Source organism: Bacillus sp. NTK034, assembly GCF_017303275.1.
Classification (GTDB): domain Bacteria; phylum Bacillota; class Bacilli; order Bacillales; family Cytobacillaceae; genus Cytobacillus.
Genome location: NZ_JAFKOJ010000011.1, coordinates 1 through 115,343, shown reverse-complemented (window position 1 = coordinate 115,343; position 115,343 = coordinate 1). Strand labels below are relative to the sequence as shown.

The 115,343-nt window shown below is 40.1% G+C and carries 123 protein-coding genes, 5 pseudogenes, 1 riboswitch and 3 other annotated features; of the genes and pseudogenes, 100 read left to right on the top strand and 28 right to left on the bottom strand.

Features of this window, described 5'->3' with window-relative positions; genetic code table 11:
* Positions 1-67: 67 nt before the first annotated feature.
* From JI665_RS24380 to JI665_RS24370, 3 genes are all read left to right on the top strand, one after another.
* Positions 68-979 (top strand): ABC transporter ATP-binding protein, encoded by a 912-nt coding sequence (locus JI665_RS24380; protein ID WP_206845118.1) that lies wholly within the window; start codon positions 68-70, stop codon positions 977-979.
* On the top strand, positions 976-1,716 hold the full coding sequence (locus JI665_RS24375; RefSeq protein WP_206845114.1) for an ABC transporter permease: 741 nt from the start codon (positions 976-978) through the stop codon (positions 1,714-1,716). Before JI665_RS24380 ends, JI665_RS24375 begins: the two co-directional genes overlap by 4 nt.
* Positions 1,717-1,823: 107 nt before the next feature.
* Positions 1,824-2,264 carry a GNAT family N-acetyltransferase gene (locus JI665_RS24370; protein WP_206845111.1) on the top strand — a complete coding sequence of 147 codons (441 nt, stop codon included), beginning with the start codon at positions 1,824-1,826 and terminating at the stop codon, positions 2,262-2,264.
* 76 nt (positions 2,265-2,340) lie between these two features.
* Here the strand turns inward: JI665_RS24370 and JI665_RS24365 are convergent, their stop codons facing one another.
* Together JI665_RS24365 and JI665_RS24360 are read right to left on the bottom strand one after the other, a co-directional pair.
* The gene (locus tag JI665_RS24365) at positions 2,341-2,994 is read right to left on the bottom strand and encodes a cupin domain-containing protein (RefSeq protein WP_206845109.1); all 654 of its coding nucleotides are present in this window, start codon (positions 2,992-2,994) and stop codon (positions 2,341-2,343) included.
* A gap of 279 nt (positions 2,995-3,273) precedes the next feature.
* Entirely contained in the window at positions 3,274-4,707 is a 1,434-nt protein-coding gene (locus tag JI665_RS24360) for a PLP-dependent aminotransferase family protein (protein ID WP_206845107.1), read from the bottom strand.
* A 226-nt stretch (positions 4,708-4,933) separates the two neighbouring features.
* Here JI665_RS24360 and spxA point away from each other — a divergent pair, with 226 nt between their 5' ends.
* From spxA to JI665_RS24335, 5 genes are all read left to right on the top strand, one after another.
* A complete protein-coding gene (gene spxA / locus JI665_RS24355; protein ID WP_076260056.1) occupies positions 4,934-5,329 on the top strand; it encodes a transcriptional regulator SpxA in 396 nt (131 codons plus the stop codon).
* An 85-nt stretch (positions 5,330-5,414) separates the two neighbouring features.
* Positions 5,415-5,828, top strand: coding sequence for an RrF2 family transcriptional regulator (locus tag JI665_RS24350; RefSeq protein WP_206845105.1), 414 nt, complete (start codon positions 5,415-5,417; stop codon positions 5,826-5,828).
* An 84-nt stretch (positions 5,829-5,912) separates the two neighbouring features.
* Complete coding sequence (locus tag JI665_RS24345; protein ID WP_206845104.1) at positions 5,913-6,242, top strand: IDEAL domain-containing protein; 330 nt, start codon at positions 5,913-5,915, stop codon at positions 6,240-6,242.
* Between the two features lie 403 nt (positions 6,243-6,645).
* Complete coding sequence (locus JI665_RS24340) at positions 6,646-7,131, top strand: hypothetical protein (RefSeq protein WP_206845102.1); 486 nt, start codon at positions 6,646-6,648, stop codon at positions 7,129-7,131.
* 329 nt (positions 7,132-7,460) lie between these two features.
* Entirely contained in the window at positions 7,461-8,054 is a 594-nt protein-coding gene (locus JI665_RS24335; RefSeq protein ID WP_206845099.1) for a hypothetical protein, read from the top strand.
* A gap of 69 nt (positions 8,055-8,123) precedes the next feature.
* Here JI665_RS24335 and JI665_RS24330 read toward each other — a convergent pair whose 3' ends face one another.
* Entirely contained in the window at positions 8,124-8,561 is a 438-nt protein-coding gene (locus tag JI665_RS24330) for a cell wall hydrolase (RefSeq protein ID WP_009335446.1), read from the bottom strand.
* Between the two features lie 281 nt (positions 8,562-8,842).
* Between JI665_RS24330 and JI665_RS24325 the strand changes: the two genes are divergently transcribed.
* A complete protein-coding gene (locus JI665_RS24325) occupies positions 8,843-9,139 on the top strand; it encodes a hypothetical protein (RefSeq protein ID WP_206845097.1) in 297 nt (98 codons plus the stop codon).
* Between the two features lie 94 nt (positions 9,140-9,233).
* Here JI665_RS24325 and JI665_RS24320 read toward each other — a convergent pair whose 3' ends face one another.
* Positions 9,234-10,163, bottom strand: a complete 930-nt coding sequence (locus JI665_RS24320; RefSeq protein ID WP_206845095.1) for a DMT family transporter — start codon at positions 10,161-10,163, stop codon at positions 9,234-9,236.
* A gap of 208 nt (positions 10,164-10,371) precedes the next feature.
* Here JI665_RS24320 and JI665_RS24315 point away from each other — a divergent pair, with 208 nt between their 5' ends.
* The 4 genes from JI665_RS24315 to JI665_RS24300 all read left to right on the top strand — a co-directional run bounded on the left by JI665_RS24315 (position 10,372) and on the right by JI665_RS24300 (position 12,535).
* Positions 10,372-10,842 (top strand): Lrp/AsnC family transcriptional regulator, encoded by a 471-nt coding sequence (locus tag JI665_RS24315; protein WP_206845093.1) that lies wholly within the window; start codon positions 10,372-10,374, stop codon positions 10,840-10,842.
* A gap of 189 nt (positions 10,843-11,031) precedes the next feature.
* Entirely contained in the window at positions 11,032-11,880 is an 849-nt protein-coding gene (locus JI665_RS24310) for a hypothetical protein (RefSeq protein ID WP_211202700.1), read from the top strand.
* A gap of 12 nt (positions 11,881-11,892) precedes the next feature.
* Positions 11,893-12,216, top strand: coding sequence for a hypothetical protein (locus JI665_RS24305; RefSeq protein ID WP_206845091.1), 324 nt, complete (start codon positions 11,893-11,895; stop codon positions 12,214-12,216).
* Between the two features lie 118 nt (positions 12,217-12,334).
* Complete coding sequence (locus JI665_RS24300; RefSeq protein WP_206845090.1) at positions 12,335-12,535, top strand: ChaB family protein; 201 nt, start codon at positions 12,335-12,337, stop codon at positions 12,533-12,535.
* Between the two features lie 47 nt (positions 12,536-12,582).
* On the opposite strand, the gene JI665_RS24295 is transcribed toward JI665_RS24300, so the two are convergent.
* A complete protein-coding gene (locus JI665_RS24295; protein WP_206845089.1) occupies positions 12,583-13,053 on the bottom strand; it encodes an SRPBCC domain-containing protein in 471 nt (156 codons plus the stop codon).
* Between the two features lie 159 nt (positions 13,054-13,212).
* Between JI665_RS24295 and JI665_RS24290 the strand changes: the two genes are divergently transcribed.
* From JI665_RS24290 to JI665_RS24265, 6 genes and pseudogenes are all read left to right on the top strand, one after another.
* Positions 13,213-13,416, top strand: coding sequence for a hypothetical protein (locus tag JI665_RS24290; RefSeq protein ID WP_206845086.1), 204 nt, complete (start codon positions 13,213-13,215; stop codon positions 13,414-13,416).
* Positions 13,417-13,561: 145 nt separating this feature from the next.
* Positions 13,562-14,106, top strand: a pseudogene (locus JI665_RS24285) (TerD family protein).
* Between the two features lie 191 nt (positions 14,107-14,297).
* Positions 14,298-14,840 (top strand): GNAT family N-acetyltransferase, encoded by a 543-nt coding sequence (locus tag JI665_RS24280; RefSeq protein WP_206845237.1) that lies wholly within the window; start codon positions 14,298-14,300, stop codon positions 14,838-14,840.
* 250 nt (positions 14,841-15,090) lie between these two features.
* Positions 15,091-16,623: a maltose/glucose-specific PTS transporter subunit IIC gene (locus JI665_RS24275; protein WP_206845083.1), complete on the top strand. Its 1,533-nt coding sequence runs from the start codon at positions 15,091-15,093 to the stop codon at positions 16,621-16,623.
* Positions 16,624-16,647: 24 nt separating this feature from the next.
* Entirely contained in the window at positions 16,648-17,340 is a 693-nt protein-coding gene (locus tag JI665_RS24270; protein WP_206845082.1) for an N-acetylmannosamine-6-phosphate 2-epimerase, read from the top strand.
* A gap of 164 nt (positions 17,341-17,504) precedes the next feature.
* Positions 17,505-18,344, top strand: coding sequence for a MurR/RpiR family transcriptional regulator (locus JI665_RS24265; RefSeq protein ID WP_206845081.1), 840 nt, complete (start codon positions 17,505-17,507; stop codon positions 18,342-18,344).
* A 67-nt stretch (positions 18,345-18,411) separates the two neighbouring features.
* Here the strand turns inward: JI665_RS24265 and JI665_RS24260 are convergent, their stop codons facing one another.
* Both JI665_RS24260 and JI665_RS24255 read right to left on the bottom strand, forming a co-directional pair.
* Entirely contained in the window at positions 18,412-18,759 is a 348-nt protein-coding gene (locus tag JI665_RS24260; RefSeq protein WP_206845080.1) for a DMT family transporter, read from the bottom strand.
* A 1-nt stretch (position 18,760) separates the two neighbouring features.
* Positions 18,761-19,084 carry a DMT family transporter gene (locus tag JI665_RS24255; RefSeq protein WP_206845079.1) on the bottom strand — a complete coding sequence of 108 codons (324 nt, stop codon included), beginning with the start codon at positions 19,082-19,084 and terminating at the stop codon, positions 18,761-18,763.
* A gap of 173 nt (positions 19,085-19,257) precedes the next feature.
* On the opposite strand from JI665_RS24255, the gene JI665_RS24250 reads away from it, so the two are divergent.
* From JI665_RS24250 to JI665_RS24170, 17 genes are all read left to right on the top strand, one after another.
* A complete protein-coding gene (locus JI665_RS24250; RefSeq protein ID WP_206845078.1) occupies positions 19,258-20,466 on the top strand; it encodes an erythromycin esterase family protein in 1,209 nt (402 codons plus the stop codon).
* 46 nt (positions 20,467-20,512) lie between these two features.
* Positions 20,513-21,370: a manganese catalase family protein gene (locus JI665_RS24245; protein ID WP_206845077.1), complete on the top strand. Its 858-nt coding sequence runs from the start codon at positions 20,513-20,515 to the stop codon at positions 21,368-21,370.
* Positions 21,371-21,503: 133 nt separating this feature from the next.
* The gene (locus JI665_RS24240) at positions 21,504-22,277 is read left to right on the top strand and encodes a TerC family protein (RefSeq protein WP_206845076.1); all 774 of its coding nucleotides are present in this window, start codon (positions 21,504-21,506) and stop codon (positions 22,275-22,277) included.
* A gap of 246 nt (positions 22,278-22,523) precedes the next feature.
* Positions 22,524-23,630, top strand: a complete 1,107-nt coding sequence (locus JI665_RS24235; protein WP_206845075.1) for a sugar ABC transporter substrate-binding protein — start codon at positions 22,524-22,526, stop codon at positions 23,628-23,630.
* Between the two features lie 84 nt (positions 23,631-23,714).
* Positions 23,715-25,235 (top strand): sugar ABC transporter ATP-binding protein, encoded by a 1,521-nt coding sequence (locus JI665_RS24230; RefSeq protein ID WP_206845073.1) that lies wholly within the window; start codon positions 23,715-23,717, stop codon positions 25,233-25,235.
* Between the two features lie 12 nt (positions 25,236-25,247).
* Positions 25,248-26,423 carry a sugar ABC transporter permease gene (locus JI665_RS24225; protein ID WP_206845072.1) on the top strand — a complete coding sequence of 392 codons (1,176 nt, stop codon included), beginning with the start codon at positions 25,248-25,250 and terminating at the stop codon, positions 26,421-26,423.
* 210 nt (positions 26,424-26,633) lie between these two features.
* A complete protein-coding gene (locus JI665_RS24220; protein ID WP_206845071.1) occupies positions 26,634-27,611 on the top strand; it encodes a sugar ABC transporter substrate-binding protein in 978 nt (325 codons plus the stop codon).
* Positions 27,608-29,047 (top strand): sensor histidine kinase, encoded by a 1,440-nt coding sequence (locus JI665_RS24215; protein ID WP_206845070.1) that lies wholly within the window; start codon positions 27,608-27,610, stop codon positions 29,045-29,047. Before JI665_RS24220 ends, JI665_RS24215 begins: the two co-directional genes overlap by 4 nt.
* A complete protein-coding gene (locus JI665_RS24210) occupies positions 29,044-30,585 on the top strand; it encodes a response regulator (RefSeq protein WP_206845069.1) in 1,542 nt (513 codons plus the stop codon). Before JI665_RS24215 ends, JI665_RS24210 begins: the two co-directional genes overlap by 4 nt.
* The gene (gene xylF, locus JI665_RS24205) at positions 30,582-31,685 is read left to right on the top strand and encodes a D-xylose ABC transporter substrate-binding protein (protein WP_414635282.1); all 1,104 of its coding nucleotides are present in this window, start codon (positions 30,582-30,584) and stop codon (positions 31,683-31,685) included. The genes JI665_RS24210 and xylF overlap by 4 nt, the downstream gene beginning before the upstream one ends.
* Positions 31,686-32,071: 386 nt before the next feature.
* A complete protein-coding gene (locus JI665_RS24200) occupies positions 32,072-33,316 on the top strand; it encodes an MFS transporter (protein ID WP_206845066.1) in 1,245 nt (414 codons plus the stop codon).
* Positions 33,317-33,471: 155 nt separating this feature from the next.
* On the top strand, positions 33,472-34,134 hold the full coding sequence (locus tag JI665_RS24195; RefSeq protein ID WP_206845064.1) for an HAD family hydrolase: 663 nt from the start codon (positions 33,472-33,474) through the stop codon (positions 34,132-34,134).
* A gap of 132 nt (positions 34,135-34,266) precedes the next feature.
* Positions 34,267-34,962, top strand: coding sequence for a peptidase E (locus tag JI665_RS24190; RefSeq protein ID WP_206845062.1), 696 nt, complete (start codon positions 34,267-34,269; stop codon positions 34,960-34,962).
* Positions 34,963-35,016: 54 nt separating this feature from the next.
* Complete coding sequence (locus JI665_RS24185; protein WP_206845060.1) at positions 35,017-35,724, top strand: DNA alkylation repair protein; 708 nt, start codon at positions 35,017-35,019, stop codon at positions 35,722-35,724.
* Positions 35,725-35,837: 113 nt separating this feature from the next.
* Positions 35,838-36,617, top strand: coding sequence for a PhzF family phenazine biosynthesis protein (locus JI665_RS24180; protein ID WP_206845057.1), 780 nt, complete (start codon positions 35,838-35,840; stop codon positions 36,615-36,617).
* Between the two features lie 122 nt (positions 36,618-36,739).
* Entirely contained in the window at positions 36,740-36,949 is a 210-nt protein-coding gene (locus tag JI665_RS24175; protein ID WP_206845053.1) for a hypothetical protein, read from the top strand.
* A gap of 166 nt (positions 36,950-37,115) precedes the next feature.
* Entirely contained in the window at positions 37,116-38,045 is a 930-nt protein-coding gene (locus tag JI665_RS24170; RefSeq protein ID WP_206845234.1) for a bifunctional helix-turn-helix transcriptional regulator/GNAT family N-acetyltransferase, read from the top strand.
* A gap of 295 nt (positions 38,046-38,340) precedes the next feature.
* Here the strand turns inward: JI665_RS24170 and JI665_RS24165 are convergent, their stop codons facing one another.
* A complete protein-coding gene (locus JI665_RS24165; protein ID WP_206845051.1) occupies positions 38,341-38,856 on the bottom strand; it encodes a hypothetical protein in 516 nt (171 codons plus the stop codon).
* 316 nt (positions 38,857-39,172) lie between these two features.
* On the opposite strand from JI665_RS24165, the gene JI665_RS24160 reads away from it, so the two are divergent.
* The 4 genes from JI665_RS24160 to JI665_RS24145 all read left to right on the top strand — a co-directional run bounded on the left by JI665_RS24160 (position 39,173) and on the right by JI665_RS24145 (position 42,435).
* The gene (locus JI665_RS24160) at positions 39,173-40,210 is read left to right on the top strand and encodes an ROK family transcriptional regulator (protein ID WP_206845049.1); all 1,038 of its coding nucleotides are present in this window, start codon (positions 39,173-39,175) and stop codon (positions 40,208-40,210) included.
* 13 nt (positions 40,211-40,223) lie between these two features.
* Positions 40,224-41,447, top strand: a complete 1,224-nt coding sequence (locus JI665_RS24155) for an MFS transporter (RefSeq protein ID WP_206845047.1) — start codon at positions 40,224-40,226, stop codon at positions 41,445-41,447.
* A 25-nt stretch (positions 41,448-41,472) separates the two neighbouring features.
* Entirely contained in the window at positions 41,473-42,033 is a 561-nt protein-coding gene (locus JI665_RS24150) for a sugar O-acetyltransferase (RefSeq protein ID WP_206845045.1), read from the top strand.
* A gap of 243 nt (positions 42,034-42,276) precedes the next feature.
* Positions 42,277-42,435 carry a hypothetical protein gene (locus JI665_RS24145; RefSeq protein ID WP_206845043.1) on the top strand — a complete coding sequence of 53 codons (159 nt, stop codon included), beginning with the start codon at positions 42,277-42,279 and terminating at the stop codon, positions 42,433-42,435.
* 106 nt (positions 42,436-42,541) lie between these two features.
* Here the strand turns inward: JI665_RS24145 and blaI are convergent, their stop codons facing one another.
* The gene (gene blaI, locus JI665_RS24140; RefSeq protein WP_206845041.1) at positions 42,542-42,928 is read right to left on the bottom strand and encodes a penicillinase repressor BlaI; all 387 of its coding nucleotides are present in this window, start codon (positions 42,926-42,928) and stop codon (positions 42,542-42,544) included.
* 34 nt (positions 42,929-42,962) lie between these two features.
* Positions 42,963-44,744, bottom strand: coding sequence for a BlaR1 family beta-lactam sensor/signal transducer (locus tag JI665_RS24135; RefSeq protein WP_206845038.1), 1,782 nt, complete (start codon positions 44,742-44,744; stop codon positions 42,963-42,965).
* 244 nt (positions 44,745-44,988) lie between these two features.
* Here JI665_RS24135 and bla point away from each other — a divergent pair, with 244 nt between their 5' ends.
* From bla to JI665_RS24105, 6 genes are all read left to right on the top strand, one after another.
* Complete coding sequence (gene bla, locus JI665_RS24130; RefSeq protein WP_206845035.1) at positions 44,989-45,921, top strand: class A beta-lactamase; 933 nt, start codon at positions 44,989-44,991, stop codon at positions 45,919-45,921.
* 216 nt (positions 45,922-46,137) lie between these two features.
* Positions 46,138-46,968: a glycerophosphodiester phosphodiesterase gene (locus JI665_RS24125; protein WP_206845032.1), complete on the top strand. Its 831-nt coding sequence runs from the start codon at positions 46,138-46,140 to the stop codon at positions 46,966-46,968.
* A 121-nt stretch (positions 46,969-47,089) separates the two neighbouring features.
* Positions 47,090-47,608, top strand: coding sequence for a GNAT family N-acetyltransferase (locus JI665_RS24120; RefSeq protein WP_206845029.1), 519 nt, complete (start codon positions 47,090-47,092; stop codon positions 47,606-47,608).
* A gap of 255 nt (positions 47,609-47,863) precedes the next feature.
* Positions 47,864-49,072, top strand: a complete 1,209-nt coding sequence (locus JI665_RS24115) for a hypothetical protein (protein ID WP_206845027.1) — start codon at positions 47,864-47,866, stop codon at positions 49,070-49,072.
* A gap of 18 nt (positions 49,073-49,090) precedes the next feature.
* Positions 49,091-50,353: a Zn-dependent hydrolase gene (locus JI665_RS24110; RefSeq protein WP_206845025.1), complete on the top strand. Its 1,263-nt coding sequence runs from the start codon at positions 49,091-49,093 to the stop codon at positions 50,351-50,353.
* A gap of 6 nt (positions 50,354-50,359) precedes the next feature.
* Complete coding sequence (locus JI665_RS24105; protein ID WP_414635283.1) at positions 50,360-51,532, top strand: M20 family metallopeptidase; 1,173 nt, start codon at positions 50,360-50,362, stop codon at positions 51,530-51,532.
* 53 nt (positions 51,533-51,585) lie between these two features.
* Here the strand turns inward: JI665_RS24105 and JI665_RS24100 are convergent, their stop codons facing one another.
* The 5 genes from JI665_RS24100 to JI665_RS24080 all read right to left on the bottom strand — a co-directional run bounded on the left by JI665_RS24100 (position 51,586) and on the right by JI665_RS24080 (position 58,079).
* Positions 51,586-52,065 carry a hypothetical protein gene (locus JI665_RS24100; protein WP_206845023.1) on the bottom strand — a complete coding sequence of 160 codons (480 nt, stop codon included), beginning with the start codon at positions 52,063-52,065 and terminating at the stop codon, positions 51,586-51,588.
* 242 nt (positions 52,066-52,307) lie between these two features.
* The gene (locus JI665_RS24095) at positions 52,308-52,667 is read right to left on the bottom strand and encodes a cyclic-phosphate processing receiver domain-containing protein (protein ID WP_206845022.1); all 360 of its coding nucleotides are present in this window, start codon (positions 52,665-52,667) and stop codon (positions 52,308-52,310) included.
* A gap of 209 nt (positions 52,668-52,876) precedes the next feature.
* Positions 52,877-54,076 carry a threonine--tRNA ligase gene (thrS, locus tag JI665_RS24090; RefSeq protein ID WP_206845021.1) on the bottom strand — a complete coding sequence of 400 codons (1,200 nt, stop codon included), beginning with the start codon at positions 54,074-54,076 and terminating at the stop codon, positions 52,877-52,879.
* A 52-nt stretch (positions 54,077-54,128) separates the two neighbouring features.
* Positions 54,129-54,360, bottom strand: a binding site (T-box leader).
* Positions 54,361-54,401: 41 nt separating this feature from the next.
* Positions 54,402-54,635: a binding site (T-box leader), on the bottom strand.
* Positions 54,636-54,702: 67 nt separating this feature from the next.
* Positions 54,703-56,862 (bottom strand): YhgE/Pip domain-containing protein, encoded by a 2,160-nt coding sequence (locus JI665_RS24085; RefSeq protein WP_206845019.1) that lies wholly within the window; start codon positions 56,860-56,862, stop codon positions 54,703-54,705.
* Positions 56,863-57,152: 290 nt separating this feature from the next.
* Complete coding sequence (locus JI665_RS24080) at positions 57,153-58,079, bottom strand: nucleoside hydrolase (protein ID WP_206845017.1); 927 nt, start codon at positions 58,077-58,079, stop codon at positions 57,153-57,155.
* A gap of 60 nt (positions 58,080-58,139) precedes the next feature.
* Here JI665_RS24080 and JI665_RS24075 point away from each other — a divergent pair, with 60 nt between their 5' ends.
* Together JI665_RS24075 and JI665_RS24070 are read left to right on the top strand one after the other, a co-directional pair.
* Positions 58,140-58,322, top strand: coding sequence for a hypothetical protein (locus JI665_RS24075; protein WP_206845015.1), 183 nt, complete (start codon positions 58,140-58,142; stop codon positions 58,320-58,322).
* 2 nt (positions 58,323-58,324) lie between these two features.
* Positions 58,325-58,723: a cytidine deaminase gene (locus tag JI665_RS24070; protein WP_206845013.1), complete on the top strand. Its 399-nt coding sequence runs from the start codon at positions 58,325-58,327 to the stop codon at positions 58,721-58,723.
* A 62-nt stretch (positions 58,724-58,785) separates the two neighbouring features.
* Here JI665_RS24070 and JI665_RS24065 read toward each other — a convergent pair whose 3' ends face one another.
* The gene (locus tag JI665_RS24065) at positions 58,786-59,175 is read right to left on the bottom strand and encodes a GGDEF domain-containing protein (RefSeq protein ID WP_312886301.1); all 390 of its coding nucleotides are present in this window, start codon (positions 59,173-59,175) and stop codon (positions 58,786-58,788) included.
* Between the two features lie 35 nt (positions 59,176-59,210).
* A complete protein-coding gene (locus JI665_RS24060) occupies positions 59,211-60,317 on the bottom strand; it encodes a cache domain-containing protein (protein WP_206845012.1) in 1,107 nt (368 codons plus the stop codon).
* Positions 60,318-60,625: 308 nt separating this feature from the next.
* Between JI665_RS24060 and JI665_RS29045 the strand changes: the two genes are divergently transcribed.
* Complete coding sequence (locus tag JI665_RS29045; protein ID WP_280516126.1) at positions 60,626-60,751, top strand: hypothetical protein; 126 nt, start codon at positions 60,626-60,628, stop codon at positions 60,749-60,751.
* A 57-nt stretch (positions 60,752-60,808) separates the two neighbouring features.
* Here JI665_RS29045 and JI665_RS24055 read toward each other — a convergent pair whose 3' ends face one another.
* Positions 60,809-61,501, bottom strand: a complete 693-nt coding sequence (locus JI665_RS24055) for an ArsR/SmtB family transcription factor (protein WP_206845011.1) — start codon at positions 61,499-61,501, stop codon at positions 60,809-60,811.
* A 93-nt stretch (positions 61,502-61,594) separates the two neighbouring features.
* On the opposite strand from JI665_RS24055, the gene JI665_RS24050 reads away from it, so the two are divergent.
* The 7 genes from JI665_RS24050 (at position 61,595) to JI665_RS24020 (ending at position 67,464) form a co-directional block, all read left to right on the top strand.
* Positions 61,595-62,209 (top strand): flavin reductase family protein, encoded by a 615-nt coding sequence (locus tag JI665_RS24050; protein WP_206845010.1) that lies wholly within the window; start codon positions 61,595-61,597, stop codon positions 62,207-62,209.
* Positions 62,210-62,398: 189 nt separating this feature from the next.
* On the top strand, positions 62,399-63,847 hold the full coding sequence (locus JI665_RS24045) for a sensor histidine kinase (protein ID WP_206845009.1): 1,449 nt from the start codon (positions 62,399-62,401) through the stop codon (positions 63,845-63,847).
* Positions 63,844-64,530, top strand: coding sequence for a response regulator transcription factor (locus JI665_RS24040; protein ID WP_206845008.1), 687 nt, complete (start codon positions 63,844-63,846; stop codon positions 64,528-64,530). The genes JI665_RS24045 and JI665_RS24040 overlap by 4 nt, the downstream gene beginning before the upstream one ends.
* Positions 64,531-64,723: 193 nt before the next feature.
* Positions 64,724-65,431: an ankyrin repeat domain-containing protein gene (locus JI665_RS24035; protein ID WP_206845231.1), complete on the top strand. Its 708-nt coding sequence runs from the start codon at positions 64,724-64,726 to the stop codon at positions 65,429-65,431.
* 49 nt (positions 65,432-65,480) lie between these two features.
* A complete protein-coding gene (locus JI665_RS24030) occupies positions 65,481-66,446 on the top strand; it encodes a DUF4822 domain-containing protein (RefSeq protein WP_206845006.1) in 966 nt (321 codons plus the stop codon).
* A gap of 180 nt (positions 66,447-66,626) precedes the next feature.
* A complete protein-coding gene (locus JI665_RS24025; RefSeq protein ID WP_206845003.1) occupies positions 66,627-66,824 on the top strand; it encodes a hypothetical protein in 198 nt (65 codons plus the stop codon).
* Between the two features lie 181 nt (positions 66,825-67,005).
* Entirely contained in the window at positions 67,006-67,464 is a 459-nt protein-coding gene (locus JI665_RS24020) for a DUF523 domain-containing protein (protein WP_206845001.1), read from the top strand.
* Between the two features lie 143 nt (positions 67,465-67,607).
* On the opposite strand, the gene JI665_RS24015 is transcribed toward JI665_RS24020, so the two are convergent.
* Together JI665_RS24015 and JI665_RS24010 are read right to left on the bottom strand one after the other, a co-directional pair.
* Positions 67,608-68,066: a DUF3291 domain-containing protein gene (locus JI665_RS24015; RefSeq protein ID WP_312886300.1), complete on the bottom strand. Its 459-nt coding sequence runs from the start codon at positions 68,064-68,066 to the stop codon at positions 67,608-67,610.
* Positions 68,067-68,219: 153 nt separating this feature from the next.
* Positions 68,220-68,636, bottom strand: a complete 417-nt coding sequence (locus JI665_RS24010) for a DUF1284 domain-containing protein (RefSeq protein ID WP_206844995.1) — start codon at positions 68,634-68,636, stop codon at positions 68,220-68,222.
* Between the two features lie 212 nt (positions 68,637-68,848).
* Positions 68,849-69,063, top strand: a binding site (T-box leader).
* Positions 69,064-69,118: 55 nt separating this feature from the next.
* On the opposite strand from JI665_RS24010, the gene proS reads away from it, so the two are divergent.
* The 3 genes from proS to JI665_RS23995 all read left to right on the top strand — a co-directional run bounded on the left by proS (position 69,119) and on the right by JI665_RS23995 (position 72,416).
* Positions 69,119-70,555 (top strand): proline--tRNA ligase, encoded by a 1,437-nt coding sequence (gene proS / locus JI665_RS24005; protein ID WP_206844993.1) that lies wholly within the window; start codon positions 69,119-69,121, stop codon positions 70,553-70,555.
* Positions 70,556-70,858: 303 nt separating this feature from the next.
* Positions 70,859-71,416 carry a cysteine hydrolase family protein gene (locus JI665_RS24000; protein ID WP_206844991.1) on the top strand — a complete coding sequence of 186 codons (558 nt, stop codon included), beginning with the start codon at positions 70,859-70,861 and terminating at the stop codon, positions 71,414-71,416.
* Positions 71,417-71,900: 484 nt separating this feature from the next.
* Entirely contained in the window at positions 71,901-72,416 is a 516-nt protein-coding gene (locus JI665_RS23995; RefSeq protein ID WP_206844989.1) for a GrpB family protein, read from the top strand.
* A 63-nt stretch (positions 72,417-72,479) separates the two neighbouring features.
* On the opposite strand, the gene JI665_RS23990 is transcribed toward JI665_RS23995, so the two are convergent.
* A complete protein-coding gene (locus JI665_RS23990) occupies positions 72,480-72,689 on the bottom strand; it encodes a hypothetical protein (protein WP_206844988.1) in 210 nt (69 codons plus the stop codon).
* A 437-nt stretch (positions 72,690-73,126) separates the two neighbouring features.
* On the opposite strand from JI665_RS23990, the gene JI665_RS23985 reads away from it, so the two are divergent.
* From JI665_RS23985 to JI665_RS23955, 7 genes are all read left to right on the top strand, one after another.
* Positions 73,127-73,783, top strand: coding sequence for a lysozyme inhibitor LprI family protein (locus JI665_RS23985; RefSeq protein WP_206844986.1), 657 nt, complete (start codon positions 73,127-73,129; stop codon positions 73,781-73,783).
* A gap of 121 nt (positions 73,784-73,904) precedes the next feature.
* Positions 73,905-74,777 carry a PhzF family phenazine biosynthesis protein gene (locus tag JI665_RS23980; RefSeq protein ID WP_206844985.1) on the top strand — a complete coding sequence of 291 codons (873 nt, stop codon included), beginning with the start codon at positions 73,905-73,907 and terminating at the stop codon, positions 74,775-74,777.
* Positions 74,778-74,946: 169 nt separating this feature from the next.
* Entirely contained in the window at positions 74,947-75,237 is a 291-nt protein-coding gene (locus tag JI665_RS23975; RefSeq protein WP_206845245.1) for a hypothetical protein, read from the top strand.
* Positions 75,238-75,314: 77 nt separating this feature from the next.
* Positions 75,315-75,548: a hypothetical protein gene (locus JI665_RS23970; protein WP_206844983.1), complete on the top strand. Its 234-nt coding sequence runs from the start codon at positions 75,315-75,317 to the stop codon at positions 75,546-75,548.
* A 254-nt stretch (positions 75,549-75,802) separates the two neighbouring features.
* Positions 75,803-76,357, top strand: coding sequence for a sigma-70 family RNA polymerase sigma factor (locus tag JI665_RS23965; protein ID WP_206844980.1), 555 nt, complete (start codon positions 75,803-75,805; stop codon positions 76,355-76,357).
* Positions 76,341-77,360 (top strand): hypothetical protein, encoded by a 1,020-nt coding sequence (locus JI665_RS23960; protein WP_206844978.1) that lies wholly within the window; start codon positions 76,341-76,343, stop codon positions 77,358-77,360. The genes JI665_RS23965 and JI665_RS23960 overlap by 17 nt, the downstream gene beginning before the upstream one ends.
* A gap of 95 nt (positions 77,361-77,455) precedes the next feature.
* Positions 77,456-77,878, top strand: a complete 423-nt coding sequence (locus JI665_RS23955; protein ID WP_206844976.1) for a VOC family protein — start codon at positions 77,456-77,458, stop codon at positions 77,876-77,878.
* An 85-nt stretch (positions 77,879-77,963) separates the two neighbouring features.
* Here the strand turns inward: JI665_RS23955 and JI665_RS23950 are convergent, their stop codons facing one another.
* Positions 77,964-78,497 (bottom strand): GNAT family N-acetyltransferase, encoded by a 534-nt coding sequence (locus JI665_RS23950; protein ID WP_206844974.1) that lies wholly within the window; start codon positions 78,495-78,497, stop codon positions 77,964-77,966.
* A 262-nt stretch (positions 78,498-78,759) separates the two neighbouring features.
* Between JI665_RS23950 and JI665_RS23945 the strand changes: the two genes are divergently transcribed.
* The 8 genes from JI665_RS23945 to modA all read left to right on the top strand — a co-directional run bounded on the left by JI665_RS23945 (position 78,760) and on the right by modA (position 86,160).
* Positions 78,760-79,359: a hypothetical protein gene (locus JI665_RS23945; protein ID WP_206844973.1), complete on the top strand. Its 600-nt coding sequence runs from the start codon at positions 78,760-78,762 to the stop codon at positions 79,357-79,359.
* Between the two features lie 319 nt (positions 79,360-79,678).
* Positions 79,679-79,894, top strand: coding sequence for a hypothetical protein (locus tag JI665_RS23940; protein ID WP_206844972.1), 216 nt, complete (start codon positions 79,679-79,681; stop codon positions 79,892-79,894).
* A 169-nt stretch (positions 79,895-80,063) separates the two neighbouring features.
* Positions 80,064-81,035: an NAD(P)H-dependent flavin oxidoreductase gene (locus tag JI665_RS23935; RefSeq protein WP_206844971.1), complete on the top strand. Its 972-nt coding sequence runs from the start codon at positions 80,064-80,066 to the stop codon at positions 81,033-81,035.
* A gap of 178 nt (positions 81,036-81,213) precedes the next feature.
* On the top strand, positions 81,214-81,801 hold the full coding sequence (locus JI665_RS23930) for a dienelactone hydrolase family protein (RefSeq protein ID WP_206844969.1): 588 nt from the start codon (positions 81,214-81,216) through the stop codon (positions 81,799-81,801).
* 314 nt (positions 81,802-82,115) lie between these two features.
* Positions 82,116-82,266, top strand: a riboswitch (cyclic di-AMP (ydaO/yuaA leader).
* Between the two features lie 126 nt (positions 82,267-82,392).
* Positions 82,393-83,655, top strand: a complete 1,263-nt coding sequence (locus tag JI665_RS23925; RefSeq protein ID WP_206844967.1) for a cation:dicarboxylate symporter family transporter — start codon at positions 82,393-82,395, stop codon at positions 83,653-83,655.
* Between the two features lie 235 nt (positions 83,656-83,890).
* A complete protein-coding gene (locus JI665_RS23920) occupies positions 83,891-84,451 on the top strand; it encodes a DUF4256 domain-containing protein (RefSeq protein ID WP_244671313.1) in 561 nt (186 codons plus the stop codon).
* A 521-nt stretch (positions 84,452-84,972) separates the two neighbouring features.
* Positions 84,973-85,164 (top strand): hypothetical protein, encoded by a 192-nt coding sequence (locus tag JI665_RS23915; protein ID WP_244671311.1) that lies wholly within the window; start codon positions 84,973-84,975, stop codon positions 85,162-85,164.
* Between the two features lie 189 nt (positions 85,165-85,353).
* On the top strand, positions 85,354-86,160 hold the full coding sequence (gene modA, locus JI665_RS23910; protein WP_206844963.1) for a molybdate ABC transporter substrate-binding protein: 807 nt from the start codon (positions 85,354-85,356) through the stop codon (positions 86,158-86,160).
* 245 nt (positions 86,161-86,405) lie between these two features.
* On the opposite strand, the gene JI665_RS23905 is transcribed toward modA, so the two are convergent.
* The 3 genes from JI665_RS23905 to JI665_RS23895 all read right to left on the bottom strand — a co-directional run bounded on the left by JI665_RS23905 (position 86,406) and on the right by JI665_RS23895 (position 89,453).
* Positions 86,406-88,049 carry a hypothetical protein gene (locus tag JI665_RS23905; protein WP_206844961.1) on the bottom strand — a complete coding sequence of 548 codons (1,644 nt, stop codon included), beginning with the start codon at positions 88,047-88,049 and terminating at the stop codon, positions 86,406-86,408.
* Between the two features lie 2 nt (positions 88,050-88,051).
* Positions 88,052-88,831: an ABC transporter ATP-binding protein gene (locus JI665_RS23900; RefSeq protein WP_206844959.1), complete on the bottom strand. Its 780-nt coding sequence runs from the start codon at positions 88,829-88,831 to the stop codon at positions 88,052-88,054.
* Positions 88,832-89,042: 211 nt separating this feature from the next.
* Positions 89,043-89,453 carry a VOC family protein gene (locus JI665_RS23895; protein ID WP_206844957.1) on the bottom strand — a complete coding sequence of 137 codons (411 nt, stop codon included), beginning with the start codon at positions 89,451-89,453 and terminating at the stop codon, positions 89,043-89,045.
* Between the two features lie 92 nt (positions 89,454-89,545).
* Here JI665_RS23895 and JI665_RS23890 point away from each other — a divergent pair, with 92 nt between their 5' ends.
* The 5 genes and pseudogenes from JI665_RS23890 to JI665_RS29285 all read left to right on the top strand — a co-directional run.
* Positions 89,546-90,205, top strand: coding sequence for an RNA polymerase sigma factor (locus JI665_RS23890; RefSeq protein WP_206844955.1), 660 nt, complete (start codon positions 89,546-89,548; stop codon positions 90,203-90,205).
* A 32-nt stretch (positions 90,206-90,237) separates the two neighbouring features.
* Positions 90,238-90,771: a GNAT family N-acetyltransferase gene (locus JI665_RS23885; protein WP_206844954.1), complete on the top strand. Its 534-nt coding sequence runs from the start codon at positions 90,238-90,240 to the stop codon at positions 90,769-90,771.
* Between the two features lie 86 nt (positions 90,772-90,857).
* The gene (locus JI665_RS23880) at positions 90,858-91,337 is read left to right on the top strand and encodes a GNAT family N-acetyltransferase (RefSeq protein ID WP_206845229.1); all 480 of its coding nucleotides are present in this window, start codon (positions 90,858-90,860) and stop codon (positions 91,335-91,337) included.
* Between the two features lie 109 nt (positions 91,338-91,446).
* Positions 91,447-92,469 (top strand): annotated as a pseudogene (locus JI665_RS29290) (metal ABC transporter solute-binding protein, Zn/Mn family); the annotation flags it as partial.
* A 60-nt stretch (positions 92,470-92,529) separates the two neighbouring features.
* Positions 92,530-93,108 (top strand): annotated as a pseudogene (locus JI665_RS29285) (ZinT family metal-binding protein); the annotation flags it as partial.
* Between the two features lie 324 nt (positions 93,109-93,432).
* Here JI665_RS29285 and JI665_RS23870 read toward each other — a convergent pair.
* Entirely contained in the window at positions 93,433-93,843 is a 411-nt protein-coding gene (locus JI665_RS23870; protein ID WP_113884146.1) for a MerR family transcriptional regulator, read from the bottom strand.
* 241 nt (positions 93,844-94,084) lie between these two features.
* Between JI665_RS23870 and JI665_RS23865 the strand changes: the two genes are divergently transcribed.
* The 5 genes and pseudogenes from JI665_RS23865 (at position 94,085) to JI665_RS28750 (ending at position 98,517) form a co-directional block, all read left to right on the top strand.
* A complete protein-coding gene (locus JI665_RS23865) occupies positions 94,085-95,125 on the top strand; it encodes an NAD(P)-dependent alcohol dehydrogenase (RefSeq protein WP_206844949.1) in 1,041 nt (346 codons plus the stop codon).
* Positions 95,126-95,575: 450 nt separating this feature from the next.
* Positions 95,576-97,018: an alkaline phosphatase PhoX gene (locus JI665_RS23860; RefSeq protein ID WP_206844947.1), complete on the top strand. Its 1,443-nt coding sequence runs from the start codon at positions 95,576-95,578 to the stop codon at positions 97,016-97,018.
* A 63-nt stretch (positions 97,019-97,081) separates the two neighbouring features.
* The gene (gene tatA, locus JI665_RS23855; protein WP_206844945.1) at positions 97,082-97,306 is read left to right on the top strand and encodes a twin-arginine translocase TatA/TatE family subunit; all 225 of its coding nucleotides are present in this window, start codon (positions 97,082-97,084) and stop codon (positions 97,304-97,306) included.
* Between the two features lie 567 nt (positions 97,307-97,873).
* A pseudogene (locus JI665_RS23850) lies at positions 97,874-98,023 on the top strand (enoyl-CoA hydratase); the annotation flags it as partial.
* A 338-nt stretch (positions 98,024-98,361) separates the two neighbouring features.
* Positions 98,362-98,517: a hypothetical protein gene (locus JI665_RS28750; protein ID WP_244671310.1), complete on the top strand. Its 156-nt coding sequence runs from the start codon at positions 98,362-98,364 to the stop codon at positions 98,515-98,517.
* A gap of 100 nt (positions 98,518-98,617) precedes the next feature.
* Here JI665_RS28750 and JI665_RS23840 read toward each other — a convergent pair whose 3' ends face one another.
* Entirely contained in the window at positions 98,618-99,622 is a 1,005-nt protein-coding gene (locus tag JI665_RS23840) for a DUF3231 family protein (RefSeq protein ID WP_206844944.1), read from the bottom strand.
* A 194-nt stretch (positions 99,623-99,816) separates the two neighbouring features.
* Here JI665_RS23840 and JI665_RS23835 point away from each other — a divergent pair, with 194 nt between their 5' ends.
* The 14 genes and pseudogenes from JI665_RS23835 to JI665_RS23765 all read left to right on the top strand — a co-directional run bounded on the left by JI665_RS23835 (position 99,817) and on the right by JI665_RS23765 (position 113,298).
* A complete protein-coding gene (locus JI665_RS23835; protein WP_206844943.1) occupies positions 99,817-100,095 on the top strand; it encodes an ArsR/SmtB family transcription factor in 279 nt (92 codons plus the stop codon).
* 108 nt (positions 100,096-100,203) lie between these two features.
* Entirely contained in the window at positions 100,204-100,587 is a 384-nt protein-coding gene (locus JI665_RS23830) for a VOC family protein (RefSeq protein WP_206845227.1), read from the top strand.
* Positions 100,588-100,781: 194 nt separating this feature from the next.
* Positions 100,782-101,582, top strand: coding sequence for a peptidoglycan-binding protein (locus JI665_RS23825; protein WP_206844942.1), 801 nt, complete (start codon positions 100,782-100,784; stop codon positions 101,580-101,582).
* A 175-nt stretch (positions 101,583-101,757) separates the two neighbouring features.
* Positions 101,758-102,213, top strand: a complete 456-nt coding sequence (locus JI665_RS23820; RefSeq protein ID WP_206844941.1) for a VOC family protein — start codon at positions 101,758-101,760, stop codon at positions 102,211-102,213.
* A gap of 101 nt (positions 102,214-102,314) precedes the next feature.
* Positions 102,315-103,703 carry a PLP-dependent aminotransferase family protein gene (locus JI665_RS23815; protein WP_206844940.1) on the top strand — a complete coding sequence of 463 codons (1,389 nt, stop codon included), beginning with the start codon at positions 102,315-102,317 and terminating at the stop codon, positions 103,701-103,703.
* Positions 103,704-103,806: 103 nt separating this feature from the next.
* The gene (locus JI665_RS23810; protein WP_206844939.1) at positions 103,807-105,105 is read left to right on the top strand and encodes an MFS transporter; all 1,299 of its coding nucleotides are present in this window, start codon (positions 103,807-103,809) and stop codon (positions 105,103-105,105) included.
* A 48-nt stretch (positions 105,106-105,153) separates the two neighbouring features.
* Positions 105,154-106,359 carry a PLP-dependent aminotransferase family protein gene (locus JI665_RS23805; RefSeq protein ID WP_206844938.1) on the top strand — a complete coding sequence of 402 codons (1,206 nt, stop codon included), beginning with the start codon at positions 105,154-105,156 and terminating at the stop codon, positions 106,357-106,359.
* A gap of 230 nt (positions 106,360-106,589) precedes the next feature.
* Positions 106,590-107,686: pseudogene (locus tag JI665_RS29040) on the top strand (flavin monoamine oxidase family protein).
* A gap of 44 nt (positions 107,687-107,730) precedes the next feature.
* Positions 107,731-108,024 carry an antibiotic biosynthesis monooxygenase family protein gene (locus JI665_RS23790; RefSeq protein ID WP_206844930.1) on the top strand — a complete coding sequence of 98 codons (294 nt, stop codon included), beginning with the start codon at positions 107,731-107,733 and terminating at the stop codon, positions 108,022-108,024.
* 486 nt (positions 108,025-108,510) lie between these two features.
* The gene (locus JI665_RS23785) at positions 108,511-108,993 is read left to right on the top strand and encodes a DUF2975 domain-containing protein (protein WP_206844927.1); all 483 of its coding nucleotides are present in this window, start codon (positions 108,511-108,513) and stop codon (positions 108,991-108,993) included.
* Between the two features lie 882 nt (positions 108,994-109,875).
* On the top strand, positions 109,876-110,646 hold the full coding sequence (locus JI665_RS23780) for an alpha/beta hydrolase family protein (RefSeq protein ID WP_206844924.1): 771 nt from the start codon (positions 109,876-109,878) through the stop codon (positions 110,644-110,646).
* 223 nt (positions 110,647-110,869) lie between these two features.
* The gene (locus JI665_RS23775; RefSeq protein ID WP_206844921.1) at positions 110,870-111,379 is read left to right on the top strand and encodes a DinB family protein; all 510 of its coding nucleotides are present in this window, start codon (positions 110,870-110,872) and stop codon (positions 111,377-111,379) included.
* Between the two features lie 534 nt (positions 111,380-111,913).
* On the top strand, positions 111,914-112,432 hold the full coding sequence (locus tag JI665_RS23770; protein WP_206844919.1) for a YfiT family bacillithiol transferase: 519 nt from the start codon (positions 111,914-111,916) through the stop codon (positions 112,430-112,432).
* Positions 112,433-112,572: 140 nt separating this feature from the next.
* Complete coding sequence (locus JI665_RS23765) at positions 112,573-113,298, top strand: alpha/beta fold hydrolase (protein WP_206844917.1); 726 nt, start codon at positions 112,573-112,575, stop codon at positions 113,296-113,298.
* Between the two features lie 128 nt (positions 113,299-113,426).
* On the opposite strand, the gene JI665_RS23760 is transcribed toward JI665_RS23765, so the two are convergent.
* A complete protein-coding gene (locus JI665_RS23760; RefSeq protein ID WP_206844916.1) occupies positions 113,427-113,954 on the bottom strand; it encodes a hypothetical protein in 528 nt (175 codons plus the stop codon).
* Positions 113,955-114,145: 191 nt separating this feature from the next.
* On the opposite strand from JI665_RS23760, the gene JI665_RS23755 reads away from it, so the two are divergent.
* On the top strand, positions 114,146-114,556 hold the full coding sequence (locus JI665_RS23755; RefSeq protein WP_206844914.1) for a hypothetical protein: 411 nt from the start codon (positions 114,146-114,148) through the stop codon (positions 114,554-114,556).
* Positions 114,557-114,762: 206 nt separating this feature from the next.
* On the top strand, positions 114,763-115,176 hold the full coding sequence (locus JI665_RS23750) for a DUF3888 domain-containing protein (protein WP_206844912.1): 414 nt from the start codon (positions 114,763-114,765) through the stop codon (positions 115,174-115,176).
* The last annotated feature ends 167 nt before the right edge of the window (positions 115,177-115,343 follow it).

Below are 115,343 nucleotides of genomic sequence, written 5' to 3'. Positions count from 1 at the left end.
TTGCAATTGGTGACTTTTGGAAATGACAGCCCTATACTGATTATATAAAGATTAAAGGAGGATCCGGATGGAAAGTGTCATTTCTGTAAAAAATTTATCTAAAAATTTTGGTGCCACCCGGGCGATAAAGAATCTTTCTTTTACCGTTTATAAAGGGGAAATCTTCGGAATTATAGGACCGAACGGAGCAGGAAAAACGACAACACTTGAAATACTTGAGGGGATTTCAGTTCCGAGCGGGGGGGAAGTCGAAGTGCTTGGTCTTGTGCCAAGCAAGCAGCTGCGTGAATTAAACAAAAAAATCGGCGTGCAGTTTCAAGCCACATCCATTCAGAAGAAAATGAAAGTAAAAGAAGCGCTGGATCTCTTTTCTTCCTTTTATGAAGGCCCGACGCAAAAAGATTATTTAATAGACTTGCTTGGTTTGAGAGAAAAAATGAACGTAAAGTTTGATGACCTGTCCGGCGGCTGGAAACAGCGGGTAACGCTCGCCTTAGCCACCCTGCACGAACCAGAGATTCTTTTTCTTGATGAACCGAGCATGGGGCTGGATCCTTCAGCAAGGAGGGAAATGTGGTCATTAATCCGGCTGTTAAGGGAACGGGGAAGCACCATTGTCGTGACCACACACTATATGGAAGAAGCTGAGCAGCTTTGTGATCGGGTGGCAATGATCTACAGCGGCCAATTGAAAGCACTGGATGCACCACGTGAGTTGCTAAATGAAGGGGCTGCTGACTGCCTGGCTTTTACGAGTTCCGGCCTTAGCCGGGAATTTTTAAATTCCCTTCCTGGTGTTGAACGAGTGGAAAATAATCTGGACGAATTCAAAGTGTACTGCGATGATCAGCAGACAACAGCTTATCACATTTTCACTCACTGTCAGGAAAAGGGGATACGTCTGGCTGGCTTTAAGTTTGAGAAGGGCTCACTCGATGATTTATTTGTCCAGTACTTAGAAAAGGAGAAAATCGGATGAATGCAATTGTAAAGCTCGCCAGCCTTGAAACGAAAATGTTCTTTAGGGACCGGCTAAGTATGTTCTGGACGTTCCTGTTTCCAGTAGTCATGATTTGGCTGTTCGGTTCCATGTTTGTGGGAGACAACATGAGCCAAAAGGCTTTTGCGGAATACTTTGTTCCTTCATGGATTGGCGTCAATATTGTGACCACTTCCTTTTTTACACTGGGAACTGTCTTAACCAATTACCGGGAAACAGGCGTATTGAGAAGATATCAGTCGACTCCGCTTCAGCCTTGGAAAATCCTCGCCGCCCATACCTTTCAAGGGACCGTCATCTTTGCCATATCTGCATTGCTGCTAATGGTTTTTGGCATGCTTCTCTATGACTTGACCCTGCCAGCTTATATCGGAAGTACGCTGCTCTCGCTGCTGATCAGCATCCTGGCTTTTTTTCCGTTTGCTTTATTCCTTACATCCTTAGCTAAAAATGCACAGTCTGCAGCAGCCATCAGCTCCTTATTCCTGAACCTGATGCTGTTCCTCTCAGGAGCGACCTTTCCTCTTGAGATGATGCCGACAGTCCTGCAATATGCAGCTAAAATCCTTCCGCTTTATTATGTGATTCAATTGCTCAGGGGAACCTGGGCGGAAGCGCCTATTACGGAATATGGGTTTGAAGCTGCTGTTTTGATAGGGATTGCGATTGTGTCTGTTGTACTTGCTGTGCGGTTCTTTCGGTGGAGCGGGAAGTAACCCCTAAGAGATTGGGGCTTTTTTCATTTTATGAACATATTAAGTTTACAAATATTTGTTAATATTTATATAATTACTTAATTAATGCTATAAAGGTGGTTATGAATATGGAAATTTACCAAGCTTCAATGAACGATTTAGAAGGAGTTTCCGCTTTATTTAATTTATACCGTGTGTTTTATAAACAAGCACCGGATATGGAAGCAGCAGCCGAGTATATAAAAGAGCGTTTAGAAAAGAAAGACTCAGTCATATATGTAGTAATGAAGGAAGGAAATTATCTTGGATTTACTCAGCTTTACCCAACTTTTTCATCTATATCTATGAAAAGGGCCTGGATCCTGAATGACTTGTATGTGGATGCAGAGGCAAGAAAACAGGGAATAGGGGAAATGCTCATAGACAAGGCAAAAGAACTCGCTGCTGAAACAGGGGCGGTAAGTCTCAGCCTGAGCACGGCTCCTGATAATTTCTCTGCACAAAGACTCTATGAAAAAATCGGGTTTAAGCGGGATGAGCAATTTTATCATTATGAATTAAGTATTTAATGAAATCATAGAAATCGGATTAGGAGATGCACTAATCATTAAAAAAGGCATGGATTTTCCATACCCTTGGATCCTCTTAAATATCAATAGATTTATGATTGATATTTATAGATATTTTATTATTTTTTCTGTTTGCACTATCTTGATTTAAGTAATTTGTAATAGGTTCTGAAGGCTCTCTCTTTGCAGGGGGCCCAATTACCACAGATTCTTTAATTGGAGAGAGGGCATCTGCTATTTTAATGGAATCCACACCATAGGCCATCTGGAAAACCTCTGGAGGAGTCAGGCGCAGTGTATCAGACCCTTCTGCCGTTTCAAATTGATCATTGTTAAAGAAGAGGTGGAGATGCAATTTCTCTGATGCAGGTCTAATCCAATGCCACCAAGCCATTGGGATGAAGACGACTTGGCCCTGCTTAGCTCGATAATTGTGCAGCTTTTTCGTATCAGGATCAACAATTGAAATAATCGCTTCACCTGAAACCACCACATCCAGTTCCCAGGCATTGGGGTGCCAATGCGGTTCCCGAATATGTCCTTTTGTAAGGTAGAGGTCTACAAAAGCTCCGCCCACCATGGCCGGCATTTGCGTGGAAGTAACCTCATAAGCAATATTGTCAGGGTCTCTTTCGAAAAAAACATTATCCCTTGAGTCAAAAAAAAGATTAGGGGTTCCGCTTGTTTTCTTTATGTTTGTATTATCGGGAACAAAACCAGATTTCGTCATGACAGCTCCTCCATTCATTCAGAATAAAATAAACACTTTTTGAGTCCTGCAGAACTGTGACATCATAATTTTATGTGTGACTCTGTGGAGGTGTGAATTGGATAAGCAGATATGTGGATTAAATGAATGGAAAATTTAATTTATTGCAGAGTTCTGCATTGCCTATTCATAATGAAAAAACGACTGGTTTGAACTGAAGAGACCTAGCTAAATGAGACAAAGGAAAAAACACCTCTTAAGTCATAATTATAATTATGACTTGCAGGAGGTGTTTTTTTATTATTCGAGATTGTTTAGAGCCTCAGCAAACCGCTTAATCCCTACATGGATGTTTTCTTCATTTTCCCTGCCAAATGTAAAACGCACGAATCCTTTCTCGGATCCCATGGTTGTTCCGGGAACGTAGATGACACCCCGTTTAATTGATTCTTCAAGCAGCTGATTTTCATTGTGCTCTTTTTTGATCCGGCACCAAAGATGAATTCCACCCTGCGGTATGCTGAATTCCACTTTGTCTTTCAGGAAATAATCCAGGCTTGAAACAATTTGATTTCTCCGCTGTTCCAATTGCCTGGTCAAAAATTTTAAATGTGACTCAAAGCCTGCGGACTCAATAAAATCATTCGCAATCCATTGAGAATAGCTTCCATGGCCGAAATCCACCTGCTGTTTGGCGTCTGATAGCCGCTCAATTACCGATCTGGGGCCAATGATCCAGCCGATTCTAAGCCCGGAAGCGACAATTTTGGTCAGAGAGCTTATATATAAAACAATGCCGTTGCGGTCCAGGGATTTGAGTGTATTCATTTTTTTACCGGTAAAGGGTGTTAGGCTGTAAGGATCATCTTCCACCACCGGAATCCCGTATTCAGAGGATAATTCAAGGATTTTTCTGCGCCTGTCTTCAGGAAGCAATGTTCCTGTCGGGTTCTGAAAAATAGGATTTAAAAAGATCATCTTAATTCGATGCTTTTTATATAAGGCTATAATATCATCAGGATTTATTCCATCCTTGCCTGTCTTTAAATAATAAGTTTTGACTCCGGCTGATTTAAAGATTGGCAGGCTGTAGTGATAAGAGGGATCCTCGATGGCAACAGAGTCCCCGGGTTTTAAGAGGCATTGGACGACAAGGTGCAGGGCCTGCTGGGCACCGGATGTTATAAGTATGGAAGAAGGGATGGTCTCGATGTCCCGGAATTTTTTTACATGATCAGTTAGTGTTTTTCTCAGGATTTCATTTCCCTGAGGGTGATCATACCCCAGTTTCCCGATAAAAGAGCGATTGGAAGTAATCTCTCTTAGCGAAGCTAAAGGAAAGAGGTCCTGGGAGAGTTCTCCGCTGGCCAGGTTGATTAGTTTTGTTTCTGCCAGCTCTTTATGGATTCTTTGTGTGACTGGCAAATTGGGCAAAAAGGAGCCTGCTTCAATATATCGGTTCCAGCTTGGAATACGTCTTTTGGCCATTCCCCAGATATCCTTGCTGACCATCGTACCGCTTCCCTGATTTCGTTCAACGATCCCGTTTGACTCTAGTTCATCATATGCAGCAACAACTGTGCTTCTATTGATATCAAACTGTTTTGCTAATCCTCTTTCTGAGGGCAGCTGTTTGTCTGGGGGGAAGGTGCCATCTGCTATTCCGTTTTCTATATAAATCGCCAGCTGCTTATAAATAGGTGTTTTTGATTTTCTATCAGGTTTCCAATCCAATTGAAACATCCTTTTAGTAAAAATGAGATATGTAATATTATATCAGCTCTTTAGAATATTATCGGCTGCAGGATTTAGTAAAAGTGCATATTGACTTTTGCAACTGTAAATATTATTATTACAGTATATCCTGCAGTATTAATAAATGCAGCTTTATTTTTGTGCTAACTGTAATTTTTATTATTACATTTTTATAAAGACGAAATCAATAGAGGGAGTGTTTTTAATGGTGAATTTATTCTTATCATCAAGCTGCGGTTCCTGCCGGAAGGCCCGTGCATGGCTTGAGGAGCATCAAATAGAGTATGTTGAACGGAATATTGTTACAGATCCGCTTACAGTGGATGAAATTAAATCAATTCTTCGTCTTACAGAAAATGGGACTGAGGAGATTATTTCAACTAAATCAAAAGCTTACCAGGAGTTAAACGTGAATATTGATTCCATGCCGCTAAAAGAGTTATATCAATTGATTATTGATAATCCGCAAATGCTGCGCAGACCGATTATTCTGGATGAAAAAAGACTCCAGGTCGGCTTTAACGAGGACGAAATTCGCAGCTTCCTTCCACGGAAGTTTCGTACGTTTTCATACAATGAACTGCAAAGATTGGCTAACTAGACAGCACCAGCCTGTAAATTCTTGACAAGTCAATCTGTAACACTTAGTCTTACAGTACAGCACCAGAAAACATAGGAGGCCGGCCATGAATAGCGATTTTACTCTTGCCATTCACAGTCTAACTTATCTCGCCCTGCAGCTGGATCGCATGTCAACGAGTGATGCGATTTCTGAAAGTGCAGGTGTCCATCCGGTCCGCATCCGAAAAGTCCTGAGTTTATTAAAAAAACATGGATTTATTAAATCAAAAGAGGGAACGGGCGGCGGATTTATTTTTGCCCGGGATTTAAGTGAAGTTAATCTTTGGGATATTTATAAGATTACATCTGAAGGTGCCCTGCAGCCGAAGTGTCCGAATTCAAATGAAGAATGTGTAGTAGGTGCAAATATGCAAAGAGTTCTGATCAACATCTTTTTAGGTGCTGAAGAACATCTTGGTGAATATTTAAAACACTATACATTAAAAGATATTGTTGATCTGATTTATAAAGAAGATTAATTGGGAGCCGCTAAGCTTTCGATTCGTTAAAATGTAACGGAAAATGTTACAGTTTAGAAATCTCTTTAAAGAAGGTGAAAAAATATGATGTCCAACAATAATACCATTTTAAAAGCGGGAGATTGGATTAAGGGGAAATCCCGTGAAGGTGAACTAATCGTTGGCTATATCGAAACTCTTGAAGAAGGAATTATTAAGACAAAAGTGATTTCAAGTGATAATAAAACCATTGAAGGCAAAATCATTCCCCTGTTAAGTAAACAGGTTAAAAAAATGCCGGCAGCAAAAGTAGCCAATAAAGAACAAATCCATTTCCTGATTGACCTTGCCCTTTCCACTGGAGATGAAGAATGGTTTTTCGAATTGACCTCGAAGCTGAACTCGATGAATGAGCTTGTGAAGGATATTAAATAAGATTTAAGGAAGTGCCTGTGCCCGTCTGCTTATAAGCAGGCAGGTGCAGGCACTTTGTTTTATATTGCCTGACAGTCTTGTGCACTGCGGCTGTCCATATGATTTCTTTCCTGTCAGCATTAGTTCTGCATGAAAATAACCGTATTGGGTGCTTCCTTGTCTACACTCTCTCGCCACTTCATAAAGAAGTGAATCTAAAAGTAATATATTAGAAAGTGATATAAAAATCTATAAAAATTCCAATTTGTTTGGAGGAAGAGGGATATTGGTTTCGAATATGTACAGGAAGGAATTAATAAAAAAATCTAGTTAACAGCAGGTTTTTGGAACGGTGCTTCGGATTTAACTATTTTTCCGCTTTACATAAATGTTGATAGAATGTCTAAAAAGGAGCGGCAATAAGATGAGCATCAATCAAATGTTTGCAAGGAAAGTAATAGCTGCATCGATTTCAGGGTCTATGTTCGCAATTGTGTTAGGTCTGATTGTAACGGATCCTTTTGTTGGAGAAGCTGGTTCTGCTGGTGAATACTTTCAGGGTGCTATGATATCCATTCCCTTTTATCTTATATACAGCTTCCCGGTCATTTTGGTTTATGGCACCTTAACTTCTGCCGTTAGTGACTTATTAGCCTTTTTTATTTCGAACCGTACTAACAGGGTAATGGAAATATATATTTCATTAATCCTGCACTTGCTTTTTGGATCAATATTGCTTGGATTAAGTTTAGCAGCGGCTGTGTTATTTTTTATTACGGATTATATTTTGCAGCGCAAGCAATTCGGCGGCTGGAGAAATGCTTTGAAATCTTTAGGGTTGCCTGTTCTTGTTTGGATTGTGTTTATGGGTGGCGTGTATGTTTTGGATGCTTCCTTATTGAAATGGTAAGAATAAGCGATTGTATTGATAAGTAGTTTTTCGTGAAAATGGCGGCTAGTTTTATTCCATCAGGGGTTGCTTTCCATTTTTTTTAATACCATTTAGTAAAGAGGTGGAAAAATGAACCTAATCCTTTTTGCTATTATCCACATTTTAATTGGGTGTACATTCATTTATACATACGGTAAATTGCCAAAAGCTATATCCACATTTGCATTTGTATTTCTTACTATGAGTTTTCTTTATTGGGGAGCAGTGTTAATCAATTTTGCTAGTTAGTCAGCTGCCAGGAGGGCGGCTTTTTATTTTTTGGAACGATAGATGCAGAGGGGGATTTGATGAAGAAGACAATGAAAAAGTATTTTAAGAGAATGTTCTTTATATTAATGGTGTCAGCTTTTGTTTATAGCATTTATATAAATCTCGGATACAGGCACTATATAAAACAAAGCCAGGAAAGGAATTATGCACATTTGAGGTTTATAGCTGCAGTAGGCGATAATTCGGCCCACTGGCTTGAGGAATTTGTTCAGATACCTATTGAGAAAGAGGATGAATTTAAAGACGAGTTATATAATTCATGGAGGGTTGTGAACGGAGAGAGCAGAAGTATCAATTCCTATTTGTCTGCCATGTCTGTTTTTGATATGGGAGAGGATGCACCTGATTGGAACTTGCTTCAATATAGCTTATTTCGTGTTGATGGGTTTATAAATGGCATGACGGATAAGTTTCTTGAAAATCAATCATATCGTATGAGTAAGGAAGAAACAGAAAGAATAGAAGCGGTTATTACAGTTTATAGAAGTGTTAGCGAAGAACTGGAAAAGGAATCTGTCAATGTAGAAAAACTCCTGGAAGCTATAAAGGAACCGATGCTGGTAATAGATGATTATTATGCGGATGCCCTTGAGAAAGTGGATAGTAACTAAGAGCTTTCTTTTGGGATTTACATACACTAAAGGAAGGCAAATTATCCCCCACTAAACGTGGGGGTATGATCACCTATAAACACTTTCACATGTATTAGCTTGGGGTTCATAATAGCAATGCTGTTTGAATTGTCCTGAAAAAGGCTGATCGTACCATGTTGGCGGACATGGAGCATATGGATTGAAATACCAGAGAGCAAACTTGGAAGGATGCTGCCTCCAATAGTCTAAGGTTTGTTTAGCCAATCGTTTCTCTACACCTCTGGCCCTGTTGTAAAAAACATTCCCTTTCTGTACGGCTTCAAAAGAGTAATTTCCTCCCTGCACTTGAAATATGACTTGAGGTATTGTCCGGAGACCTACAAAATCGAGGCAATCAGCCGCTCTTCGATTGACTATAACATTTCCGACCATAAGCATCCCCAGTTTTCCTTCACCTTCGGCTTCTGCCCTCATCATCCTTGCCATTAAAGCCACGTCACTGTCGGTATATTGTACTCTTGGCACTTTTTATCACCTCTAAAAGAATTGTATTAAGAAATCCTGTAAACATGCTAACGGGTTCAAAGGAAGAAATATTAATTGGGGGTGCAAACCGCATTGCGTGTTCAGCACCCCCTTATTACGGATATATAAACAGTTAGTGTGGCTTAACTGCTTCGAGCTCTATTTAAATAAGCTACCTAATTTATATGCTGCCTCCGTTTGAAATATGCAAAAAAAGGGGGGGGGGTTAATGAAACTTTCTCTATGGAAATTCGTACCACTACTTAAGAGGGGTGGGTATCTTGAAAACTCAAAATGATACAAGAGAAGTAAGCATGAAAAGTTTATTATATGGTATTGGCCTATTTATTTTCGGAGGTATGGTATTAACAAATGTGACGACGCCATTGCCTTCAAAGGAATCAACTAAAGAATTTCTGCTGTTTATTTTTGGGGGAGCATTAATCTATTATTTTTTAGTAAGTGTCTACTTCATAGGCGGATTATGGAGGAAGGTTTTTTATGCGATGTTATTTTTGCTATGCGGGTTTAGTATATTAATGGTTTTTTATTTGATAACACATTCAATACCGCACTAATATTTAGAAGGGTGGAGATAAAGGGACAAGGGGACAGGTATTCTGTCCCCAACTTTCAGCTGGGACGAGGGACCTGTCCCTCTGTCCCGCTCTCTTATCTCTCCTTAACCGGCTCCCTTATGAACACTGTTGCGGGAATCCCCATTGTTGTTTTTCCAGGCCTGGTTTTAAGTGCCGAGAATAAGAAACACCCTGCAATGACAATGATGCTTCCGATGGCTTGTATCCAGTTCATAACCTCTCCTAAGAAGATAAAAGCTAAGATGGCTGTGAAAATTGGATTAAAGTTTAGGAACAAGCCGGAAGTGCTTGGTCCCAGCTGGTTGACCCCGATGTTCCAGAGCACCATGCATAGGACTGTTGAAATCAGACCCGTATACAGAATGGATAAAAGAAATGAAGTACTGACATCTGTAATGGTGAAATCAGCAGTGTTGAACGGCAAAAGCACGAGTAGGCCAAATATGCCTGAGTATAAGATGGACATCATAGGTGTAACGAAAGACATGGCCCATTTGCTGCAGACCGAATAAATTCCCCACATGCCCACCGCGGCCATCATAAAAAGGTCCCCGTTATTAAACTGCAGCGAAACCAGCATCTCCAGGCTTCCTTTTGAAAGGACCAGCAGTACGCCAAACAATGAAACGAACATGGACATGAACTGCAGTGTGTTTATTTTTTCTTTTAGAAAAATGAAAGAAAAGGCAGCAATGGAAAACATATTTAATGTAGAGATTAAGCCGACACTGGTGGCCGATGTTTTTTCCAGTGCCATGAATTGCAGTGCCTGAAACAAAGCTACTCCCGTGATGCCCATCAGCAATAATGGCAGGATGGCATTTTTGGGTGGCAGCAGCCGTTTCTCTTTATGCCATACAAGAGGAACAAGACAAATGATGGCGATGGCCCATCTTAAAATGGTTAAGGTAATAGGGGATCCGTGATCAACAAGCGTTTTTCCTACAATAAAATTTCCGCCCCAAAGAAAACTTGTTAATAGAAGGAGGAGGTAATATTTCACGTCATTTAGCTCCTTTTCAGAGCCATTGTGCACAATGACATTGTTTATATGAATAATTTTAACATTTTTTATATCAAACAAAAGATAATTTTGTATAATGATATTAATTCAAAATAATTAAAAGTATATGAGATTATAAGTTTGTGATATTCAGTTTGAACATGTGATTTGATCAGTATTTGGAATAATTGAAAAGGGCTGATGGGTAGTGGAATCGATTGTAAGCAAGGTGTTAGATAACCTGGATATTAAAATATTGGATTTGCTCCAAAAGGACTCGCGGATTAGCAATCTGGAACTGTCGAAAAGGGTGAATCTGTCTGCTCCAGCTGTACACGCAAGGATTAAGCGTTTGGAAGCGGAAGGGTATATCCAAAAACATGTGGCTATTCTAAGCCATGAGAAGCTGGGCTTTGATTTATTATGCTTCGTGTTCATGAGCACCAATATGCACCAGGCTGAAAAACTGGAATCTCTTGAAAAAACGCTGGAATCCATGAAGGAAGTTTTAGAGTGTCATTGTTTAACAGGGGAGTATGATTATCTATTGAAAGTTGCCTGCAAGGATCGCAAGGGGCTGGAGATGTTTATCAGGAAGCTGAATGAATTGGGAATTACGAAGATTCAGACCAGCCTGGCACTGAGGGAAATTAAGGATTCGACGGTGCTGCCGATCTAGGAGTAGGGTCTTTAACAAAAACTTGAAAACTTTTCCAAAAATAAGCGTAGAAAATAGGAACAAAGGTCAGGAGGGGTTAGTTTGACAAAAAAGCTCGCTCAGCTCGAAACACGTTATTATGTGCTTTTTGGCGCTGTAATTGGTTCTGTGATCGGTTTAGTGGCTTATGTGAAAGATTGGATCTAATCGATGAAAATCATTGATACCGTTCCGTTTTTTATGCGCAGCTATCAGCCTTCGGTAGATTTCTTAAGAAGCTACTATGATAAATATCCTGAAGTATTTATGGAGTATTTTGCCTATCATTGTAACGACTCCGAAGAAAGGCACCGGCAATCGATTGCAAAGTATTTGCTGCCTGCAATTGATGCCGTTCATGGAAAGATTATTCCTGTAATCGAAGAAGTGGCTTATAAGTATTCAGCCGGGTATCAGGTTTCATTTCCGATTGAAATTAATCTGATCGTGGGCGGATTTGGTTCGAATGCCTTTACACATCGGATGATCATTCCTAATATTACCTTTGCTTTAGAGAAGTTGTCGCCAGAAACCGATCATCTAAAAGCTATAGTTGCGCATGAGTTTGGACATGCCTGCCACAATATTATTTCAAATGAATCGGGGATGGACTGGGCAAAAATAAGGTGGGCAAACCCTCTTACCTGGCTGTATCAGGAAGGGACGGCTACCCATTTTTCCAGAATGACGGAATCCGGTTTAAGCCGGTCTGTCTATTTTTCCTTCGATAATGAAGGGGGTGGTTGGCTGGAATTCGCAGTATCCAACCATCATGATATCAAGCTGAAATTTGCTGAAGATTATGCTTCAAAAACAGCAGATGCGATATTTCTTGAATGGTTTTCTATCCGCGGCGGTGAAAGATTTGGGTATAGCCGATTGGGATATTATTTGGGGGATTTGTTTTTTCAAAGTCTTGTTGAACGGATGGGAGAAAGACATGCCATTACTGCCTGGAAGAGACCTGACTTTATTGACACTGCAGAAAATTGGCTGAATGGCAAGGGTATTGTGAAATGATGAGGTGGAAGTATGAGTGATTATAAAGATCAAGCAAATGCAGGCTATACGCTGTTTAAACCAACAGGTGTACGCCATGAATTTTCTTTTGTCGATTTAGTGAAACAACAAGTGACGGGAACTGTTCTTTACAAGGATAAGATACATATGACCGTTGTTGTTGACGTAAAGGCAGGTACAGTACAAGTTCAAGGAGACACTGCCGATTTAGGGGATTTAGCCATTAGCAGAGAGTCTTACATTGATATGTTCAAAGAACAGGCAAAGTTTTTCATTGATAACCATATTTCCAATCCCCAGGAGTATTATGATGAACTGATTAATCTTCCCGAGTAGTTGGATGACAGGCGGCTGAGTAGCTATATCTGTACATGAGGTATTCCTGAGACTATGTTTAAAACACTTATAATCAGGAAAAATACATATAAGAACATGTGCAGGGGAGGAAGCAAAAATGCCTTATGATAAACTAAGCGATCTGCCTGATTCCGTCAAAGATAATCTTCCGCACCACGCACAGGAAATCTTTAAGGAAGCGTTTAATTCTGCAAGCGAAGAGTATGACGAGGAAGAAACGGCCTTTAAGGTTGCCTGGAGTGCAGTGAAGAAGAAATATGAGAAGAATGATGATGATAAATGGGTGAAGAAGGAATAGTAAATAGGCTTTTACAGTAAAAGGTGTCCTGTTCCAGGACACCTTTTTTATTCATCATCATCCACTTCATTCTCCACATATCTCTTCAAGTTCTGGTATTGTTCTTCAAACACAAATTTAGCTGTCCATCCTAAAAGTTTGGTTGTTAGCTTATAGAAGAAGTTGCTTGGAACAAGGCTTGCTTCCACAATCAGACGCGTTCCGTTATGTTCTCTTGATAAGTGATACTTTGAAATGCTTAATCCTTCTTTGGAATGAGAGTGCATAACAACTTTATGGGGAGCTTCATATTCAATCAATTCGGAATCAATTTTGATGATTTTTTTATCCAGTTTCTGAACGGTGACAAACTTGGTGCCAGGCTCTGGGACCGGATTATTTTCCTCATTGTCGTAAATGTTTTCGATAAGCATTGTATTCCAGAGCTTTATTTTTTCATCATCATCCACGTATTTGAAAACCAAATCAATCGGGGCATGGATAACATCTTCATATCTGTATACCAGTATTTCTTTCATCTTAAAATCCTCTTTCTTTCTAGTTATTCAAAGTCATCATAATAGTTTTTTCGGTAGAACCTGCCTGTTATTACACTCATAAATGTATCATTTAATTTATTTTAATTTTCTGAAACCTAACGAGCCATCTTTCGTATATAAAAATAAGGGGTGATGGAAATGTCAGGATTCATTATAATTGGGTTACTTTTTATTATCATGATCGCTATTGGTGGTTCCAGACCATCCAATCGTTCTTATGCCAGCGGGAAAAATCATACTTCCTATCACCATACTGGAGACTATAGCAGTTCGCATAACTGTGATAGTTTAGAAGGCGGCTTTGGAGGAGATGGCGGAGGCTGCGGTGGAGGAGGGGACTGATTCTAATTCTCTTAGTCCAGCAATTTATGTTAAATTCCATAAAACCAGAACCCGTCATTCATGGCGGGTTATTATTTTACTCTTAACTGTTTGCGCATACGAGATATGCTAGACTGAAAGAAACAAAATGGAAGGAAGTATCCAAATGAGTGTAACATTATTAAAGGGGCAAAAGACCGATTTAACGAAGAAGCACCCTGACCTTCAGGAGGTTACGGTTGGACTTGGCTGGGATATATCAGGGACCGATTTTGACCTCGATGCGAGTGTGTTCCTGCTTGGAGGAAGTGGAAAAGTGAAATCAGAAGGGGATTTTGTTTTTTACAACAATCCGATTGCCGGTGAAGGCAGTGTTCTTTACCATGGAGACAGCCGGATTGGAAGTGATCACGGCGATAGTGAACAGATTGAGGTCCGCCTTTCTAAAGTTCCTCTCCATGTGGAAAGGCTCAGTTTTACTGTGACGATTAACGATGCCGAGCAAAAGGGACAGCATTTCGGGCAATTAAATAAAGCCTATATCACATCCTGAACCGAGTTACCGGTGAAGAAATCCTTCGATTTGATCTGGGAAAAGATTTTACTGCTGAAACAGCGATTGTGGCAGCAGATCTTTACCGGCATAACGGGGAGTGGAAGTTCAATCCGGTTGCAAGAGGATTCCATGGCGAGCTGTTCGGTAAAAAGTAAAACAGAGGGATTTTTACAGGCCGGAAACAACACAAATTTTCCTGCTCCAGCTTAAAATGAATACATAGCCATAGGTTTCGATTTGGATAATAATGCCCCCTGGTCAGGGGGCATTTTTGATCAAAAGTACAGGATTGCAGTTTATTGGGCTAACAGGACAGGTAAGTCAGATTCGCGAAAGGAAGTTAATAATGAATAGTGTCATGATAAGAAGACCATTAGAAGAGGATGTAAAAGATCTAAACAATTTCTTTAGATTGGTTGTAACCGATACGTTTCACAAAGAAGGTATTGGAGATTTGCTGAAAGACATGGAAGAAGAAATTAAAGCCAAGAAAAGCTGTCTGAATAGTGATATGAAAAGCGGCGGTAAAGAACGGTATTTTTTAATTGCTTTACATGGAGAAAAAATCATTGGATCAATAGAATACGGTCCAGCTAGTGACCTAATAAAAAAATGTACAGATCAGGCACTTAAAGATCTTTATGAAGTGGGCACAGTATTCGTGCATCCTGACTATCAGAAAAAAGGCATAGGCAATCAATTAGTGGCAGCAATTTATTTGACCTTAAGGAATAAAGGAATAGAAGAATTCTGCTTAGATTCAGGATATAAACATTCACAAAAGGTCTGGAGAAAAAAGTTTGGGGAACCTGATTATTTGTTAAAGGATTATTGGGGAGAAGGGGCTCATCATATGATTTGGCGAATCAAGGTTAATTCTATTTTATAATCTTGCTGAATGAAGATTTAACCGTAAATAATCAACCCCATTTTATATTTTCTTTTACTGTCCTCCAAATTTCGAATTATGTTTTTTAGGCAATTTAGCAATTGAACGTATTTTCAGCGTTGACGGCAGAATGATGAAAAGGATTGAAAACGGTTTCAATCTCATTGAACTGCTGAAGCTGTGAATATATGATACGGATAGAAGGTTAAAGCAGAAAAGCTTCTCATCAAGGTAAAGGGGGTCAGTATCAATGAAAAAAGCTTTTGAAAAGGCACAGCAATTTGGTAAATCGTTTATGCTGCCAATAGCCGTTTTGCCGGCAGCAGGTTTATTATTAGGAATTGGCGGAGCGCTGTCTAACCCGAATACGGTTTCAGCTTATCCATTTTTAGATATCAGCTGGCTGCAGGCTATTTTTACGATCATGAGTGCGGCGGGTTCAATCGTATTTGCCAACTTGCCGATCATATTTGCGGTAGGGGTAGCGATTGGTTTAGCACGTTCAGATAAAGCAACGGCTGGTTTAGCAGCCATGATCGGTTATTTTGTTATGAACAGTACCATCAGTGCGCTGCTTTCATTAACCGGAGACCTGGCCAAGGATAACCTTGCAGGAGCCGGTCAAGGGCTGGCTGTCGGGATTCAGACTTTGGAAACAGGTGTATTTGGCGGAATTATCGTCGGGATTGCAGCAGCTGCCCTGCATAATAAATACAATAAAATTCAGCTGCCTCAAGTGTTAGGATTCTTTGGGGGATCTCGTTTTATTCCTATAGTCGTTTCATTTGCTTCGATTTTTGTAGGAGCGATTCTATTTGTGATATGGCCATATTTCCAGGCATTAATCAATGGGCTTGGATCAGTGGTTACAGGCACAGGGGAAATCGGAACCCTTTTCTATGGATTTATTCTGCGTATGCTTGGACCGCTTGGCCTGCACCATATTTTCTACCTTCCTTTCTGGCAAACTGCTCTTGGCGGAACACTGGAGATTGGCGGAAAATTAGTCAGCGGTACACAAAATATCTTTTTTGCGCAATTGGGTGACCCATCGACTGAACAATATTACGAAGGGGTATCCAGATTCATGTCAGGCCGTTTTATTACAATGATGTTTGGCCTGCCGGGAGCTGCATTGGCCATCTACCATTGCTCTAAAAAGAAAAACAGAAAAGTGGTAGCAGGTATTTTGCTTTCAGCAGCGTTAACATCATTCCTGACCGGTATCACAGAACCGCTTGAATTTAGCTTCTTATTCGTGGCACCTCTTCTTTATTTAGTGCATGCTATTTTCGATGGTTTTGCTTTTATGATGGCAGACATTTTCAATATTACTGTTGGGCAAACCTTCTCAGGCGGATTTATTGATTTCATCTTATTTGGAATTCTTCAAGGTGCCGATAAAACAAATTGGCCATATGTATTGATGGTAGGTATTCCATGGTTCTTCCTTTACTACTTTACGTTTAAATTCTTAATCAGAAAAAAGAACTTCAAAGTTCTTGGACGTGAAGACGAAGAACAGGCAGCAGAGCAAGTTTCAGCTACAGACCGTGCCAAAACAATTGTAGAAGGATTGGGCGGAACAAATAATATTGAAATTGTTGATTGCTGTGCGACTCGTCTCCGGGTAACTGTTAAAGATGATTCCCTCGTAAAAGATGATGTCATTAAACAGACTGGATCAAAAGGAATTGTGAAAAAAGGAACGGGTGTTCAAATTATTTATGGACCTCAAGTCACCATTGTTAAAAACGAAGTAGAAGAGTATTTAGGTCAGTAATAAATAATAAGGACGTGTTTTTAAATGCATCAAGTGCTGGAACAGATCAAAAATGGACTAATCGTATCCTGTCAGGCTTTAGAAGGAGAACCGCTTCATAGTCCATTCATTATGGGGCGCATGGCATTGGCTGCAAAGGAGGGAGGAGCTGCTGGCATTCGGGCAAACTCCGTTCCTGATATTAGGGAAATTAAAGAACTAGTCGATCTTCCTGTTATCGGTATCATCAAACAGGTATACAAGGATCATCCTGTCTTTATTACACCAACCATGAAAGAAATCGATGCCTTAGCTGAGACGGGAGCCGAAATCATTGCAACAGATGCAACTAATCGGATCCGGCCGGATGGCAGTGATTTAGAATCGTTTTATCAGGAAGTAAGATCGAAGTATCCACAGATTTTGCTGATGGCAGATGTTTCTTCAGTGGAGGAAGCCGTTTTTGCCGACAAGCTGGGATTTGATATAGTGGCACCAACATTATACGGATATACAGAAGAAACAAAAGGATTGAAAATTGATGATCATGACTACGCTGTGATCAAACAGATCGTCAAAGATGTGAAGCATGCAAAGGTAATAGCTGAAGGAAATGTTTCAACCCCGGAAATTGCACGCTCTGTGCTGAATATTCATGTTCACTCAGTTGTGGTAGGCGGTGCAATTACAAGACCGCAGATCATTACGAAAAGATTTGTAGACGCTATGCAAAAATAAAGAATAGCTGAAAATAGCTCAGGCTGCCGACTGGGCTGTTTTCAGCTTTTTGCTTTTGTTCGGCAAGATAAGGGGGATTTCATAGTTTTTAGCAAATGATCTAAAAATAAGGATAGTATCTTGTATAATGTACCTAGGGACTATCTAATAGAGGAGAAAAGAGTATGGAATATCTCGGTGAGAATCTTCTGCATGGCATAGCCTGCACCATGGAAAAATTCACAAGCTCTGAGTCGGACTTGGCAAAGTATATAATCGAAAATCCGGATGAAATCAGCCAATTGTCGATTAGTCAAATTGCCAAAAAAATTCATATTTCCCCAGCTACAATCACCCGTTTTTGTCAGAAAATCTCTTTTTCAGGTTTTAATGAATTTAAGCATGAATTAAAAAGATATATTGATTTAAGGAACAAACCGACTGTATCCAGTGATATCAAGGAGATTGATTATTTTTCCAATCTCTATCAGAATCATTTGGAGATTATCGAAACGACTTTTCGGAAAATGACTTATTTAGATATTCAGCAAGCCGTTTCACTTTTAACTGATGCAAAAAAAGTGCATGTATACGGCATCGGCAACTCAGGAATTGCAGCACAGGAGTTCAAATGGAAGTTTTTCAGGATTGGTATCCAGGTTGAGTCTATTACAGACCCTCATCAGGCGGTGATGGATGCTGCGTTAAGCTCTGGCGGCAGTCTTGTCCTAGGCATTTCAGTTTCAGGGAAAACAAAAGAAGTCATTGATGCTGTTAAGATTGCCAAGCAACAAGGGGCATCAGTTCTTGCCATAACAAGTGATAAAACATCTGAACTTTCCCAGTTAGCAGATTTATCCCTTCTGGTTATGAGTAAAAGCAGTATGCATATGGGGCAGAACATTTCTCCAACACTCCCTCTGTTTCTGCTATTTGATTTATTGTACACAGAACTTGTTGCAAAGGATTATATCAACCGTGTTCAGATTAGGGATAAGACGCTGAGGGCTTTAAAAGATATTTAATAAAGGGAGTATGGATCTGCTCAATCTGCTCACTCTCCTCCCTGCATGAGGGAACAAAAAAAGAGCCCTAGCGTGAAGGCTCTTTTACCGTTTCTGCACTGCTGTCAGAATTCAATACGACTATTCCTCCAATAATCAAAATGATTCCGAGTATCTTGAGGCTGCTAAATGCTTCTCCCCATATAATGGACCCAATCAACGCTGTTAACGCTGTTCCTGCACCTGACCAAATGGCATAAGCCAGACTTAATAGAACCGTTTTAAGACATAATGATAAGCAATAAAATGAAAGTGTATAGCCAAACAAGACTCCCGCAGTTGGCAGTGGCACAGTAAATCCATCCGACAGCTTGAGCATGGTGGTGGCAAAAATCTCTCCTGCGATTGAGACTGTTAAATAAAAATATCCCCTCATATTAATGGCCTCCACCGCTATTCAATAAAATGACTCCTCCAACTATTAAAGCCAGTCCCAGAAATTTTTTGCCATTTACATTTTCTTTATAGATGGTGACTCCGACTAAGGCTGTCAGCACAGTCCCGAGGCCAGCCCAAATCGCATAGGCTACGCCGAGAGGCAGCGTTTTTAACGATAAAGATAGCGCATAAAAAGCGACACCGTATCCAATGATTACACCAATGGATGGCAGGAGCTTTTTAAATCCGTCTGCTGCTTTAAGCAAGGAGCTGCCAAACACTTCACTTACAATGGCTAATGCTAAAAGTAAATAGGCATTCATAAAGTCTCCCCGTTTCTTCTCCGAATGGATTCAGTTTATTTTACCTTTTCGAAGGTTCCTTTTGCCAAGTATATGAATAAAAGAATAAATGAAACCAATTTATTTCCAATTCGTAAACATAGATATATTCTTAATAGGGGAATTTTCCCCGGCATTATGATGGAGGCCTTGTTATGAATTACATAACACAAAAAACAAAATTACTTTGGATAGATCAGATAGCCAGCAAGAGCTGTGAAATATCTGATCCATCTGATTTCGCCTGTATGGATCAATATGTTGAGGGGAAAAGGATTGTACTGCTGGGAGAGAGCAGCCATGGAGTCGGTGACTTTTACACAGCCAAAATCAATATGATTAAGTATTTGCATAGTGTCCATGGATTTAATGTAGTTATTCTCGAGAGCGGTCTGCTTGAAGCGGTATTTTGCAGAAGAACATTGAAAGGCCTGCCTGCCAGGGAACAAATCCAGCACGGACTGCTGGATATTTATCATAATGAAGAAATGCTTCCTTTATTTCAGGAAACATGGGCCAATGAGATGCATCTCGCTGGAATGGATATTCAGCCTGCATACCCGCTGATCTCGCAAAACATGCTGGAATGGCTCAAGATTCATACAGAGGAAGAACTATATGCTTCCATTCATCAGGCAGAAACAGTATTTTTCAACATTGATAAGGAGATAGGGGGACAAACGAAAATACCTAAGAAGATTAAAGCAAAGATACAAATGTGTATGGATATATATCATTCAAGTCTGGAACTTTTTGAGTACAGATTGGAAGAAGCCGATTGGAAAAAAGAAAAGATCTTTCACATTATTAGGAAGGGACTCGAAAATCGGCTGCAGTGGCTGGAAATCAATTCAAAAAGCTGGATTTCTTCCGGCGTCATGCGGGGAACGTATATGTTCAGAAACCTGCAATGGTTATTAGAAGAGTATTACAATGGAGAAAAGGTCATTGTATGGGCTCATAATTTTCATATTAGAAAAAGCAAAACCGTGGCCTCTAAGCTGTTTGGTATCACGAATGTCGGGCAGCTGCTTACAAAATGCTATGGGGATCAGGTATATTCCATAGGTTTTTATGCTGGAGAGGGAGAGTTTGCCTCCTTGCTTCGAGTGAACTTTCCTATTGTTGTATCTAAAAGGCAGTTGGAAAGTTTGTTTATGGATGCCTGTGGACATGACAGTTTTGTACCTTTATGTGAAAAGGGGCTTCCTAAACGGAACTGGCTGAATCGGAGATGGCGGCTCCTCGAAGCCGGCATGATGGGGCAGCTGCCCATTGCCATCTATCCGCAAGAGCACTATGACGGTATCATGTTTTGCAGGAAGGTTAAGCCGCCTGTTTATTTTATGAATAGCCTGCCTTAGGCCAGGCATTCTAATTAAGAATGCTGGAATAAGGAGATTGATGAACATGTACTTTTATAAAGAAGATTTAATTAATATGATAGTACCTGATAAACCGGATCCTCATGCGGCGAGAGTACTGCAGGAGGCATTGGGCGGACAGTTTGGCGAAATGAGGACGCTGATGCAGTTTTCATTCCAGAGCGCAAATTTCAGAGGAAAAGCGAAGCAATATCGTGATCTGATCAGAGGTGTGTTTTTGGAAGAGCTAAGCCATGTCGAACTCGTTCAAACTACGATTAATCAGCTCCTGAATGAAGCGGGAGGGAATATGCCCGGCAATCAGGCTGCAGATGGAGCTCCATTGGATGATGTGATCCAGGGTGGAGCGAATCCGCATCATTTCATTATGGGGGCAAAGGCATCTCTTCCTGTCGATGCTGGCGGCAACCCGTGGAACGGCTCATGGGTATATGACCATGGCAACCTGGTGGCCAACCTCCTGAATAATGTGGTTCTTGAATCGACGGGTGTTCTCCAGAAATCAAGAATTTACGAGATGAGCAGCAATAAGACGCTAAGAGAGACGATTGCCTTCCTGATTGTCCGGGATAATGCCCATCAAAATGCTTTTGCAAAAGCACTGGAAACGCTAGGAGTGAATTGGGGCAAAATATTCCCGATTCCTAATTACGATTTAAATAAATACCCTGAATGCCGAAAATATGTGGAAATGGGCTTCCACAATGCCCAGTTTAATTTCAGGCTTGATGATACCCGGATCGGTGAAGTTTTTCAGGGGACCACTCCAAGCAGAAATGGCGGAGACCTTGCCGTGGTAGAACCGCCAAAAGGCTATCCTGTACCTGAAATGCCTGATATGCCAAATGAGCATGCGCCGGGGCTTTTTGATTTAAATAATTAGTTTTTTCTTCTGGCGTCCTGAATATAGGACGCCATTTGTTTATATATTTTTAAGGTTTCCTCCAGCATTTTTGGGGAATCTATAGTTATCGAATCAATGAAGAACATTTTTGTTCCTGAAAGGAGTGTCGCGGATGGAGTCTATTTGGCTCGAGTATGCCTGGGCATTATTGATATTAATTGGACTGGAAGGATTGCTGTCGGCTGACAATGCTCTTGTCTTAGCCGTCATAGCGAAGCATTTACCGGAAGATCAGAAGAAAAGGGCGATAAATTACGGAATAATTATGGCTTTCGTTTTCCGGTTTGGTGCGCTATTTGCCATATCATTTATTGCAAACGTATGGCAGATCCAGGCGATTGGGGCTGCCTATCTATTGTACCTTGGCTTAAAACATGTGATTAAGGCTAAGTTCGGGAAAGAAAATGAAAATATTCGTGAGGATGTGAAGGAAGAAGCAGCCGGGAAAGGATTTTGGCCTACTGTGGGGAAGATTGCATTAGCCGATCTTGCCTTTGCCATCGATTCGATTCTTGCTGCTGTGGCGCTGGCACTTGGTCTGCCGGATTCACCGCTTGATGATTTCGGCGGCATGGATGGCGGCCAGTTTATTGTAGTGGTGCTTGGCGGGATTGCCGGACTGATTCTGATTAAGTTTGCTGCAACCTGGTTTGTGAAGCTCCTTGCCAAACGCCCGGCATTGGAAACAACAGCTTATGCGATTGTTGCCTGGGTGGGTGTCAAACTTGCTGTTATCACACTTGCCCATGAGGATATCGGTGTCCTTGACCATCATTTTCCTCATAGTACAGGATGGACACTGGTCTTTTATGGCGTATTGGTGGCCATTGCTCTGTTTGGCTGGTTTGCGCCGGGTAAAAAGCAAACTGAGGGTGAAGCTTTATAAAGAGATTTGCGTTGATCTTTGGATTAACGCATTTTTTTATGGGCAGCTTTTGCAGGCTGTCTTTTTTAATTGAGAAAATAATAAAATGCTGAAGCAAAAGTAGAGATTTTGTGATTGGATTAAGTATAAAAAATTACAGGTGATATTAAAAGAGTGCTAGTGATAACGCTTTCACGGACTGGTAATAAAGTTATAATTTTTCCTGTAGGCAGGTAATTTTTATCCATTATAAAGGGGGAAAAAGAAATGAAAAGAAAGTGGAAAGTCATTTCTCTTATGCTGATGATGTTTGCGTTTATTGCAGCAGGATGCAGCCAGGGCACTGGCGGCAGCAGCAGTGAAGTGAGTGTCGGAATCGTTTTGCCAACGAAAGATGAGCCTAGATGGGTTCAGGATGAGCAAAGATTTAAAGATGCGTTAAAAGGAACGGAATATACAACAGAGATTTTGTTTAGCCAGGGCTCTTCGGCTAAGGAAAAAGAAAATGTAGAAACATTGCTGAACAAAGGGATTGATGTGCTGATTATCTGTCCGCAAGATGGAGATGCAGCTGCTGCAGCGGTGGAGGCTGCAAAGAAAGATGGCGTAAAAGTCATTTCCTATGACCGTTTAATTACCAATACAGATGCTATTGATTACTACGTAACATTTGACAGCCTTGCGGTAGGAGCTGCACAGGCGCAATATTTAGTTGACAACGCAAAGGGCAAGGACGTGCCTCTGTACCTGTACGCCGGAGCTGCTTCTGATAATAATGCCTTCTTGTTCTTCCAGGGAGCATGGAGTGTGCTACAGCCTAAAATTGCAGATGGGACATTCAAGATTGCTAACTCAAGCGAAGCTGAAGCTTTGAAAGATACAGCTGATCTGTCCCGTGATCAGCTAAGCAAAATTATTGGACAGGTGACAACGAACTGGGATCCGAACGAAGCGAAGAACAAAGCACAAACGCATTTGACAGCAGCTTCTGATGATATGAAAGGCGATGTGGCCATTCTTGCTCCGAACGACGGAACTGCCCGTTCCATTGCAGATGTCTTTGGAACTGACAGCGCAGTATCCAGCTATCTTGTAACAGGCCAGGATGCAGAGAAAGCTTCCATTCAGTATGTTATTGATGAAAAGCAATCCATGACAGTATTCAAGGATGTTCGTACTCTCGTTAAAGATGCAATGGGTATGGCGATTGATATCCTTGAAGACAAGGACCCTGAGACAACCGGATCTTACGATAACGGCAAGGTTGAAGCTAAAGCAAAGCAAACAGATGTAATCGTTGTCGACAAAGATAACGTGAAAAAAGAACTGATTGATTCTGAATACTATAAAGCTGATGAATTTACAGGACTTTAATCAATAAAGGACGAGAAATAGTGATAGATGCGTCTATCACTATTTCTCCTTCTGATTAGCTGTATGGCTAAGGGGGGAGTTATAATGAGCGAAAGTATTTTGGAAATGCACGGGATTTCCAAGGAATTTACAGGTGTCAAAGCGCTCAGCAATGTCAATTTCAAGGTGGAAAAAGGTGAGATCCACTGCTTGATCGGTGAAAACGGAGCGGGTAAATCCACTCTGATGAAGGTACTCAGTGGCGTGTATCCTTATGGCACCTACCAGGGGGATATTGTATTTGAGGGCAGTGTGCAGCAATTCAACAAGATCAGTGACAGTGTAAAAGCAGGAATCGTCATTATATACCAGGAGCTTGCATTGTTTCCTGATCTCACAGTCTATGAAAATATATTTGCGGGCAATGAAATGAGGCAAGGCGGAATCGTCGATTGGAACCGGACTATTGCTGAAGCTAAAAAAATGCTGGAAAAGGTTAAGCTCGATGTGAACCCTGAAACACTCGTAAAAGATCTGAGCGTTGGAAAACAGCAATTAGTCGAAATTGCCAAAGCTTTAAGCAAGGATGTGAAACTGCTTATCCTGGATGAGCCGACTGCAGCACTTAATGAGGATGACAGCGAAAATCTGCTGAATCTGTTAGGTGAGCTGAAAGAGCAGGGAATTACGTGCATCATGATCTCCCATAAGCTGAAAGAAGTCATCTCGATTGCAGATAAGGCTACGGTGCTTCGTGACGGCCAAACCATTTGTACTCTGGACGCAGCAAAAGGCGAAATCTCTGAAAATGTCATTATTAAAAACATGGTTGGCAGGGAAATTGAAGATATTTATCCGAAGAGGATGAACAAAACATTTGGCGATCCTGTACTTGAGCTCCGCAGCTGGTCTGCGTATGCTGTGCATTTGGGCAGGCAGGTTGTAAAAGATGTTAATTTTCATGTTAAGAAAGGAGAAATTGTCGGGATTGCGGGCTTGATGGGGTCAGGCAGGACAGAACTTGCCCTGAGTATTTTCGGAAATCCAAAATCTTATAAATTACAAGGCGAACTATTGGTGGATGGCGTTCCAAAAACGCTGAAGCATCCGAGTGACGCCATCAGGTCAGGGATTGCGTACGTAACGGAAGACCGAAAAGGGGACGGCCTGTTTTTAATACAGGATATTAAAAACAACATTTCTGCAGCAAACCTCAAACGGGTTGCTGTAAATGGAGTGATTAATGATAACGAAGAAGTGAAGGAAACAACGGAATATAAAAAGTCCATGTATATCAAAGCATCCTCCCTTGAACAGATTGTCGGCAATTTGAGCGGGGGGAACCAGCAAAAAGTGTCCCTGGGCAAATGGTTATTTGTCGGGCCAAAATTGCTGATCCTGGACGAGCCGACGCGGGGCATTGATGTTGGGGCAAAATTCGAAATTTATACGATAATGAATCAATTGATTGAGGAAGGCATGAGCATCATTATGATTTCTTCAGAACTGGGTGAAGTCCTTGGGATGAGCGATCGTGTCTATGTAATGGCGGAAGGCCAAATGAAAGGCGAGCTGTCGATTGAAGAAGCAAGTCAGGAAAGTATTATGCAGCTTGCTACGCAATAGGAGGTAAAATATATGGAATTTATAAACGAAGCGAAATCGCTATTTAAGGATAATATCCGTGACTACGGCATGTACATTGCCTTATTCGTTATTATGCTCACCTTCACCATTATGACTGACGGGCTGTTTATGTCTTCACGAAATATAAGTAATTTGCTTGATTCAACGGGGTACATCGCTGTCCTGGCAGTGGGGATGACTCTGGTTATCGTGATTCGCCATATCGACCTCTCAGTCGGGTTTGTTGCCGGCTTTTTGGGAGCCATTGCTGCGATTCTCCTGACGGGAATGGGAGTGCCATTTTATATCACCATTCCGATTATCCTCGTGCTGGGTATTTTTGTCGGATTATTCAATGGCCTGCTAGTTGCAAAGTTCGGCATCCCCTCCTTTGTAGCTACTCTAGCAGGAATGCTGATCTTTAGAGGTGCACTTCTTCAGGTAACAGAGAAAACAGGGACCATTATCATCAAGGATGACGGATTTAACGCAATCGGAAATGGATTCATTCCTTCGCTTATGCAAGTGAATGGACTGCATCTCCTTACACTGATTCTCGGTGTACTGGCTATATTGCTGTATGTATACAGTGAAATTACCACGCGGAAAAACAAGATGAACTATCAATTCGAGGTAGTGTCAAAAGGGATTTTTATTATTAAATTAGTTTTTGTTTCTGCTATCATTTCCTATATTACCTGGATCCTGGCAGGCTACAACGGGTTTTCCTGGACGGTTGTCATTATGCTTTTAGTGGTTGTCATCTATCACTTCCTGACAACGAAAACCGTGCTTGGAAGACATATATATGCTGTCGGAAGCAATCCGGAAGCGGCACATTTGAGCGGAATCAATGTAAATAAAATTACGTATATAGTATTCGGTTCAATGGGGATGCTGGCAGCCCTTTCCGGCATATTATTCACCTCGCGCCTTCAGTCAGCGACCACTACAGCTGGGACATTATTTGAACTCGATGCCATTGCAGCTGCTTATGTAGGCGGGGTTTCTTCTGCAGGGGGCGTGGGCAAAATCACTGGTGCCATTATCGGTGCAGTAGTCATGGCCTCTTTATCAAGCGGCATGAATCTGCTCGGTGTGGGGGTTTCCCTCCAGTATATGATCCGCGGAGGCGTATTGGCGGGTGCTGTGATCTTTGATGTCATGACCCGTAAGAAGAGAGGATAGATTACCAGTTTCCTGGATTAGCAGTTTTGAAATGGGCATCCGGCAAGAGGGTGCCCTTATGATGAAGATAGGCAGCATTCCTTAAATCGCCGATTATCCTCCTGCTAACAACAGACAATCCTCTCTCTTTCTAACTCTTCTATAAGCCGTAAAAAGGTGATATGATTAAAATTATTTAACTATTCATACTTAGGAAACGGAGATACAGCCTTGCGTAAAACGGGTATTTTTGTATTTTGTCTTACATGTATCGTCCTTGGCTATTTTACATTTACGCTATCAAAGAAAGCGTTTACATCCGAGTGGGATCTCCCAGCTGGATCAGATGGCCAGAAAGTGAAATATCGCCTGGTCCTGATAACGCAGGAATTAGAAACCCCCTTCTGGGATAAGGCAGGTATTGCTGCGCAGGAACAAGCACGGAAGGACGGGGCAAGCCTGGAAGTCTGGGGAAGCTATGGGAAGAATCAAGAGGAATTTTTAAAAAAATTGGAGGTAGCCATTCAATCAAAAGTGGACGGCATCATTGTTCAGGGTCTGGACACACAGGAATTCAAAGATTTAGCAAAGATTAAGGCTGCTTTTTATGGAATCCCAATTATTACAATTGCCAATGACGTGCCCAAATCTGAAAGCTTGAGAAAAACGTACGTCGGCTCGGATCAATATCTGGCCGGGCGGTTAATTGCAGAACAGCTTCTTGACGATATGGGCCATGAGGGAAAAGTTATTCTCATGGGCGACAAGCATAAAGAGTTTTATCAGCAGCAGCGCCTCGATGGCATTCATGAAGTACTGAAGGATTATCCAAATATCCAGACAGTCTATGCGGAAACAACTGATGTTAGGGAGGAAATTATCGCTGCCACTCAGAATATGCTGAATCAAAACCCGGATGCTGACAGTTTCATAGCTATCAAGGCGAATATAGCCGGAGCGATGATTCAGGAAATTGGCAGGCGATCACAGGTAAAACCTTATTATATCTATTCTTTTGACGATGGTCCGGATTCAATATCTCTGCTTACTCAGGGAAAACTTGATGGAATCATTGAACAATCTCCTGAGAAAATGGGAAGCCTCAGTGTAGAGCTGATTTTAAAATGGCTTAGGGATGAAGAAGTGCCGCTGAAATCTGATGGCTATCTTACCGATATCAGGATATTAAAGGCGATGGAAAAGCAATGAACAAGATTCATAAGAAAATCTGGACACTCACTACTGTCATTCTATTAATTATGGCAGCCATATGGATCACACTTACCTATTATAATCAGAAAACTCAGAATCAATATAACGACATCCTTCAGCGGTATCTTCGGATGAATGAGGTTACAAGGACAAGCCAGCAGATGATTGCAGACTTGAATAACTACTTTATTACTCCTATACCGGAAAATCTGGAGAAATTGAACAATAGCAAGGAAAAAATGATAAAGGTTAAAAGGGATGTTTCATATCTTCGAAATTCAGAAAATGATTTTGCACTGACAAATTATATGAATCTGATTGATAGCCTGGTTGAGACGACGGACCGCTCCCTTCTTTTCTTTAATGAAAAGGAAACAGAGGATTCTGCGAAAGAATTCTCGGAAGCGACGCGCATCTCCATGTATATCTCCGAGATGACGCTGACGCTGATCGATAGTGAACTGAATACATATGAACGGTTTTACCGGGGGATCATTGAACAGTCCGAAGAAATCAAAAAGCTGGGGATTTGGCTGATGCTGATGATCACCTGCCTCTTAATGTTCTTGACCTATGGATTTTCCTTAAGCATTACGAAGCCTGTACAGAAGCTGACCAAGGCAGCAAATGATTTATCAAGGGGGAGATTTCATTTGCCGATAAAGGTTGATTCGAATGATGAAATTGCTTTTCTTGCCCAGACCTTTGACCGGATGCGGATTAATATCAATAACCTGATTTCAGAAATCCAGCATAAGGCACAGCTGGAGCATGAGCTGCAGGAAAGCAAGTTATTGCTGAAGGAAAGCCAGCTCTTGAACCTGCAAAGCCAGATTAACCCTCATTTTTTATTTAACACATTAAATACCCTTTCCAAGAAAGCCTATCTGGAAGGTTCTCATGAAACCAGTGACCTTCTAGTAAGTGTTGCCGGCCTGCTGCGCTATAACTTAAAAAGGCTTGATAGGCCTGTAACACTTAGAGAAGAAGTGATGGTCCTGCAGCAATACATGGATATCCAAAAAGCCAGATTTACAGATCGCCTGCATTTGAAAATGTCAATAGATGAAACGTGTCTGAATGTGGACATTCCGGGTCTTACGCTGCAGCCGATCATCGAGAATGCCGTCAACTATGCAGTGGAGCCAAGAGAAGATGGCGGGATCATCTGGTTTCGCATTCAGGATGGAAATGACTGTGTGATTATAGAAGTGGAAGACGACGGTCCAGGTATTGAGGAATTTAAAATTAAACAGATTCTTCAAGGGCAATTCATTCAGAAAGATGGAAATTCAACAGGCATCGGGTTTACCAATGTTGTCAGGCGTTTGCGTCTTTTTTACGGCTATGAAGATGTCATGAACATTGAGAGCAGTGCTGCCGGCACAAAAGTAGTGGTGACAATACCGAAAGATAGGAGGGGGGCAGCATGACAAAACTCCTGATCGCGGATGATGAACAAATTGAACGGGAAGGGCTGGAAGTGATTCTGCAGAAAGCCTTTCCTGGCGTTGAAATCAGCCAGGCGAAAAATGGGAAAATGGCCGTTCAAGCGGCTAAAGAGTTTAACCCTGATTTAATCCTGATGGACATTCAAATGCCAGGGCTGAATGGCCTGGAAGCTATTAAGCTAATCAGTGAGGCTGATCCGCATATTAAATTTATTATGATTACAGCATTCGATACATTCGATTATGCACGGCAGGCCATAAAGCTAGGGGTCAAGGATTATTTACTGAAGCCAAGCAAGATCACGGAAATAGAAGCAACAATTGGGAAGGTGCTTGAACAGATTGAGGAAGAGCGGAGGTTCCGTGAAATGACGAAACTTCAGCAGGATGCACTGCAAAAGGCTCTTCCTGTCATTGAGACCGATGTCGTGACACAGCTGCTGTTCGATCATGTCCATGAAGTTCATCTGGATATGCTGGTTGAAATGCTCGATATTCGCTCAACAGATGAACAGTTCGTCATGAGCATCCTGCTTCCTGATGGACAAGAACACCTCTATACCTCAGTCAAAGAGAAAGTCAGGCAAGCAGGCAGTGCATGGGTAGGTGCACTATATGGCCGCCAGCTTCCCATCATCGTTTTTCGGGAAAAACAGCATTCATTCCGTTCACAGGCTATATCTATAGCCGGCGAAATTCTTTCCCTTGCAAAAAAAGGCTCATCAGAAGGCTGGTTCGTCGGGATTGGAAACGCTTGCGGTTCGCTGCAATCCATCCGTCAATCTTATCAGGAATCTCTTATAGCCACCCTGGATTCAACTCTCCCCGTTAAATACCGATTTTATTCCGATGTGCCAGTGCTTAGCGCAGGGGAAGATTTACAGCTGACCAAAGAGCGGGAAAAGCAGTTTTTCGATCAAGTCAGGCTTGGCAAGTGGAAGCAAATCAGGTTGCGTGTAATGGAGATGATTCAGCGGTGTGAAACGGAAAGGGCCGGGGTGATTCAAGCGCAGCAGCGGGTGCTGCAGCTGCTTTGGATTGCTTCACGTGTAATGAGTGAGATTGGGGTAGAAGCCCCTGCGCCATTTTTTGCGTATTCAGCCCAGGATTTCCGGCAGCTGCGTACTGAATCGGTACAAATGCTAAATCAAATGAAGAATTCGTATATGGAGCATTACGCCAGGCTGGAAGCTGATACTATTCACCAGCTGAAACAATATATAACCGAACATTCCCATGAAGATATTTCCCTTGAAGCATTGGGAAGGAAAGTGGGGTTAAGCCCAATCTATATCAGTAAAATGTTTAAGGAGAAACTAGGGATAAACTATATCGACTTCCTGACTGAATGCCGTATTGAAAAAGCAAAGAAGCTGATGGCGGATCACGGAAAAAGTCTGAAAGAAATTACCTTTGAGGTGGGCTATCATGAACCGAATTATTTCAGCAAGGTTTTCAAAAAGATGTGCGGCGAGTCGCCGACGGATTTCCGCAAAACCCTTCTGGGCAAAAAGGATTGATGGAAGGAAAAGGGGCAAGGCAGATGGATAGAATTCAAATGAAGCTGATTCTGGCTGCGCTGTTTCTGGTTTGCCTCCTGTCAGCCTGCCAAAAGAATACAGTATTCGAAAAAAATCCCGGGAAACCAATTCCTGCTGCCGGCGAAGCGGAAGGAGAAGAGGGTGGGGAGAACCCCATTAAGATCGGCTTTTCAATGGATACTTTATTGGAAGAGCGCTGGCTGAAGGATAGAGATCTGTTCAAAGAGGCTGTCGAAGAGCTTGGAGCCGAAGTGAAGATCATGGCTGCGAATGGGGATGATGCGGTTCAAATATCTCAGGCAGAAACATTGATAAAACAAAGAGTTGACCTTCTGGTTGTCGTTCCCCATAATGCTGAAGCCACCGCTTCGATCGTCAAAAAAGCACATGAGGCAGGCATTAAGGTCATCTCATATGACCGGCTGGTGAAAAATGCTGATATCGACTTATACATATCCTTTGATAATGAAAAGGTTGGCGAGCTGCAGGCAAGGGCTATCACCAAACTGGTTCCTAAAGGGAAGTATGTGTATATTGGCGGAGCCATCACTGACCATAACGCCCATTTATTCAAACGAGGAGTCTTTAACGTGCTTCAGCCTTTAATTGAAAAAGGAGATATACAGATTGTATATGATCAGTGGTCCAGAGATTGGACGCCGGCGAATGCATTTGTGAATATGGAAGAGGCTCTTAAAGCTAATCAAAATCAAATTGATGCCGTAATCGCAGCAAATGATGCAACCGCAGGCGGCGCCATCCAGGCACTGGCAGTGCAAGGGCTGGCAGGGAAAATCCCTGTAGCCGGGCAGGATGCCGAGCTTGCCGCTGCCCAGCGGATCATCAGAGGCACGCAGACGATGACGGTATACAAACCTATCGGCACGCTCACTAAAGAAGCTGCTGAACTAGCGGTCAGAATGGCAAAAGGAGAACAGATAGAAGCGAACCGAAAAATTAACAATGGCAAAATAGAGGTGCCTTCCGTCCTTCTTTCGCCAATTGCTGTCGATAAACACAATATGGATCGTACCATTATTGCAGATGGATTTCATTCCAGAGAAGAAGTTTATAAGTAGGGACGAGAGAGATACACACTACCTCCCGCCGCCTGGGACATGGAATCTGTCCCTATGTCCCTATTGCATGAACGGGTCTGCACTGGTATGATAAATGTAATTATAATGAAATGGAGGTTTTCCTTTTGACAGCATCAATGAGACTAAGAAACCCGCTTTTCAAGCGTTAATTGAATACGTTTGAAAGCTCTGCCTATGTTCAGAGCAACGGGATTGGTCTGTCTATTTAAGGAAACCTAAATTTAACGGTTATTTTTAAAGAGGGGATGAATTTCGCCTCTTTTTTGCTGTCTATAGAAATAGAATGTACAGAGCGGATTGATCAACTGAATATAGGCAAAGCTTGTTTTTATAATTAATTAAATATAGAAATGAGTGATTAGACAATGAGTACAGTAAATCCTAATCTGCAGGAGAATTGGCTAAAGAATATTATTCTCTTTTTAAGCAGTCAGACGATCTCGCTTTTTGGATCGTCCCTCGTTCAATATGCGATTATGTGGCATATTACGTTAACGACAGAATCCGGTTTGATGATGACGCTCTACATTATTTGCGGGTTTATTCCAACCTTCTTTTTATCACCGGTTGCCGGTGTTTGGGCAGACCGGTACAATCGGAAAATGCTGATTATTTTAGCGGATGGTCTTATCGCCTTTTCAACGCTGATTCTCGCTATCCTCTTTTTAATGGGATATGAATCCATCTGGCTGCTGTTTGTCATGGCGGCGATTCGTGCCCTTGGAACAGGGGTTCAGACTCCTGCCGTCGGAGCGATTCTGCCGCAGATAGTCCCTAAGGATAAGCTCACAAAGGTAAATGGAGCAAACGGGAGCATACAAGCGGTTATTATGTTTGTCTCGCCAATGGTCAGCGCCGCGCTGCTGGCAATGGCATCACTTGAAGTCATCTTCTTCATCGATGTCATCACAGCAGCGATTGCCATTTTTACACTGATGACATTTGTCAAAATCGCTGTGCACGAAAAAGCAGCAGCCAAACAGACAACGAGCTACTTCAGCGACTTTAAACAAGGGCTGCAATATGTAAACAGTACTCCTTTCCTGAAGAAATTCTTCCTGTTCTTTGCAGTTTTCTTTGTGCTGATGGCCCCTGCGGCCTTTTTGACGCCCCTGCAGGTTACCCGCACCTTTGGCGGGGATGTGTGGAGGCTGACAGCGATTGAAATTGCTTTTTCAGTCGGTATGATGGCTGGGGGAGGAATCATTGCTTCCTGGGGAGGATATCCAAATAAAATTAAAACCATGACCCTTGCCAGTCTCATCATGGGGATTTGTACCCTGGCTCTTGGCATCGTACCGGTTTTCTGGATCTATTTAGTGTTCATGGCGTTATTCGGGGTTGCCATGCCAATATTCAATACACCGACGACAGTATTGCTGCAGGAAAAAATTGAAGAGAATTATTTAGGCAGAGTGTTTGGTGTCATGGGAATGATCTCCACCTCCATGATGCCGATTGGCATGCTGATATTTGGCCCAATCGCAGATATTATTGCCATCGAATGGCTTCTTGTGGGAACTGGGGCATTCATTATTCTATTAGCGGTCATTTTAGGCCGTGATCAGGTGCTTCTGGAAGCGGGGAAGCCTGCGCTGAGTGAATCGTAAAAACCCTTCTAATTAAATTAAGAGAAACAAAACAGCAGTTAAGGTAAAGCCCAATTCGCAAATTGAATTGGGCTTTTGCTAATATATTTTTATTTGAATGTTAGATTTTAATTATGTTTTAATGTACAGGGAGTACAGGTTAGCAGGAGGCTATTATGGGTTTAAAATATAAATGTTTAATCTTAGATCATGATGATACAGGGGTAAAAAGCACACCTGGTATACACTTTCCATCATTTGCAGAGGCTCTTAAAGACTTGCGGCCAAATGATAAACCTATTTCTTTTGAAGATTTCGTCAGATATTGTTATCATCCGGGATTTGCTGCATTATGTAAGGATATTATTAAATTTACAGATGAGGAACAAAATCACCAGCAGATGGTATGGAAAAAGTATACCGAGTCAACTGTACCGGACTTCTATAAGCTGTTCGCTGAGACCGTTCAAGAATTTAAAAAGCAAGGTGGAATTGTGACGGTTGTTTCGCATTCCGAGACTAGTCGAATTGAAAGAGATTATTCCATTCATTGTGGATTTGTGCCAGATGCCATCTTTGGCTGGGACCTTCCTGAGCATCAAAGAAAACCACATCCATATCCAATTAAAGAAATATTAAGGCGCTATGAACTTCAAGAGGCTGATGCATTAATGGTGGATGACATGAAGCCGGGAATGGATATGGCCAGAAGCTGCAATGTGGATTTTGCGGCTGCCGGATGGTCTCACAGCATCCCTGAAATCAAGGAACAAATGAAATTAGAATCAAAGTATTATTTTGAAACAGTAGACGAATTTAATAAATTTATTTTTAAATAACAAAACGCTTAGGCTAAATCCTAAGCGTTTTGTTATGCATAAACAATTTTAGAATAAAGTCTGAGTAACAAGGAACAGCTGGAATTTAAGGAGAATAATAATATTTAGCATTTCTTTTAGGGGGAATAAGTTATGAGGCAAATTATCGCACTTGGAGGAGGCGGGTTCTCCATGGAGCCGGAGAATCCATTATTAGATGAATACATTTTACGTCAGTCAGGTAAAGAAAATCCTAAAGTCTGTTATGTGCCTACTGCAACAGGAGATTCCGATATTTGTATTAAATGGTTTTATGACTTTTTTGAAAAGCAGAAGTGCCAGCCTTCCCATTTATCTTTATTTAAACCGCCAGCAAGAGATATAGAGGGATTTATACTGGATAAAGATATCATTTATGTTGGAGGCGGAAATACGAAGAATTTATTGGCTTTATGGAAAGAATGGGGATTAGATAAGATTTTAAGAAAAGCATGGAACCAAGGGATCGTATTAGCCGGCATCAGCGCGGGCTCCATTTGCTGGTTTGAAGAAGGGGTCACGGATTCTTATGGTGATAAACTGGAGCCCTTAACATGCCTGGGCTTTTTACAAGGAAGCAATTGCCCTCATTACGACGGGGAAGCGGAAAGAAGGCCTGCCTATCATGAGCTTTTGGCTTTTGATAAAATAAAGCCTGGAATTGCAGCGGATGATGGAGTGGCTATCCACTTCGTTGAGGAGGAGATCAGCCGAATCGTAAGCTCAAGACCGAATGCTAAGGCCTATAAGGTCTATTTCGATAAAGAAGTAAAAGAGATTGAACTGAAAACCGAATATTTGGGTTCTTGAGGCGAATCAGTGTTTTGCTGTTAACTTTATTAAAATAGAAGGAAGTGCTTAAAGATGGATTTACAGATGGTTATGCAGGAGCTCGAGGCTCTCGGCAAGGAACGGACCAAGAAAATGTACATATCAAACGGTGCACACGAGCCGCTTTTTGGCGCTGCAACAGGAGCAATGAAGCCAATCGCCAAAAAAATTAATAGAAATCAGCCTTTGGCAGAGGAGCTATACGCTACAGGGAACTACGATGCCATGTACTTTGCAGGCATCATTGCAGATCCAGAAGCCATGACAGCAGAGGATTTTGACCGCTGGATGGATGCCGCTTATTTTTATATGCTGTCCGATTATGTGGTAGCCGTTACATTAGCTGAGGCAGATATTGCACAGGACGTTGCCGATAAATGGATCGAAAGCGGGGAAGAGCTGCGGATGTCAGGGGGCTGGAGCTGCTATTGCTGGCTTTTGGGGAATCGTCCGGACGCTGAATTTTCAGAGGAGAAGCTGGCCAAAATGCTTGATAAAGTGAAAGATACCATCCACGATTCTCCGGAGCGTACGAAATCAGCCATGAATAATTTTGTCTATACAGTAGGTGTATCATATTTGCCGCTCCATGAAAAAGCGGTTGAAACAGCAAAAGCCATCGGGCCGGTAGAAATGAAGCGGGACAAGAAAAAAAGCAGTTTCCTGCATGCCGCAGAAAATATCCAGAAGGAAGTAGATAGAGGGAAGCTCGGTTTTAAAAGGAGATATGTAAGATGTTAAAACCTCGCGTGATGAATGAATATTGATACAGAGCTGGAGGGACAGGGACCTGCCCCGTTGTCTCCATTCTTAGAACGGCACACTGGACGAAATAAAAAAGGGAGCTGCTGCAAATGAGAATACCTATCTATCAAATTGATGCTTTCACAGACGAGAAATTCAAAGGGAATCCTGCGGCGGTATGTCCATTGGAAAAATGGATTGATAATGACCTGATGCAAAGCATTGCTGCCGAAAATAATCTGGCTGAAACAGCCTTTTTTGTGAAAAAGGGAAAGGATTATGAGTTAAAATGGTTCACACCAAAAGCAGAAATTGATTTATGCGGGCACGCGACATTGGCAGCTGCTTATGTCATTTTTACTTATCTCGATGAAAGCCAGATGAATGTAAAATTCCATACAAAAAGCGGAATTTTAGAAGTATCCAGGGACCGTGAACTATTAACCATGACGTTCCCTGCCCGGGAAGGGGAAAAATGTGAAGCTCCGGAGGCGCTCATTAGAGGACTGGGCAAGGAACCAATAGAGACTTATCTATCAAGGGATTATCTGGCCGTCTTTGAATCAGAACAGGATTTACTTGACCTGGAATTAAATATGGAAGAACTTAAAAAGCTGGATGCTTTCGGTGTTATCGCCACTGCCAAAGGTAAAGAATCTGACTTCGCATCAAGATTTTTTGCTCCAAAGGCAGGTGTTGATGAAGACCCTGTTACCGGATCAGCTCATTGCACATTGGTTCCATACTGGAAAAAGGTATTAAATAAGAGTGAATTTACGGCACTGCAATTATCAGAAAGGGGCGGAATGCTTTATTGTGAAGAATTAGGCGATAAGGTGAAACTATCTGGAGAGGCTGTTGCATATTTGGAAGGATATATTCATGTTTAGACGATCTGTTTCTTTGCGTGCCAGCGCATGTTATAATGAGGAACTTAGGAATTATGATTTCAAAATGCAACGGATGCCCAGAAAAGCCTCCGCCTAGTGATTGAATTTGGAGGTGTTAAGTAATGAATAAACGGTGGACAATCAGTAAAATTAAAGAATTTGTTGAGAAAAATTCAGATAGTAAGCTGTTAACGACAGAATATCATGGTTTTTCTCAGAAACTGCTTTTTAAATGTGCGTGCGGCAGTGAGTTTGAAAAAACATTTACGAAATTTAAAAATAATCACCAGCGCAAATGTGATGTGTGCCAGCCGCCTAAAGCTTCACGCTAATCGAATATCAGAAAATAAACGAAGTGCCGATTTCAATTTAAAGAAATGGGCGCTTTTTCTTTTAGCAAGCTTTCTCTTTGTTCTGAAAAGAAGTTGACTTAAGCAAGTAATATAATTATTATATTTGACAAAGGCAAATATATTCTAAGGAGTGATTTCTTTGTCAATGATCTCGTTTGAAGAAAGAATCAGTGCTGTTCGCCATTTTAATCGCTTTATGACAAGACAAATAGGGGCTTTGCGGGAGGGGTTACTGCATAGCCCCTACTCACTGACAGAATCCAGAGTCCTGTATGAAATTGCCACTAATGAGGACCCTGCAGCATCAAATTTAATTCAAGAGCTGGGTTTAGATGCAGGCTATTTAAGTCGCATATTAGCCCGTTTTGAAGAGAGAGGCCTTATAAAGAAAGAACGTTCTCCTAAAGATGCCAGGCAGCGCATACTAAAGCTTACGCCAGAGGGAGAAAAAGCTTTTTCTAAACTAAATGAACGTTCATACAATGAAATCGCGGACCTTCTTGGGAAATTGCCGGAAAGTGAACAGCAGCAATTAATTAACGCTATGCAAACCGTTGAAGGACTGATCAGCAAGAATGAAAGCCTAAAATTTTCAGGTCCATATTTTCTTCGTCAGCATGAACCTGGTGATATGGGGTGGGTTGTACACAAGCATGGTCTTTTGTATTCACAAGAATATGGATGGGATGAGAGATTTGAAGCTCTTGTCTCTCAAATTGCAGCAGATTTTATAAATAACTATAATCCTAAGCGGGAACGCTGCTGGATTGCCGAAATGAACGGAGAAATAGTGGGTTCTATTTTTGTTGTTGAAGGAAGTGAGGATACGGCTAAACTGCGTCTATTAATAGTAGATCCAAAGGCGAGAGGATTGGGCCTTGGTTCACAATTGGTTGAGGAATGCATAAACTTTTCCAGACAAGCAGGATATAAAAAGCTCGTTCTATGGACAAACAGTGTTCTTAAAGAAGCGCGGCATATCTATCAGAAAAAGGGATTTCAGCTTGTTAATGAAGAAAAACATCATAGTTTTGGACACGATTTAGTTGGCGAATCGTGGGAACTGCTGCTTTAAGGGACACGGGGACAGGTACACTGTCCCTATTGCTGTTTTTTCAGAGAAAATGTGCCCCTCAGATTAATAGATTAATCAAAAGCCTCCACTCAAAATTGAATGGAGGCTCATAGAAGGAACGGGATTACGGATGAATGGCCGTCGGCCTCCGGTGCCATGGTTGGTTATTGGTTACAGGTGAAGTTGTAATTGGTCATGGATAATCGGTTGGGCCATTTCCATTACAAGGTACCTTTGTACACAATAGGAGGATGTTCCTTCTATGCCTTGAAGCAGAGTCTCACTGCTTCAAGGTTTAGAAATACTTTTCGCTGTCAAACTCTAATTCTATCAAATAGTTCTTGTTATTAATTAAGTTGGACAGACGATTCGCCTGGCGTTCGGCTTCCAGGCCCTTTAATCGGTACTGCTCGGGATCGAAAAGCGCCATTTTCACCATCGACACGTTTTCCGACAAGGTATAAAGGAATTCCTCCCTTGCTGCTGTGCCATACTCCTTGAATTTGCGGGCCTTTGCCCGATATTGGGTGGCAAGCTCGATTGCTTCTACGATTGGCAATGATTCATTGTTAAATGTGATGTCATTTTCAATATTGGCTTTATATACTAGCTTATCCAGCAGTCTCATGTCTTTGCGGACTTCATCCATCTCTTTTTCCACCATGGAGAGAGCGCGCGGCATTTCAGGAAGCTTGCTGCCTTTTTCAATATCAGCAAATGCAACACGGTCCATTTCTTCTTCTAACTCGTGAATTCGTTTAGCCAGTACACTTTTTAATTTTACTGCTTCAGCCAGTGTAAGTTTTTGCATGCCTGAATCTGCTCCTTTAATAGATTCGTTCTTAGTATTATTATATAGTCGGGAGTCATATATTGGAAGGAATAACTGAGCTCCTTGATTCTCAGGGAAGCCTAGAAACGTACAATAAATTTAGTATTTAAGTTAAATGAGGAACCTTGTAAAGACAGCCTGCTGAAACAATACATCTCTGATAAAGGGAAGGTTGTTTTCGGTTAATTTTAATGATATATTACCACTAATAAACTTATTAAAGGTCTTTAATAAGTTTATTAGTGAATACTTTTTAAATCTGTTTAATAAGTATGATTTGCAGGCGGTGAGAATAATGAAGACTGCTCCAAAATCTTTAAGGCTGGTCATCCTTTCTGGTATACGCAGGTCGCTTTTAGAACTGGGAAGTGCAACAAAAGTTGAACTCAGTGATAAATTGGGAATCAGTTTTCCGACGATAAGCAAGTTCCTTGCCCAGATGGAGAAGGATGGGGAAATTTTGTCGGCGGGATTGGACGAATCAAGCGGCGGGAGAAGGGCGAAAAGATATACATACAATCCTGACTATATGCTGGGCCTGGCAATTTTCTTAGAGAAGACAGAGACGAATTATGCCATTTTTAATTGTGCGGGTGAAGTGAAGGAACAAGGAACCGTTCAAAGTGTATTGACTGACGGCGGGCTGCATTTATTAACGAGTTCGATTGAAGCCTTATTGATGGCCAATCAGGCAATCCGTTCGCTTGCCATTGGGGTTCCCGGTTCCGTTAAGAATGGGCGGATTTTTTATATACCCGGCTATGACCAGTTTCAAGATTTCGATATAAAAGGATATTATGAGAATCACTTTTCGATGCCAGTTGTTGTAGAGAACGACATGAATGCTGCTGTTCTTGGATATCACCATTATAAGGGGATAAAAGATCACCAATCCCTTGTTTATTTATATTCCGGTCAAAATGGTCCTGGTGCCGGATTTATGATTAACGGAGATGTTGTGCGGGGAAACACATTTTTTGCCGGGGAAGTCTCATTCGTTCCTCAATATGATGACCGAAACTTCCGAGAAGCCCTGGAAAATGGAACCAGTTATAAAGGGGTATTGATATCCAGAGATAATCAAATTGATGCTATCAGCAGATTAGTAGCCTCGATTACGGCTATCATTAATCCTCATACGTTCATCTTCTGCAAAGATGAAGTGGAGGAGACCCTGGCAGAAAAAATTGCAGCAGCAAGCTCAAAATATATTCCGCCAGAACACCTCCCCGTTTTGGCAATTAGTGATTGGAAGCAGGACTATTTATACGGATTGCAGAGTCTGGGGCTGGGGCTTATGCTTGATTCGCCCGAAAAATATATCAGGAAATAGGTGAGGCTGAAGCATGGCAACAATCCTTTTGGTGATCATATATTTGGCTTTTATTAGCCTTGGTCTGCCGGATTCAGTGTTAGGGGCTGCATGGCCTGTCATGCAGGCAGACTTAGGCGCCCCGCTTGAGACTGCCGGATGGCTTTTTATGACAATAGCTGGGGGTACAATCATCTCGAGCTTACTTAGCGGAAGAGTCCTCAACCGGTTTGGAACTGGGAAGGTATCCTTTTTCAGTACGTTAATGACTGCTGCCGCATTACTTGGCTTTTATTTTGCTCCATCGGTTTATTGGCTATTTCTATGTGCCATACCGCTCGGATTGGGGGCAGGTGCAATTGATGCAGGATTAAACGACTATGTTGCTGCACATTACAAAGCACATCACATGAGCTGGCTGCACAGTTTCTGGGGAGTCGGAGCCACTATTGGCCCAATCATCATGGCCCAGTATATTGCAGGGGGAAACTCCTGGAGCAATGGGTATTTTGCCATTGCTGGAATACAATTTGTGCTGGCAATCATCCTTTTGCTGACTTTTCCTTTATGGAATAAAGGAAAGAATAATAATAAAGCTCTAAGTGAAGAGGCGGAAGAATCAGAAGCGAGATTGGATCATGCCGAAAATGTAAAACCGCTCCAAATCAAAGGAGTTAAATTAGCTTTAATTTCTTTCTTGTTTTATTGCAGTGCTGAAGCCACCATGGGACTTTGGGGAAGCAGCTTTCTGGTAAGTGTGAAGGATCTGCCGGCAGCGACTGCTGCCCAATGGGTTTCCTTTTATTTCGCAGGCATTACAATTGGCAGATTTATTACTGGCTTCATTACGTTTAAAGTGAATAATCGTACTCTTATTCGGATGGGGCAAATTCTTGCACTTGCTGGTGCCATCATTCTTTGCCTGCCATTGCCATCCGATTTCGCGCTTGCAGGGTTTATTTTGGTTGGATTAGGATTGGCCCCGATCTTTCCGTGTATGCTGCACGAAACGCCAGCGCGTTTTGGGAAGAAGCATTCCCAGACTATCATGGGATATCAAATGGCTGTTGCGTATACAGGCAGTACCTTTATGCCGCCTGTTCTAGGCTTCATTGCCTCTCATTCAACAATTGGGATTTTTCCGATATGTATTGTTCTTCTTGCTGCAGCAATGTTCTTAAGCTCTGAAAAACTGAACCGCCTGCTGAATAAGAAAGAGATTAAAAGCTCAGCAGATGCAACCCTTTCACACAATTAGATAACGTTGAAAGAAGGAATTTAAATTGAAAACAGAAAAAGAGAAAATGCTGGCTGGAGAAATGTATGATCCTGCCGATCCGATATTATTAAAGGAACGTGAAGAAGCAAGACGAAAGGTCAGAATTTATAATCAAACTCTGGAGACTGAAGGAGAAAAAAGGACAAAATTATTAAAGGAAATGCTCGGTTCAACTGGAAAAAACGTATATATGGAGCCAAATATCAGATTTGATTATGGCTATAATACGCATGTAGGAGAAAACTTTTTTGCGAACTTCGACTGCACCATCTTAGATGTCTGTGAAGTGCGTTTTGGAGATAATTGCATGCTTGCACCCGGAGTACAAATTTATACGGCAACACACCCGCTTCATGCTGCTGAACGCAATTCAGGCAGAGAATATGCTAAGCCGATCCTGTTTGGAAATAATGTATGGATTGGCGGAAGTGCCGTAATTAATCCAGGTGTAACAATTGGGAACAATGTTGTGATCGCATCAGGTGCGGTTGTTACGAAAGATTTGCCTGATAATGTAGTAGTTGGCGGAAATCCAGCTAAGATAATTAAACAAATTGAGCTTTAATTCTCCTCAGCATCCATAAAATGAAAAGCCATTTCACCCATTGTAGATTTGGCCTTTTTTATGTTTCAGTGCAGGGAATCTGACTTTATTTTTCAAGCTTCCGTTATTCTTAACTACAGTGGCTTCTTGCTTGAATATGAGGGGCAATAGCTCATTAGAAGCTATTGCCCCGTGAATCTCCCTAACACGAATAATATTGCTCACCTAAGATAAAACTTTTAAATAAAACATTGGAGGAAAGACATGAGAGAAAAGAAAGAAAAGCCGCTCGAGGATATCCAAAAAAATGCTCAGGATTTATATGAGATAAGCAATACAGAATACGGACTTGAATCAGTTGCTGAAGGCTGTGATTTTGCTGAGGGGGAAAAGGATAAACCTCTCCAGTGTGACGGGTTATAGTGTCAGCCGCTTGGAAAACTTCCTGAAAATGAAACTGACATTTATTTGGCTTTATAAAAAAGAAGGAGGCGAACCCCCTCCACGATTTAGGGGGATCGCCAATAGGTTATTCATCCTTCTTTTGTTTTTTTGCCAAAATTGTCCGCAGTTCGTTAATTTCCTCATCAGACAGGGAGTCTTCCTGGATGAATTGGACTAGCATGGATTTCACCGTTCCGCCATAGATTCGCTTGATAAAGGATTGAGCTTCAGCCCGCTGGCATTCATCCTGTGAATAGAGCGGGAAAAAGGTATAGACTCTCTGGTTTTTATTTACGCCGACTACATTCTTATGGACAAGCCTATCCAGAAGAGTACGGATTGTTTTGGGCTTCCAGTCTGTACTCTCTTGTAAGGATAGAATGACTTCATTAGCCGTTTTGGGTGCGCCGTGCCAAAGAACTGTCATGACTTCCCACTCGGATTCTGAGATGCTGGGAATCCTATCAGTCATATTACCGCCCTCCTTCTTTAATGAGATGAACCAACTAATAAATGCCTTTCTGCTTCAAAATGGATAATGTAATTTCAGCTGCTTTACTTCCATTAGAGTCATCTTCATTCTGTATATTTGTTGCAAAAAAGTATGTGTCCTGCCCTGACTCAACATATCCAATGAACCATCCATTGATGTTTTTTCCATTTACAGTGCCTGTACCTGTTTTCCCTGAAAGGAGGGCTCCCTCTTTTCTCTCTAGTTTAATGGAATCCTTCACTGTTTGGATATTCTTTTCTTTAAATCCAAATTGATTTGCATAAAATTTTTTAAGCAGCTGAACTTGTTCCACTGGAGAAATTTTAAGGGAAGATTCCAGCCAATATTCGTCTATTCCACCAGTTAGATCACGATTCCCGTACTTGATTCGGTCTAAAAAGGTTTGAATCGTACCGGGCTGCACCTGCTGGTCTAATGACTGAAAATACCATGTAACGGAATTTCTTATTGCAGAAGTTAAATCCTGATCCGCATTCCAGGAATCAATAGGATACTGAAGTCCGTTCCATTTGGCCGACGAGTTTTCAACCGTTATGGTGCCTGATTCTAAACCAAGCAGAGCACTATAAATCTTATAAGTGGAATTTGGTGAAACCCTTAATGTGCTTTTATTCCGATTATGAATAAGATATTGGTCTGCTTCTTTATCATACAACACAAAGCTTCCATCAAACCCTGCAAAATAATTGCCTAAATCCTCATAAATAATGTAATCATCCTTAAAATTATAGCTGCTATTTTCATGAGCCATTACAGAGATAAATGGAGCTTGGCCTGCAATAAATATCCCCGCAAAAAGGAGTACTGCCGCACTTTTCCATCTCAGCAGTTTTGATTCCGGTTTAAAACAGGCAATTTTTTCGATTCTCGTTTTGATCTGTTTCTTTGACCCGTTTAAATGGTTTGCCAAATCGACAGTCACTGCCCTTGAGGCTTTATGGGCAAAATGAATAATGCTGTTTCCATACTCCATATAAGCCTTCTCATCCAAAGAATTTAAAACCTTAGCATCACAGGCGATTTCGCGATCCAGCCTCATTCTCCTAAAAGCAAGCCAAACTAGAGGATTAAACCAATATAAAACTTGAAGAATCACCATAAAATAATTGACTGCAAAATCTTTATTTTTATAGTGGCTCAGTTCATGTAAAAAGATAAATTCTATATCCTTTTCAGAAAGCCACTCGCCAAAATGGCGGGGAAGCACCACATAAGTCTTTAAAAGGCCAAACGTCATTGGGGTTTTAACGAGAGATGACTCTCCGACAATAATACATCCAGTAATCTTCAGTTTGTGTTTGCAGTCCTCGAATAATGATAAAAGCCCGTTATTTCTCAGGCTGTTTGTGTGTTTCTTTATTTTACTGATCTTAAGCATTGCGAGTAGCGTAAATACAGTTAAAATAGCCACTCCGGAAATCCAAATAAAGAATAAAGCATTATTTAATAATGTTAAATCATAGCGTTCTACCGAGACGGTTATGTCCTCCATCCAATTATTTTGCCTTAATGGAACCTCTGCAGATGGCGCAGTTTGGGGTTGAAGGCTGCTATTGCTATTCCAAAAGGATAATGAATCCGCAAATGGCATGAATTGTAATGGAATAAGAGGCAGTGGCAGAGCAAGCAATACTAGAAACCAAAGATTATAGTGAGCTTGGGCTGTTAAATGTTTCTTTAAAAGTCTTTTTAACAGAAGAATGACTCCGATTGTAAAAGAAGACACCAGCAGACATTCCAAAAAAACAGATAAGAACTGTGAGCTTGTTATCATCCTCAGACCTTCCTTCTAAAATTTTACATCTAGTTTTAATTCCCTGGATAAAATGAAAACCAATCCTGCTAGCATTCTATTTTTACTTTATCAAATCATGTGATCTTGTGAAACACCATAATATCATGGTTTTCTAAAGGTTGACAAAATAAGATTACAAATGTAGTATTGTATTACGATTGTAGTCTATATATGTTGTTTAAAAGTAAAAATCTTAAAATTATTATGGAGAGAGGTAATAAACATGAGGAAACAATATCATTCTATTTTTAGTAAGAATAGGTTAAAAGCAGTCCGGCTGGTCAGTTTGGTTCTGCTTCTTGCCCTGACTGGCTGTGCAAATGGCAATTATCAATCAGATGCCAGTGCGGCAGAAAACTCCAAAAAAGCTTCTGTAAATACAAACCAAAAATTTAAACAGCTGGAGAAGGAGTATGACGCACGGCTTGGCGTGTATGCATATGACACAGGAACGAAAAAGACAATTACTTACAGGTCTGATGAAAGGTTTGCTTACGCATCTACATTCAAGCCGATAGCAGCTGCAATATTGCTGGAGAAAAAATCACTGGAGGAAATGGATGAAATCATTACATACACAAGTGATGACCTGGTTACATATTCTCCGGTTACAGAAAAGCATGTAAAGACTGGCATGACTTTAAGGGAACTCTGTGAAGCAGCAATCCGCTATAGTGACAATACAGCAGGCAACTTAATTTTAGAGGAATTAGGAGGGCCTGAAGGATTCGAAGCAGCTTTAAAGGAAATGGGAGATACTGTCACAAAGCCTGAGCGCTTCGAGACGGATCTGAATGAGGCAGAGCCAGGGGACATCCGGGATACAAGTACACCTGAAGCACTTGCAGCAAGCCTTCAGAAAGTTTTAATTGGCGATTTTCTGACTGAAGAAAAGCGGAACATTTTAACCGATTGGATGAGGGGTAACGTTACTGGGGATCCATTAATCCGTGCTGGTGTGCCAAGCGGCTGGGAGGTAGCTGATAAGAGCGGTGCAGCAGGCTTCGGAACACGTAATGACATTGCGATTGTGTGGCCGCCGAACAGAGAGCCGATTATCATGACGATCCTGTCCAGCCGGGATTCAAAAGATGCCGAATATGATAACGCTCTGATTGCAGAGGCAGCGGAGATGACAATAAAGGCTTTGGATTAAAACATTTACCAGCTGGGAAGATTCCCCCCCCCGCCGAAAAATATGATAGGGTATTTTTATTCAGTTTCAAATAGCCGTTTTGTAAAAAAACATAAGAATAAAGGCTGGTTTTTGTTAACATGATCTTTATTTAGCCATAAAAATAATCACACACCCCTTAAACATTCCTTTTCTAGAATATGGTTGAATACATATTTTAGATAGGAGATGGAGAGCATGAACAAAAAATTAATAATCGGTGCAGGGTTGGCTTTTTCACTGCTATTCAGCCCAATCAGCCAGGCGTTCGCAGCAGGACCGGCAACAGGGGAAAGGAAACAAGTGGATAATATAGCGCACCGCGGTGCCACAGGGTATGCACCGGAGAATACGGTAGCCGGCTTTGATCTGGCCGTTAATATGAAAGCCGATTATATCGAAATTGATGTTCAAAGAAGCAAAGATGGTGAATTAGTGGTAATCCACGATACAACTGTGGATCGTACAACAGATGGAACAGGAAAAGTGGGGGATTTAACGTTTGACTATTTAAGAAGTCTTGATGCCGGCAGCTGGAAAGGGGAACAATTTGCGGGGGAACCGATCCCGACATTTGAAGAGATTCTGGATCGCTACCATGGTAAGGTTGGAATATTAATAGAATTGAAGGCTCCAGAGCTTTATCCCGGCATTGAAGAACAAGTGGCAGATGCATTAAAAGAACGAAATCTTGATAAGCCGCAAAATGAAAAAATCATTATCCAGTCTTTTAACTTCGACTCTATGAAAACAATGGATCAGCTTCTTCCTAAAGTCCCCATTGGTGTATTGACCTCTAACCGTGCCGATACTACAGCGGAAGCTTTACAGGAATTTTCAGCTTACGCAGATTGGTTCAATCCAAGCTATGGAATTGTCACCGAAGAATTAGTAAATCAGGTTCACTCTCTTGGCATGCAAATTGGGTCATGGACAGTGCGCAGCCAGGAAACCGCCGACTTCCTGTTCGAAATGGAAGTTGACGCCATCATTACTGATTATCCGGATTATGTTGATCCTAGAAACTAATATCAGGAAAAGGAGCAGCTGCCGCTCCTTTTTTTATCTGGAATTTATTTGCTGAATAAGGAGAGGGATTATTTGTATTTCTATGGAATATAAACGTTATCCTTTTTCAGAGGTGAAGATAATGAACATAAGAAAAGCCGTTTTAGATGATTCAAAGGGTATTGCGAAAGTACATGTTGATAGCTGGAGATCAACCTATAGAAATATTATTCCTGATGCATTTTTGGAGAAGCTATCCTATGACAGGCGTATGGAATTATGGAATGAGAATATTATAAAAGAGGGAAATTATGTGTTTGTCGCAGAAAATAGCGATGGTGAAATCATCGGATTTGCTGATTGCGGCAAGAGAGATAGTAATCATATTCCCGAGTCTGGTGATTTAACTGCGATTTATCTCCTAGAGGAATATCAGGGTAAGGGAGTTGGCAAGAGGCTCTTAAGGAAGGTTTTTCTGCAATTTGAAGAACTTGGCTTCAATAGGATTTTTGTGGAGGTATTAGAAGACAATAAAACCCGCTATTTCTATGAGTATTATGGTGCAGAATTAAATAAAGCAAAAAAGATTACTATTGCAGGTGCTGAATTGAATCTTCTTATATATGAATGGAATAACATTAGGGATGTATTAATTAAATAGTAATCCAGGAAACCCGTCATATTGACGGGTTTTTATTTACTCTCTTGTTCTATTAGATTTTTAAAATAATAATATTATTTTACCAAACTAAATAAAAAAACAAGCGTCATACAAAATTGGAATGACATCGCTTACAAAAAATTTTCAATAATTTAAATTGACTGAAAAGTATAATTGTATTATTATTCTAACAATATATATATTATTCGCAACACGAATGAATAGGTATTCATCTTAGAGAAGGGGATGGGAATTATGTCACAGTTATTAGCTTTGGTTATTCTATTACTTATTTTATTTATTGGAGATCTGGTTGCGGTTCGCACAAAGGCGTGGGTGCCATCCATTTTCGTCTGTGCCGTACTGTTCCTTGCAGGTTATTGGACATTCTTTCCTCAGGATATCGTAGCATTGGCAGGGGTTCCGCCGGTTGTGGCTACGATGATGATGTACTTATTGATTACCAATATGGGAACATTGCTATCGATTCAGGAATTGAAAAATCAGTGGAAGACGATTGTGATTGCTTTATCAGGGATTTTGGGAATTATCGCAGTGTTATTAGGAATCGGAACATTTATTTTTGGTTTTAAGACAGTAGTTGTAGCCATCCCTCCTTTAGTTGGCGGTGTGGTATCTGCCCTGATCATGTCGGAAGGAGCGAAAGAGGCGGGCCTTGCTTCTTTATCGGTCTTTGCGATCGTGATTTATGTTATGCAGGGATTTGCGGGATATCCGCTTACTTCCGTTGTCCTGAAAAAAGAAGGAAAGCGGCTTTTACAGCAGTACCGAAGCGGAAAGCTTGCTTTTAAGGCACAGGGCATGGCAGCTGAAGAAACGGCAGCAGCAGCAGAGGCAGCTCCAAAACCTGAGCTTAAGCTTTTTAAAAATATGCCGGAGAAATATAATACAGATTTCTTCAAATTTTTAAGATTGGCTGTTGTATCCTACCTTGCTTATCTGACATCGACACTGCTTGCTCCAGTTGCCAGTGTCAGTCCATTTGTCCTTTGCCTATTGTTCGGGGTTATTGCTACAAGTATTGGCTTCCTTGAAAAGCAGGTACTGCAGAAAGCAAACGGCTTTGGCTTTGCGATCATGGCCCTGATGCTCTTTATTTTTGACGGGTTAAAGCAGGCTACACCAGGGATGATGCTTGAGATTATTTATCCTCTTGCAGGAAGCATTATTCTAGGCGTAATGGGAATGTATATCTTCTCATTCATCGCAGGGAAAATTTTAAAGGTGAGCAAGGAAATGGCCTTCGCTGTTTCGCTGACAGCACTATATGGTTTCCCGGCTGACTATATTATTACGAACGAAGTAATTAAATCTTTAACGGAAGATGAAAAAGAGAGGGAAATGCTGACGAGCAATATGCTGCCGCCTATGCTTGTCGGGGGATTCATCACCGTTACCATTGTGTCGGTGGTATTGGCCGGAATTTTTGTCGGACTATTATAAGAAAAGGATTGGATCGAAATGAGTGAAGTTCAAACTGGGAAAAATGTGAATCTGGAAAAAGTACAGGCGCGGATCGAAAATCATATTGACACCTTAAGCACTTTTACAGCGACTCCAGGCAGAGGAACAACCAGGCTGACGTATAGCCAGGAGGATCTGCTTGCACGGCAGTATATTAAGGCGGAAATGGAGAAAGCGGGCTTGACTGTCCGGGAAGATGGATTGGGCAATATCTTTGGTAAGCTTGAGGGGTCCCTAAAAGATGCACCAAGTGTTCTGATCGGCTCTCACTTTGATTCAGTCCCGAATGGGGGATCCTATGATGGACCTGCAGGAGTTGTAGCAGGTCTTGAAGTGGCTGCACTTTTCACTGAGATTGGATTAACGCCAAAATATCCGTTGGAGGTTATAGCCCTTATCGAAGAGGAAGGCTCCAGATTCGGCGGCGGCTTAATGGGGTCACGCGGAATGGCCGGTTTGCTGAGTGAGGAAGACTTCAAATCTTTGAAGGATAAAGGTGGCATTACGACCGTTGAAGCCATGGAGAAAATCGGGCTAGATCCTTCTCTTCCGAAAGCAAGAAGCCAGGAGTCAGTAAAGGCTTATCTGGAATTGCACATTGAACAGGGCCCTATATTAGAAGAAAAGAATATCCCAATCGGGGTAGTCGAAGCGATTGTCGGCTTAACGCAATTGGAAGTAACCGTAAAAGGGCAGGCCGGTCACGCAGGGACCACTCCAATGGACAGGCGGTCTGACGCGCTGGTTGCGGCTGCCGGGATGATAACTCAATTTCCCGGGCTGGCTGCGGCTGAAGGAGAAGGGACCGTAGTGACAACCGGGCAATTGAAGGTATATCCAAACGGAGCCAATGTGATTCCGGATCAAACGGTCTTTTCAGTAGATATTCGCTCCGGCAAGGAGGAACATGTCCAGAATGTCGTTCAAAAAGTGAAAGAATTAGCAGATTCCTATTGTGATAGCGGAGTAAAAATAACTGTCGAACAGCTTTTATATATTCAGCCAAAAGAGATGAATAAAGAGATTGTCACCCTGTTAAAGGAGAAAAGCAGTGAACTTGGTTTCACTTCATGCCCCATGAATAGCGGCGCCGGGCACGATGCAATGGTTTTCGCTGATTACACAAGTACTGGGATGCTGTTTATTCCAAGTAAAAACGGTTTGAGCCATTGTCCGGAAGAATGGTCTGATTCCCGGCATATTGCCGAAGCTGTCCAAATCCTGTTTGAGGCAGCAATAGAGCTAACGGAGGCGGAATAAGCAATGATTCATAACGGTCTAAAAGAATTGATTGGGGCATATAGTGATGAATTAACGGAATTGCGCAGAAAATTGCATCGTGAACCAGAGGTGTCATGGGAGGAATACAAAACCACGCAATTTATATGTGAGTATCTTAATGGTCTGGACATCCCCTTTAAAAGAACGGAACCAACTGGTGTCATTGCTGAAATAGCAGGCGTGAAGCCTGGAAAGACGGTAGCTTTAAGGGGAGACATGGATGCGCTGCAGGTGGAGGAATTGAATAAGAATCTTCCTTATGCATCTCTGGAAAATGGCAAAATGCATGCATGCGGGCATGATGCCCATACCGCCATGCTGCTGATTGCCGCCAAGGCATTAAATGAGATAAAAGAAGAATTGCCGGGAACTGTCCGGCTTTTGTTCCAGCCAGCTGAAGAGGTAGCGGAAGGGGCAAAGATGATGGTGGAACAGGGAGCGATGGAAGGCGTGGACAATGTCTTTGGCATCCACATCTGGTCGCAAATGCCGACACATAAAGTCTCCTGTACACCCGGGCCATCCTTCGCATCAGCTGATATATTCAAGGTGACATTCAAAGGGAAAGGCGGGCATGGGGCGATGCCGCATGATTGCATTGATGCCGCTATAGTGGCATCTTCCTTTGTCATGAATGTGCAGAGTGTTGTGTCCAGAACCATTGATGCCCAGCATCCTTCCGTCCTCACCATCGGAAAAATGGTGGTCGGCACAAGGTTCAACATCATCGCTGAAAATGCCGTTATTGAGGGAACAGTCCGCTGTTTCAATCCTGAAACAAGGGACTATATAGAAAAGCAGCTTCAGCACTATGCTGAAAACACGGCAGCTATCTACGGTGCAAAAGCTGAGGTGGAGTACGTCCGGGGGTCGCAAGCGGTAATCAATGATGAATACAGTACACAATTAGTACAAAAAGTTGCATCTGAAGCTTTTGGAGAAAATGTTCTATTTAATGAAAAGCCCACAATGGGGGCTGAAGATTTCAGTTTCTTCCTGGACAAAGCACCTGGCAGCTTCGCCCTCATTGGCAGCGGCAATCCTGAAAAAGACACAGAGTGGGCTCACCACCATGGCAAATTCAATATTGACGAAGACGCCTTATCGACAGGTGCAGAGCTATATGCACAATATGCCTGGGCATACTTGAACGAATAAGAGTAAAGCTGATCTTAAAGAAAAATCCGTTCCTCGTATTTGGAGGAGCGGATTTATTTTTGATAAGTTTCAGAACTTTTTATAAATTTTAAAAGCCACGGCAGGAAAAAGGCATAAGCAATGAAGTGTACAGGGGTTGACCACCAAGTATTCCAGCGTTTCATTAATCCTACCTTAACGGTGAGCCACTCCAGGATGAGAGATAAGATGACAAATAAAATAACCCAGAACCATTTGCTTTCGTTTTTGTAAAAGTTCAAATAGATGACTGATAAACAAGAGGGGATGATACCAAAAAGTAAAAGCTCAGGCAGTCCTTCTTTTTGCGGGTCACCGATGTCAAAAAGATCTAATGGAACAGCTATTGTGATATCAACCATCCATACGATATAACCGATTAGACCAAAGATTATGTATATTTCCTTCCAGCATATTCTTTTCTTTGACATGAAAATCACAATCGAAATTAGAACCAAACCAAGAATGGCAGGATACCACCAGCCTTGAGTTAAAGCGAAATCTGGCTGCTCCATCTTATTCCCCTCCATTGTCTTAGAATTGGTTAGAATAATCGTCTTTATTCAATAGTAAAGGAGGGATCTGAAAAAATAATGGAAACTCAAAAATCCGCTTTCAATGCCAGGCGGTTTTACTTTCACGCAGCTGGTTAAACAGGAAAATATAAAAAAAGGAAGCAGTTAATAAACTCTGCTCCCCATCGATATAAAAATTGACTGTGACCAAGTGGTGGGAATAAGTGTTAGTCGATGGAACTCTAATATTTGTGCAGGTAATTCGGCGGAATGGAATTTAGGGGCAGTGGTCTTAAGAGTACTTTAATGTCAGTGGGCATTTCAAAATCGTGCTGTGCTTGTTTTAAATAATGGTACATGGCTTTTCCGCCTGCTGAATTGGCAGAGTGTACAGTTATGCGATCTGCAAATAGCTGTTTTTGAACCATAATATGAACAAGCATCAGACCATTTCTCGATTTGCTTACTAAATCATGGTCTAAAGACAAGTGGTCAATTTCAAAGGTCTGAAGCAAATGGATGCACTCATCAATGGTCTCAACTAATACATGACCTTCAGGCGCTTTCCGATAATCATCCAGGAATACGCTTATTTTCTCCAATTTTCATCCCCCTTTCGAAGGGGTGACTAAGAAAAGTCAAGTTGACCCTAAGGATTTAGTTCAACTTTAATTGTAACATACATATGTAAGCAAAGGTACCTTAAAGGGGATAATTGGAAGTGGGTGCACCCATTATGTTTACAGGCTATAAAAAAGGTGATGTACAAGGAAAGCCCAAAAGGAATAAAATCCTTCTGAGCTTGAAAGGTCTATCTGCCGGCGTTTATTTCATTATTGAATCGTTCGATTACTTCCGGTATGCTCATCACACCGATATTTCCCTCTTTACGTTTTCTCAGCGAAAGGGATTGCTGCTCCATTTCCTTATCACCAATCACCAGCATGCAGGGAACTTTCTGTTTTTCGGCTTCTCTGATCTTGAGTCCCATTTTCTCTGTTCTGAAGTCGACTTCAGAACGGATACCAGCTGATTCAAATTGTGATTTTACATAGTCTGCATATTCTGCATGGGCATCTGAAATGGGAATGATTTTTGCTTGAACAGGTGACAGCCACAGTGGGAAATCGCCAGCAAAATGTTCAATTAGAATGGCCATGAATCGCTCAACTGAACCAAAGATGGCCCTATGAATCATAATGGGAAGGTGAAGTTTGTTATCTTCGGCAACATAAGCACAATTAAACTTTTGCGGCATTTGAAAATCCAGCTGGACAGTACCGCATTGCCAGCTTCTTCCGAGTGAATCCAATATATGAAAGTCAATTTTCGGCCCGTAAAACGCCCCATCACCAGGATTAATCTGATAGTTAACCCCTTTGTTTTTTAAAACAGTTTCTAAAGCCCCTTCAGCACGTTCCCACATTTCCTTTGATCCCATGTATTCCTCCGGGCGTGTTGAAAGTTCAACTTTATAGTCAAAACCAAAGTGGGAGTAGAACTCGTCAATTAGGACAAGTATTTTATCAATCTCTGCTTCAATTTGATCAGCCCTCACAAATAAATGGGCGTCATCTTGAGTGAACGACCGGACTCTTAACAGTCCATTTAAAGAACCTGAGAGTTCGTGTCTGTGGACTAATCCGAGCTCCGCATAGCGGAGAGGCAATTCTCTGTAGCTTCTCCGTTTGCTATTGAAAACCAATATCGTACCGGGGCAGTTCATGGGCTTTATCGCATAATTTTGTTCATCCACATTTGAGAAATACATATTTTCATGATAATGATCCCAATGGCCGGATTGTTCCCAAAGTTCCTGTTTCATCATAATCGGTGTCTTAATTTCCTGATAGCCTGCAAGCTGGTGCTTTCGTCTCCAGTAACCTTCAAGTTCATTTCGCATCACCATTCCATTTGGCAGGAAAAAAGGCATTCCTGGGGCTTCCTCCATGGATGTGAAAAGCTCCAGTTCTTGACCTAACTTTCTATGATTTATTTTTTCTGCTTCCATTTTCAATTCCTCCTGATTTTTAGTTATAAAAAAAGACCACACTCCTCCCAAACATAGGGACGAGTGTGGTCGTGGTGCCACCCTAATTCCATAAAGCAATCGAAAAGCTGCTTTATGCTCAAAAAGATAACGGATTCCCCGATTATGGATACTCTGAAATGATCATTTCCCCATAATAGCTCCAAGGCGGTAAATCACTCCCTTTTCTTCAAGGCTTTCAGCCGGTGGCCCTGATCTCTGGAAAGAAGATAAAGAATGATTCATGTCCTTTTCAACGCTTAAACTTATAGTTTTAATTAAAATAAAAAGCCGCACTCATCCCAGCAAAAGGGACGAGTGCGGCCGTGGTTCCACCCTAATTCCATAAAGCTATTGAAAGACTGCTTTATGCTCATAAAGATAACGGGTTCCCCGATTATGGATACTCTGAAATAGATCATTTCCCCATAATAGCTCAAAGGTGGTAAATCATTCCCTTTTCTTCAGGGCTTACAGCCAAATGGCCCTGATCTCTGGAAAGAAAACAAAGAAAGATTCGTATCCTTATCATAGCTCATATTAATATTTTTACTGATTTTATTACACATTTTGGAAAAGGTCAAGAGGGTTAATAAAACTTTTAGACTCTAATGAAACAACCCCGATTCCTTTGATTTTTTAATCAGCGCTTTTGTTTTTCTGCTTAATGGCTCTTTCAGGAAGGTTCCAATTAATAGTGCAATGAAACCGAATAGCGTCAGGACCAGAAGGTCTCTGTAAACTCTTTCCCAAACAATGCCTCCAACAGCTTCTCTCATTAAATCAATGGCATAAGAGAAGGGCAGGAAGGGGTGGATGGTTTGGAAAAATTCAGGAAGCAAGGCGGTCGGATAGGTTCCGCCAGCACCCGCAATCTGAAGCACCAGCAAGACAATCGCCATGGCTTTTCCTACATCGCCAAATACAGATACTAATGTATAAACAATTAATATAAACACTAAACTGCTTATCAGTCCAAACAGGATAAACCATACTGGTTCAGCTGCATCCACTCCGAGAATTAAGATATTCCCTATTGTCACTACGAGGGTCTGTGCAAATCCAATGCTTAGGAAGGTCAGCAGTTTGCCGAGATAGATTTGTTTTCCCGTAAATTCTTCAGGCTGATGAACATCTGTAGCCAAAAGGGAAATTAATAGAAGGGCACCTACCCATATCGCAAGTACGGTATAAAAGGGAGTCATTCCTGTTCCGTAATTTTGGATTGGGAATAGGCTGTTTTTATTGAGCTGAACAGGTTCCTCGAAGAAACCCTTCTCTGCTTCGGGATCATTTTGCAGCAGCTCAATGATCTCGTTGATGTCTGTCTGGCCCTGGATGTCCCGAATCCGATCGGCTAATTGATTAATCTTTTCGCTTACATATGGAAACTCTCCGATAATGTGCTTAAGCGTTTTTTCTCCTTCACCTAAGTTCCCCTCTGTATTCGCAAGGATTTTTTCGATCTCAGGCATGGCGGATTGTATTTCAGTCAGGATATTCCGGGCATTACTCAATGTTTCCTTGGCGCTGGCCACTTCCTGTTTGATGGCTGGCCGGATGTTTTCATTATATTCTTTAACAAATGTGTCGATCCTGCCTGCAGTTGCAGCTGAATTTTCCTGAAGCCGGGTGATTAAATCATTCGCTTCCTGCTGCTTGTCTGAAAGAAAGGCATTGACCTTTTGTCCGTTTTCCTGGATAGTCTGCAGTTCCTGTTTTAATAAGGCTATTTGTTCCAGAGCCTGATTGATTTGTTCCTGATTTTGGCTTGTGCCTTGTTCTTTATTGGATTCCTGCAGCTGCTTTAGCGCTGTTTCGATAGTCTCGATATTCTGAAGCGAACCCGCTATCTGCTCATTGATTTCATTGCCTATTTCCTTTCCCTGGTCCAGGTTCAAATCAGAGGATTGAACCGAGGAGATAAAATCGTTCACCTTTACCGCCATATTCTGGACCTTCTCCAGATTCTCCTGAATCTGGGGCTCCATTGCATTCAGGCGATTCTCAGCCTCATTTATAAATTTCATCGTTTCCTTAATGGTCTGCAGACCGTTTCCTGTTGCGCGTTTGGCATCAGGAACGAGTGCTTGTGCCTTATCAATCATTTTTTGGGCATTTTCTGCATCTGACAGGGAGCTGCTTAATAAGGAATGGATTTCAGGAAGCTTTTCCTCCATTTGAAAAACATACTCTTCGAACCGCTTTATATCCGGAAGGTCTTTTTCAATCTCCAGACCCAATTCATTAAACTTCTCAAAAATAGTGCCGTTAACGGTTGAGATGAAATTGCTTGTAACCGTATCGACTATCCCGCCTGCACCTTTTTCTGTGATTTTAGGTGCAATGGCATTGACTTTTTCATTCACATAATACTCGATTTTCGCTTTTTCGGGCTGGTCTTCAATGACGGTTCCCAGCTTCTGGGAGAAATTATCCGGAATCACAATGACAGCAAAATAGTCGCCGTATTCCACCTTATCCATCGCGTCTTTACGGTTATCAAAGTGCCAGTCCATATCATCGTTCTTCTTTAATTCCTTGACGATGTCATCTCCAATATGTATTTCCTTATCACGAACCACTGCTCCGGCATCTTCATTCACGATTCCTACTGGAAGCTGATCCGTTTGACTATAGGGATCCCATGAAGCCTCGATGTTAAACCAGGCATATAAAGAAGGCAGTAACGTCAAGCCTCCGATTAATACTGCCGCAACCCAATTAGTAAAAATACTTCTAATATCCATTTTGTAAATTTTCCACATGCTGTTCAGTCCAATCTGCTTGTCTTCCTATAGATTTTGTGAATAATCCATTAAATATATTCAGGACCGCTGTTAACAACAATTTTATACCTTTAAAAAAACCGGGTAAAAACAGAAGGGGGAGGGAAATTCAATTAGGGGCTAAAGGAGCAGGCTCATTCGGACAAGAGGAGAAGAAACCTGAGCGAACGAGTCCGGACTTGGCGCTCCTTCAGACAGGGGGGAGCTGCGAGCGAACAAGTCCGATTTTTGGTGCTCATTCAGAAAGTTAAATGATCCAGCTTCCCTGCTTAAGAACTCATTACTTTTATAAAATCTTCAATAAATCCCTGATAATTAAAATCCAGAAAAATATTTTTATTCTTTTCAGAAGGCTTGGAACTGACTCTGAAATCAGCAATGGAAGTACCTCTTCCTTCATCCGCTGTTAGTATTTTCACATCTCTTCTAATAGAACGTCCCATTTCCGGGTTGACCATGAGGAAGAGAGTTACAACATCATGTAATGGAGCACCGTTAATTCCAGGAATAAGTTTTTTATAGGCTTCTATATAATATTCCATCACTTCATCCATAATTTGAATCACTGGATTGTCAGTCATTTCCTGAATCATTTTAATATGCTCCATTGTGATGATAGCTTTGTTCGTGACGTTAAGCGGAACTACATAGATGTTATCTAAATTTGCCAATACTAGCTGAGAAGAGATAGGGTCACCATAAAAATTGGCTTCTGCTGAGGGTGTTACATTACCAGGAACCAGAAAAGCCCCACCCATTATAAAAAATTCTTTAATGTTGTCTGAAATATTTTCCCCTAATATAAATAGTGCAGCTAATGAGGTATTTCTCCCCACATCTACTATAGTTACGTCCTGGTTCTCCCTTATAATGGTGTAGAGCTCCGAGAAATTGGTCAGTTCCCCTTTTGCATCCTCTGGAGGCCGTATAGGGCCCAATCCCTCCTCTCCATGAATTTCAGGATAGAACCTGGGAATTTCCCCTGATGAAGGGCTATTAGCTCCTCCGATAATAGGGATATCCGGTCTGCCGGCCAGTTTGAGCAAATAGGCGATGTTATCTGTTGCCTGTTCTTTTGTAACGTTCCCATAACTCGATACGATAGCTAGCACATTTATGCTTGGATTAAGAAGGGCATATATGATGGCAATGGAATCATCAATCCCTGGGTCAGCAAACAAAATGATGTTTTTCATTTTCTATTCCCCCAATACTAAATATCCATTTCTATAACATATCAAATAGGGAAGCGGGTTATGTCATTAAGGTGGTTAACTTTAGGTGAAAAAGCTGTCAGGGCAGGTCTGATAATATTTGCAGAGGCTTTCAACATGATATTGACAAACATTTCAAAAAAATATATGATAAAAATCCTGCCAATTTTACATTGGCCTAAGGGGACTGTGAAAAGTTCATTCTTCTTTGAAAAGGATGGGTAACTATGAATAAAGAGCAATTGATGGAAAGTGCACGCAGTATGAAGGAGAAAGCCTATGCTCCCTATTCCAAATTTCCGGTTGGAGCAGCATTATTGCTAAAAGACGGCACTGTCATTAATGGAGTGAATGTGGAAAATGTTTCGTTAGGTGCAACGAATTGTGCCGAGAGAACAGCTATTTTCACTGCAATTGCGAACGGTTACAAAAAAGGTGATTTTCAAGCTATTGCTGTAGCGGGCGATACGGCAGATTTTCTTCCGCCATGCAGCATCTGCAGACAAGTGTTAGCCGAGTTCTGTATGCCGGATATGCCAGTTTACTTAACGAATGAGAAAAAAGAAATCTTAGAATTGACATTAAAGGATTTATTGCCGTATGCATTTACGGATTTAGAGATGTAAAATAAATGGAGGGCAAGCTTTGAGAGATATTCATCAAAGCTTGCCCTCTTATTTTCTCGGAACTAGTCTTCACCTGCAATAACCACTCTGTTTCTTCCCTCGTGCTTTGCCTTATATAACGCTTGGTCAGTTCTGTTCATTAATTCCGAAAAGCTGCCGATTCCCATCGATACAGTGATTGGGTTTCCGGATGGGCTTGTGGTGCATTCAGTTGTTTTCCTTATCCGTTCTGCAACGATTTCGGTAATGTGAATACCGGTTTCGGGAAGGATAATTAAAAATTCTTCCCCGCCAATGCGGAAGCACAAATCACTTGCCCTCGTTTCCTTCTTAACCAATTCAGACAGAAATTTCAACACTTCATCTCCAACTTGATGCCCAAATTGGTCGTTTACAGCTTTAAAATGGTCAATATCAAATAAGATGATTGAGTATATATCAAAATCATTAATCTTTTTTTCTAAAAAGCGGCGATTATAGAAGCCAGTCAGCGGATCCAGATTCGATTCACTCTCCGATCAGTCAGTTTTGTCTGATAAAAATCAACAGCTACTAATATAGCACGCTTCAATTCCTTTAACTCATAATACCAGCCGGGAATGTAGGGCGCAGGGCTCGATGGTTCTGTGGTAACCTGCTTTGCGTAAGAAGCTAAATTCCTGATGGGGTTCACTATTTTTTTCATCATGATCAGGGTCAGGACAAAAACAAACATCATAAATGGAATGGCTATCAGGGTAACTTGCTTGGCCATTTCCATGGCTGGCTTCATCACAGACTTTTTAGGAGTCTGGGATATAATTCCCCATTTACTTGTTGAGGTAGCAGAGGCATATCCGGCAAACATGGATATACCTTTGGTATTCGTGACTTCCTGATTTCCGTTCTTTCCTTCTAAAACTTGCTGTACAACTTTGTTTTCTTTCACATTATCGTTAATTCTATTTTTATCCGGGTGATATATAATATTTCCTTCAGAATCAACCACATACACATATGAATCGTTTTCATGCTTGGGATGCTGCCCCAGAACCTTGATCAGACTGTTTTCTTCATGTAAATAGATAGTTCCGGCAAGAAATCCCCCATATGATCCATTATCATCAAAAACAGGGACAGAAATAAGCATTATTAATTTTCCGGTCACACCTACATATGGCTTTGATATTAAAGGAACTTTCTTTTCCAGAGCTTCATTTGCACCGACACTGTTCAGTTTAGTCCCCTCTAAAGCCATATCAGGTGCAGATGCTGCAATACGACCAGTTTTGTCCACAAAAAATATAGAATTAAAAAAGGTAGTCGACTGCAAAATAAATTCTAACTCCTCATGGATTGCATGGGAATCTGCAGTCAAATAATCCTCATTTTTTGCTTCCATCGTCAGATTTTTAATCATATTTCCAAATAAAGAATCCGTTGTAGCTGCCAGTTTTTGAGCATAATATTGATTCTCTATTAAATAATTTTTCTCCAGGTTGTTCTTGCTTACCACTGCACTTGAAATGATACTTCCGGCTAAGGTGCCGAGCATAGCAAAAGCCAGTAAACTCAAAATAAGCCACTGGATGCTTAATCTAATAGGTTTTTTCATATCTCTTCACCAATAAAAAAAGTGCTATTTATAGTACAAATAACCTAATAGAATATACCATATGACTTTTGAGCCTCACAACATTCAATAAGCAGGATTTCCAGGGTGGAGATTGTGGAAGCAGCTCTTTTCTGTAGAACTAGCGGGAGTAATAAGAAGGATTTTCCAATAATTTATAGAAATCATTTTCGGCAGGAGAATTTAAATATAAATTTATCAGAGCATGTAGTATAACACCTGCTTACTATGCAAGAGGGCCCATTCAGTGATTTTACGAGCAAGGTCTTCTTGTGTGAGGAGGTGATGACATGGAAGAAAAGGATAAAAATCAAGTGAATAAAAAAGCGACGTGGACAATTTGGGGTTTAGCATTTGGTGCAGGTGTGGGGGCAATATTGGGAATCGCAGCATACAATCAGCAGTGGCTGGGTTGAGTAAAGGGGTTTAAGAACGGGGGTTCCCACATCTAAAAGTGTAGGAACCATTTTATTTTATCTATCCATATCTATAGCAAATGTTTCCTTAAGTCCCTTCATTCCATGAGGGGTTATTTTGATGGCGCGGGTTTTAGGGATGCGCTGTATCCAATTTCGTTCCAGAAGTTTCTCCAGGATGGCATTCCCCAGTGCGCCTGCAAGATGATGGCGTCTTTCGCTCCAGTCCAGACATTTATGGGAAAAAGAGCGGCGCTTCTTTTTCAATGAGGTCAGGTCTATTTGCATGGAGTGAAAAAATGCTTTTCCATCTTCCGTAATATTAAATGTATCATCTTCTTCTGTAATAAATCCTTTTCTTTTTAACGATTCAGTTAGCTGCACACCTAAATTTCCAGCGAGATGATCATAGCACGTCCTGGCAAAGCGGATCGCTTTATCTTCAGAGGCATGTTTAAAAGATTTAATTTCTGCAGCAGGCGCAATAGATAGAAAGGATTCCATCACTTGGGCAACTTCTTGATTCATGATGCCATAATATCGGTGCCTTCCCTGTTTTTCTGCTGAAACCACTTGAGCATCCAGCATTTTTTTGAGATGAAAGCTGGCCGTTTGCGGTTTAATCCGGGCCATATGGGCCAGTTCATTTACAGTGTGATACCGGCCATCCAATAAGGCGGTTAGTATGGCTGCCCGACTTGGTTCACTGACCAAAGAAGCGACTTTTGCTACATTTGAATTCATATTCATATCTTATTCCTCCATGTAATCCATATTTCGATGATAATTGAAATATTTACCCCTTACAATGATATTCGTAAAAAAGTTCAGGAGGAAACTGCAATGAAAAAGGAAGAAAACCAAATAATCACCAAGTCGATTCAGCCTAAAATCTTATATTATGGAACTCCAGTGATATTGTTAACAACACTTAATGAAGATGGGACATCCAACATCAGCCCCTTATCCTCGTCATGGGCATTAGGGGAATGCATTGTCCTTGGAATCGGGGAAGGGGGAAAAGCATTGGATAACCTTCGCAGTCATCCTGAATGTGTTGTAAACGTTCCTCATCCTGGCCTTTGGGAGAATGTAGAAGCTTTAGCCCCGCTGACAGGCAAGAACCCATTACCGGAATATAAAAGGATCAATTCATTCCGTTTTGAAAAAGATAAATTCTCAGCAGCCTCCCTTACGAAGAAGGAAGCAGAAATTGTAAAGCCCTTTAGAATCCTGGAATGTCCACTTCAGATCGAGAGCAGGGTGGAGCACATTCGAGTTCCGGAACATGACTCTCACTTTGCCATTGTGGAAGTAACGGCATTAAAGGTCCATGCGCATACATCCATCCTTAAGGATGATCATCATGTGAACCCTCATGAATGGAGTCCCCTCATTTATAATTTCAGGCACTACTATGGACTGGGCGAACATCTTGGGAAAACATTTCGGGCATAGTTCTATGGAAATTAATCACTTTTGCTAACTGTTTAGAAATATTTCATACATATTTTAGAAAGTTTTAAGATTTATGTGATATAGTTCTTTTAATTTCTTAATCTGGATAATAGGTTTATAAAACTATCTTGAATGCTAAGAATAAGGTATGATCTGATGAAAATTTTTATAACAGAGTGAGTGAAACAGATGTCCATTAAAATGAGGTTTCTGCTGTCTTATATTGGAGTGATTCTTTTTTCAATCACTTTATTATTGGCAGCAGGTTTTTTAATTATTTTTGCCATAACAGGTGATGTAAGATCTATAGAGCATCTTTATAAAAAATCGTATATACAAAAACCTTTAACAACAGTTGAAGAAAGTGTGTTTCTCGATTTAAAGCTTTTTGCTAAGAATAATCCGAACCAGCTCCTTAATGAAAAGGAGCTCAAAAAGATTGAGCAGGAGGATATCGGGATAGTTGTTAGAAAGGGTACCAAAGTCGAGTACGCTTCCCCTGCTCTTAACAAGCAGGCATTGGTTAAATCTCTTCCGGGGTTTGAAGAAACAAACATTAACACGCGAGACACCATTAAACTCAACGACTATTTATTTACGTATGTGAAGTTTGATTTTTATTTTCCGGATAAGAGGGAAGGAAGTGTTTTCGTATTAAGAAAGGCCAGTTCCTCTGCTGAACTCATTCGAGAATTGTTCCCTATTTTATCCGGACTTTTACTGTTCCTGTTTATTATGATTATTGGTATATTGAATTATTTAGTTTCACGAAGCATTATTAAACCTATCTCATTTCTTAAAGAAGGTGCCGAAAGAATTAAATCAGGAGATTTAAATTTTGAAATCAAGGCGACTTCAAATGATGAAATCGGACAGTTAAACAGGGCGTTTGAGGAAATGAGAATAAAGCTAAAAGAATCGATAAGCCTCCAGCTTCGGTACGAAGAAAATCGAAAAGAGCTTCTGACCAATATTTCTCATGATTTGAAGACACCTATCACTTCGATTATTGGATATGTAGAGGGGATTAAAGATGGTGTAGCCAATACCCCTCAGAAGATGGAAAAGTATTTGTCGACTGTGTACTTAAAAGCAATGGACATGGATTCATTAATTGATGAGCTGTTCCTATTTTCCAAGCTGGATTTAAAAAAAGAACCATTCCACTTTGAGACTATCGAACTGGATAAATATATGAAAGACTATGCAGAAGAACTTTATTTGGATTTACTTCAGCAAGGAATCCATATGGAGCTTCATCTTTTGAATAAACCAATCTGCGTGAAAGCGGATAGAGAGAAATTGAAACGAGTATTGGCCAACTTAATAAGCAATTGTGTTAAATATATGAACAAAGACAGGAAGAAGATTTCTATTTCTCTTCATGAACGATTAGGCGATGTAATTGTTAAAGTAGAAGATAATGGGCAAGGAATAGAACCTTCTGCCTTGCCAAATATTTTTGAACGTTTTTACCGTGCTGAACAATCAAGAAGTTCCGAGACAGGCGGAAGCGGCTTAGGACTTGCGATCGCGAAACGAATAATTTTGGAGCATAGAGGGGAAATCTGGGCTTCAAGCGAGATATGTAAAGGTACAAGTATATTCTTTTCCCTAAAGAAAGGTGAAAAAATATGAAAAAAATATTGCTTATTGAAGATGACGTTAGTATTGCAGAATTGCAAAGAGATTATTTAGAAATAAATAAGTTTCGTGTCGATATTCAACATTCTGGTGATGAAGGACTCCAGCAGGCTCTTCAAGAGCACTATGATTTAATTATTTTAGACATCATGCTTCCAGGAGTAAATGGGTTTGAAATATGTAAACAGATACGCGCAGTTAAAAACATTCCTATCTTGTTTGTGTCAGCTAAAAAGGAGGATATCGATAAAATTCGGGGTCTAGGTTTAGGGGCGGACGATTATATTACCAAGCCTTTTAGTCCGAGTGAGCTGGTAGCCAGGGTGAAAGCACATCTTGAGCGATATGAGCGTTTAGCTGGAAAGCAAACTCAAACAAATACGATTTTCGTTCATGGAATATCAATTGATAAGTCAGCGCGCAAAGTTTATATTGACGGAGAAGAAACTCCGTTTACAACAAAGGAATTTGATTTATTAGTATTTCTTGTCATGCATCCAAATCAAGTATTGAGCAAAGAACAGCTTTATGAAAAGATTTGGGGGCTGGAGTCAGCTGCAGATGTTTCAACAGTCACCGTTCATATCAGAAAAATACGAGGGAAAATAGAAGGAGACCCTGCACAGCCGGAATTCTTGGAAACCGTTTGGGGAGCAGGTTATCGATTCAATGTTTAATTTATTTTATGTATTTATTTAGACCCGTCACAAAGGTGGCGGTTATTTTTTTATAAATATGAAGAAAATTTCAGATTAAGTTTATCTTTCTTTAAGAATTTATTTAGAGGGAGTTTATATTTTGGTACTAACATAATAGAGGCAGTAACTAATCAGAGTCATTTTATTTAAAGAAGATAGGCAGGTGAAGCAGATGCGGGGGTGGCTAACAATAGTGATTGGAGGCTTGATCCTCCTTCAAGGCTGTGTCTCGGATAATAATGCAGATACAAAAACACAGGAAATAGAGGTAAGGGAAGATATGGATATGAGTGAATTATTGCTTCAAGCTGCAGAGCGCAGAGAAACAGAAACAATAAAGAGATTGATTGAGGAAGGTGCTGGTCTAAATAAGAAGGACTCAGACGGACGAACTGCTGCAATGATTGCAGCTTACAATAATGATGTCGAAACCGCTAAAGTCCTGATTAAAGCGGGGGCGGACGTCAACATTCAGGATAACATGAAAAACAACCCTTTCTTATATGCCGGTGCAGAAGGGTATGTTGAGATTCTAAAGCTTACGATCGAAGCAGGTGCTGATCCGGCGATAGTGAACCGTTATGGTGGAACTGCATTGATTCCTGCTTCCGAACATGGCCATATAGATGCCATCAAGGAGCTTCTGTCCAAGACAGATATTGATGTAAATCATGTAAATGATCTCGGCTGGACAGCTTTATTGGAAGCAATTATTTTGAATGATGGAAATGTAATACAGCAGCAAACTGTGCTATTGCTAATCGATGGCGGGGCGGATGTGAATATTCCGGATGGAAATAATGTAACTCCTCTGCAGCATGCACGTGAGAAAGGATTTAAAGAGATTGAACGTATTTTGTTAACAGCAGGAGCAAAATAGGCCTGTAATTATTAAGATCCACTAAAAATGAGAATGAGGTGTCATAAAAATGAACAAAAAGGCAAAAGCAATAACATCAATCCTTCTTGGATTTATATTAGTAGCAACGGGGTGCAGCGCTGGTGCAAACGCCCAGGAAAATCATAGTAAGCAGAAGCAGGAACAAGCGGTTAAAGAGACTAAAAAGAATCAATTAACCAAGGGACAGGAAATGGCTAACATTCTCAGCAGCACAAATTGGCAAGGTACAAGAGTGTATGACAAAAATAAGAACGACTTAACAAAAGAGAATGCAAACTTCATTGGTCTTGCGAAATATGATGTGAAATCAGGAAGATATGAATTTTTCGATGCGAAGACAGGCGAAAGCCGCGGCGATAAGGGAACTTTCTTTTTAACCAATGATGGGAAGAAGAGAATATTAATTTCAGAATCAATGAATTATCAAGCTGTTGTCGAAATGACAAAACTATATAAAGATATTTTCACTTATAAAAGAATAGGAAAAGACGCTAATGGCAACGACGTAGAGGTATTTGTTGAACATGTTCCATATAAAGGAAATGGGCTTTCTTTTACTGATCCGGACAAGCAGCTGGACGCTGTTACGGGGGATATAGTTAATGACACAGATGGAGATAAGATTCTAGGCAGCACCCTCTGGAACGGGACAAAGGTATTAGATGAAGACGGCAATGATGTAACAAAGTATAATACGATGTTTATAAGTCTGGCAAAATTTGATGACAAAAAAAATAAATATGAATTTTTCAATCTTGAAACAGGAAAAAGCCGCGGTGATTTTGGCTACTTCGATATTGTTAACGAAAATAAAATAAGAGCCCATGTTTCAATTGGAGCTAATAAGTATGGTGCAGCGCTTGAACTTACCGAACTAAATAAGAATAAATTTACGTATAAAAGAACGGGTAAAGACAAAGATGGCAAAGATATAACGGTGTTTGTTGAACATGAACCTTATAAGGGTGATTTTAAACCGAAATTCACTAAATAATAAACATCAAAAAGGAATGGATTTTCCGTTCCTTTTTGTTTACTTTAAACATAAACTTTTCTTATTGGAAATCAATAGTATGTTTAAAAAAAAGCATACCAATGCAATGAAAGAAGGAAATACTAAAGAAGAAACGAATGAAATTAAAGATAGATATAAATAGATTTAATGGGGGATGCTATGTCAAAGTATATTAGTATTTTTTTCTTATTTGCAATCGTAAGTGTCTTACTCTTTTTTATATTTGGTTCAGTATTCATGGGTGGAGGCAACCCGGCAGAAGAAGCGGTTTATATATTTGGAACAATAGTTGTATTACTGCTATCGTTTATAATATCACAGCTTCTCTATTTAATAGATTTGTTTAAGAACCGGTAATTCCCTGTCTTTATGACTATACAAATATATTGAAGAAAAGTATCATTTTTTGGGGAGTATGCTGAGGAGAGTTGCTATGTGTATATAGTTAATAAGACAATCAATGCAATAAAGTCCGATCGGTTAGATAATCATGGATTCTTTTAATTGGAAGAATAACTATTAGATTGAGGTGTCATGAATGATATTAGTCAGTTCTTGTTTAGCAGGGTTGGAAGTGAGATATAACGGCACTCATTGCTTAAATCAAAAGATCCGTCAAATGCTGGACCAGAAGCAGGCAATCACTGTTTGTCCTGAGGTGCTTGGAGGTTTTTCAACACCAAGAGAACCTGCTGAAATAATAGATGGTGATGGAGCAGATGTTCTTGATGGCAAAGCTAAGGTAATTGAAAAATCAGGCAGAGATGTTACGGATTTGTACATAAAAGGAGCCTATATGACGCTAAGAAAAGCCCAAGAACTGCAAGTTACCACAGTGGTGCTAAAAGAGTATAGCCCCTCCTGTGGAAGTTCCATGATTTATAACGGCGAGTTTAAGGGCAACAAAATACCTGGAGATGGAGTTACGTCGGCCTTGCTTAAAAGGAATGGCATTAACGTAGTATCAGAAGAATGTTTGGCTGATTTACTTGGATGACGGAGCTCCTGGTTAGTTCCGATTACTATATTGCTGTCTTTAATGTTTAAGTTGAAAGCCTGAACCATTCTCATGCTTTGCTAAAATGCAGGCAGAGTCTAAACGGCTGAAGCAGGTTATGCTGAGCAAAAGATTTGGCCTAGTTATTTAACCAAGACCGGCTTGCCAAGTTCATCAAATGCATGCTTAAAGTCAAATGCGAAAGAAGCAGGCCCATGCTGGATATAAAAATCATATCTTTTGAAAGCTTCCTTCCAGGATACATCCGATAACATATCTGTCCACCAAACCACATAGTTTGGCTGTCTCTCTGGAAGAGGCCCAAACCACTTATTCCTGTCCAGCAATGCCTGCCTATGAAGGCCAGAATAAGTAAACTGATATAAAGACTGAAGGTTTTTCCATACTGTTAAGGTGAGAATGGGGGTACCCTCTCCTTTAATCGTTTCTTCAGGGAACTTCGCTCTATTTGGTGAGAATTCTTTTATGAGGTGCCCGGTTTTAGCAGCCTCTCGCATGACTTCATTTCCCGCTTCAAAAAACTCCCTGGAGGCAGGGTGTTCTTCTGAATGCTTCAGCCGTCCAACCGTCAAAATAGCCACAAATGCCAAGTTAATTCCTCCATTATCTTTTTTACCTACATATATTCTATAAGGACTGGACCAATACCTGGGAGACGGGATAATAATTTAATGGCTGTTGCCAGATATACAGTTCTCAAGCAAGTTTAAGAATGGGCATTTAAAATGGGAAGGTTATTTTACTTCCCTTAATCCTTTCCCTGAAAGAATATCCTGAATACCTTCCTCACAAACGCCATATGAACGCCAGGAACACGTTTCGCAAACAGTTTGTATATCTGAGGGAAGTGCATACTTTTGGATGCTCGACTCAATGTCCTTCCAATACAGGATTTGCCCAGTTTTAAGTCCCAGTTTTTCTAAAATAATGGCATCTCTTGCGTAAATATCGTCGTGTTCACAGTGGTATTCACCTGAGTTGGGATACTTTTCACACAGCTGATCTGGCCCTTTTACAAGCTGTACCCATGTCCTGGGATTGTCTCTCAAGGCTTGATGCAAACGTGTCATATTTTCCACGTATTCCTGGGAATAGCCCATTCCCCGATATCCCAGTAGGCAAAAAAGATGATGGCCCCGAAGCTTATACATAAAATCACCCCAATTTAACTATTATGTTTGTATGTTAACTAAATATAAATATAGTTAACATACTTGTTTATCATAACATTTAAAATTGGTCAGCTGAGGGTCTTTTTAGCTAACCTGGTTTACAGCCTTTCGGGGCAGGCTGTTTAAAATGGAAAATAAACTCCTGTAAATATTGAATTGCCTTTGACAAGTTGATATATTAACTTATATATATGGAATCAATGATGTGATCAAGTAAATAAGGATTGTGAAACAGAAAATATAGCCTGGGCTGAAAGCTATATCACCTCTCCTTATTGAACCCTGCCACGGAGATGTTAGTAAAGCTAACCGGGTCGTTTCGTTACAAACGTACAGAGGACTTTATATTGTGATTAAAGTCGAACTAAGGTGGTACCACGTCAATTAGCGTAAAGACGTCCTTTTGATGGACTCTTTATGCTTTTTTTATTTTTTAAATCACTTTTCAGGAGGAAGAGAAGATGTCTCAAAAACCAAACCACTTTACAAAATGGTATCTTGATACAATTCAAAAAGCTGAATTATTTGATTACACCCCAGTTCGCGGCTGTATTGCCTTTAAGCCGGATGGATATGAAATATGGGAACATATTCAGGCAGAAATGGATAAGCGGTTCAAAGAAACCGGTCACCGCAATGCATATTTCCCTATGTTAATTCCAGAAGCCTTTTTTCAAAAGGAGAAGGATCACATTGAAGGGTTCTCACCAGAACTTCCTTGGGTAACAGAAGCTGCCGGAGAGAAACTGGAGGAACGTCTGGCACTGCGTCCAACTTCTGAAACCATGATCGGACATTTGTATTCAGATTGGATTAAGAGTTATCGGGATTTGCCATTATTAATCAATCAATGGGCAAATGTATTCCGCTGGGAGAAGAAAACTCTTCCATTTATCCGCACTTCTGAATTTTTATGGCAGGAAGGCCATACGGCTCATGTGGATGAAGAAGATGCGCGTAAGGAAACCATGCAAATGCTGGCCATTTATAAAGAAGTTGTAGAAGGATTACTAGCGATTCCGGTTTATGATGGACAAAAGACACCATCAGAACGCTTTGCCGGTGCGATTGATACTTTTTCCATTGAAGCGATGATGAAAGATGGAAAAGCTGTGCAGGCAGGTACCTCACACTACTTAGGTACAAAATTTGCGGAAGCTTTCGATATCAAATATTTGAATAAAGAAAATAAACATACCTATGTCCATACTACATCCTGGGGTACGTCTACACGGTTAATTGGCTCCGTCATCATGGTTCATGGAGATGAGCAAGGTCTTGTGCTGCCTCCAAAAATAGCACCGACTCAAGTTGTGCTGATTCCAGTCGGGCCATGGAAAAAGAACCCTGCCATTATGGAGAAGCTGGACGAAATCTTTGCCGCACTAAAGGCAGAAGGAATTCGTGTCCGTCTTGATGATTCAGATCAATCACCAGGCTATAAATTTAATGAGTGGGAACTAAAAGGCGTACCTGTGCGAATTGAACTTGGCCCGCGTGATTTAGACCAAAATCATGGCTTGATGAATGCACGTGATCTAGACGAGAAAGTTTCCGTACCATTAGAATCCATTGTAGACAGCATTAAAAAAGAGCTTGAAACCATGCAGAATCGTCTATTCGAAAAAGCAAAAGCATTCCGCTCGGAGAATTCGCACACACATATCGATACAATGGAACAGTTAGAAAAGCACATAGCAGAATCCGAATTAAATGACACCATTCCTGGCTGGATTTTAGCTGGCTGGTGCGGAGAAGACGCCTGTGAAGAAAGTGTAAAAGAAAAAACAAAATTCACAACAAGGAACATACCGTTCAACCCTCCGGCAACTAAGCACACATGCATCCATTGTGGTAAAGAAGCGAAGCATACGGTTTGGTTTGCGCGAGCGTATTAAACTGAGAATGTGAAATATAACGTGATCTTTCAGGGTCAATTATTTTAAGGTCCGCCTCACTCAGGCGGCCTTTTTTTATGAACGTCCAGGTTTCACAGTAAAGCATTTAAAAAAGTAACGTTAACATATTTTATTAAACTGATTAGTATGTTAAAATCTAAAATGTCTAAAAATTTAGATAACGTTCTTGGACAATGTTTTAATTTAGGAGGCAGATATTATGACAGTCAAATATATTGGCGTGAAAATACTAAGAGGAACAGGACTAAAATAATTTTAAAGGTATTGAAAGGGGAAAATCATTTGAATCAAACCTTATTAATTATTGATGCCCAACAAGAGTTAATTGATGGGAATCTGGAAGAAAGTAAAGTTTTTAATAAAGAGCAGCTTATTGGGAATATCAATTTAGTGATTGAAAAAGCAAAGCAATGCAGTGTTCCAGTTGTATTTGTTAGGGATATAGATGTTGCTGAAGGGAAAGGTAAGGGGTTTCAGGTTCACGAAGAAATTAATGTGCCTGAGGAGACAAAGTTTTTTGATAAAGCTGCAACGAATTCTTTTCATGGAACAGGACTGCTGGATCACCTAAAATCTCAAAAGGTGAAGCATGTTGTTATAATGGGGTGTAAAACCCAGCACTGTATAGACAGTGCAGTTAGAACCGCAACTATTAGTGGGTTTGATGTCACATTAGTAGGTAATGGACATTCAACAACGGACAGCGATGCCTTAAGTGCAGAACAAATTATCAAGCATCATAATGATACTCTTCATGGCCATTACAATGTGGAACATTTTTCAGTTGTCAGAAATGCTGGGGAAGACTTGTTTCATCCTATACATGATTCATATAGGTAAATTGAAATTATAGTATAGCATTAGATTCCCAATTTCCTCTAAGAAATTGGGATATTTTATTTGTGAAAGATACATATTCATGATAGGTCGTTTTTTTAAAAACATTATTTTAAAGAAAATTCCGGAAAAACATATCGTGATGCTGTACAGGAAAAAAGAAACAAGGATCCGTCGTATAAGAATCAACTAGTCTCTCAATTTGAATATAATCAGTTCAGTTCACCAGAGATTACTTTGCGGACGCAATAAACAAAGGCAGTAATCGAGAAGAATCCATTAAAGCCTGGAATGAATTAAAAAAACTGCCAGGAAGCAACAAATACAGAGGATGATTTACATAAAATAGGTTTGAAGTTAATCAATTAATTTTAGTTAATGCAGGATGGAGTTTGATTGGCAGGGATTGGTGTGGTTGAAAAGATTTGGGGCAATAACTAATTGGGGATAGATTACCTAATGGAAGTTTCATAAGGGAGGTATCCAAATGAAGATCCGGCTTACTAAATTTAGCGACAATTGGGCACACATGTTTCAAAAAGAGGCTCAATTTCTAAAAACTATCTTTGAAGATGACATTATAAAATGTGAACATTTTGGCAGCACTTCGGTCCGGGGGATGAAGGCAAAGCCTGTAATCGATATGATGTGTATTGTGAAAGACATCAAGAAGATAGATGAAATTAATGAAAAAATGAAAAACCTGGGATATGAGGCTGCTGGTGAATGGGGAATTACAGGCAGAAGATTATTTCGAAAAGGCGGAGAAAACCGATCTCATCATTTGCATTTCTATCAATTCGATAACCCCCAAATAGAACGGCACCTTGTATTTAGGAATTATCTGCGGTCCCATCCTGCTGAAGCAGCAAGGTACACTAAATTTAAGGAAGAATTAGTAAAAAGGTTTGATGACACGAGTGAATATAGCCAAGCAAAAAATACATTTGTGAAGGAAATGGAGCAGAAGGCACTTGCTTGGTTTGCGGAAGAAGAAAATTAAATGTAGAGGAATAGCAATATGCTCTCATTTCTTCACAAATATGCCATTAGGTTAAAAGGATTTTTAATCACAGCCAATGTGCTTAACAAACTTTTGGTATGCTTTTGCAGTAATCATTGAAATCAAATAAATGCTTATGAAAGAAGCAACAGATACGAAGAGTATATATATTGCTGTATAAGGTAATGGATTATCCATATTGAAAAAGGCAAATATAGTTATTAACAATGAAAGTCCTATTGCATTTGCGGTGTGTTTATTTTGGGTGCTCATAAAATCCTCCTTTCGATTAAGCTCAATAACTGCCTGTTAGTTAAATATTATATATCTATATATTAACATATAATTCCATAAATTTTCTTTGGAAGGATTTATCTTTAAAATACCGAATAAAATTAGAAAGTCTTATATTTAGGAGAACACTATGGGGTATGTAATGGAGTTTAGAAAGGTAGTTGGAAGCCGCCAGATCGTAAAGTGATTAAGGATTATATTAATTCCATATAGAAAGGAGTTCCCAGGAGGAGCTCTTTTTTCTTCGCTGAAAAACAGGGGTTTTGGGATAATTTTCTATCTGGAACATGGTAAGATTAAGTTGGAAGGAGTGAGCGCAGAAAAAATAATTTTTGAATGTTTGATGATACTGAAGGTTATATTCAAAAATTGAAAAGTATAAATTTCGTTCATAAATATTAAAAGGAAGTTTGAAAATGCAAAAAAACAAGAAGTTTTTGGCAGTATTGCTAACAGTAGCATTGTCAGGTGTACTGACTGCTTGTGCAGACTCATTTGAAGAGTCGAGCAGCCAGCCAGCTAGCAACAGCTCCGCTCAAGATAAAGATGGCGGCTCAATGGATAAGGATTCTGCAGATTCAGAGGGGAAGGAAGCAAAAAACTCTTCTGGTAGCAGTGATACCACACAGCTCAGTGAACAAGAAGATACAGACAATTTATCCGCAGTCTCAAATGATGGAGAGTCAGCTGAGTCAGGCAATGATCAAAGTAAAAATCTTGAAAATAATAAAGATGAATATCTCAAGAAACTAAACAAAATGGAAGAAGCGGACAAATACGCAGAAGCCAAGACAACCACGGCAGAATTGGTGGAACAAGAGGCGGAAAGATATAGAACTTGGGATGAGGAATTAAACAAAATTTATGGTCTGTTAGAAGAGCAGCTTGATAAAGGACAGATGGACCAACTAAGAGAAGATCAGCGGAACTGGATCCAACAAAGAGATGAAACTGCGAAAAAGTCTTCTCTAAAATACAAAGGCGGATCGATGGAGCCATTGGAATATGTAGCTACACAAGCAAGTCTTACAAGAGAGAGGTGTTATTTGTTAGTTGCAAAGTATATGAAGTAAGTCAACACTGACGAGTTTGTTGATTCTTCAATTTGAACTAAAATAATGAGTGAAAGAGCTGTAGATCCAATTGGGAATGGCAGCTCTTTTTCTTCTTCGACAGACGGTGCAGTGTAATGTAGTGAAATTTTATGGATTACTGGATTTAACTCAGAGAAGGGGTATAAGGTTGGAATGTAAAGAGATCACTAAATATTACTTGATTAATGCTTTTACAAATGAAGAGTTTAAGGGCAATCCCGCATCTGTTGTTTTACTGACAGCAGACAAATCTGAAGGGTGGATGAAGTCATTTGCAAAAGAAATTAAACAGCCAATTACAGCTTTTATTTCGTTAACAAATAATAATGCATACCAGCTTAGATGGTTTACCCCCACTCAAGAAATAGATTTATGCGGACATGGAACATTGGGGGCTGCCCATGTTTTGTGGAGTGAGGGTATTGTAAGGGAAACAGCAATCAATTTTCATACTAAATCAGGCATTCTTAAAACTGAATTGTCAGGGCATCAGATTATGATGAGATTGAAGATAAAAGAATCCTGTCCAATCGATGTAAGTGTTAAACTTCAACAGGTTTTTAATTTCCCTATCAAAGCTGCTGCCTGGGCAGAGGATCGTTATATTATTGAATTTGAGAATGAAAATATAATTCATAATGTCGAACCAGATTATGAATTAATAAAGGAGCTAAATGGCCTGGGAATCATAATTACCAGCCGGGGATTGGGGAAGTATGATTTTGTTTCAAGATACTTCGCTCCCAAGATTGGAATTAAAGAAGACTTTGTTACTGGTTCAGCACACTGTGCATTAGCCTCTTATTGGAGTAAGCTTCTTAACAAAGCAGATTTTACCGCTTATCAGGATTCAGAGCGTGGGGGTGAAATAAAATTAGGAGTGGTAGAGGACACTGTTGAACTGATAGGGGAATGTGTAACTCTTTTAAGGGGACAGATATGTATTGGCGGAGAAAATAATATAGTTGCTTAATAGATAATTCCTCATTGTTGAACCATCCTTGGTAAGGTGTTGTTCACATAAACATCAATTGTGGATCAAGTTTTTTTCAGAGGGAGTCGAAGTGGGCTTGTTACATAGGTTTGATAATTTTTTCACTGAATATGAAACCTTCAGCACAAAAGGCGGAATAAAGTAAAAATTGAAACTATTTAAAGTTTCAACCGTATATTTAAGTAAAAGGATGTGTGGAGTTGAAGCATCTAACTATCGGAATCGTTTTATCAATAAAGCCTTTTTAACCAGGGGGATTGAACCTATGTGGTGGCTATTGATTTTTATTGTTGGAATTATACTATTTGCTTTATTTATTGATTGGAGACGCAAGAAAAACAATAATAACCCTCCCGTCCCAACAAATCCTAACGCAAAACCAGGAGAAAGTTCAAATTATATGATGGGAGATAATAAAGACACAGGAGGATTTCAGTAATTTTATGAACTAATTGTTCGTTGCTCCAGGTACCTGTAGGTGAACAAGTAAGTCATTGAAAGTTTAGGGGTGAATTTATGGAGAAATTCATAGTGAAAACAGGGATATATTCATTTATTGTCTCCTTTTTCTTATTGGTGGCCTTTATGAAGCGGATAGAAAGCACAACTGATGCCGGTGGTATGACTTCAAGTGTTATAACACCTTATCCTGAGTTCTTTTTTACTATTTTTCGATATTCTGTAATCACTTCTGTCATTGCAGTTCTCATTGCAATTGCTTATTTGTTTTCAATAAAGAAAAATGAATAACATACGCAGGCTGCCAATCCAGGCGGCTTTTTTTTGAACAAAACTGCTAAAGAAAATCCTGATAATATTATGGCGAACCTGTCTTTTTGATGCTGATTTTGTTGATCAGATCTTTTATGAAAAACAGACAGAAGCGGAACCGGCACTTATCCGCAAAAGGGTAAGTGCCTTTATTCTAAAAAATTTATAGAAAAATGAAACCTATATCTAACTCATTCGTCTTAGCATTAAAGTGAAAATGGGGTGGGGAGTGTGTGAGAAAGGTCAGGGATGAAGGCCCATTTGAAGATCGTGATGCTTGGCTGGAGTTTATTATGGATGAGTATGGTGAACGGCTCACAAAGCTGGCTTATAACTATGTGAAGGACTGGAAGCTGGCGGAAGATATTGTTCAGGATGTATTTATAGCGTGCTACAAAAATTATGACAAACTCGGTGAAGTGATCTCCTTTAAATCATGGATTTATCGGTTGGCTATTAATAAATCAAAGGATGTCTTGAAGAGTTACGCGTTTCGAAAAGTAGTAATGAATTCAAGCCTGTTTACTCTATTTTCTTCAAAAGAATTGTCGCCGGAAAAGGATCTGCTAAAGCGCAGCGAGAAAGAATTTCTTTCCTTGTGTGTATTGTCATTGCCTGTGAAGTACCGGGAAGCCGTTACGCTTTATTACTATGAAGAATGTTCGATTGAAGAGATCCAAGGAATATTAGGCGTGAACCACAATACGATCAAAACCAGACTGAGCAGAGGCAGGCTGAAACTGAAAAATATGATGGAGAGGTGGGGATATAATGGAGAGCAAGCTTAAGCAGCTGCGGAGGGCGATGGACTCGACGACTCACAAAGGTGACCACTTTACGGAATTTCAAAAAATGAATATTAGAAAAGCGGTCCATACAGATAGAAGAGTGAAGCCAAACAGACCCAATAAATTCGTTATATTCGCTATTTCCACTTTTGCCATCTGTCTCCTGGCATTCATCGTTTCAACTGAAATTTTGGTCAGGCAAAATCCAGAAAAGATAAATGGCGGCACGAATAATGAATGGAAAATACGGCATGAATATAAGGTGAATCAAAATATAAAATTTAGCATACTACCCGATCCTAATCTGAAGGCGGGAACACCTTATGGCAATATTTTTAGTTTCGCAGAGCCTTTTGACACTTATAAAGGAAAAGAAATTTCTATTTCTGCCCTTCATAAAGAAACAGGTGAGAGAATACAAGTTTTGCCTCATCAAGAAGTAACAGAACCTTCTCCTGGATACCCAAGCTTGCAGAGGTTCACGACTACATTCACACTTCCTTATGAGGGCCTGTGGAAGTATGAAGTGTATCTGGATGGCAAAGCCTATGGGGATGTTGTTGTCAGTGTGGCTGAAAAAGCAAAAGACGCCGCTATTACTTTGCCAAAGGACATACCAGATTTTGTTCAAGTAAGCGATTTTGACAATATTGATTGGGAGAGAAAAGCTGTGGAGTTCGGTGACAGGGGCATTATCGGAAATGAAAACAAGTCCGGTGTAATTGGCGCTGACATGCCAAGTTTAAACGGCCAAAAGTGGATGTGGCATCTTTGGGGAGTAGAAGATGCAGATCTGACGATAGTTGGTTTTCATAAAGAATCGCAAACTGTCCATAAAGTATTAAATGGAATGGGATGGACCATTCGTGCTTATGGTCCAAACAACGGGGCAGATGCACATACACCATCGTCTGTTAAATTTCCTAAAAAGGGGGAATGGGCCATTTTGCTTTATGTGGATGGGGGGTTATTTGATCAATTGATTTATGATATAGATGAATGATTATGCTTCTAATTTTACACTTCAGAAGCTGCTTGATCTTAATAGCAATTGAATTAACAGTTCAGTTGAAAGTTTTAATTTATTGGAGGTCTTTTATGAAACCGCGGATATCAGTTATCACTTTAGGTGTAGATGATTTGGAAAGGTCCTTACATTTCTATCAGAATGGTCTTGGGCTCCCGACACAGGGCATAGTAGGAAGAGAATTCGAGCATGGTGCTGTTGCGTTTTTTGATCTGCAATCAGGATTAAAACTGGCAATTTGGAACCGTAAAGATATCGCTCATGACACAAGCATAAACCAGACAGGAAAAAGCCCAACTGAATTTACGATTGGGCATAATGTTGGGAGTAAAGAAGAGGTAAATACGGTAATGGAACAGGCTGAAAATGCGGGTGCGGTTATTACGGTTCAAGCTCACGACACCTTTTGGGGTGGATATTCTGGGTACTTCCAAGATCCAGATGGACACCTGTGGGAAGTGGTTTGGAATCCTGCCTGGGAACTTACAGAATAAGTCCATAGAATGTCTTTATCAAATTAGGTACAAGAGCTGAAGATCAAACTTGTCGATCGTCAGCTCTTTTTTTCATCCAGCCCTCTTATTCTGAAAAAGCTTTTGAATAATGGACTACCCCTGTAGCATTTTTAAGAGCATTCTCTGTCAATTCCAGAGCCATGAACACTTCGTCAGGTACTTCAAACGGGGCATGGATATTCCAAAGGCTGGCTGGCTTAAAGCCGAACTTTGGATAGTAATCCTTATGGCCCAGAACGATTATAGATTGATATCCGGACGCTTTAGCCTTGTTAAGTGCAGCTCGAATTAATTGACTGCCGATGCCTTTTCCCTGATAACCGGGAGCAACAGAAACGGGGGCAAGTGCCAGAGAATCTGCAGCCTTCTCACAATCAGCTATTGTAATTTTTGATAGAAGTATATGACCCACAACCTCCTTAGCCTGAGTTAACGCTACTAAAGAAAGCTCCGGAATAAATGCGTCCGAATTTCTGATTCTTTTAACAAGGAGATGTTCTGTTTTGTCGCTGTATTCTTCATTTAAAAAAGCTTCCTTAATCATTTCTTCAGTGGAATGATAGTCTGCAGGGAGTTCTTGCCGAATTAAAATATCCATTTATAGTCTCCTGTTCTTTAAGTGATTTATAAAGTTCGATATAAATGGCACTTTCTCATGCAGGCAGCCATGTAGAAAGTGTTACTCCTCCAGCTCTAAACATAAGTTCAACAAACAAAAACCTCCAATTTGGGATGTTTTCATTTTATTAAGTTATCGGGCAATGGTCAACGGTATCAGCACTCGTAAAAACGCCTTAAAGGAGATATTGAATTTTATATTGAATATGTAGGTAATGAGCTTTATAAGAGAGGTGATTTCAGTGCTTTTTCATTATCATTTTTGGACTCCGCATGTGGAAGAAACAGAAAAGTTTTACGTGAATAATGGCTTTAGGATATATCAGCGTATCGGAAAATACCAGGGGGACTTCCAAAAATTTGATCCTCCCTTAGTATGGGATGATTTCCGGAAGAAGAATATTCTTTTTCGTATAATTGAAGCAAGAAAAGGGAGCATAAATATCACTTTTGGATATGGGAAGAAGATTATATTTGACCATATAGGCTTTTTGGTATCTGAAATGGAACAAGAGCTTATATGCCTAAATGCAGATAATATGAATTGGACTGTTGATAGGGGGGAACGAAGAACGTTTATTACAACCCCTTATTCTTTTAGGATAGAACTTCAAACAAAAAAAGATATAGTAGATTCGATGACTGATAACATAAAAATAGAAGAATTAAGATTAGAAACAAAGAAAAAGGGGTTAGAAGATGATCTTTCTGTTTTGTTTGGAAAGCCTGTCAGCTCAATCAAGTCGGTAATTGGTGGGACAGTTACAATCAGGGAAGCTGATTTAAAGGGTTTCTCAACGAAACCATTAGTGGATCCTAATGGTGTAAGGATTTTGAATTGAAGTTTTTGTATTAACTGTGTAAGAGGGAGAACTTATGAAATTCTATTGGTTTCTAGTCTTATTATTCTTTTGCACCTGGGTTATAGAATCTTTTCTATTTCCCGAACCAAGCTGGTGGACTATTTTTTCATCGGATCGTTCAACGCACACCCCTCTAATAGAGCAGCTTTCCATAATTAAAGTATTTTTCTTCACGATAACTTTTATAGGCTTAGCTTACCTATTGCATTTTATATTTCAAAAACGCAGGTAAAAGATTTTCATGCGAGTAAGTACTGATCAAATGAATACTTCCTGATTTAATAAAGGGGGATACACCATGGGCAGAACAGTTACTTTCTCATTTAGCAGTGCCCGGTATGAGGGGGCTAAGGCGACTGAGACATTCACTTTTGAAAAATTGGGTCTTGACGAGAGTCGGGATGATAATGCCTTGGAAAAAGAAATAGACGAAATCTTTCATGCTTGGGTATGGGATAAACTCAATATTTCTTTTAGTATAATTACTGAAGAAGAAAAAGATGAGTTGTGCTGATTTTGATATATCGGACATAGGATAATAAAAATTGGACCATCATCTTTGTTCTTTCTTGAACATTCTGTGACAATCGCTAAATTATCACCTGATTATAGTATCAGGTATTATATTTATCACTATTCAATTAACCCCATTCGCACAATAATGGAGAAGAATTAATTCGACGATGAAATGGGGTATTCTTTTGAGATTTCCACAATTAAGAATTGGTCATATGAAGCCTAAATTTCCAATCATGCAGGGTGGTATGGGCGTAGGTATTTCTTTAAGTGGCCTGTCGTCAGCTGTTGCGAATGCCGGAGGGATTGGAACTATTTCCGGAACAGGAATCAGCATCGAAGATTTAAGATTACATATTAGAAAGGCTAAGGCATCTCTCAAGGGTGAGGGCTATATTGGGGTGAATGTTCTTTTTGCCATGAATGATTTTGCTGAAAAAATGAAAGCGGCGATTGAGGAAAAGGCTGATTTCATTATTTCAGGTGCTGGGATATCACGAGATATGTACATCTGGGGCAAAGAATCTGGCACACCGGTCATCTCGATTGTTTCATCTGCAAGGCTGGCAAAAATGTCAGAACGGCTTGGTGCTTCTGCTGTTGTGGTAGAGGGCAATGAAGCGGGAGGGCATTTAGGGACTGAAAGACCGCTGTTCGATATTTTACAGGAAGTCGTGGAAGCCGTTAAGATTCCTGTCATTGCTGCTGGAGGTATCATGACAGGAAGAGATATCGCTCATGCCATTCATATCGGTGCTTCCGGTGTTCAGATGGGAACAAGATTTGTCGCAAGTCACGAATGTGATGCACCATTATCCTTTAAAGAAAAGTATGTCCATGCCAAACAGGAAGATATCGTCATGGTGCAGACCACCGTAGGACTGGAAGGCCGTGCCATTAAGAACAACTTTACAGAGCAGATATCTGACAATAAAAAGGTGAAAATAAAGAAATGCATCGATTGCCTGAAAAACTGCTCTTATCGCTTTTGCACCATGGATTCCTTGATAACTTCCATGGATGGGGACTGTGAGAATGGTCTCGTATTTGCAGGGGCAAGAGTCCATGAAATTAACGAAATCCTGCCTGTTCAGACGATCATCAATAACCTTAGAACGGAATATGAAGCTTGTGTATAATTTCATAATGGTGAATTGCTTCAAGTCTGGCTGCCAAATAGGCGGCTTTTTTAATTTAAAGGGGTGTTTAGATGATGAAGGAATAAATCATAAAATATAGAATATCTTTTGAATGGAATAAGTGTAAAGAATGGATCGATGAATAGGAGAACAAATATGGAGAATAAGGGACACAATCATGAAAAATCAGAGTAATTCTTTAATCCTCGTAATCCACGAAATCTATGGAATTAATCAGCATATAAAGAGTTTTTGCGAATTACTATTAAAGCAGGGTTTTGATTTGATTTGCCCAAATTTATCAGAGCGAGAGAGACCTTTTGAATATACTCAAGAGGAAGCCGCTTATCGTCATTTTATGGAACATGTAGGATTCTCCAGCGCTGCCCGAAAAATTAAAGATTTATTATTAGATGTTAAAGATGAATACGAAAAAATATATATCATTGGATTTAGTATAGGTGCAACTGTTGCCTGGCTTTGCAGTGAAGAAGATTGTGTGGATGGAATAGTTGGATACTACGGTTCAAGGGTTAGGGATTATTTAGAGTTAACACCACAGTGTCCTGTAATGCTATTCTTTCCGCAAGATGAGCAGTCTTTTAATGTTGACGAGTTACTATTAGCTTTAGAAAAAAAGAAAATTGAAGTACATAAATTTACAGGAAAACATGGATTCAGTGATCCTTATTCCTCTAGATATGATGCAAAGTCAGACCAAGAAGCATTTAGCAAAACGATGGATTTTTTATTGCATGTTGATTGAGTATTATAAAGCTAAAGGTGAGTGTTATCTAGGGGAATTTTAATAAAAGGTTTACAGGCTCGTTCAATATTCTTAATACAAAGCTGCTAATTTAGATATAGCGGGGATAGCATGAGTGGCTATCATTGTATTTGGCGCAGGCGGAGCCAAATACTTTTTTTGTTTTGCTTGTACAAAGGTTGATTATTATACAAAGTGAAAGAGCTGAAAGTTCATTGATTTCAGCTTTTTTTAGTGTTTTAAAGTGACCATTTAGTTTACTTCCGGTAATACTTAACTATTTACAAAAATTATCTTGAAATAATATAATGATCTAGTGATCTATGCTTAATCTTATTTTAAGAACGGGGGACCCAATATTTACAGCGGAGTTTCCGCTTGGGGTGAATCCTATCGATGGAAGGGCTTACTGTTTCCACAGTCCTAACCCGAAAGCTAACCTCGTCAGCGTTTAAGGAAACATAAGAGAATATGAAATAGTGTGAATTGACAAAATCCGCATTTTTGTCGATTTTCTTTTTTATCAGGATCATCTTTGTTTCCCTTGCCTGCGCAGCACGTATAAAACTAAACAAGAAGGTAGGGTAATTGATGAAAAAAGTTAAATTAAGTTTAGCCACTCAAATTTTTATCGGCCTTATTTTAGGGATCGCTGTTGGCGGTATTTTCTATGGAAGTGAAGCGGCGCAAAGTGTCCTTCAGCCGTTTGGCGATCTTTTTATCCGCTTAATTAAAATGATTGTTGTTCCCATTGTACTATCAACAATAATTGTTGCCATTGCGGGTGTTGGAGACATAAAGTCCGTTGGTAAGCTTGGCGGGAAATCATTGGCTTATTTTATCGGCATGACCATGGTTGCCATTGTGGTTGGCCTCATTGCAGGTAATGTGATTCAGCCTGGTGCCGGCCTGAATATGGACAGCCTGCAGCAAAGCGATATTTCAAGCTATGTTGAAACCAATGAAGAGCAAGAGGGCAAGTCGATAGCGGATACCTTTTTGCATATAGTCCCAACAAACCCGGTACAGGCGATGGTGGAAGGCGATATGCTGGCGATCATCTTCTTTGCCGTTGTATTTGGCCTTGGAATTGCAGCAATTGGGGATAAGGGAAAGCCGGTATTGAGATTCTTCGAAGGTACTGCCAAGGCGATGTTCTATGTGACAAACCTATTTATGAAGTATGCACCAATCGGGGTATTTGCCTTAATTGGTGTAACGATCTCCAAGTATGGCTTTGCCTCACTGATTCCATTGGGCAAGCTGGCGCTTACTGTATATGGATCCATGATTTTCTTTGTTCTTGTTGTGTTAGGAGTTATGGCCAAAGTTGTCGGGTTCAGCATCTTTAAATTACTGAAGATGATTAAAGAAGAATTAATTTTGGCCTTTTCAACTGCAAGTTCTGAAACAGTGCTTCCAAGAATTATGGACAAAATGGAGAAGGCGGGAAGCCCGAAACATATTGCTTCATTCGTAATTCCAACAGGCTACTCTTTTAACCTGGATGGATCGGTTTTATATCAGGCCATTGCCTCTTTATTTATTGCACAAATGTTTGGCATAGAATTAAGCATAGGGCAGCAAATCACATTAATGTTAGTACTGATGGTTACATCAAAAGGAATGGCGGGCGTGCCAGGCGTATCCTTTGTCGTGCTGCTGGCTACATTCAGCACAATTGGATTGCCTGCAGAAGGCCTTGCCTTTATTGCCGGCATCGACCGTATCCTTGATATGGGCCGAACAGCCGTTAACGTGGTGGGGAATTCACTTGCGGCGATTGTTATTGCAAAGTGGGAAGGTCAATTTAACCCTCCAGCAGAAGAAAGATTTGAGCAGCAAGCTTCATAATAGATTGGAAAACACTAACAAATGGCAACGTATTTGTTAGTGTTTTTTTTGTTTTTTGTGGCATTCCATAAAGATGGAAAGGTGGAGCAGGTTCGGACAGAAAAGCGGGAAACCGACGAGAATGAGTCCGAAGGTGGTTTATGTAAAGTTAATGATGCTCCACTTTTATCAAATAGCCCTTAATGGTCATAATTATATTATAATGGAGTAAAAACTAGGAGGAGTTAACTTGACAATGGAAAATATGGAGCTGTCACCAGAACAGCGTGATGAACTGCTGGAAACTCTGAAAGCGCGTTTTGAAAAAAACATGCATCGCCATGAAGGTGTGGAGTGGGCTGATGTACAAGATAAGCTCGAAGCCAATCCTGAAAAATTGTGGTCACTCAATGAAATGGAAGGAACTGAAGGTGAACCGGATGTTGTCCGCCATGATCAAGAGACCGGCGAATACATATTTTATGATTGTTCAGCTGAAAGTCCAAAAGGCCGCAGAAGTGTCTGTTACGACCGTGAAGCGCTGGATGCACGGAAAAAACACAAGCCGGAAAACAGCGCTATGGATTTGGCAGCTGCCATGGGCATTGAGCTTTTAACAGAAGAGCAATACCGGGAGCTTCAGGAGCTTGAACATGTAGATAAGAAAACCTCCAGCTGGGTGCAAACTCCTGAGAATGTCAGAAAACTTGGCGGGGCTATCTTTTGTGACCGCCGCTACGACACTGTTTTTGTGTATCACAATGGAGCCGATTCCTACTATGGTGCAAGGGGTTTCCGCGGCTCGCTGAGGGTTTAGATTCGAGGAATATCTAAGTGTAAAGATAAAAGGGCAGTAGTGCACTCAGACTGATTGAGGCGTTGATCCTGGAAGGGATTAACGCTATTTTTGTGGAACTACCTTAATAAGCAGATAATGAATCCATATTAAAAATTACACAATAGAGGTAATCACCCATGATTTATGGTAGATTTTGTTTTTATCAATTTTTTTTATTTTCCATACTTTTTGTTATTAACATCAACTTTGATAAATACATCAGTAAACCCTTTACACGTGTTGATTTAATTGCCATATGTATAAGTGTGCCTGTCCTAATCATTCTTTTTATCGTTGTAAGTAAGTTATACAGCCGATTCGAGGTTATTAGTTTGCGAAATAAAATATTCATTTCAATACCTATCTTTATCATATCAACCCTATTTATAGGGTTTCTTGAGCAACTGTACTTCTAACTGATTTTTAACATCTGAGGGTGTTTTTAATACCCCTTGATGCTTAAATACGTATTGAAAGGTCTGAAATGGAGTGGAACTATTTTGAGTAATGAAAACCATTCAAAATTGGAAAAATGGCGAGCAAAATATGGAGCATTATTAATTGCGTCAGGTTGTTTATTTAGTTTAATCAACAGCTGGGATAAGAATTGGATTCTTACCGGTATATTGGGATTAGGTGTTTTAATTTGTGGAACATTAGGGATTTTTGATATAAAGCGCGGGGTACAGTGAAAATATAAAAATGAGTAATTTTTTCTGTTTTAAATCAGCTGCCTTATGGCAGCTTTCTATTTTTGATGTAAAGCCTTCAGATGGGGCCATATGTTCTTGCCCGGAGATCTGACACAATGGCCTGGCCGCTGATAACCAGAGCTATAGCAGTTATAATCAGATATAACTAATTAGAAAGGGAGATTCATAATGAAAAAGCAATACCTGTTATTTTCGTTAATAGTACTTTTTTTATTATTGGCTGGTTGTTCAAACAGTGACCAGTCTAAAAATACAGGAAAGGAGAAGCAGGAAGAAACTGGAGAAAAAGTGGAATTGACTATTTCGGCAGCAGCAAGCCTGCAGGATGCCTTGACAGATATTGAAGCAAGCTTCGAAAAAGAGCATCCGAATATGCTAGTAAACTTTAATTTTGGAGCATCTGGCTCTCTTCAGCAGCAAATTTCTCAGGGAGCACCTGCTGATCTTTTCTTTTCAGCTGCAGAGGATAAATTTGATAAATTAGTACGGGACGGACTTATTGAAGAAAAGAATGGAATTGATTTAGTTGGAAATGAACTTGTTCTGGTGGTGCCGAAAGAATCAGCAAAGGGAATTAAATCATTTAATGATCTTACTGAAGCAGATAGATTGTCTATCGGCACTCCAGAGTCTGTTCCTGCAGGGAAATATGCGAAGGAGTCTTTAGAAAATATGGGTATTTGGAAAAGCATAGAAGAAAAAGTGGTGTATGCCAAAGATGTTCGGCAAGTACTTACATATGTAGAGACAAATAATGTGGATGCTGGAATTGTTTATAAAACGGATGCATTAATATCTGAAAAAGTTAACATTGTGGACACGGCAGATGAAAACACTCATGATGCCATTATTTATCCTTTAGGTGTGGTTAAGGATACAAGACATCCAGAGGAAGCCAAGTTATTCTATGATTATCTTCAAAATGAAAATTCAATGAGTATTTTTGAAAAGTATGGGTTTAAAGGTCTTAAATAAGTTAAATAGTCACCAGTTGTAATGGCTGCCGAGTTACCAGGAAAAACACAAACGATCCCAGCCAGATTAAATTAGAAGGCATTCCTTTTGCGGGATGTCTATTTTTATTGCAGGAGAGCTGGAATTCGCATAAAACATCAGATGACAGTATGAGGCAAAAAGAGAGCTGCCAAAAGTGGCAGCTAAAAAACGCTAAGCGGCTAGCCGATATCAAAATGACCATCCTTTGAAAATCGTCCCGCAGGTTATTTTACAATCTGTTCCCAAGTAATATTGAAAGCCAGCTTCCAAAAAATGCCCAGGCAAATAATCGCAAGCCCCAAATACAGATAGATTCCATACGGCAATAGAGTGCTGGCGAAATGAAGGCCGGCAAATAAGGCTACAATCATCATCAATCCAAATATAATGGCACTATTGCCGTTTTGATTGTACTCATCAAAAGACTCCGAAAAGGGCAGGGTTTTCTTTAGAACCATAAAACAAATGACAGCATATAGACAGGCACTGATAAATACAGCGACAAGATCAGGCAGAATTTTTGCCCCGAACAGGAAAAGGAATAGTGCACTTAGAAGCAAGTAAACTGGCAAATATAACTTAAAGATAAATGCCTTGATGGTACCGCTGAACACCGGCTTTAGCTGTTTGAGTGGAGCAACCCGGTAAATAAAGGCACCCTTATATTTTCCTGAATACTTTAGAAGAATCATGATGGTCGGAATGATGATCAAACTAAAATAAATCGTTAAATAGGACTTGCTGTCAGATAGCTGTGCAAAATCTTCACGAAGAGTATTCATGATAAAAATAAACGGAATTACGATGGAAAAACCCAGAGACGGATAAGCCTTCAGCTTAAAGTCCCGTTCATTCCTCATCATGCTGCCGGCAAATCGGAAAACGGCTCTTTCTTCAGGTGAGCGGCAAATGGTGCTGAGAAGGAATTCTCCCGCTTTACTCCGTTTCGTTTCTTTGGCTTTTCCATGATAAGCAAGCTTTTGCAGGTTTTGCTCGAAGGTGCTGGTAAATTTCATATAAATCCAGATGGACAGGATCGGAACAATGAGTCCTAATGCTGAAAAGATGAGATAAAACGGCTGGAAAGTGCCCTTCATCATCATTTCGATATTTGCCCCAAACCACATTGGAAAGATGAATATCTGCCACCACTTTGGCTGAAGCGAAACCGTTAAGTCAATTAACTCAAAAGAGCGAATAAGCAATTGATAGCCAACCATGATCATAAGGGACAGCCCAATTTGGACATAGTTGATGAGATCTTTTAATTTTTCCCCGTCAAAAAATCGCAATATCGATAAATAGATCAGTGCGGTTAAACCAACAACCAATAAATCAATCAGGATGATGTTTACGGCAGCAATCAGGAAAAATAAGAGCCCATTTTTGATAAGTCCCACTATCAAAGGGATTCCCGTAAGCGCAATGGTAAGGAAAGAAAGATAAATCGTAACATGAACCATTTTTGCCGTGCTGATCGTTTTTCGGTCGACCGGCTTTGGAAACAGGATGTTGCGGTCCCGGATATCCAGTAAAACCGAAGAGAAATCAGAAATCATGGAGGTCATAACGAAAAAGGTGAAAATCCCATAAAATAGGCTCATCTGGAAAAGATAATTGTCTCCCATTAGCACAAATGGAATCAAAAACAGCCCAAACAATACGTAAATCCATAAAGATTTTATGTACTGATTGTTCTTTTCTTTGTTGTCTTTTTTTGCATTCTGCGAGAAAATGGTGGGCACACGCCGTCCATCCATCGTTAGCTTTACTTGCAGGAGTCTTCTCATTATCTTGTAATCTACACCAAGGCTGTTGAAAATCCGCTCAAAACGATCCAATAGTTTAAGAGTGCGATAGTCCTGCATCCCTACATCTCCCTTACGATCGAAACAAATCTTGCACCAAGTTCCTTATGTTCACTGAATCCCGTAAGCTGGTTGAAAATCTGTTCAAGTGAACCTTCCGTATTTTGCTGCCTTAACTCTTCAAAGGTGCCATCAGCAGCAATTCTGCCGGCATGCAGGAGAATAATGCGGCTGCTTATTTTTTCGACCACATCCATAATGTGAGAAGAATAAAAGATCGTTTTTCCCTGTTCAGCAAGCTGTGCCATAATTTCTTTGAATATCATGACACTATTTGCATCCAGGCCATTGATGGGCTCATCAAAGAACAGAAGTTCCGGATTATGCAGTAAGCTCGAGATAATGAGAAGCTTTTGGCGCATTCCTTTTGAATAAGAAGCGATCCGGGAATGGTAGACTTCCCCTATGCCGAATAGTTCCATCAGGCTTTTTGCCTTATCACTGGCGAGGTCCGAATCGAGACCATACAATTCGCCAACAAAGGTTAAATATTCCTGGCCGGTCAAAATATCGTATACTTCAGCGATTTCCGGCACGTATCCGATTTTTCTTTTATAATCGATATTTCCATCCGAAATATCCTGGCCAAAGATTTTGACCTGTCCTGAATAGTCATCTTCAATGCCAAGCATGATTTTGACAGTGGTGCTTTTTCCAGCGCCGTTCGGGCCGATATACCCGATGATTTCCCCGCTTTTTACCTGAAAAGATACACCATTCAGCACGGACTTCGGACCATATTTCTTTCTCAAATCACTAATCTCTAATATAACTTCCCCCATCACCTTAACCCCATTTCTAAAATATTCCATTAATTCTAGTGTAACATTAGATTTGTTGTTTGCTAAAGGGGGATTTGGGAATTCCTTTTTTATTAATTGCGATGTAAAGCTGAGGGGATAAGAATTCAAGGTTAATGGAGCAGGGAGTATCCTCGCAGGCTAAAAGCCAGGTTAGTGGAAGCACATCGTTGGCTGCTTCCACTATTTACGTTTACATATTGTCTTTATGGTACAGCGAATTCAGTTCTTCACTTACTGCACTGAAGGCATTCCCATCAAGGTCAAAGAAATCAAACCCTTTCATCATCCCATAATCATGAATGCCTGTTGTTTCCACTCCATTTTGTTTCAACCGATCGTAAGCTTGCTGGATGTCATCTACTTCGAAATTATAATAGACGTTTTTATTTTTCCCTTTGACAGTAAATTCTGTTGGCTGAGGCTTTTCTACCTTTATTAAAGCAAGACCTGTGGTGTCAGTCTTAAAAACATAGCCCACACCATGATCAGCCCCGTTTTCCTGCCACTCATCTACTTTCGTTAGACCAAGGTTTACTTCATACCATTTTTTTGACCTTTCCAAATCCGTAACCGGAATAAAAATACTGCCGACCTTAAACATGCAAGATCACACTCCTTATTTTTTGTTCCTATACAAACGATTATAATAAAAGAAAAGTTACAAAATAATGAAAATATTTTATTGGAGGAAAAATGATTACTGAATCTTTAACTGTTGAGGAAATTTCTTTGAGGCTATATAAATATTGTTTATCCTTAACATCCTCAGAATGGCTGGCCGAGGATCTAACCCAGGAGACAATGATTAAATGGATCAGAATAAGAGAAAAAGAGCCAGACCGGGTGATGAACATAACTTATTTGTACACCATTGCCAGAAATATTTATATTGATGAAAAGCGCAAGAAAAGTGAAATTCTGACGGACCCTCATGAATTATTCGCGAAAAGCTGGGATTTTACGGAGTGGGACAGTTTAGTAGAAATCTTATATTGTACACTTCCACTCCGTCAGGCAATGCTAATAACGTTAAAAGATGTGTTCCAATATACCTCTGAAGAAATCGCCGCAATGCTGAGAGTCAGTAATGAATCCATTAAAACAGCCCTTCACCGGGCAAGAAATTCATTGAAAAAAAGTACTTCACTAGTTACTGGAAAACAGCCATTCAATGACAATTTATTAAAAGAATTTTCATTAGCCATTAAAAACCAGCAGCCGTTAAAGATATTTTACTATTATCGACTGCTGCAGACAGAACATTTCAAGGTAATTGCCAATAGAGAGACGGGTTTCCATGCCATTTTTATTTCAGATCCTGATGGAAATATTCTTCAGATATTATCAAGATAGTGTATAGCTATAGAAGGTAAGGGGAGAAAAAAGTGATACCGACTTTAGAGACTAATAGATTGAAGCTGAGAGAAATCTTGAAAGAAGATGCTGAGAGTATATTTGCTTGTTTTTCAAATGACAATGTGACTCGTTACTATGGGCAGGAAACATTAGAAAAGATGGAACAAGCTGAAGCATTTATTGACTTTTTTGCAAATAGCTGCAGGGAGAAAAAAGGAATGCGCTGGGGAATTGAACTTAAAGGGAAGAAAGGAATAATAGGGACTGTTGGCTTCAATGCATTGTCTCTCAAACATAGGCGGGCAGAAATAGGATATGAGATACATCCTGAACATTGGAGAAAAGGCTATACTTTCGAAGCTGTATCGAAAGTTATTCAATATGGATTTGAGGAGCTGGAACTTACTCGTATTGGGGCAGTTGTATTTATGGATAATAAGGCATCTAATAAACTGCTGACTAAAGCCGGGTTTCAAAAGGAGGGTATTCTAAGAGATTATATGCAGCAAAATGGAGAAGCACACGATACCTATGTATATTCAATTCTTAAAGATAAAAGGTAGACTCTGTATAGGAGAATTAAGGTGAAACCTTGCCAGGCAGGTGGCTTATTATGAAGAAGAGTTATATAACATTTGAGGTGGCTTTGATGAAACCTTACGCAGTTGAGGATTTACCAAAAAATAAAATAATAGAATTTTTTAAACTGCATTGGGGAAGCCCGGAAATGGTTACATCCAGTGGGATTTATGATTGCAGTGCACTGGATGGTTTTGCTGTTATAAATGAAGAAGACAAAATCCTTGGCTTAATTACTTACCTAATTATAGATAATGAATGCGAAATTATATCCTTAGATAGTATGGAAGAAGGGAAGGGGATAGGTACATCGTTAGTTCAAGAAGTAGAAAATCTTGCTATCAAGAAAAATTGTAAAATCGTTAAACTTATAACAACAAACGATAATTTATTAGCATTAAAATTTTATCAGAAACGAGGATTTATCCTGTCCCAAATTATTCTAAATGCGGTTGAGAAAGCAAGGAAGGTAAAACCCGAGATACCCTTAATTGGAAATGATGGTATTCCAATCAGAGATGAAATTGAATTGATAAAGGTATTGAACTAATGGGTGCTTATGCAAAATTAGCTGCAAATATAGCAGCTTTTTCTTTTTAAACAAAGGAGTTGAAAGAGTACAGTACCAAAATCGTAATGATTACTATTTACAAATCGTAATGATTACGATAAAATATTCCCTAAGTAAAGGGGGAATAACATTGTTAAAAAGATTCGCAGGTTTACTTAGTTTATTTATAGTCATCTTTACGCTGGCTGCGTGTGGAGGAAAAGCTGCAAACAGCAGTGAAAGTGAGAGGGAACCAAAAGGATCCAGCAAAGAGTTAAAGATTTATACAACCGTATATCCTCTTCAGTTTTTTGCTGAACAAATCGCAGGAGATCAAGCTTCTGTGGAGTCTATTCTGCCACCGGGATCAGACTCGCATACATATGAACCAACCACCAGCGATATGATAAAAATATCTGAATCTGATGCTTTTATTTATAATGGGGCAGGTTTGGAATCATACGCAAACAAAATCTCGGAAACTATTCAATCTGATGACGTCAAGGTACTTGAAGCATCAAAAGAAATTATCTTGGAAAAGCATGTACATGACCATGAAGGAGAGGATGGCGGCCATGAGCATGAAGAAGAAGGCAGTCATGAGGACGAACATGCTGGACATAATCATGGGGATCAAGATCCTCACGTTTGGCTGGATCCTATTCGATCTATTCAACTGGCAGAGCATATAAAAGATTTATTAGTTGAATTAAAACCTGAGCAAGAAGAGATTTTTAACCAAAACTTTGAGGAGCTGAAAGGGAAGCTCGAAAACTTAGACCGGGACTTCCGTACACAACTTGGAAATTTACCTGAAAATAAAATTATTGTTTCTCATGCTGCTTATGGCTATTGGGAGAAAAGCTATGGGATCGAGCAAATCGCAGTATCCGGTTTGAGCCCTGCTAACGAGCCCTCACATAAAGAGGTGCAAAACATCATTAAGACTGCTGAAAAGCATGGTTTGAAGCATGTATTTTTTGAACAGAATATAACTCCGAAAGTGGCAGACATAGTTAGGAAGGAAATTGATGCAGAGGCTTTACGTATACACAATTTATCGGTTTTAACAGAAGAAGATATAAAGAATAATGAGGACTACTTTACGCTCATGCAGCACAACTTAGAAGAACTGACAAAAGCTTTATCAGTACCATCATCCCAGGGATCATCTGAAACAAATGAGGAGGATGAACACGATCATGGCCATACTCATTCACATAATGAAGAAACAGCAAAAATTTATGAAGGATATTTTGAAAACAGTCAAGTGAAGGATCGATCCTTATCCGACTGGGAAGGTGACTGGCAGTCAGTATACCCATATCTTCAAGATGGCACCCTTGACGAAGTATTTGCTCATAAAGCAGAGCATGGGGGTGAGATGACAGCTAAAGAATATAAGGAATATTATAATGAAGGATACCAAACAAATGTTGGACGAATTCAGATACAGGGGAATAAGGTAACGTTTTTCAAAAACGGAGAAGAATATTCTGGGGAGTATATCTACGATGGGTATGAAATTCTAACATATGATGCGGGAAATAGAGGGGTTAGATATGTATTTAAACTAGAAGCAAAAGCTGAAGGTCTTCCTCAATATATTCAGTTTAGTGATCATAGCATCTATCCGACAGAAGCTAGTCACTATCACCTGTATTGGGGTGACGACCGGGAAAAATTGCTGGATGAAGTTACCCATTGGCCTACGTACTATCCATCTGACATGGATGGCCATGACATTGCCCATGAAATGATGGAGCACTAAAATACGGAGCAGAATAGGAGGATGATGAATTAAGAGATTCATTATTACGTACTAAAAGAAGAAACTGGTTCTGCAGAATATCAGATAGCAAATTAGATGAAAAATATGCTTTAAACTTCACGATGAAATCAAAAAGAAATCTAGTATGTAAGGCAAGAAACTAGAATGTTCCCGGCTCTGAAGAAAAGGCCCATTTTAACATTGCAGATTGCGGCAGATTCTATTTTTTCTATAATCAAGAAAAACATGATTGGATGTTTACTGTAATTTTTATTAGATCGCTTTTAAGTTAAAAAGTGCCGCCTGTATTAAATACAGGCGGCTTTAGCTATTAATCTCTATTTTATCTTCTTTATGAATATCTTCCGTTCCGGCTTCCAGTGCAGTCTTGTAGTATAAGCATTTATGCTCGATGACTTCCATTGTTTTTCTTAGTTCTTCCATTTGTGCTTCTACATTTGCTTTTCGCTCCAGAAACATGTCATATCTTTGCTGCAGTGTGGCATCCCCTTCAGAACACCAATCAATGAAATTTTTAATCTCTTTAATAGGCATTCCGGTGGCTTTCAGGCATTCAATCACTTTTAGAGCACTAAGATCGGATTCTTTAAATAAACGGTTTCCGCTGGGGGTCCGTTCTACAAAGGGCATCAGACCTTCCTTATCGTAGTAGCGTAGGGTATAAACTGTCAGATTCAATTCTTTTGCCACTTCGCTGATTGTGTATGTCTTCATTATTTATCTCCTATTCTTATAGATTAGACCTAGAGTTAACTATAAGGTATGACGTGAGAATATCATGGTATTTAACTAATGTCAAAGTCACTTTACTGGGATTGAAAAAATAGAATTTATCACTTGACCTAGAGTTAACTATAAGCCTTAACATGGTGGTGAAAAGAGAAAAACGATGGGAACTTAATTGATTTCTATTAAAACTATCATTCTCTTAAAATATTCTCGGGAGGGTTTATTCATGATAACTGCTAAAGCGCGGGCTGTTGATGGTCCGGACAAGCCGTTTAGAGCGGCTGAAATCAAAAGGCGCGATCTGGATTTGCATGATGTTCTGATTGAAATTAAATATGCTGGCATATGCCATTCTGACATTCATACTGCTCATGGGGAGTGGGGGCCTGTGAACTATCCGCTTGTACCCGGGCATGAGATTGCAGGAATTGTTGCGGAAGTAGGAGCTGAGGTTACAAAGTACAAGGCAGGAGACCGGGTAGGAGTCGGATGTATGGTTGGCTCCTGCGGTGAGTGTGAAAACTGCTGTAAAGGAGAAGAACAATACTGCCTCAAAGGAAATATCCAAACCTATGCTGGTGTGGACAAATACGGCGAGCCTACTCAAGGCGGATATTCTACGCACATTGTAGTACAGGAAGAATTTGTACTCAGAATTCCTGACAGCATTGAGCTTGACGTGGCAGCCCCGCTGCTTTGTGCGGGTATTACCACTTATTCGCCGCTAAATCATTGGGAAGCTGGGCCAGGCAGGAAAGTAGCGGTTGTCGGTATGGGCGGCCTTGGCCATATGGCTGTTAAAATTGCACATGCCATGGGTGCAGAAGTGACCGTCCTTTCGCAAACATTGAATAAAAAAGAAGACGGCCTGCAATTCGGTGCAGATCATTACTTTGCCACAAACGACCAGGAAACGTTCAAAAAACTTGCCGGAACGTTTGACTTAATTATTAACACGGTAAGTGCAAAGATCGACATAGATGCTTACTTCTCGCTGCTCACGCTTGATGGAACATTGGTTAACGTAGGTGCTCCTGCAGAGCCATTGTCAGTCAATGTGTTCTCGCTCATCGGCCATCGCCGTTCCTTTGCGGGTTCTATGATTGGAGGCATCCGTGAGACTCAGGATATGCTGGATTTCTGTGCAAAACATAACATCGCTCCAAAGATTGAAGTCATTACAGCTGATCAAATAGATGAAGCTTACGAGCGCGTATTAGCATCAGATGTGAAGTATCGATTTGTGATTGATATCAGCACAATGTGATGTGTGAATGATAAGTTAATCATTGTAAGGTGTCTTGAAAGGCTGGCTTTCAAGACACTTTTTTTTTTCGAATGATCGTACAAAAATAGCTTATAGGGATTGAAGTTGTTCTCCAATAATTCTCAGTCGTATCATTTCAGCCCCAAAGGACAGATAGATTCCATATGAATAAAGTACTGACGAAAAGCAGGTCAAAGTTTTGCTGTTGTTTTTATTTATAAGTCCTTTTAATTAGATCCTGAATCTATGAAAATGTAAATCTTTTTAACGCCTATTTCAAGAAGCAAACCAGTTCATTAATGAGAAATTAATCGGTATTTGTAATAACGTTTTTACTAAAGCCTTACATAAATTTAATATTCATTTAAGAATAGTCTGATAACTTATGATAGTGGATACGGAAGCAAAGAATCATAAGTCATCAAATTATTTATCAGGAGGCGGATGAGATTGAGCAATAGCGGCATGAACAGACGGGATTTTTTAAAAGCTGGAGGAGCAGGTACGTTAGCAGTTGCTTTAGGAGCATCGGGTGTCTATTCTTTAGGCGGCATCACAAAGACATTGGCTGCAGCACAAGGGAACAATCCAACTAGTGGTTTTGGCGGATATGGCCCATTAGTAAAGGATCCAAATGGAATATTAGATCTTCCTAAAGGGTTCCATTACAAAATTATATCCAAAACGGGCGATAAAATGTCAAACGGTGACCTCGTGCCTGCAATGCTTGATGGAATGGCTGCTTATAGAGGTGAGAAGAATACTACTATTCTTGTACGCAATCATGAAAACAGCACAAATTCTCAATACCCTGTAAACGGAAAAAATCCTTGGAGCAAAGGTGCTGCTGGAGGTACAACCGCATTAGTCGTTGGTTCGAACCGAGAAGTTATTCAGGAGTATGTGACAAGTTCTGGTACAATTCGCAACTGTGCCGGCGGCTCCACCACCTGGGGGACTTGGTTAACATGTGAAGAGACAAGGGAATTGGGACATGGCTTTGTTTTTGAAGTCAATCCGCTTGATCCGGAAAACGAACTGTCGAAAACCCCAATCCGTGATATGGGTTACTTCTCTCATGAAGCCTGTGCAGTCGATCCTGCGACAGGGATATGGTATCTGACAGAAGATGCGAGCCCAAGCTTCCTATATCGGTTTACTCCAAATGACCGCACCCAGACTCTCGGCTCTCTTCAAAAAGGAGGGAAATTGGAGGCATTGGCAATCGATGAAATTCCGGCATCTAAAGCAAGTTCGTTTGAAAAAGGACAAAAATTTGGCGTCGTTTGGAAGGATATCAATCCTGAACGCGCACAGCAGGATGCCAAAGACAAGGGCTGTATTCAGTTTAGCCGCTTAGAAGGTGCGTTCTTCTCTGCCGGTGTGTTCTGGTTTGACGATACGAGTGCCGGGGATGGCAGCCTTGGCCGTGTTTACCGCTACTTTCCTGCTACAAATACATTAGAACTTTTTTATGAATCTACTGATAAAAATGAATTGGAAATGCCAGACAATATTTGTATGAGTCCCTGGGGTGACCTTTGGATTGCAGAGGATGGAGGCGGGAATGATAGAATCATTGGCCTGACACCTGAGGGAAAGGTGTATACCTTTGCTGAGAACACATTGAATGGCTCTGAATTTGCCGGACCGGCATTCTCCCCTGATGGAAATACGTTCTTTGTAAATATTCAAACCCCAGGTATCACATTTGCGATATGGGGACCATTTGCAAGGCGAAACTCTGCCCGCCAAAAAGCCATGGGACATGCTGCTCCGCCTGCCGGCCTCGGCCCGATTGTGTCCGGCAAAGTCGCATCACTTGCCGAAGAGCAAGGAGTGAGCATCCTGGAAGCAGCTGCATTAGAGCGTCATGGAGTGCCTATTTTATAACTGCAATATTTAGATGAGTTTTAATGTAAATTCTCTGGAGGTTCCAGATTACGGAGGTGCAGGATGCTGCAGAATATTGGGATACCCGGGCTTATTTTAATCCTGGTGATTGCATTAATTATATTTGGACCTTCAAAGCTTCCGGAAATTGGACGAGCTTTTGGCAATACGTTGAAGGAATTCAAGAAAGCGACCCGTGACTTAGTAAATGGTGCTGAAGAGAATGAAGAAACGAAAAATGTGAAAGAGAAAACCCAACTAAAGGCAGTAGAGACAAAGGAAAGCTAGACTGTGAACTAAAGCCAGCTTTTTACCGGAATTCTCGCTTTTTTTAAAGAACAGGGAGGAGGATAGAGTCATTTTCTCTCCCTGTTTATCAAATGAATTGAAAAAATTCAACCTGCTTCCAATAGAAAGGGTGTTCTTTTAATGACAGCCACTAGTCCACTCAAATTAACGGAAGAAAGCAAGGAAACTTCCGTAAAAGAGATTCATTGCAATAAGTGCTTCACCTGCCGTCTTTGTTCCAAATCAGGAAAGAAGATAGCGAAAGTGATGGAGGCTGTCCCAGAAGATCGTTAAGTAAAATCATTTCAATATTCGAGGGGGAACCAATAGTTTTAGTCAGTTTTCTGGCCTGTATGAAAGATAGAAAAGGCAGGACTTATTTAACTTCCCTTAGTCCCTTCTCTTAAGTATCTTTTGACCTGCCTTCTTCACAAATCCATATACGCCAGGAACAACTTTTACATTGACAATCAGAGAGTACGACACCCTTGAAGGTGCGATCCAATTTCGTCCAATAGAGGATTGGACCGCGTTTTAAACCCTAATTTCTCTAAAATAACGGCACCTCTTTCAGGTGATGAAGGAATTCACCATATAACCCCGGATGAACAGGGGAGACTTGTGGTTCAAGGATTATTAATGGCTACTCTGCCAACTAAAGTAGGCAGAGAAGCATACGTGTTGGCACGTAGGATGAAATTTGAGTTTTTGAGGCCTGAAGTATAATTTTTCAAAAGAATATTTAGGAAGCACTCTTCATCATAGTCCAAATTTAAAGAAGTCCCCTGAACCTGATTTGCGCGGATTTTTTGATTGGGCGTATGGTGAGCTCTTTTTCATAAGAAAGGAAAATGTCCAACTTTATAAGGGATTTTACAGATTCCCTGTACCTTCAAATATAATTTGAAGAGTTTAAGTGTTTGCCGGAAAATGAACTAATAGAGCTTTATTTTAAGAGTGATAGCCAATATATGGCTACTGTGCTCTCGCTTATTTCTGCCATGAAATAAACAGCAAAGAAAATAAAAAATTACGAAAAAAGCGCCATACAAGAAATGATGAGAAAAAGAAAAAATCAGCAAAACTATAACGCAATGCTGGTTCCTTTTTTATCTGTGTCCTATTTTCATTATGATGATTTTGCCAGTTACATGAAAATCAGCAGCAAGATTTCATCAAGCTGTACAAGCTGCGGCGGGGGAGGAGATTAATAAAAAAAGAGAGCCGAGCCTGATCGATTGGCCAAGCGCGGCTCAGCTGCCGGTAATACATTGACAGCGGGAACACCCCTTACAGAAATGAGGGGATAAATTATTTATCCTGTGCAAGTTCTTTTCTATTGGGAGCAAGCGGCGGCTGTTCTAACCACTTGTTTTTCACCATAATACCGAACCATTTTCTAGTGACTCCCAATGATTTCAAAATTGCTTTTTCATAAGCTAAGGCCAGGTCTGTCCGCATGGATCCGGCTAGACCTGTTCCGTAATATACTTGCGCAGTTTGTACCAGGAAACCCATATGATATAACATTAATTTATCTGAAAAAGGAGAGTCCTTTGACGTTGTAACCTCTGATTCCCACGACATTGGGACTGGCAAATTATCCTTGTGCAATATTTTTGAAAGGGCCTGGAGGTTTTCATCGGCTGTTTTTTCTAATTCCTCAAAAAACTTCCTTATATCTTTCGATTCTGTGACTTGGCTGAATCCGATGGAAAGGGCTTTTGCCATAGTCCCCTTTTTAATGTTAAGAGAAATACTGATTATTTCTGTAGAAGATAAAACTCTCCCTTTTCCGAAAAATCCATCAGTAAAATCAGTTGCAGTAATATGTTCAGGGCTCTCGGCAGGATAAAAATAGGGATCTCTCTGAAAAACTCCTTTTTTCAGCAGCAGCTCAATGGTTAAATCGTACATGTTTTTTGCATCATCCACGCATGAATTGTAAAACTCACGTATGTCCTTTCTGACCGAAACACTTAATGCGGTTGTATGGCCCAACAAGCCATGTATAGTCATAATATGTAGATAATTTAAGCAGAAAGTATCTGAAAACAATCTCTCTGCACTTTTATTGAGGTCGGACTCTGTAAATCCAATGGGAATTGGAAATCCATCCTTCTCAATGAAGGAAACAAGCTGCTTCTTTTGCTTTTCCCCCGTCTTGATGGCTATTTCAAAGACTTGTTTTATTTCCTCGTCTTCTATAATAGAAATCATATACCTGTTTACGATCTCGGTCATTGTTCCGTTTACATACTCCCCCCATAGTGTTCCTATTTCGGAAGCTGTAAGCTTTATATTATCATTTTCCATTTGATCTCACCTCTTCAGTATTTTTTACTCATACAGAATGAGGTATGCATTCCATTGGGCTTATCCTATTATTAATTGTGCAGATACCTGGTGCTTGCTGCCGCGATTGAAAAGCATCTCCATAAGGTAACCATGAAGTAACCATGAAGTTGCATGTGTTGACAAGTAACCTTATGGTTGCTTATAATTAATTTATGAATTGGGACAAAGACGCTATATTCAAAGCACTTGGTGATTCGACCCGGCGGCTCATATTGGACGAACTGTCTGAACGCAAAGAGATGACACTGTATGAACTAACAGCTCGTCTCATTATGAAGCATGGCCTGTCCATTTCACGGCAGGCAATAGCTAAACACCTTTCTGTATTGGAAGAAGCAGAGCTCATAAAATCCGAACGAAAAGGAAAATATCGCGTAATTATTTTTAACAACCAGCCGCTAAAAAATTTGCTGAAAGGATGGGTAGAATAATTTTTAAGAACGAAGCAGGGATTTTGAAAGATGTGCCGGCTGGTTTTCTGGCGGCCAGATTGTTAGTACAGATTCATAATTTACAAATATCAAGGAGGCAAAAACATGATGAAAGTGATTGTTACCAGTATCTTCGTCCAGGATCAGGATAAGGCATTGAAATTTTATACAGAAACGCTGGGGTTTTTAAAAAAGCATGACATTCCAGTCGGAGAACACAGGTGGATCGCCCTTGTTTCTCCCGATGATCAAGACGGTACTGAGCTTTTGCTGGAACCGAATGTACATCCGGCTGCCAAAGAATATCAAAAGAAGATATTTGCCGAAGGAATCCCGGCAACAATGTTTGGCGTTGCGGACGTTCACGAAGAATATAACCGATTAATAAAACACGGAGTGAAGTTTACTATTGAACCGACAGTAATGGGTGATGTCACATTGGCTGTCTTCGATGATACATGCGGCAACCTTATTCAAATTGCGCAGAATTAGCTCAAAAAAGCTCATTTTTTGGGGTTCAATTTTCTCATTATGTTGCGTAATATATACGCAGACAAAAAAGAGTACATTATTTCAAGATTATGGATGATAGAGGGCCGAACGTTGTGATTCTGCTTTCAACACACGAATAATGTCATTTCCTCTCGAATTCTTTTATGTAAAAAGAAATTGGGGAGGATTTTTTTATGTTAAAGAGATTTAGAAACATGCTGATGGTTCTTGCGGCTGGAGTTCTCATGCTTGCCGCTCCTTCATTTACAGAAGCAGCGCTTGGGGATCGGACACTTGCCAATGGATCATCCGGGTCAGATGTGGCCGAATTGCAGGATTACCTGATGACAAAAGGGGTTTTCCCATACCATACATCGACAGGATACTATGGATCTATCACGGTAGAAGCCGTCAAGGATTTTCAGCGTAAGCGCAATCTGAAAGCTGATGGAATTGCAGGACCGCTAACAAGCTATGCGTTAAAAGTGCTGAGATATGGAGATATTGGAAAGCAAGTCATCCATATTCAATATCAATTGAAACAAACAGGTCACTACAAATCTAATTTAGATGGTATATATGGAAACGGCACAGTGAGCGCCGTCAAGAGCTTTCAAAAACAGCAAGGTCTAACTGCAGACGGAATTGCCGGTCCGAGGACAAGAGCAGAGCTGGATCGAAAGGCCAAGCGCGGTTCAGCTGCCGGTAAAACATTGACTGTGGAAAGCACAGCATACACGGCAGATTGTGAGGGCTGTTCAGGTGTGACACGGATGGGCCTGGATTTAAATAAGTACCCTGATGCGAAAGTGATTGCTGTCGATCCCGGTGTCATTCCTCTTGGCTCCATCGTAAAAGTAGAAGGCTATGGAGTTGCGATAGCAGCGGACATAGGCGGCGGCATAAATGGAAGTTCAATCGATGTGTTCATTCCTAACCGCAGCGATGCCCTTCAATGGGGGCGAAAAAGCGTACGTGTGGAAGTAATCGAATAGGAATAGGCTGGCTCGCACAATCATGCGGGGCAGCTTTTTTGTTTTGGAATTTACATAAGTCCTTAAGAGGTCAATACATACAAAGCAGTAGAAAGTTTCAACCCTATTGTGGAGGAAATATGGGATCCGTTACTGGTATATTAATGCTAAGAAAATTAGGGAAAGAGGATAAAAAATGATTAAAGGACTGTATGAAGCACATTTACCAGTAAGTAATATCAGTAAGTCAATTGAGTTTTACAAGGGCTTGGGGTTGGAATTAGCAATAAAATACGAAAAAACAGCATTTTTTTGGATCGTTAAGAATGAAAGCTGGCTTGGATTATGGGAATGTGACCAAGCGAAAATGAACTATCATCCATCCATCAGACATATTGCATTTAGAGCAGATTTAGAAGATTTAAAGAAAGCAAAAGAGTGGCTGGAAAAGCGCGGCATTAGTATGCGTGAAGAATTCGGATTTAAACCTCTTGAACCCATTGTATTGCCTGACCAGACACATGCTATGGTCTATTTTCATGACCCGGATGGAAATTCTTTAGAATTTATCTGTAAATTATCCTCTGAGCCTGAAGATAAACCTAAGATGTATCTAAGCGATTGGGAAAAGTATTTGGAGAATAAAAACTAAATTTTTTTTCTTTGTTCGATGAAATGGGCAGAGCAGAGGAACAAGGGTTATAATTAAAGAAACAGCTTCATTGAAAACTTGTAAAAAAAAGGGTGCGTATCATGCCGATTAATTCTTTTGAAAACTATCCTATGGCCTGGAAGCCATCCATTGATATAGCAGAAAAGCCCATTTATCAAGCTCTGGCAGGGCAATTGGAACAGGATATTTTAAATGGAGTTTTATTGCCTGGAACGAAACTTCCTCCACAGCGGGAATTGGCCGATTATTTAGATTTAAATGTGAGCACCATTTCAAAAGCATTTAAAGTGTGTGAGTTAAAAGGCTTATTAAGTGCAACGGTTGGAAGCGGCACATTTGTGTCCTATGATGCTCTTTCGAATGCTTATTTACTTGAAGATGCAAAGCCGAAGCATTTAATTGAAATGGGAGCGACTCTTCCGGATAATGCTTCTTTCGAGCCGCTGATGCTCCAGCTGAAAAGTATGCTGCAGGAGACCGATTATGAAAAATGGTTCGGTTATGGCCGGGGAGGAGAAAGCCATTGGCAAAAGGATGCAGCGGTAAAGCTAATCCGCAGAGGCGGGTTAGAGACAACCGCTGATCACATTTTATTTGCGAATGGCGGTCAAAATGCTATTGCGGCTGTACTGGCAAGTCTTTGTAAGCCTGGAGAGCGCATTGGAGTTGACCAGCATACATACCCTGGTTTAAAAACGGCTGCAGCAATGCTTAGTGTGCAGCTGGTGCCAATAAAAACAGAGAACTATGAAATGAGTCCAGCGTCTTTTGAATATGCGTGTAAAACTGAAAATATTAAAGGCATTTACTTGATTCCGGATTATCATAATCCAACAGCTTCTTTCATGTCGGTCGGGAATCGAAAAATGATCGCTGCCATTGCCAAAAAGTATAATCAGTTCATTATCGAAGATGCATCATACCATCTTCTCAGCAAAGAGCCGCTGCCGGCAGTCGCATCCTTTGCACCAGAACAGGTCATCTATATTGCAAGCTTGTCTAAATCATTTGCACCAGGCCTGCGGCTGGCCTATACAGCAGTGCCGAGTCAATTCAAGGAGCCAATTTCAAGGGCACTTTATAATTTAAATGTTTCCGTTTCTCCATTACTGGCAGAACTTGCAGCACGTACGATTGTATCGAATCAATTTGAAGCCTTAATTGAGGGACATCAGGAGCAGACGATCCGCAGAAATCAACTCGTTAACCGATATTTGGCAGACTTTACATGTCTAGGCGCTGAAACAGGCATTTTTCGCTGGCTCCTATTGCCAGGAAAGATTACAGGTGCTGAGTTTGAAACGCTGGCTAAACAGCATGGAGTACAGGTGTTTGCAGCTGAACGTTTTGTAGTTGGAAATAGTTGTCCGGAAAGGGCTGTAAGAGTTTCTGTTTGTGCCCCGGAAACACTTGAAGAGCTTGAGAGAGGTTTGATTATCCTTAAACGCCTGTTAAACAATCATATCTAATATTGTTCGCCATACAATTATAATATTGTATGGTTTTTTTGTGCGTGTTAAGATGATTGAAATCTAGTTGGAATATTATGAAAATAAAAAGGGAGGTGAGTTTTTGCTACCGTTAGACGCCCAATCTGCCTGGCTGCAAAGCTACATAAATTCTACTGAAAAACAGCAGCAATTATACAAAAGAACATTAATTGTCATTGTCATATCCCAAATTTTTGGAGGAGCAGGACTTGCAGCGGGAATTACAGTAGGAGCACTTCTCGCGCAAAACATGATGGGAACAGATAGTGTAACAGGAATTCCAACAGCGTTATTTACTTTAGGGTCAGCAGGTGCTGCGCTGCTGGTGGGACGGCTTTCTCAGCGGTTTGGCCGCCGTCCTGGACTTACGGCAGGATTTTTGGCTGGAGGCATAGGTGCCATTGGAGTAGTGGTTTCAGCAATAACAAACAGCATTCTGCTATTATTTATTTCACTTCTCATCTACGGGGCTGGAACGGCTACCAACCTGCAGGCGCGCTACGCTGGAACTGACCTGGCAAACCCCGCACAGAGGGCAAAGGCTATTAGTATGGCCATGGTTTCCACTACATTCGGTGCTGTCGCAGGTCCTAACCTGGTGGATGTAATGGGGGAGTTTGCTATATCGATAGGTATTCCTGCTTTAGCCGGTCCTTTTATATTAGCGGCTGCGGCGTATATACTTGCTGGATGCGTTCTATTTTTTTTCCTTCGTCCTGATCCCTTTATGGTGGCAAAAGCCATATCTGATGCACAAGGTGAAACTAATCATATAGAGAAAAGTTCAAATTTGGCATCGATAAACAGGCGAGGCATGTTTGCAGGAGCGGCTGTCATGGTTTTAACCCAATTTGTGATGATGGCCATCATGACAATGACCCCCATACATATGGGACATCATGGACATGATTTGAATGAAGTGGGGCTTGTCATTGGATTTCATATAGGGGCGATGTTTTTGCCTTCATTAGTAACTGGTATTCTTGTTGATAAAATTGGCCGTGCGGCTATGGCTGTTGCTTCCGGTATTACACTGCTTGCTTCTGGGATTTTGGCTGCAGCAGGACCTGGTGAGTCGATGCTCATACTCAATATATCCCTTGTTTTACTTGGGCTTGGATGGAATTTTGGCTTAATCAGCGGCACGGCCATTCTGGTAGATTCCACTCATGCTTCTACCCGGGCTAAAACGCAGGGTTCGATCGATGTATGGGTAGCTTTGTCAGGAGCATTAGGAGGAGGATTATCCGGAATAGTTGTAGCACATTCCAGTTATGCAGCCCTTTCCATTGCAGGTGCTGTCCTTTCATTACTGCTTATTCCCATTGTAATATGGGCAGGTATCTATCAAAAAGAGAAAAGCATAAGCATTAGTGACTGAATTTTCAGTATTAAAATAACTCCAAAAATAGAAAAGGAATGTGTAGAAATGGAACATAAATTTGCTGAGAGAGCTCGCTTTGTAACATCTTCTGAGACACGTGAAATATTAAAAGTAACAGAAAGGCCGGAAGTAATCTCTTTTGCGGGAGGACTTCCAGCTCCAGAACTGTTTCCTGTAGAAGCTCTAAAGGAAATATGCAATGCTGTATTGAATGAAGAAGGTGCGGCTGCCCTTCAATATAGTACGACTGAAGGATATATTCCTTTGAGAGAAGCTATTTGTCAGAGAATGAAAGTGGCTGGGATTGACTCCAGCACTGAAAATGTTCTTATTACATCAGGATCCCAGCAGGCAATCGACCTGACTGGAAGATTATTTATCAATGAGGGAGATACTATTATTTGTGAAAGCCCAACCTATCTTGCAGCCATTAATGTATTCAAGTCATATAATGCAAAGTTTGTTGAAGTAGCCATGGATGATGATGGAATGGTAATGGAAGAGCTGGAGCAAAAGCTGCGAGATCATCCTGATGCAAAATTTATTTATACAATTCCTGATTTCCAAAACCCTACTGGCCGCACCTTAAAACTCGAAAGACGAAAAAGAATGATTGAGCTTGCTAATCAGTATGATGTGCTTATTGTAGAGGATAACCCCTATGGAGCTGTAAGATTTGCTGGAGAGGTACTCCCGCCTGTGAAACATTTTGACACAGAAGGCAGAGTCATTTATTTAAGCACTTTCTCTAAGATTTTCACTCCCGGTCTTCGGCTTGGATGGATTTGTGCGGATGAAACCTTCATTGATAAGTATGTTGCTTTTAAGCAAACAGCTGACTTGCATACTGACAGCTTTGCTCAAAGAATTACAGCAAAGTATATGGAGCATTATGATATCGAAGAACACATCAATAAAATCAAAGCTGTTTATAAAGAAAGATGCACAGCTATGTTATCCTGCATTGAAGAATTCTTCCCAAATCATTTATCTTACAGTAAGCCGGAAGGCGGATTATTTATTTGGGTTGAGCTTCCAGAGGGCATTGATTCAGCGCATATATTTATAGAGTGCCTGAAAAATAATGTTGCTTGTGTACCTGGTGCTCCCTTTTTTCCAAATGGCACACAAACAAATACATTGCGTTTAAATTACTCTAATATGTCTAAAGAGAAAATCATTGAAGGTATGAAGCGTATGGGAGAAGTACTCCATCGGGAATTACAAAATGATTCAATGCTGACAGTTTGACGGGAAACAAGATTATGTGCCCCAATTTGGTATAATTTCATGTCTGCAAGCAGGAGAAATTACTCTATAGCCAGTAATCAATTTAAACCTCAATAATATCTGAAAATCGGGGGTATATTCATGGGATTTGAAATTTGGAACACTCATTTAGAAGTGACCTTTATAAAAAGGAATAGCTCTTTCACAAGTGCAATCATACAGCATGGACACAGTACGAAAGAGGAAAGTATGTGAAAAATCCAGTAGTTATTGTCGGTGCTGGTTTAAGTGGGCTCCAGGCTGCGTCCCTTCTTGCTGCACAGGGTGTCAAATGTAAGGTTCTAGAGGCTAGAGATAGGATTGGCGGCAGGGTTTTGAGCACTTCTGATCCAAACAGACCTGACCTGGGCAAATTTGACCTCGGGCCAACGTGGTTCTGGCCTGAATATGAGAGCACGATCACCAGCCTTGTGAAAGAACTGAATTTAGAAACTTTTGTCCAGTACACCAAAGGGGCAATGCTTGCAGAACGAGTTCAGAACGAACCGCCAGAACGCCATGTACGCCGGAAAATGCTGGCGCAAGATCGATTCGATTCATAGGAGGTGTGCAGTCCCTTATTGATGCTGTAGCAGATACTATTCTCCCTGGAGTAGTCGAGTTAGAAACACGTGTAACAGCCATTCGACAAGATGAAGCTGGTAATATAACCGTTGAAACAGCCCTTGCTGATGGAGAGAGAAAAAAAGTTTCGGCAAGGGCTGTTATCCTGGCATTGCCGCCTCGGATTGTGGTGCGTCAAATTGAATTTTCTCCTTCTCTCTCTCCCAATATTATTACCGACCTTGTAAGCAAACCTACATGGATGGCAGGACAGGCCAAGGCAGTTGCCATCTATGATCGTCCTTTTTGGAGGGAATCTGGACTCTCTGGATTCGCATCGAGCTGGGTTGGACCCTTGCAGGAAATCCATGATGCTTCTCCTGAAACAGGATCTGGTGCATTATTTGGTTTCTTCGGAATGCCAGCGAAAACACGCAGGGAACTGGGAGAGGTTAAAATTTTGAATTTGGTCGTTGATCAATTGATCAGGCTTTTTGGAACATCCGCCCAAAACGTAAGGGCTATTCTATACAAGGACTGGTCCAGTGATTCCGAAACGGCTGTTGAGGAAGATTTAGCCCCGCTTAGATATTTTCCGAGTTATGGTCAACCGCCAAAATCGGGGGTATGGGAAAAGAAAATTATTTTTGCAGGTACGGAGACGAATTCACAATATGGCGGACATCTTGAAGGTGCACTCCTGGCAGCTGAACAGGCAGTTTTTGAAATCGCTAAATTAAACTAGAAATCAGGGGCTCTTTGAGAAAGCAAGGAAAGGGGAAATTATACATGATTTTAGAAGCAGTAATGCTTCAAGTAAAAGAAGGGATGGAGGAAGAATATGAACTAGCGTTTTGTGAAGCATCCAATATTATTTCTTCCATGGAGGGGTACATATCTCATGAGCTGCAGCGATGTATGGAAGTTAAGGGTAAATATTTACTGCTGGTGAAGTGGGAATCATTAGAGGCCCATACAGTTGGGTTTAGACAATCGAAAGAGTATCAAGAATGGAAAAGACAGCTGCATCATTTCTATGATCCATTTCCTGCAGTTGAGCACTTTGAAAACGTTCCTCTTTAATTGGTGTTTTAGTTAAAAAGCCTCCTTACGGACCATAAACCGTTCCGATTTGAGGTGCATATTGGTTAAATGACACATTAATTGGTATAGGGATTGGACCAATGCCAATTCCTTATAGGCATTTTAAACTTTTCATTGAGAATTGACATCTAAAATGACACGATAAAATAATATGACAATGGTTCTTGTCCGTTTAAAAAAGGTTGGCAATTAACCTAATATTTGGGGTGTCAGTTTAACGTCATTCCAATTAATAGTAATAAAAGATGCATTTATAAAGAAGGTCAGTTTTGGTGAACAAGTTGTAAATTTAACATTTAAAGAAAGAGCATTTCTTTGTAATGAGAAATGCTTTTTATTTTTGTTAAAAATTAAAAGGGTATTTCAACAATCAACAGTAATACAATGGAAACAATAATAATTTATTGAAAAACGATAAATCATATGTTAAATTCGTATTGTCATTAAATAAGTGAGGTGCTTTAAATGAATGATAAACGAGGTTCTACCACTTTCTTAAAGGTCATTATTTTTCTGGTTGGAATTGCAGTGCTTGCCGTGTGTATATATTTTTTGCCTGAAGCAGCCAGAAGAGATGCAATAGAGCGCCCAGGTGATTATTCGCTATATCCACTTTTGGTATGTGCATATGGAATATGTATTACCTTTTCTGTGGCGTTGTATCGAATATTTATACTTTTAACCTATATCGAAAAGAATAATGCTTTTTCTGAGTTATCTCTTCAATCTCTAAAGGTAATTAAAAAATGCACTTTTACTGTCATTTTCTTCATTTTTTTAGCAATAGTTTATTTAAGGGTGCGTGTTCAATTCACAGGTGATGATGCAGCAGGTCCAATATCTCTAGGTCTAATGGTCATCTTGGCAACAAGTATCATCCTAGCCATTGTGGACGTACTTCAAAAACCTATAAACGATTTCTTGGATTCGCAGCCAAAAAGCAATTAACATTTTGAAATATACAAGAGGTGTTTTTTATGAAGGCAGCAACCACACATTATTTTTGAAGATAGCTGTTATTCTCATTGGAATTCCTGTTCTTGCTGTGTGCACATTACTGGTTCCTGAACTAACAGATTAGGTAGCGTATTTCTTAGGGGGCCATTTCCTAAAATATATCATTTTGATCCTTTTATATGGAGGAGCATTACCTTTGTAAATTGCCCTTTATCAAGCGTTTAAACTGTTAATTTATATAGACAAGAACATTACTTTCGCTAATTGTCTGTTCGAAGTTTAACGAGAATCAAATTATAATTGACAACAAAAATGGCGTGCGAACTGACAACAGTTTTGGCACGCCATTTTTAAGTTAATTAAGTCATAGTTAACATTGAAACTGTCTTAACTATTAGATGGTTTAGTAACAGGATCGCAAGTTGATGTGAACGTATTAAGAGCAATCAGCAGCAGTTGTTTTTGTCTGATTCTTTAATGGATTCCAAGTACTGAGCCCATTTCTTGAGTGATATATTTCTCCATTAAATTTAGCAAATTCAGAAATTTGATTTTGAGCAATCAGAGATCCCTCTGCAGGTGTTCCCTACTAGCAAAGTACATAAACAGTGAGTTTTATGATCATTGGGGTGAAGTTAAGCCCGATTATATAGCTGAGAACATAAATGATGCTGTTAAATGGTTAATAACAAACTAACAATATTTATCATTTATTAATAATGGATGCGTTTCTACAATAAGTAGAGACGTTTTTTTACTAACGGGGCAGGTTTGTTCAATAAACTATACGTTACTAGCTACTCTTCTATAAAGGAAGTGTGGCTATTTTTATCGAAGTAAAAAGTTATAAAAAAGTTGCAAGGGGAGTTATAAATGGTTAATAAAAGAAAGATCTATTACGGAGAACATGAATCTCAATTTGGTGTATTACGAATGCCTGAAGTTTCACACTCATGTCCAGTAATAGTATTAATTCACGGAGGCTTTTGGCAAGCAAGATATAACTTAGAGGAGAATAATCCAATTGCTGATGATTTGGCCCAAAGAGGTTATGCAACTTGGAATATTGAGTATCGAAGAGTGGGGGAAGAAGGAGGAGGATGGGCTGGAACGTTTAATGATGTTATTGATGCTGTAAATCATTTATCAAAAATTGCTGAGTCATATCCAACAGATCTTTTAAGAGTTATTGTTATTGGCCATTCTGCTGGTGGACATTTAGCACTTTGGTTAGGTTCAAGAATAATATCCACACCTAATGAAAGTCCCTTTAACCAACTTAGTGTTTCTATTCAAAAAATAATTAGTTTAGCAGGAGTTACAGATTTAGAAAAGATGTGGGATATACATGAACAAAAGAAAATGAAGAGTCACACAGCTGCACTATTAGAGGGATCCCCTGGAGAAGTTCCTAAGCGTTATAAATTGTCTTCACCAGCTGAATTATTGCCAATGAATGTTGAACAAGTATTAATACATGGGGAATTAGATCGTCACGTTCCAGTAGATTTAAGTAAGGATTATTACAAATACGCTATAGAAAAGGGGGAAAATGTAAAACTAGTTATTCTCCCAGATATAGACCACTTTAAAATTATTGAACCAACTTCTTCTGCATGGTCCTCTGTTCTTGACTCAATATAAATACTTTATTGAACTATAGGGACAGGTTAGTGGAATAAAAAGTGAATTAATCCATTATTATTATGTTAACTGCATAAATCATTTGTACAGAGATAATAAAGTTGTTTAATTTGCAATTATTTTGCGGTAATGAAATTAAATATCAAAAATAAAGGACATATCTTTTTGACAGTCGAATATTAGCCTAGAACCATAAATAACTATTCCGATGGGGAGGATTCTTGTGCGTCCACGACCATTATTTATTGAAAATCCAGAGCATGATAGGTATGTTAGTCTTGTGCCAGATGGAGATATTGAAGAAATACTTAGTAAGCAACGAACTAAGACCATTACCCTCTTAAGCAGCGTATCAGAAGAGTCAGCAAGGAAGGCGTACGCACCAGGGAAATGGACTTTAAAAGAAGTGATTGGGCATATGACCGACTCGGAACGTGTGATGTCGTATCGAATGCTTGCCATTGCACGAAATGAAAGTGCACCACTCCCAGCAATGGATCAGGATCAATACGTTTCTGCGGCAAACTTCAACAAATTTTCCTGGGAGCAGTTACTAGCTGGTTTAGACACGATACGCTCCAACACCTTAAGCCTTATTTCAACCATTGATGATGCAGCGTGGGTTCGTAATGGAACTGTAATGAACAGCCCAGTTTCGGTAGGTATCATTGCATATGGCATTGCCGGGCACGAGTTACACCATATGAAAGTGATTCTTGATAAATACTTATAAGTCTTTTTCTATTAATGAAAAAACCTAATTTCTCATTTAATGCTGAAAAATTAGGTTTTTTAATATTGAAACTTCCTTAACGTTGTAAATCTACATTTTCCTGACGCTACCCCTTATAGCGAACTTATTTTACTTTCAATCAGAAATCATTGCCTTTAGATGAGTCAGATGTTAAATAGCATTGAAATGATGACCGTCGCTTATATGGAAATGGCAAAAGACGGAAAAGGTGACTTTACAAGCGATAAATTTGTAGATGAACTAATAAAGATATAAATAATATCCCTGGACCAGATGTACTAAAAGAGATGTATAAGAAAAAGCAACAAGAGAATTAATTAAAACTTCTTCTTCAACTAATGGGTGCATTACTTGAAGATCCTGCTATCAATGCCGGCTTTTCCAACAAACGGGGCAGGTTAGTTACGTAACATTTAAGGTGTAAAAGAATTAGAGGATTTGATGGAGAATTACATATTATTAATCCTTTATTTAGTTAGGCGCGATCATCAATTGTTTTAGGAGGAAAAGCAGATGGATTTGAAATACCCAATTGGCCACTTTCAATTTAATGGTGAAATTACTAAGAATGTTACGAGCATTTGGATAAATGAGATTGAAGATTTACCAAGATTATTACGAGATGCTGTAAGGGACTTAGATAATATAAAGCTAGATACAGCCTATCGTACAGGAGGGTGGACTGTTCGACAAGTAATGCATCATCTTGCGGATAGTCATATGAATGCCTATGTTCGCTTTAAATTGGCTCTTACTGAAGAAAACCCTGTAATTAAGCCATATGATGAAACAAATTGGGCGGAACTATCTGATTATAAATTGTCGATTGATATTTCACTTTCACTTCTCGAAGTACTGCACAAACGCTGGACCTACCTATTACGTAGTCTAAGTCCGGCTGATATGGAAAAAACATTTATTCACCCAGATTCAGGAGAAGTTTCAATAGGTGAAAATATCGGAATCTACGCTTGGCATGGTAAACATCATCTTGCGCAAATTACTTCTTTATGTAATCGTATGGGCTGGTAAGAATTAATATTAATATAAGGTCTGGCTGCCAAAACAGGCGGCTTTTTTCTTTTTGAACTAAAGGGCAGGATTATTGAATAAGAGTTTTAATATTGCTAAATTTTAACTAGGATAGTTGGCAAAACGAGAGGAATGAACCAATGGGTAAGGAAATGTTTATACATATAAGTAAATGTAAACTATATGCTAAATTGGTGGGAGAAAATAACGGAAAGCCAACAGTCATAATGGATGCTGGATATGGAGACTTTTCTAAGGCCTGGAATTCAGTATTAAGGGAGATTTCAATGCTGTCTAGTGTACTAATTTATGATAGAGCTGGACTTGGGAAAAGTGAATCAAGTTCTAATCCCAGAACCAGCCGTGAAATGGTAAAAGAATTAAAGGAACTGCTTAGTGAAGCCAAGATTAAGCCTCCCTACATATTAGTAGGTCATTCATTTGGCGGAGTAAATATGCGGATGTTTGCTACAGAATATGCAAATGAAGTTTGTGGACTAGTCTTGATTGACTCTACTCCCGAAGATTACAAAGAACGTTTTCTCCCTACAATGTCACAAGATTTTCAACAAGCATATAACAAGCAATTCGTTTACGAAGGAAATTATGGAGAATTTATGGAAAGCCTAAAGCAGTTAAAAGATACTAGACAAAAATTAAATGTACCATTAATTGTTCTTTCAGCGGGTAAAAAAGCTCATTATTCTATGGAATCACAAAAGTTATGGAATGAAATGCAGAGAGAGATGCTTGAAATATCCTCTGATGGAGAATTGGTAATTGCTGAAAACAGTGCTCACTATATACAAAATGATGAACCGGAAGTTGTAGTCTGTGCGATAAAAAAGTTAATTGAGAATAATTAGTTCAGCTGCTAATCAGGCAGCTTTTACTTTTCAAACATACGGGGCAGGTTTGTGAAATAATAAACTGATATGCGTATAGACAAGTACTGAGCAAGAAAAAACCGCAGGAAATGCGGTTTAAATTAAAGTTATATTTCAAGAGCGGTATTTTCTCTTTTTCTTACAAATTCATCTATAAGGAAAAATAAAAATGCAAAGATAGTAGCTAATATCATTAATGGACCGAGAAAGAAAAAAGAAATCAAGCTGAATCCGATATGCACCAATAAAGAAAGATAGAAACGAAATCTCTTAACATTTGTTGTAATAAAATCTGACAGTAACGAAACAGGTATTCCATACATAAAGCTTCCCAACAAACTAGATAAAAATATAAGAACAATGACATTGAAATCAATGGAACTATTGTTAGTCTCTGTTATCAATGACTTTATATCAAGAATGAAGAGTAAAAAGGTGAAAAATAAAGAAGTATAAAGGGCAACTTTACTTTTTCTAATTACAAGTGGAGTTTTGTAAAGTTTTTTCCTTACCTGGGGTATAAAAGTTAGCCCAATAATACCTATAACAACTTTTATGTGTATAGATTCTATTCCTACCCAGATTATGAAATAGAGTAGTGTAAGAACTAATGCATATAAAAATGATTTATACATCCGTTGCCCCTCTTTTTTATTTTTATTATAACAAAGCGGTAATTGGATTCAATTTAAATAAAATATGCACTAAGAATTAGTTAGTTTTTTCAACTAACTTGTGGCAAGATGAGCTGCAGAACCGGGTAGTTTTTTTCTTTTTTAACAACGGGGCAGAATAGTCTAAAATCAATAATAAGGAGTGAGTCGAAATGAGTTTTGCTTCCTATATTGGTTGTAATGTAGAAATACCGAATAATGATGATGAATATACGGAGGATTTTTTTTATATTGGCAGTTGTTTTGCAGGTGATTATGAACAACTAAATGTAAAGAAACATCAATTTACAACCCCTTATGTCTATGAAGTATCAAGTCATTGGGGCATTATTATTTCAGAATATACGACTCCAGAAATCCGTTCCGAATCGAAAAAGAAGCTATTGGAACTATGTAATATTATGGACAGTTACCTTGAAAAAGGAGATTTTTTTGAACTGTACAGTTGTTGGGTTGGAGAAGAAGCTGAAGAGCGGGAGGGTGAGATCATCTTACAAATCAATAATTTTGATATTAACCAAATTGAAATCCCTGAAAAAACCTTAGTTAGATTCGAAAAATGAACTTAAACTATTATTAAACTAACGGGACAGCATTTCTGTAATAAATTTGTGAATAAATATACTTAAACAATAGGGTGCAAGAGTTGAAGATCAGTATGGATTGGCAGCTCTTTTTCTTATTCGACTAACGGGGCAGGTTTGTTGAATAAGAATATAGTCTTCTTGCCAGGAAAAAATACCTTCAATAACATTTTAAAGGTGATTTGATGAAAAGGTTATATGCGATCCTTATCATTGTTGTTTTAATGCATATAACAACTACAACCCATGCTAAATTAACAAGAAGTGAATCAAAAAGAGAAAATATATTAGAGGATGCTGTGATTGACCTTTTAAAGCAAGCAATGTTTGCGGCAGTAGAGGATTACTACGGGACAGCCTACAATATAGGTTCATTTTGTGAAAAGGTTATAGACATAAAAAAACTTCGTCACTCAGGTTCTTGGTATTTCGAAGTTGAAATTGAATTCGTTACATTTACTGGTGCTCATAATTTTTTGGACATATTCACAGTAACCTTAAAAAAAGATTGGGGAACAGAAGGTAAATGGATAATGCAAGAATATCGTGTAAGAAAATTTGATCCCAATGAAAAATATGAATGTCGAAGTCCAGCCTAGATAAAATAAAATGTGATTACGCTCAAGAACAGCTGTCGAACAAGGCAGCTTTTTCTTATGCAATAAAGGGGGCAGGTTAGCATTCCTGTAGATCGTTATTTCTGAGCTTTGAAAAAAATAGGGCTCCTCAGTAAGATATGAGTAAGACACGACTCTAACTCAAACTT

Bases quoted from the DNA above. Each gene is read 5' to 3' on its own strand.
- JI665_RS24380 (WP_206845118.1), top strand. From the start codon at position 68: ATGGAAAGTGTCATTTCTGTAAAAAATTTATCTAAAAATTTTGGTGCC.
- JI665_RS24375 (WP_206845114.1), top strand. From the start codon at position 976: ATGAATGCAATTGTAAAGCTCGCCAGCCTTGAAACGAAAATGTTCTTT.
- JI665_RS24370 (WP_206845111.1), top strand. From the start codon at position 1,824: ATGGAAATTTACCAAGCTTCAATGAACGATTTAGAAGGAGTTTCCGCT.
- JI665_RS24365 (WP_206845109.1), bottom strand. From the start codon at position 2,994: ATGACGAAATCTGGTTTTGTTCCCGATAATACAAACATAAAGAAAACA.
- spxA (WP_076260056.1), top strand. From the start codon at position 4,934: ATGGTGAATTTATTCTTATCATCAAGCTGCGGTTCCTGCCGGAAGGCC.
- JI665_RS24350 (WP_206845105.1), top strand. From the start codon at position 5,415: ATGAATAGCGATTTTACTCTTGCCATTCACAGTCTAACTTATCTCGCC.
- JI665_RS24345 (WP_206845104.1), top strand. From the start codon at position 5,913: ATGATGTCCAACAATAATACCATTTTAAAAGCGGGAGATTGGATTAAG.
- JI665_RS24340 (WP_206845102.1), top strand. From the start codon at position 6,646: ATGAGCATCAATCAAATGTTTGCAAGGAAAGTAATAGCTGCATCGATT.
- JI665_RS24335 (WP_206845099.1), top strand. From the start codon at position 7,461: ATGAAGAAGACAATGAAAAAGTATTTTAAGAGAATGTTCTTTATATTA.
- JI665_RS24310 (WP_211202700.1), top strand. From the start codon at position 11,032: ATGAAAATCATTGATACCGTTCCGTTTTTTATGCGCAGCTATCAGCCT.
- JI665_RS24305 (WP_206845091.1), top strand. From the start codon at position 11,893: ATGAGTGATTATAAAGATCAAGCAAATGCAGGCTATACGCTGTTTAAA.
- JI665_RS24300 (WP_206845090.1), top strand. From the start codon at position 12,335: ATGCCTTATGATAAACTAAGCGATCTGCCTGATTCCGTCAAAGATAAT.
- JI665_RS24295 (WP_206845089.1), bottom strand. From the start codon at position 13,053: ATGAAAGAAATACTGGTATACAGATATGAAGATGTTATCCATGCCCCG.
- JI665_RS24290 (WP_206845086.1), top strand. From the start codon at position 13,213: ATGTCAGGATTCATTATAATTGGGTTACTTTTTATTATCATGATCGCT.
- JI665_RS24280 (WP_206845237.1), top strand. From the start codon at position 14,298: ATGAATAGTGTCATGATAAGAAGACCATTAGAAGAGGATGTAAAAGAT.
- JI665_RS24275 (WP_206845083.1), top strand. From the start codon at position 15,091: ATGAAAAAAGCTTTTGAAAAGGCACAGCAATTTGGTAAATCGTTTATG.
- JI665_RS24270 (WP_206845082.1), top strand. From the start codon at position 16,648: ATGCATCAAGTGCTGGAACAGATCAAAAATGGACTAATCGTATCCTGT.
- JI665_RS24265 (WP_206845081.1), top strand. From the start codon at position 17,505: ATGGAATATCTCGGTGAGAATCTTCTGCATGGCATAGCCTGCACCATG.
- JI665_RS24260 (WP_206845080.1), bottom strand. From the start codon at position 18,759: ATGAGGGGATATTTTTATTTAACAGTCTCAATCGCAGGAGAGATTTTT.
- JI665_RS24255 (WP_206845079.1), bottom strand. From the start codon at position 19,084: ATGAATGCCTATTTACTTTTAGCATTAGCCATTGTAAGTGAAGTGTTT.
- JI665_RS24250 (WP_206845078.1), top strand. From the start codon at position 19,258: ATGAATTACATAACACAAAAAACAAAATTACTTTGGATAGATCAGATA.
- JI665_RS24245 (WP_206845077.1), top strand. From the start codon at position 20,513: ATGTACTTTTATAAAGAAGATTTAATTAATATGATAGTACCTGATAAA.
- JI665_RS24240 (WP_206845076.1), top strand. From the start codon at position 21,504: ATGGAGTCTATTTGGCTCGAGTATGCCTGGGCATTATTGATATTAATT.
- JI665_RS24235 (WP_206845075.1), top strand. From the start codon at position 22,524: ATGAAAAGAAAGTGGAAAGTCATTTCTCTTATGCTGATGATGTTTGCG.
- JI665_RS24230 (WP_206845073.1), top strand. From the start codon at position 23,715: ATGAGCGAAAGTATTTTGGAAATGCACGGGATTTCCAAGGAATTTACA.
- JI665_RS24225 (WP_206845072.1), top strand. From the start codon at position 25,248: ATGGAATTTATAAACGAAGCGAAATCGCTATTTAAGGATAATATCCGT.
- JI665_RS24215 (WP_206845070.1), top strand. From the start codon at position 27,608: ATGAACAAGATTCATAAGAAAATCTGGACACTCACTACTGTCATTCTA.
- JI665_RS24210 (WP_206845069.1), top strand. From the start codon at position 29,044: ATGACAAAACTCCTGATCGCGGATGATGAACAAATTGAACGGGAAGGG.
- JI665_RS24200 (WP_206845066.1), top strand. From the start codon at position 32,072: ATGAGTACAGTAAATCCTAATCTGCAGGAGAATTGGCTAAAGAATATT.
- JI665_RS24195 (WP_206845064.1), top strand. From the start codon at position 33,472: ATGGGTTTAAAATATAAATGTTTAATCTTAGATCATGATGATACAGGG.
- JI665_RS24190 (WP_206845062.1), top strand. From the start codon at position 34,267: ATGAGGCAAATTATCGCACTTGGAGGAGGCGGGTTCTCCATGGAGCCG.
- JI665_RS24185 (WP_206845060.1), top strand. From the start codon at position 35,017: ATGGATTTACAGATGGTTATGCAGGAGCTCGAGGCTCTCGGCAAGGAA.
- JI665_RS24180 (WP_206845057.1), top strand. From the start codon at position 35,838: ATGAGAATACCTATCTATCAAATTGATGCTTTCACAGACGAGAAATTC.
- JI665_RS24175 (WP_206845053.1), top strand. From the start codon at position 36,740: ATGAATAAACGGTGGACAATCAGTAAAATTAAAGAATTTGTTGAGAAA.
- JI665_RS24170 (WP_206845234.1), top strand. From the start codon at position 37,116: ATGATCTCGTTTGAAGAAAGAATCAGTGCTGTTCGCCATTTTAATCGC.
- JI665_RS24165 (WP_206845051.1), bottom strand. From the start codon at position 38,856: ATGCAAAAACTTACACTGGCTGAAGCAGTAAAATTAAAAAGTGTACTG.
- JI665_RS24160 (WP_206845049.1), top strand. From the start codon at position 39,173: ATGAAGACTGCTCCAAAATCTTTAAGGCTGGTCATCCTTTCTGGTATA.
- JI665_RS24155 (WP_206845047.1), top strand. From the start codon at position 40,224: ATGGCAACAATCCTTTTGGTGATCATATATTTGGCTTTTATTAGCCTT.
- JI665_RS24145 (WP_206845043.1), top strand. From the start codon at position 42,277: ATGAGAGAAAAGAAAGAAAAGCCGCTCGAGGATATCCAAAAAAATGCT.
- blaI (WP_206845041.1), bottom strand. From the start codon at position 42,928: ATGACTGATAGGATTCCCAGCATCTCAGAATCCGAGTGGGAAGTCATG.
- JI665_RS24135 (WP_206845038.1), bottom strand. From the start codon at position 44,744: ATGATAACAAGCTCACAGTTCTTATCTGTTTTTTTGGAATGTCTGCTG.
- bla (WP_206845035.1), top strand. From the start codon at position 44,989: ATGAGGAAACAATATCATTCTATTTTTAGTAAGAATAGGTTAAAAGCA.
- JI665_RS24125 (WP_206845032.1), top strand. From the start codon at position 46,138: ATGAACAAAAAATTAATAATCGGTGCAGGGTTGGCTTTTTCACTGCTA.
- JI665_RS24120 (WP_206845029.1), top strand. From the start codon at position 47,090: ATGAACATAAGAAAAGCCGTTTTAGATGATTCAAAGGGTATTGCGAAA.
- JI665_RS24115 (WP_206845027.1), top strand. From the start codon at position 47,864: ATGTCACAGTTATTAGCTTTGGTTATTCTATTACTTATTTTATTTATT.
- JI665_RS24110 (WP_206845025.1), top strand. From the start codon at position 49,091: ATGAGTGAAGTTCAAACTGGGAAAAATGTGAATCTGGAAAAAGTACAG.
- JI665_RS24100 (WP_206845023.1), bottom strand. From the start codon at position 52,065: ATGGAGCAGCCAGATTTCGCTTTAACTCAAGGCTGGTGGTATCCTGCC.
- thrS (WP_206845021.1), bottom strand. From the start codon at position 54,076: ATGGAAGCAGAAAAAATAAATCATAGAAAGTTAGGTCAAGAACTGGAG.
- JI665_RS24085 (WP_206845019.1), bottom strand. From the start codon at position 56,862: ATGTGGAAAATTTACAAAATGGATATTAGAAGTATTTTTACTAATTGG.
- JI665_RS24080 (WP_206845017.1), bottom strand. From the start codon at position 58,079: ATGAAAAACATCATTTTGTTTGCTGACCCAGGGATTGATGATTCCATT.
- JI665_RS24075 (WP_206845015.1), top strand. From the start codon at position 58,140: ATGTCATTAAGGTGGTTAACTTTAGGTGAAAAAGCTGTCAGGGCAGGT.
- JI665_RS24070 (WP_206845013.1), top strand. From the start codon at position 58,325: ATGAATAAAGAGCAATTGATGGAAAGTGCACGCAGTATGAAGGAGAAA.
- JI665_RS24060 (WP_206845012.1), bottom strand. From the start codon at position 60,317: ATGAAAAAACCTATTAGATTAAGCATCCAGTGGCTTATTTTGAGTTTA.
- JI665_RS29045 (WP_280516126.1), top strand. From the start codon at position 60,626: ATGGAAGAAAAGGATAAAAATCAAGTGAATAAAAAAGCGACGTGGACA.
- JI665_RS24055 (WP_206845011.1), bottom strand. From the start codon at position 61,501: ATGAATATGAATTCAAATGTAGCAAAAGTCGCTTCTTTGGTCAGTGAA.
- JI665_RS24050 (WP_206845010.1), top strand. From the start codon at position 61,595: ATGAAAAAGGAAGAAAACCAAATAATCACCAAGTCGATTCAGCCTAAA.
- JI665_RS24045 (WP_206845009.1), top strand. From the start codon at position 62,399: ATGTCCATTAAAATGAGGTTTCTGCTGTCTTATATTGGAGTGATTCTT.
- JI665_RS24040 (WP_206845008.1), top strand. From the start codon at position 63,844: ATGAAAAAAATATTGCTTATTGAAGATGACGTTAGTATTGCAGAATTG.
- JI665_RS24035 (WP_206845231.1), top strand. From the start codon at position 64,724: ATGCGGGGGTGGCTAACAATAGTGATTGGAGGCTTGATCCTCCTTCAA.
- JI665_RS24030 (WP_206845006.1), top strand. From the start codon at position 65,481: ATGAACAAAAAGGCAAAAGCAATAACATCAATCCTTCTTGGATTTATA.
- JI665_RS24025 (WP_206845003.1), top strand. From the start codon at position 66,627: ATGTCAAAGTATATTAGTATTTTTTTCTTATTTGCAATCGTAAGTGTC.
- JI665_RS24020 (WP_206845001.1), top strand. From the start codon at position 67,006: ATGATATTAGTCAGTTCTTGTTTAGCAGGGTTGGAAGTGAGATATAAC.
- JI665_RS24010 (WP_206844995.1), bottom strand. From the start codon at position 68,636: ATGTATAAGCTTCGGGGCCATCATCTTTTTTGCCTACTGGGATATCGG.
- proS (WP_206844993.1), top strand. From the start codon at position 69,119: ATGTCTCAAAAACCAAACCACTTTACAAAATGGTATCTTGATACAATT.
- JI665_RS23995 (WP_206844989.1), top strand. From the start codon at position 71,901: ATGAAGATCCGGCTTACTAAATTTAGCGACAATTGGGCACACATGTTT.
- JI665_RS23990 (WP_206844988.1), bottom strand. From the start codon at position 72,689: ATGAGCACCCAAAATAAACACACCGCAAATGCAATAGGACTTTCATTG.
- JI665_RS23985 (WP_206844986.1), top strand. From the start codon at position 73,127: ATGCAAAAAAACAAGAAGTTTTTGGCAGTATTGCTAACAGTAGCATTG.
- JI665_RS23970 (WP_206844983.1), top strand. From the start codon at position 75,315: ATGGAGAAATTCATAGTGAAAACAGGGATATATTCATTTATTGTCTCC.
- JI665_RS23960 (WP_206844978.1), top strand. From the start codon at position 76,341: ATGGAGAGCAAGCTTAAGCAGCTGCGGAGGGCGATGGACTCGACGACT.
- JI665_RS23955 (WP_206844976.1), top strand. From the start codon at position 77,456: ATGAAACCGCGGATATCAGTTATCACTTTAGGTGTAGATGATTTGGAA.
- JI665_RS23950 (WP_206844974.1), bottom strand. From the start codon at position 78,497: ATGGATATTTTAATTCGGCAAGAACTCCCTGCAGACTATCATTCCACT.
- JI665_RS23940 (WP_206844972.1), top strand. From the start codon at position 79,679: ATGGGCAGAACAGTTACTTTCTCATTTAGCAGTGCCCGGTATGAGGGG.
- JI665_RS23935 (WP_206844971.1), top strand. From the start codon at position 80,064: ATGAAATGGGGTATTCTTTTGAGATTTCCACAATTAAGAATTGGTCAT.
- JI665_RS23930 (WP_206844969.1), top strand. From the start codon at position 81,214: ATGAAAAATCAGAGTAATTCTTTAATCCTCGTAATCCACGAAATCTAT.
- JI665_RS23925 (WP_206844967.1), top strand. From the start codon at position 82,393: ATGAAAAAAGTTAAATTAAGTTTAGCCACTCAAATTTTTATCGGCCTT.
- JI665_RS23920 (WP_244671313.1), top strand. From the start codon at position 83,891: ATGGAAAATATGGAGCTGTCACCAGAACAGCGTGATGAACTGCTGGAA.
- modA (WP_206844963.1), top strand. From the start codon at position 85,354: ATGAAAAAGCAATACCTGTTATTTTCGTTAATAGTACTTTTTTTATTA.
- JI665_RS23905 (WP_206844961.1), bottom strand. From the start codon at position 88,049: ATGCAGGACTATCGCACTCTTAAACTATTGGATCGTTTTGAGCGGATT.
- JI665_RS23900 (WP_206844959.1), bottom strand. From the start codon at position 88,831: ATGGGGGAAGTTATATTAGAGATTAGTGATTTGAGAAAGAAATATGGT.
- JI665_RS23895 (WP_206844957.1), bottom strand. From the start codon at position 89,453: ATGTTTAAGGTCGGCAGTATTTTTATTCCGGTTACGGATTTGGAAAGG.
- JI665_RS23890 (WP_206844955.1), top strand. From the start codon at position 89,546: ATGATTACTGAATCTTTAACTGTTGAGGAAATTTCTTTGAGGCTATAT.
- JI665_RS23880 (WP_206845229.1), top strand. From the start codon at position 90,858: ATGAAACCTTACGCAGTTGAGGATTTACCAAAAAATAAAATAATAGAA.
- JI665_RS23870 (WP_113884146.1), bottom strand. From the start codon at position 93,843: ATGAAGACATACACAATCAGCGAAGTGGCAAAAGAATTGAATCTGACA.
- JI665_RS23865 (WP_206844949.1), top strand. From the start codon at position 94,085: ATGATAACTGCTAAAGCGCGGGCTGTTGATGGTCCGGACAAGCCGTTT.
- tatA (WP_206844945.1), top strand. From the start codon at position 97,082: ATGCTGCAGAATATTGGGATACCCGGGCTTATTTTAATCCTGGTGATT.
- JI665_RS28750 (WP_244671310.1), top strand. From the start codon at position 98,362: ATGATGAGAAAAAGAAAAAATCAGCAAAACTATAACGCAATGCTGGTT.
- JI665_RS23840 (WP_206844944.1), bottom strand. From the start codon at position 99,622: ATGGAAAATGATAATATAAAGCTTACAGCTTCCGAAATAGGAACACTA.
- JI665_RS23835 (WP_206844943.1), top strand. From the start codon at position 99,817: ATGAATTGGGACAAAGACGCTATATTCAAAGCACTTGGTGATTCGACC.
- JI665_RS23830 (WP_206845227.1), top strand. From the start codon at position 100,204: ATGAAAGTGATTGTTACCAGTATCTTCGTCCAGGATCAGGATAAGGCA.
- JI665_RS23825 (WP_206844942.1), top strand. From the start codon at position 100,782: ATGTTAAAGAGATTTAGAAACATGCTGATGGTTCTTGCGGCTGGAGTT.
- JI665_RS23820 (WP_206844941.1), top strand. From the start codon at position 101,758: ATGATTAAAGGACTGTATGAAGCACATTTACCAGTAAGTAATATCAGT.
- JI665_RS23815 (WP_206844940.1), top strand. From the start codon at position 102,315: ATGCCGATTAATTCTTTTGAAAACTATCCTATGGCCTGGAAGCCATCC.
- JI665_RS23805 (WP_206844938.1), top strand. From the start codon at position 105,154: ATGGAACATAAATTTGCTGAGAGAGCTCGCTTTGTAACATCTTCTGAG.
- JI665_RS23790 (WP_206844930.1), top strand. From the start codon at position 107,731: ATGATTTTAGAAGCAGTAATGCTTCAAGTAAAAGAAGGGATGGAGGAA.
- JI665_RS23785 (WP_206844927.1), top strand. From the start codon at position 108,511: ATGAATGATAAACGAGGTTCTACCACTTTCTTAAAGGTCATTATTTTT.
- JI665_RS23780 (WP_206844924.1), top strand. From the start codon at position 109,876: ATGGTTAATAAAAGAAAGATCTATTACGGAGAACATGAATCTCAATTT.
- JI665_RS23770 (WP_206844919.1), top strand. From the start codon at position 111,914: ATGGATTTGAAATACCCAATTGGCCACTTTCAATTTAATGGTGAAATT.
- JI665_RS23765 (WP_206844917.1), top strand. From the start codon at position 112,573: ATGGGTAAGGAAATGTTTATACATATAAGTAAATGTAAACTATATGCT.
- JI665_RS23760 (WP_206844916.1), bottom strand. From the start codon at position 113,954: ATGTATAAATCATTTTTATATGCATTAGTTCTTACACTACTCTATTTC.
- JI665_RS23755 (WP_206844914.1), top strand. From the start codon at position 114,146: ATGAGTTTTGCTTCCTATATTGGTTGTAATGTAGAAATACCGAATAAT.
- JI665_RS23750 (WP_206844912.1), top strand. From the start codon at position 114,763: ATGAAAAGGTTATATGCGATCCTTATCATTGTTGTTTTAATGCATATA.